Below are 108,931 nucleotides of genomic sequence, written 5' to 3' on the forward strand. Positions count from 1 at the left end.
AGCAGCTTGAGCCGCTCCTGGAGCCGGGCGACATCATTATCGACGCCGGAAACTCGCACTACGAGGACACCCGCCGCCGCGAAGCCTCGCTGGCCAAAAAGGACCTGCACTTTGTCGGCATCGGCGTCTCGGGAGGCGAGGAAGGTGCGCTCAACGGCCCCTCGATCATGCCCGGCGGCTCCAGGGAATCCTACGACGCCCTCGGACCGCTGCTGGAAAAGATCGCCGCCCACGTGGACGGCAAGCCCTGCTGCGCCTGGATCGGCACCGACGGTGCCGGCCACTTCGTCAAGATGGTCCACAACGGCATCGAATACGCCGACATGCAGGTCATCGGCGAAGCCTTCGACCTGCTGCGCTCCGGCGCGGGCATCGAACCGGCCGAACAGGCGAAAATCTTCACCGAGTGGAACAAGGGCGATCTGGCCTCCTTCCTGATCGAAATCTCCGCCGAGGTCCTGGGCCACGTTGACGCCAGGACCGGCAAGCCGTTTGTCGACATCGTCAAGGATGCTGCAGGCCAGAAGGGCACCGGCCGCTGGACGGTCATCTCCGCACTCGAGCTGGGTTCCCCGACGTCGGGGATCGCCGAATCGGTCTTCGCCCGGGCGCTGTCCTCCCAGACGGAGCAGCGCAGGCTGGCCCAGGAACTCCTGGCCGGCGCCGAAGCCGATGTGGAGATCCCCGAGAGCTTCGTCGAGGACGTCCGCCAGGCGCTGTACGCCTCCAAGCTGGTCTCCTACGCCCAAGGACTGGATATGCTCACCTCCGCGGCCAAGGAATACGGCTGGGACCTCAAACTGGACGAGATCGCCTCGCTGTGGCGCGGCGGCTGCATCATCCGCGCCGAACTGCTCAAGGAGATCACCAAGGCCTATGCGGCGGCGGAGAAGCCGGCCAACCTGCTCTTCGCCCCGGCCTTCATCAAGGCGATCGCCGATGTCCTCCCGGCCTGGCGCCGGGTGGTCTCCACCGCGGTCCAGCTCGGCATCCCGGTACCGGTGTTCTCCTCCTCGCTGGCCTACTACGACGGCCTGCGCCGCAAGCGCCTGCCCGCGGCAGTCATCCAGGGACAGCGTGACCTCTTCGGTGCCCACACCTATGGCCGTGTCGATGCCGAGGGCACCTTCCACACCCTCTGGGGCGAGGATAAGTCCGAGATCGAGGCAGTGGACACCCACTAGCTTCAGCCCCACGACGCCGGCCGGCGCTCCCCGCTACGCTGGGAGTGCCGGCCGTTTGTATACCCATCCCGGGACCCATGCCGGGACCCATGCCGGAGCCAGTGCCGGAGCCAGTGCCGGAACCCGTCCCGAGAATCCATCCCAGGAGTGCAGCAGATGTCCCAGCCAGTAGCATTTGTCACCGGTGCGTCCACCGGGATCGGTTTTGAAACCGCCAAGAAACTTGCCGCGCACGGGTTCACGGTCTATGCCGGGGCGCGCCGCGTCGACAAGATGGAGCCGTTGAAGGCGCATGGTGTCAACGTCGTGTCGCTGGACGTGACGGACGAGGACTCGATGAGTGCCGCCGTCGGCGCGGTCATGGCCGCGCACGGGCGGATCGACGTCCTGGTCAACAACGCCGGCTACGGTTCCTACGGCTCTCTCGAAGAGGTGGAACTGGCCGAAGGCCGGCGCCAGTTCGACGTCAACGTGTTCGGCCTGGCCCGGATGACGCAGCTGGCACTTCCTGCCATGCGGGCGGCGGGCCGGGGGCGGATCATCAACGTGTCCTCCATTGGCGGGCAGATGTATGAGCCGCTGGGCGCCTGGTACCACGCCACGAAATTCGCGGTGGAGGGCTTGAGCGATTCCCTGCGGCTGGAGCTCAGGCCGCACGGCATCGAGGTCTCAATCATTGAACCCGCCGGCACCCAGACCGAATGGGGCGCCATCTCCGGGGAAAGCCTGCTGGCCACGTCTGGCCGCGGACCCTACATGGACCAGGCGAAGATCGTGGCCGCGGCGCTGGCTTCCACCGACGGCTCGGCGATGTCCACCCATCCGGACGTGATTGCCGACGCGATCGTGCACGCCGCGACCTCCCCGAAGCCCAAGACCCGGTATCCGGTAGGCAAGGGGGCGCGGGGCATCCTGCTGTTGCGGCGCCTGCTGCCGGACCGCGTGTTCGACGTCGTGATCTGGAAAATCTACAAGCGGTTTCCCGCCTAGCTTCACGGGTCCGGTTCCGGCGGCAGGAAGCGCCGGTCAGATCCGGTATTCGATCTCGTATTCGGCGGGGTCCACGGCGGGCTTGGTCTCCCGCAGCGCGTCGCGGTGCCGCCAGGTGGCCGGTACCCCGGTGAGGATGGATTCTGCGGGGGCGTCCTTGACCACGACGGCGTTGGCGCCGATGGCGCTGTCCCGGCCAATGGTGATGGGGCCCAGGACCTTGGCGCCGGCGCCGATCACCACCCGGTCCTCGATGGTGGGGTGGCGCTTGACCTTGGCCAGGGAGCGGCCGCCGAGGGTGACTCCGTGGTAGATCATCACGTCTTCGCCGATCTCGGCGGTCTCGCCGATGACAACGCCCATGCCGTGGTCGATGAAGAAACGGCGGCCGATCGTGGCCCCGGGGTGGATCTCGATGCCGGTGAGGAACCGGGCCAGCTGCGAGATCAGCCGGGCCGGGAACCGCAGCGCGGGGTTCTGCCAGAGCCGGTGCGTCACGCGGTGGAACCAAATCGCATGCAGGCCGGAGTAGGCAAAGAAGTTCTCAAAAGAGCCTCGAGCCGCCGGGTCATGCGACCGGGCGGCGTCGAGGTCTTCCTTCAGTCTTGCGAAGAAGCTCACAAAGACCTTTCTACGAAATCTACGGAATTTTGGGCGGCGGCAGGACTCAGCCGCGGATGTCGTCGTACAGTGCGGTGGAGATGTAGCGCTCACCGAAGTCGCACACAATAGCAACGATCAGCTTACCGGCGTTCTCCGGGCGCTTGGCGAGCTCGAGGGCGGCCCAGACGATCGCGCCGGAGGAGATGCCGCCGAGGATACCTTCCCTGTTGCCGAGTTCGCGGGCCACGCGGACCGAGTCTTCCAGACTGGCGTCAATGACCTCGTCGTAGACGTTGGTGTCCAGGATTTCCGGCACAAAGTTGGCGCCGAGGCCCTGGATTTTGTGCGGCCCCGGGGCGCCGCCGTTGAGGATGGCGGAGTCCTTCGGTTCGACGGCGATGATCTGGACGGCGGGCTTGCGCTCCTTCAGGACCTGCCCGACGCCGGTGACGGTGCCGCCGGTGCCCACGCCGGCGACGAAGATGTCCACTTTGCCGTCCGTGTCGGACCAGATTTCCTCAGCCGTGGTTTGGCGGTGGATCTCGGGGTTGGCCTCGTTGGCGAACTGCTGGGCCCAGATGGAGTTCTCCGTGTTGGCCACGATCTCCTGGGCCTTCTCCACGGCGCCGCGCATGCCTTCGGAGCCGGGGGTGAGCACAATCTCGGCGCCGTAGGCGCGGAGCATAACGCGGCGTTCGGTGGACATGGTTTCCGGCATAGTCAGGATGACCTTGTAGCCGCGCGCCGCGCCGACCATGGCCAGGGCGATGCCGGTGTTTCCGGAGGTGCCTTCGACGATGGTGCCGCCGGGCTGGAGCGCCCCGGACTTTTCGGCAGCATCAACAATGGCGACGCCGATCCGGTCTTTGACGCTGTTGGCCGGGTTGTAGAACTCCAGCTTGACGGCCACCGTGGCATCCAGACCCTCGGTCAGCCGGTTGAGCCGGACCAGCGGAGTGCCGCCAACCAGTTGCGTAACATCGTCATAGATCCGTGCCATGTGTGTCTGTGCCTGTCTTTCAAGAGGGATTGCTGGGGTCAGCCTAACGAGGGCGCGCAGGCCCTGGCTAAGCGTTTAGCCATGCAGAGTAATATTTCCTGGCCTTCGCCAGTTTGGGGTTGATGATCACCTGACAGTAGCCCTGTTCCGGGTACTTGGAATAGAAGTCCTGGTGGATCTCTTCGGCCTCATGGAACACCGGCAGCCGGCTCACCTCGGTCACGATCGGATGCGCCCACAGCTCCTGGTTCCGGCCGATGGCTTCCTCGTAAAGGATCTTCTCCTCCGTCGTCTCGTAGAACATCGAGGAGCGGTACTGTGTTCCGACGTCGTAGCCCTGCCGGTTGAGGGTGGTGGGGTCGTGGAGGGCGAAGAACATGTCCAGGATGACCTCCGCGGGGATAACCTCCTCGTCGAATGTCACCGCCACCACCTCGGCATGGCCGGTGGTTCCGGAGCACACGGAGTAGTAGTCGGGGGTGCGGTCATGGCCGCCGGTGTAGCCCGAAACGACCGAGCTGACACCCTTGGTTTTCTGGTAAACGGCGTCGAGGCACCAGAAGCAGCCTCCGCCGAGGACAAAAGTTCTCATGCCCTGTTCAATGTCTAAGACGCCCCGATGATTCCCGACGACGGTGGGGCCGGCCAGTCGATAAGGTAAAAATAAGGGTATGGAACCTGTAAACACCGACGTTTCAGCCGGGGAATCTTCCGGTGCCCCCACCCTGGGCATGATCCTGCTCGCCGTGGAGGAGCTCTGGCCCGAGTCCCTGGCCGAGGAATGGGACGAAGTGGGCCTCGTGGCGGGCCACCCCTCCGCCGATGTGAGCAAAATCCTCTTCGCCGTCGATCCGACCCTGGCGGTGATTGAGGAGGCGATCGAGTTTGGCGCCGAACTGCTCATCACCCACCACCCGCTGCTGCTCAGGGGCGTCACCTCGGTCGCGGCGAACACCGCCAAGGGCAAGGCCGTACACCGCCTGATCGAGTCCGGGACCGGGCTGCTGACAGTTCACACCAACGGGGACTCGGCCGTCGGCGGTGTTTCGGATGTCCTCGCCGATGCGCTGGGCCTGCAGAACGTTGCGCCGCTGACGCCGGCCGCGAACGGTCTGCCGGAGGAAGGCATCGGACGGGTCGGCGACCTCGTGGAAGTCATCACCCTGGGCGACTTCGCCGCCCGAGTCTTCGGCATCCTGCCTTCCGTTGCCGGGGGCGTGCGGGTTTCCGGTGACCGGGACGGCCTCGTGCGGCGTGTTGCCGTGTGCGGCGGCGCCGGCGATTCCCTCTTCCCTGCGGTCCGGGCCAGCATCGCGGACGTCTACCTGACCGCGGACCTAAGGCACCATCCGGCGTCGGAAGCACGCGAGGCGGCCGTCAATGACCGGCCGTACCTGATCGACGTGTCGCACTTCGCCAGCGAGTGGCTCTGGCTGCCGGCGGCTGCCCGGGCGCTGGGCAATGTGCTGGCCGATCAGGGGCACGACGTTGAGATCCGGGTCAGCACCACCAACAGCGATCCGTGGGACTTCATTCTGACCCCGGGCTAAGCCTGGCGTGCGAGGGGCCCCGGGTGAGCGTAGCGAGGCTGGGGAGCACGCTAGGCGCTAGAGTCTAGGGAGCGCCGATTAGGTGTCCGGCTCCGGCCGGTAGGGATCAAGCGGAGGTAATAGTGGCCAAGGCAGCACCGGCGGAACAGTTGAAGTTGCTCGAATTGCAGGGACTTGATGCCAAGCTCAAATCCCTGTCCAACCGCCGCCGCAGCCTTGAGAGTGACTCCCGGATCACCGATCTCGAGGCAGCCCTGGGTGTCGCCAACGGTGAGCTCGGTGCCGCGAAGGTGGCCGTTCACGACGCCGAACTCGAACTCAAGCGCTCCGAGGCCGACGTCGAGCAGGTTGCCTCCCGGATCGAACGTGACGAGGCGAAGCTCAACAGTGGCACCGGCCTGTCCAAGGACCTCGTCGCCCTGCAGCGCGACCTCGTGTCCCTCAACAAGCGCCGCTCCGACCTCGAGGACGTAGAGCTGGAAGTCCTCGAGCGGCTGGACTCCCTCCGGTTACGCCAGGCCACGCAGCAGCAGATCGTGGACGACATCCAGGGTTCCTTCGGCTCCATCCGCTCCGAACTGGACGAGCAGCTGGCCGAGATCGCCGCGGAGGCTACGGTGGTGCGCGGCAAGCGTGCCGAGTTCGCCGAGGGACTGGACACCGGTCTGCTGGCGATCTACGAAAAGACCCTGGCGCGGCGCGGCGTCGGTGCCGCCCGGCTGTTCCACGGAACCTCCGAAGGCTCCGGCATGCAGCTCAGCCCGGGCGACCTCGCCGAAATCAAAGCCGCGGCCGAGGACGACGTCGTGTTCTGCCCGGATTCCGGCTGCATCCTGATCCGCTCCGCCGAGTGGGCCTAGGCAAGGATGATGTTCAGGGTGTGCGGCTTCCGGGCCGTCGCCTCGACGAACTCGGCGGTCCACTTCTCGGCCGCCGCCTTCTGCAGCTGTGCGGGCGTCTGCGGTGCCTTGCCCCGGCGGCTCAGCAGATGCCGGGCCAGTTCCCCGCGGGTGTGCTTGGCGAAGTGGCTGACCACCTTGCGCACACCGTTGACCTCGGTGAAGACGTTCACGGCGACGGTCTGCGACGGCGGGGGAGTCCAGGCTGCGGCGTAGGTGCTGGAGCGGCAATCCACCAGCAGCTCAGCTTCTGTGGCGGCCGCGAGGGCCTGGTCCAGCTGCGGTTTCCAGAACGCCGCGAGCCGGCCGACGTCGGGCAGCGCCGTCGCCATCGACAGCCGGTAGGCAGGCACCCGGTCGGCGAAGCGGATGGCTCCCCAGAGGGCCGAAACGACCAGTACCGACACGTCCGCTTTCCTCCGCTGCGCCGGGGTGAGGGAGTTATAGTCCAGCGCGTCGTAGAGCACCCCGGAATAGACCTGGTGTGCCGGAGCCGCCGGTTCAGCGTGCAGCCGAGTGTTGCGTTCGACGTCGGCCCGCAGCGTGGCGCCGACGCCCAGCAGCGCCAGGGCGTCCTCGTGGGCGCTGACTGTACCGAGCGCCTCCAGCACTTTCGCCCGGGAGCTGTTGAGCCCGGGGAAGCTCAGGGTGGCCCAATCGACGGCGTCACTGCCGACGGCGGGGGTCTTGCCCTCGGAGGGCGGCAGCAGGATCAGCACTGTCCAATGGTACCGGCGGCGCGGAATCCGAATCCTCCGGGGCAGCGTCAGGCCAGGTGCATGCCCAGGAAGGACAGTACCGCTGGCAGGATCGAGCGCAAGTAGGCATAGTCATGGCCGCCGGGCTGGAAGCCGGCCTCGACGTCGCCCGGGAGGCCCCCGACGTAAGCGCGGACCGTAGCGAGGAGTTCGTCCCCGGTGCCGCAGTCCACCCGCTTCGGCACGGCGGCGAGTCTGGGCCGGAGCGCGAAGACATCGTGGGCGGCGAAGTCCGCCGCGCTGTCGAAGGCGCCCTCGATCCGGTCCTCAAACCGTTCCCAGACTGCAGGGCTCATGGCGGCCACCGCCCGCAGCCCGGGCAGCCTGCCCTGGGAAGCGAGCAGCAGGGAGCCGAAGCCGCCCATTGAGAAGCCGAAGAGCCCGATCCTGCCGAGGTCGAAGCCCTGACCACCGAGCAGGGGGACGAACTCCTTTACCAGCATCGACTGCGCATCGCTTCCGTCCGCGCGCGGATGCCACCAGGTGTCACCGCCGTCCACGGCGGCGATGGCGAACGGCGCGCCGCCGGCGTCGAGGTGACGCTGGAGGGCCTCCCCGGCGGCCATGCCCGCCAGCAGATCACTATGGCTGCCGCCGAGCCCGTGCAGGAATACCGCCACGGGCAGCCGCGGCTGCCTGCTCCCGGGCGGCAGTTCGGGCGGCAGCTCGGGCGCGGCGAGGGACCAGTTGCAGGGAACTCCCGGGCGGAAGGCTGAGAAGAACGAACCCGTCGTGGTGGTGACCGAAAGGGGAGCAGCGGGAAGAGCCGGGGCCGCGGGTGCGGCAGACGCCGTCGTGGGCGGTCCCGAAGCGGGGAGGGGTGCCGGTGTGTTCGAGCACGCCGCGGTTCCGGCTGTGCACAAGCCTGCACCTGCCAGCTGCAGCAGGCGGCGCCGGGTCAGAGCGGACTGGTCCATGCCACGATCATAGGCTCCGGCGCGGACCCCTGCGGTGCCACGTGGATCGTCTTCATGGGCGCGCCCGACGCCGGCGCACATGCCTGCGCCGCCACGTCCGCGCCATGTCCGCGCCATGTTCCGGGGTGAGCGGGTTCTGCGGTGCGGGCGGGACTGCGGGGGACCGTAGAATGGACGGCGGATGGGTTGACCAGGCGGCCGCGCGTCACGCAAGTGGCTCGAGGAACGTCCGGGCTCCGCAGGGCAGGGTGGTGGGTAACGCCCACTCGGGGTAACCCGCAGGCCAGTGCCACAGAGAATAGACCGCCTGCATGCCGTGGGTGCTTGCACACGCGGCAGAGCAGGTAAGGGTGAAACGGTGGTGTAAGAGACCACCAGCTTCCCGGGTGACCGGGAAGGCTAGGTAAACCCCACCCGGAGCAAGGCCAGACAGGGCACGTTTGAGGGCTGCTCGCCCGAGTGTCCGGGTAGGCCGCTGGAGGGCGTCGGCAACGGCGTTCGTAGATGGATGGCCGCTACTCCCGCACCGGTAACGGGGCGGGAACACAGAACCCGGCGTATCGGTCAACCCATCCATCCACATTGCCGGAAATCGCCGAGCTGCCGGGGATATTCCGCGCATTCGCGGACTGTGGGGCTTGTCTGCTTCGGCCCATTTCGGCGCATTTCGACTGGTCTGGACGGGGTGTTTGCCCCCAGAATGCCCCCGGCGTCAGGCTGGCAGGAACCCGGGGAGTCGGTCAGACCACCGGACGGCGCGCAGATGCTCGGGGCAGCGCCGGTATTCTTCGATGTCCCATTCGGAGTCGGTGACGCGGCGGACGTTGCCGGCGGGGATCCAGGCCCAGTGTGCGTGGTGTCCGTCGTCCTGCCACGACACGAGGATGTGGGAGGGGTTCCAGCGTTCGGCGACGGCGTAGACATCGACCGTGCCGGCTGTCAGGGGAACGGTGGCCATGACTTTCGGGTACTGGCCGTAGGTCCACGAGTGCGCGGCTTCCGGATCGTGGCCCGGGTCGGGCATCAGGTACTCGTGGGTGAGCCCGTCTAGGGTGAACGTTGCCATAGCGCCATGGTAGGCCCGCCGGGCGACAAGGCCCCCTAGACTGTCGACATGAAATCAATCCCGCTCTGCCCCGAGTGCTTCCACGCGAAGCCACGGCCGCGCCTGTCGGGTTTACCGCGGCTCCGTGTCGTGGTTACTCCAGCGGTAGGGAAGTTGCGCGGAGTCGCTCCTGCAGTGGTCGCGCTGGTGGAGAGCTGCCGCGTACACGTTCCCGCTGCCGAATCTGTCGCCGGGTTGGACGGGCACTGTGGGTGCCTTCACGCTTTCCACGCTGCCTAAGATCCTGCAGCTAGTGAAGTATTGCTAAGTTCGCTTTGGTCTGCCTAGTATGACCGCGGGATACGGACCGCACCTGTTGGGGGCGGTCCGTCCGGCATCCGCCTCTTGCCGACCCGCTAGGGCTGGCTCCATGAACTCCAAGGCCTGGAGCCAGCTTGCGGCGGTACGGAGGCCATAGCGATACCGTCCCCGCACAAGCCCGCACAAGAAAACGCCACCGCACCATGATCCGAGGACCACGATGCGGGGGCGTTTCCGGGCATCCGGCCGCTATTGGGGGGTGCAGCCGGACCTAGTGATCATAGTTAGGTGAGAATTTCAAGTCAACCGAAGGCGTTGCCAGCTCACTGACCTGCACTTACTCTGAATTTGGGAGTGGCCCGGGCAACCAAAGTTGGGGGCAGGCCACAGGCGTGCGCGTCACGCCGATCCCTGCAAAAGGCTGGCTCCATGGTCTCAATACGATGGAGCCAGCTTGCAGGGCCTATCGACAACAGAAACGCCCCCACCCTCCGAAGAGGGCGGGGGCGTTTAGGTCAGGCTTTGTCGGGGGCGAGCCAGGGTGCGAAGCGGCGGATGAGGTCATCGACGGCGGGCAGGGCCATGACGCGGGTGATGCCGGCTGCGATCGTGAGTGAGGTCGCCGCCCATTCGAGTCCCGGATCAATCCCGGCGGCCTGGATGATGAGGGCCCAGGCGGCGGCGAGTCCGATGAGGAACGCGAACACGGTGCGGGTGGTGGCCCGCCACGGGTACGCGGTCTGAGTGCTGGTGGTTGCTTCGTGGTCGCCCATCACTTGCCTGCCGCCTTATCCAACTCGGCCTGCTCCCGGGCCGGCAGCAGCACGCCCAGGCCCGAGGAAAGCAGCTCGGTAAATTCCGCCAGGCTCAGGGCCCGGTAGCCGCTCCCGCCGTCCCAGGCGTAGACCGTCTGTTCCTTGTCTCCGACGACGAGCATCGTCGGCGCCGGGCGTGGCGCGGACAGCTCGGCGATCTTCGCTTCCAGCTCCTCTATGGCCGCGGCGGAAAGGTTACTCTGCTCGGCGATGAGGGTGCGGAAGAAGCCGGCGAGCAGGTCCCGGTTCCGTTCGTCGTTATCTCGGATGGCCTGGAACTGTGCCGCCTCCCATCCGACGATCTGGTCCAGCCGTGCCATCACGGTATCTACTACTGCCATGTCGAACTCCTCTGTACTGGTGGTGGGGGTGGTGGATCCGGCCGGCGCGAGGGCCGAGGTGACGAAGTACGGGTTCGGGTCCGCGCGCCCATAGACGTCGGTGCCGAAGTTGAACGGGCGGAACAGAAGCTCAAAGTGGAGGTGTTTGCCGGCGGAGTAGCCGGTGTCTCCGATCGTGGCGATCCGCTGCCCGGCGCGGACCGTGTCGCCGGCCTTGACGGTCCAGCCGGCGAGGTGGTTGCTGGTGGTGTCAAAGCTGATGTCGCCCTGCTTGTGGCCGATCACGACGACGTTCCCGGCGGAGGAATCGATGCGGTCGTTGCGGTTGAAGTCCGGGTTCAAATACCAGCCGTTCGGCCAGCCGAGGTTCCGCGAGTCGCCGGCGTAGAGCACGATGCCGTCGGCGGCCGCGAACACCTCATCCATGACCTGCCCGGCGCTAAAGTAGGCGTAGTCCTGGCCGGTGTGCCGGCGGCCGTCCTGCAGCTGCTTGGCGCCGTATCGCTGCGTTATGTGACCCCGGCAGGGCCTGACTAACTGGATCATGCGCTCTCCTTATCGGGGGGTGGTTTCTTGAGCTGTGGCCAGGGGCGGAGCTCCCGGGCTTCCATGCCGTGCTCGGTGCAGTCCCGGCGGAGCTGGGAGGCGTACTCTTCGGTGACGCGGCGGTTGTAGGCTTCGACGTCGGCCCGGGCGTCGGAGTGGTCTGCGCGGTCCCGCTCGGCGTCGCCGCGGGCCCGTTCGGTGCGGACCAGCGCCCAGGCCTCGTCGCGCTGCTGCTTGAGGCCGGTGTTGCGGATCCGTTCCCGGCCGGCGGTGCCGTTGACGTGCTTGATGACGCCGTTGGCGACTACGCCCAGGAACGTGAAGAGGCCTGCTGAGCTGAGGACCGCGGCCCAAATCTGCTGGGAAGAGTCCATTCGGGGCCTACTTCTCTGGATCGTAGGAGTAGTGCCGGGTCTTGGCGAGCCGGGCCACAAAGAGCAGCGCCCCGAGCATGACGAAGCTGATGGTCGCCAGGCGGAGGCTGAACTGGGTCACAGGTGTCGCGCCGATCGCCACGCCGTAGACCAGCATTGCGAAGCCGCAGAGGATCGCGCCGGCCCGCTCCAGCCACCACCAGCCCTGCAGCACGGTGAACAGGCCGGTTCCCCCGCCGAGGACCAGCATCCCGGCCCAGATCATCACCAGGGCCTGCCCGATGGTGCCCTGCAGGCTCCGCGGGGGGTCCGCGAGGATCGCGCCGCCCAGCACGGTCACGCCCAGGTAGACGAGGAAGTACACCGCGGACTGTTTGCGGGGCTCCTGGACCCGGAGCCATAGCCGGTGCAGGGCGGGGATCATGTGGCGGCCCCGGCCGGGGGCGAGGCTTGCATCGACTGCGCGACCCGGTCCCATTTCTCGTTCACCACGAACTGGATGTCACCGTCCGGCACGGCCGAGGTCTCGACGGTGCCGTTTTCCACGGTGACGTTCGCCGCGATCGAAGGGTTCGTGGAGACGTGGTTCACCATCGCGGTGACGGGCTCCATCGGGTTGTCCAGGACGAACTCGGTGAGCGCCCGGGATTCCGGGGTCAGGGTCCATTGTTCGATCTCCTGGGCCCTGACCATCATGGCCGCCGCGATCCGCCAGGTGAAGTCCTGGTCATCGCGGGCCCGGGCGTATTTGAGAAGGTTCGAAGACATGGTTTCCTTACTTGTTGTATTTGAAGAAGAGCTTGGCCGCGGTCGCGGACCCGTAGGACGAGACGACGTTCGGGGCTTCCAGGATCAGGCCCCGGTATTGCCCGGTCTGGAATCCGTTCCACAGGTTCGACGGGATATCGACCCAGCGGCCGCCCGGTTTGGGCCAGTTGCTGCTCAGCACAGCCGCCGTGCCGCCGGGGTACGTGACGGGCGTCGTGGTCCCGGCGACGCCGTGCACGGCGATGCTGGCCGTTCCGCCGGCGTTGTCGTACCAGTGGTCGAAGTAGAAGTACGCCTGCATCCCGGTGATGGTGCCGCCGGACAGGAACGGGGTGAGGTCGTTGAACATCGCCACGGACCGGAGCCAGCCGGCACCGCCCGGGCTGGCACCCTGGAACATCTTTCCGTCCGCGCCCGCCCAGATGTATTTCGCCCCGTTCGCGGTGTAGGTCTGCAGCGCCACGGCGGACGCTTCGAGCTCGCGTGGCTGCGCCGCGGGTGCTGCAGGTGGCGGGGTGACGGTGTTGCCCGCGAACTGGATTCCGCCGCCGGAGGTGGGGATCATCAGGTTGGGGGTGGCCGGGCCCATGTCCTCGATGTACATTTCAATCGGGGTGTCCGCCGACCCTGCCGGGCCGACAATCGCCGATCCTTCCCACCGTTTGAACAGCAGCAGGAACCGGTAGTTCCCCGCCGGGGCGATCAGCAGCTTCTCGACCTTCATGGAGTTGTTGCCGCCGTAGACGATCGCTTCGCGCACATACGTCAGCAGGGTGCCGGTGCTGACCGTAGGCGCTGCGGGTACCCCGGTGGCGGAGTAGGTGTACCGTACCTCCAGGTGCGCGAGGATCCCGGTGAGGTCGCTGACGGTCATCAGGATGTTGTTCGTCGCGATCCGGTAAAGGCGGCCCCCGCGGAGAGGCACAGAAATTTCCATGATGCCCCAGCCGGTCCGGTTATCGGAGACGCCGGGGTTGTCGTACCGGGCCCCGTAGCCGATGACTTTGGAACTGGACGCGTCGATGAGCGTGTCGAGTTCCCGGCCCTGATAGGTCAGGCTGTTAGCCGCATGGACTTCCTTACCCGCGATCCGCCCCGTCGCGTTGATGCTCGCGACGGTCTCCCCGGCGGCATTGCTCACCGCCACGTTGTCATCCGTGCCCGCGACCCCGAACCGGACAACCTCCCGGGGCGCTTCCCCTGCTGCCGTGGGGGCTGCGAAGGCGCGGAACCCGGTCGGGTCCATCCGGGCGTGCTGCCCGGCCGGATTCCCCGAGACGATCTGCGTCGCCAGGACCAGCTGGGCCTCCAGCATCCCGGCATTGACCTTCAGGAACGAACCCAGCTTCGCCGACATCTCCACGCTCGCCGTGATGTGGTCCGCGATGATCCCGCCCGTGGCGATCAGCGCCGCCCCGTTCTGCTTGCGATAGGCCAGACCGGCAAGCTTCTGCGTCGCGTTGAACACCGTGCCCGCGGAGTGGTTGGCGAACATGCGGAATCCCATGTTCGTGTTTCCAACCGCGGTCTTCACTGGCACGCTGAACCGCGTCCAAACAGTCGGCACCGCGTAGCTACTCAGCGGATACACCGGGGTGGGGTTGCCTCCACCGGATTCCATAGCCTCGATGAACACCCGCGACCCGGCAACGGACGCCTTGATCCAGCCCTCCAGGATGTACCAGGTGTTCTCCTCTACCTTTGGCGCCGGGACATCGTTCGCAAGGTAGATCGTGGTCTGGGTGCTGATCGTGAAGGACCCGAGGGTTCCGTTGGGCTTGTCGGCAGCGTCGAATACCCAGCCGCTCCAGCTGGTATTGTTCCCGTTCTCACCGTAGCCGTTGGCCATCAGGTTCTCGCCGGACACCAGCAGCTGACTGGCGGTGATTTTCCGGCTGTTGACGACGTCGGAGTACAGCTTGTCAATGACACCGATGCCCATGCTCGCGGTGCCGGCGGTGAGTTGGGATACGGCGAGGCTGATGAACTTGCCGGAGTCGGCCGCTACCTGCTGCGCGACGAGGTCGGCGAGTCTGGACGCCCCGGTGACGGTCAGGTTCCCGATGTCGGCCTGCTGGAAGCTCGCGGTCGCCGCGGCCATCTTCTGTGCCACCACCTCGTTGACGGCGGCCGTGTTGGCGGTGAGTTTGCCGACGTCGAGGTTCGCGATCATCTGGTTGTCGATGTCGCGTTTCGTCCAGGTGGAGCCGTCCACACCGCCCAGGCCCGTGGTCGCGTTCGGGGCGGAGCCGCCGGTCTGCTGCCACTGCCCGATGATGACGTCGCCGTTGCCTTTCTGCATCCAGACGGTGCCGAACGGTGAGGAGCCCGTCGGCGGGGTGGTCCCGAAGAGGTTCTTCCCGGTGTGCGTCGCCGCGTTCAGCGCCGCGTCGGCGGTGCCCTGGGCTTCCCCGGCCTTCCCGGACGCGGCGGTCGCGGCGGTCGCGGCTGCGGTGGCCGCGTCCAGCGCTGCCTTCGCGTCGGTGATGTCGTAGGCGACGACGTCGTCGACCCAGTACGTGTTCCCCGCCGCCGTCCGCACCCAGGGCGCGACGCGGACCTGGACGGCGTCTGCGGTGAGGATGGTGTAATCGACCGTGATCTTGGTGTAGGCCGTCGACGAAATATCGAGGGACGACACGGCCGGGGCCGGGTATCCGGTGATGGTGCCGGTGCCCCCGGCGGTGGTCTTCGCCTGAAAAACTGCGCCGACCGCGGAAGCGACGCTGGTGGTGCCGGCCCGCTTGATCCAGAACTCACAGCGGTAGGTCCGCCCGGTGGCCCCATCGAACCAGGCATTCGTCGGCCAGACGTTACCCGCAGTGGGGACCAGCTTCATGGAGCGGGTGCCGGACCGCTTCTCCGCGGTGTCGTAGAACTGGTTTGCCGTGGTTGGCCAGATGTCGTCGGATTCGAACCCGCCGTTGAGGATCAGGCTCGCCCCGCTGGCCATCACTAGGTCGAGCTGACGCTTGGCCTCCGCCGCCGCCGTGTCCGCCTTGGTCTGGGCGGTGGCCGCAGCCGCCGTCAGAGCGGCTGACTTGGCCGTGTCGATGCGGGTGTCCACGGTGCTCAGCTGCCCGAACGCGGAGGTCAGGCTGGTCTCTGCCGTGGTCAGCCGCCCCTCGGCCGCTGCCAGTTCGGCATCCAGCGCAGGCAGGGTGGTGTTCTGCAGCGTGCCCATGTCCGCGGCGAGCAGGGCCTGCGCCGCATCGCTGGCAGTCAGGGCTGCCGCCAGCTCCGCCCGGGCCGCGTCGGCCTCAACCTGGGCGGCGGCGATTGTTGCGTCCGCTGCCGTGAGTGTGGCGGCGGTCTCCGCCAGGGCGGCCGTCAGCTGCTCGTTCGTGTAGTTGACCAGGGCGACTGTCTGGCCGCTGGCTGCCCAGAGGGAGCCGTCGCCGCGCTCCGCGAGGCGGGCCTTCTCCTCGCGGTCACGCTTGGCGTCGGTGGGGGAAAACGGGCGGGGAAGTGAACCTTTCACTATTCTCCGATCTTGGCCAGGACTGGCTTGTAAACCCCGGTGGCGGGGGTGAGTGACCACCCCACGACGGGGAGGGCGGCGTCGAAGGTGAGGGACGGGCAGTCGATGATCGCGCGGGCGGTGTCGCCGAGGGTCAAGTCCCCGAGGCGGGTGAAGTCCTCGCCCGGGCCGGGGTTCCGGGCGGTCAGTTCGATCACGGACTGCCCGCCGAACATTTGCGCGGCGACGGCTTTGGCGTGTGAGTTGATGGTGTTTTGTTCCGTGACGCCGGTGAACGTTTCGCGGGCCTCCAGCCGGGGCCAGCCGGCTGCCTCCCGGACGGTGTCGATCACCGGGACGGACACCACCCGGGTGCCCTCCACCGTGTCCCCGATGGCCTTGACGTGGGTCGCGGCGGACCCGGCGGTCCAGTCGTCGTCGTGGTCGAAGTCGACGATGTTCTGGCCGAGTTCGAAGACGTGGACCGGGTTCGGGTCACGGTTGCCTAGGTGCGGGTATCCGGTGCGGGCGATCTTCCGCACGAACGTGTGCCCGTCATCGCCCCACACCACATCCACAGTCCAGTTGAACCCGTTGATCAGGGCCGCGAGTTCGTTCACCCGGTCATAAACCCGGGCGTTCTCCCCGTCCGCGTAGGTTTTGTCCCGCAGCACCCCCGAGGGCGGGCAGTCGTACTCCAGGCCGATGCTGGGGCCGGCCACCCCGACGAGGGCCCGGAAGATCTCCGAGGTCTGGTCCGCGCCCGCGAAGACAAGGTCCGGGACGTAGCGTTCGAGGAGGTACGCCTCGATCGTGCGGCACGGGTACCGGACCACACTGGCAACGGTCCGGGGCCGCCGCTGCGGGATGCCATGCCAAACGATCCGGTCATCCTCATCCACAATCAGGATCAGGGACCGCCACGGCAGCAGGGCCTCCTGCCAGGTGTCGGAGACCAGGTCCCCGCGGGCGTCGAACAAGGGCAGGGACAGGGTGCCCTCACCGTAGGCCTGCAACAGCCGGGACAGGGCCCCGTCAATGACCATCGGCAGTTCGTCCAGCACTTTGCCGGACACCAGCTCGCAGATCTTGAAGCGGTACATCAGCTATCCGATCGGGAAGGTAGCGGCAACCGTGGTGGAGGTGTTGTTGCCGGCGACGGTGACGAGGACGTTGCCGTCCGGGGCGACCACGCAGTTGACCCCGACAATCCGCCGGGCAGGCCGGAACGGTGCCGGAAAGTTGCAGATCGCCACCGACCCGGCCCACGCACCGGCGTTGACTGCGGCGCCGGAGATGTGGACGATGCCGTTCACGATCCGGGCCTTGATGCCGTCGTAACCGCCGAGGATGTAGGGGTTGAATCCGTTGCCGTAGACCGGAGGATCAACCCAGCCGGTGTCGCCCTCGACCCAGGCCGTCCCCGTGCAGACATCGATAGCCCCGCCGCGGTCAGCCCGCTCAGCACGGAGGTGAGCCCACTTCGGCAACGCGTCGCGCTCCGTGGCGTCACGCACCCGAATGGGTGAGCCCGCCGCCGCCGTGAACGGCCGCAGATCCGTCACCACAGGGTTGCCGCCGCCGACCTTCGGCACGTCGACGTGCGCCAGGGTGATCGACGGGGAACTCGGCACAGCCGGGTAGCCGCCGCCGGACGCCGCCGTCGCCGACGGGGTCCCCTCAATCACCCGGAACTGGGCGATCCGCCCGGCACCGCCGCCGTTGTCCGGGTCCAGGACCTCCAGCACCACCCGGTCGCGCCGCGGATTGGTGACATCCGCCGGGACCAGCGCGTCAATGGTGGCCGTCGCCGTCGCCCCCGTCAAATAGGCGCCCTTCGCGGTACCGACCGCGCAGCCGCCCGGGTTGATCCGCACATTCGACCCCGACAACGTCACGGTCAGCGCCCGAGGATCCAGCACCCCGGTCCGGGACACGCCCGCGCTGGCCCCACCGGCCAGCAGGAAGCCCAGGTCGCGGCGGAGTTCCTCCGAATCGTAGGACGGGCCCACCCCGCCGGGGGCGTTGATCCAGGTGGGGTCAAGAGCTGTCAGTGGCACGGGTTACCTCCAGGCATCGGACCAGCGCACCGTCATCCGGGCGTTGGCGTTGTAAGTACTAGCGTTGAATGACAGCTCCGTGCCGTCCGCCGGGACGATCCAGGCCCCGGAGAGGGCATTGCGCCGGTTCACCCCGTTGAGCTTCACCGTCTTCGCGTCCAGGTCGACCTCGAGGGTCTGACCGGTGCCCACCGTGATCGCGAACCGCATCACCTGGCCGTCGCTCGTGGTGATGTACGGGTTTACGACGTTGGTCAGGAGGACCGTGACCGGGGGCCTGGTAGAGCCCAGGTTGCGTATGGTGATACTGCCTGTGCCCACCGTGGCGTTGATGGAGATGGGAAGGCTGCCACCGGCCTGCCACCCGCCGTTCGCCACCGGGAGGCTGGTCTGGGCGGTGTATGTGAAGTCTGTACTACCATCCCCGGACAGCTTGCGGCCGTCCGGGGCAACCAACTGCATATCAAACTCGCCCAGCCGGTCGGTGATGTAGTCTCCCCCCGGAGGGGCCTGGTCCAGCCGCACGAGCATGTGCCGGACCAGACCGTCCTCTTCCACGACCAGCGGGGCCAGCTCGCCCCGGGGGATGTGCGCGGCCAGCAGGTCGAATCCTTCCCGGACGGCGATCCGGTCGGGGCCCTTGATGGTGCCATCCACTAACAAGGTCTTGGATGCGTCAAAGGCTTCCTCCACCCAGCCACCGTCGGCGAAGGCATTCTGGAACACGCCTCCAGTGCTGCCTGAGCCGGTGGGCCACCCCTTGACCCTCAGCGCCTTGAATGTCGACTGACCGGTGGTCCCAGTCAGGTTCAGCCCGGCCAAGGTGACCAACCAGTTGTCGTACTCCATATCAGAGCCCTTCCTGCTGCCGTGCCGAGTAGACCGCCAGAGCGCGGATGTCGGTCACCCCGTAGAAGTGTTGGTCTACTTGCTTCTGGACTGGTGGCGCTGCCGTTGGTGAAACCGCCTGGTGGAACCTCATGATCTGGACTGCAGCGGTCATCGTGCCGACTGCCCCGCCCGCAGCCATACCCGGAAACTGCCCCATCCGGAGGTTTTCCCGGAACTTGTAGACGGCCTGCTGCCCGCCCATCTTCTGCACATCCCCCTTATCGAGCATGTGCTCGCCGTCGGACGCCCAGATGGGCACCTCGTCGCTGGTGCCGGTGCCCGCCCCCCGGATCGCGCCGCCGTCGGCCTTGCCGGGGGCGTATACGCCCAGGCCCTGCCCCGCCGATCCGTCAGCCATGCTGGACGGCAGCCCCACCAACTTTTCAAACGTGGTTTTGTGCGTATTGATGTTGATGTCCACCTGGCGGGGAATGACGTCAATGGCGCCCTTGGTTTCCTGGGCTATGCGCTTGGCTTGGTCGGACATCCACGATTCGATCGTGACACCCGGCGGCACCTTCATGATTTGCCGGGCCAGGTCGATAGCTGCCTGGCCTGTGATGCCGAAAGCCCCGGCGCTCGTGACCAGGTTGTTGTAGGTGTCATTGAGGTTGCCCTGAAGCACGGCCTGACCCTCACCGTTCTTGGCGTTGGCATCAATAACCCTGTACCCGGCCGCTGCCACCGCGTCCAGCGCGGCCTCGTTGGCCCGGCCCGCTGCGGTGTTGGTGTCCAGTGAAGTACCGTTGGTCTTGGCGGATTCGCCGACCGCGTCGATGGCTTCCTGAAATCCACGTGCGGCGTCCCGGGCACTGAGCTGGATTAGCCCGGCACTGAGGAGCGCCTCCGTGAACTTGGCCAAGTCGCCGACCGTGCCGTCGGCGTTGACACCTACCTCGGCGAGGGCGTCAGCGACTTCCTTGGCAGCTACTGCTGCTGGGCTGGACGCGTCACCGGCCCCCTTGATACCGGCGGCGGCCTTGTCCCCGCCCTCACCGGCTGCCTTGGCATTTTCCTCGGCCTGCTTCAGTGCGTCCGCGTACTCGGGGAACTTGATCAGCAGATCGTCGATGCCGACGCCCTGCCTCTCGGCAGCTTCCTGTATTTTGGCGAAGCCCTTGGCGGCATCCTCGGTCTTGCCGCTGCTGACCAGGTCGGCCAGGGACTGGTCGATCCTTCCGAATGACTCGGAGAGTATGCTGGCGGATCCCTTGACCCCGATAGTGCCCGTCACCAGGGACTCGCCCCAGTCATTGAAGGACTGGCTCGCATCCCGGTTGAAGGTCCGCTTGATGGCAGAGTCCAGGTCATCGACGGTGCTGATCAGGTCTCCGCCGTCGCGGTCTTTGAACAGCGAGTCGAGGCCATCCGCCGCCCCGGGGGAGTTGCGGGCGACCTCGCCCAGTACCAGGGCGACCCGGCCCATGCCGGTGTCGATCTTGGACATCATGTCGGCTTCGACAATCTTGGCAATGGCGATACCCACGGTGGCGATGGCCATCGCCGCCCCGGCAGCTTTAGCGATCTTGCTCAGCGTGCCTGGTACGCGTGAACCGGAGGCCTCCAGGGTGCGGAATGCTGTGCGGGTTTCGTTGATCTTGGGGATCAGGGTCAGGAGCCCCCCGCCCACCAGTGCGGCGATACCCACCGCCCCACCCAGCACGGTCAGGACACCCTTGACCGGCTCCGGGAGGGAACCAAAGGTCTGGGCCAGCCCGGACACGGACTCCGCCACGCCCTGAATAACTGGCAGCAGCACGGCCCCGGTGTCGATGGCGGCGTCCTTGATGTTGTTCCAGGCCACCTTGACCTTGGATTCGGTGGTCTCGTACCGTTTCGCCGCCTCAGCCGCGAGTGCGGAGTTGGACTGCCATGCCGAGTCGCCCAGCTTGAGCGAGTCGGAGAGCAGGTCCCCTGCGCCGGCGAGGCGCAGGATCACACCTGTTTCTTCGGTGCCCTTGATGCCAAGGTCTTCCATGGTCTGGACGACGTTGCCGCCTTCATCCTTGACCTTGGAAAGGCCCCTGATCATGGAGTCAATTGCCCGCACTGGGTCAGCCTCGAATGCTGCAGCGAAGTCCTTGGAGGACACTCCGGCGACTTTGGCCAGGTTGTCCAGGCCCTCGCCGCCGGTCTTCACATCGGCGTACATGCGCTGCATGACGCGGGACATGACGCCGCCGCCCAGCTGCGCCTCGATGCCGACGGATGCCATGGCGTTGGCCAGTGCCAGAACATCCGACTCGGATGCCCCGACGAGCTTGCCAGCGCCCGCGATGCGCTTCGCCATCTCAAGGATCTCTTTTTCGGTGGACGCGCCCGCGTTGCCTAGGGCCACCAGTGTGGCGCCGAAGCGCTCCACCCCGACGGATCCGTCCCGGGCCATCGTCCCCATGATGTTGCTGATCTGTGCGATCGAGGTAGCAGCTTCATCAGCACTGAGGTTGGTGGTGTTGCCGAGGTCGATCATGGTTTTGGTGAAGCCCACGACGTCTTCCCGGGCGACGCCGAGCTGACCCGCAGCCTCCGCCACGCCGGCGATCTCCGCGTGCGTGGCAGGCATGGTCTTGGCGAGACCGCGGAGGGACGCCTCGAGGGCGTCCATCTGCTCGGGGCTGCCGTCTACGGTCTTGGTGACGCCCGCCCAGGCGGACTCCCAGTCCATCGCAGCTTTTGCCGACGCTCCAAGGGCAGCCACCGACGCCGTACCAAACACGAGCAGAGACTTGCCCGCGGTCTCCATGGCCTGCTGGTTGTCCGCGATTGCGCGACGGGACTGCACCACCTGCCGGGCAACATCATCTGTGGCCCGCCCGGCCCGACCCATCCCCGCCACAAACCCGGCAACCTCAGCCTCAAGGCGGACAATAACTGAGCGCACGGACATAGCGGCCTCCTACAAGTGGTGTGGCAGAATCAGCCCATGACGAAAATTGGGGAAGACGTAAAGCGCCCGGGCACGACCATGATCAAGACGGGATTGGTGCTTGCGATGATCGGTGCGATGTTCACCGTCGTGACCGTTGCTGCCGGCGGAAATCTCAACCCGCTATGGCTCGTCCTGATAGGGCTGGCGATCGCCGGGATCGGCTTCGGCCAGCGGGTACTAGCCGCGCTTGAAACCCGGTAGCGGTTTGTCCGCCGGGCGCGTGTACCGGGTGTAGACCTTCTCGCCGTCCATAGGCATGTACGGGTCGTTGCCGTTGCCCTTGGTGGCCCGCTCCCGGGTAGCGCAGCTATGGCACTGGTTCTTGTGGGCGTCGTACCAGCCGTCGTTGTCCGGGTGGTGCGCCAGTACCAGCGGCTGACCGCAGCCGCACAAACCGTCCTCGTAGACGGTCAGGGCCAGGGTCAGGACGTAGTCCTTCTCCAGCCATTCCCCGCGGTTGCGGGTGAACCAGTGCGACGGGGGCTTGCCCGCGGCCCTGGCGGTCTTGAGGACCTGGACTATTCCGGGCCAGGTTCCGTGCCAGAGCGCTTGAGCAAAAAATCGGCGTCCACAACCGGGAGCGCGTTCTGCGCCTGCTGCCGCGCCGTCAGGATGAGCTGCATTTGTGGGTTGCCCAGGGCCGACTCCATGGCTTTGACCTTTTCGGGGGTGAATGCGGCGGGCTGCCGGTCGGCCCCTGCAGGCTTCACCGCGACGATGGCCTCCGCCAGCAGGTCGTAACCGAACTCCTCGTTCGCTGCCTTGGGCTCCAGGTCTTTGGTGCGTTCGTCGTGAGAGGCCCGGAGCGAGGTCAGCTGGTCCGGGGTGATAGCCCGCACGTAGACAGTCAGCGCCGAGCCAGAGAATGTCCTCAGCAGGGCCTCATATTCGTCCAGCAGGGCGATAGTGGTGCTCGTCTCACCGGCGGACTGCTCGGCGTCAGCGACGCGCTCTTCCAGCTCGATGCGGCGCTTGAGGTCGGACAGTTCCGCCAGGACGTCCGCCCGCTTGTACACGGTCGCGGATTCCTCCGGAAGGGCCGCATCCTGCAGCCAGCTTTCAACGTCGAACGCTGCGGCGGGGTCGATCTGCGGGGTCTTGATTTCGGTCATAGGGGTTTCAGGCTCCTAAGTAATGGGTTCGGGCTCTGGGGTAGGAAGGGTGGCGGGGCGGAGCCTGAGAACGCCCCGCCACCCTGGTACTACGCTCGGTTGATGGCGGCAGCCGTAACCGTTGCCACTGCCGAGAACGTCACACTTGCCAGCCCGTTAGACCCCCGGTAATCCGGGAGAACCGGAATCCAGCTCTCAGCCCCGGCCGCTACCGTGTAGACCTTGTCCGGGTATGGGTCGCCGGTAGGCAACGTGGCGGGTGTGACGAGGGTGACCGTGATGGCCGCCGCGGAACCGTTCTTCACGACGAGGATGCCGCCGATCTCCACCGTCTCGGACAATGCCGGGGCGGCGTACACGGGCGGGGTGCCGGTCAGGCTGGGGACAGTCTGGGTGTTGATCATGCTGGCCTCCTAGGCGGTGACGAGGGTTTCGCTGATCATGTTCTGCGGAAGGAACTCGATCCGACGCTTGATGTTGCCGTCGTTGTTCACGCGCATCCCGGCATCGGAAATGACCTCGCCACCCAGGTGGATCTCGTCGCCGATTGCCCACGCGGCGGTGGACGCCTTGTCGGTCTCCCGGAGGTAGATCCAGACCGTGGTGCCCTTGGTCTTGACCGCCTGGTATCCGGAGTCGAGCGCCGCCGTGTCGATGCCGCCACCGGAGAGGTACTCCCGAAGGAACGTCAGGGCGGTGTCGTAGTTGGACGCACCCAGGGCCATGGAGTTACCCATGGTGCAGGCGGGCTTCTCGTTGAACCGGTCGCTGGCCGTGTTGGTCCAGTTGGCGTCCGAGTCGAGCACGGCGCACGAGATGTCCTTGCCCGCGTTCAGCTCGCCCGCGGTGGGCTTGGCCGCCGCGGGCTTGGTGAGCAGGAGTGTGAACTTCTTTTTGCCGTCAGCTGCTACTTTCATGAGCTAGCCTCCTTCTTTTCTCCGGCTGCGCCGGTTCGCTTGGTTGTCTTGGCGGTGGCCGCAGCCGGTTCCTCCACCCGCTCGCCGGTTGAGGTGGCCACTGCAGGCTCCTGCACCATTGCGGTGCCGGGTGTCTCAGCGGGCTCCACGATCCGGAGGGACGGGGGAAGCTTGAACCCGAAGGCCGGGTTGTCGAGGTAGTGGGCGGGGACCCGGCGTTTCTGGCCGTCCGGGCCCACCGCGGTGACGAAGCCGTCGTCTTCCATGTGGTTCTCCTAGTTGGTGATGAGCCGCCACTGCTGGGGGAGCATGAAGCGGGCCGGGGTGGTTTGGTTGTCGGGGATGGGGGCTTGCTGGTTGAACCCGTCCGGGTTGCGCCGGACTTTGCCGGTGCGGACGGGCAGGTTGGTGAGGCGTGCCGTGACTTCCTTGGCGACTGCCCGGCAGATCGCGGGTGTGGCGCCGACGGCCGTGGTTTGGAAGTCCCAGATGATTGAGTCACCGGTCTGGACGCCGCACGCCGGGAGCTCGCCCGGGTTATCCCCGACGCCGGCCCAGAGAACGATGTACGGGTCGATGTAGCCGCCGGTCTCCGGGACAGCGTTGGGCACGTACCCGTCGTAGACGGTCACACCGAGGGCGGCGCCCAGGGCGGCGAGGACAGGACCGGTGAGGGCCTCGGGGTCAACCATCCAGACCCTCCACACCGAGCTGCGCCATCGCCTGCTCGAATCCGGGGGCGTGCCGGTCGGCGGCCGGGCCCATGAACGGTTGCGGCGCCATCCGGGACGTCCCCTGCTCCAGGAACACGCCGTACGCTGCGGTCGGGCCGATCTCCACCACGAGTGAGCCGGAGCGTCCGACCGTGCGGAGGTCACTGTGCCCGATGGAGGACTTCAGGTTGCCCGTGTCCACGGGGGCGAAGTTCTTCGCCGAACCCTCAATGTCGACGGCGGTTTTCCGGACCACGACCTGGGCGCGGGCCCCGGTGGTCCTTGCAGCCCTCGCAATGTCGGCGGAGAGCCTCCGGAGCGGTGCATCGTCCATGCGGGGCCTCCTATGCCGGGTTTTGCTGGGTGACGTTGTCCACGCAGATCAGGTCGCGTTCCCATTCCTGGGAACCGAACATGATGTTGACGATGCGGAACTGGCGGCCGGGGGCGTGGACGATGTCGCCGCGCTCACCTGCCCGCAACTCCGGGAGCGGCACGCCGGCAGCGTTGGTGAGGGGAACCGGGACGAGGTACTGGCGTTCGGTGGTGGGTTGTTCGCCCGGGGTGCCGCCGCCCTCACGTTTGAGCTCCTGCACCCGGCACACTGTGGTGTGGATGATGGGATCGCCAGTCCAGTCCGGCGGTTTGGGGTACGGGGCGGGGCCGCCGCTGATGCGCTTGATGGTGCACGGCGCCGTCATGGTGGAGTTCGCGACGGGCCGGTGGTGGGCGGCCCAGCCGGCCGGGATGACCCGCGCACCGGGGAGCCCTACCATTTGTACTCGGCACCCTCAGGCTTGGACGGGTCGCACAGCGGCACGATCTCAAAGAACGACCCGGCCGCAGCGTCGTCCGCCTCAGCCTCGGCCTTGTACGTGCCGGCCAGCGCCCGCAACTCAGCGGATACGGCGGGCCCGTCCGTTGACAGGTCCTGGGTGCGGATCTTCTTCGAGACCAGGACCTCGGACGTCGCCATGGTGATGAGCGCCCGGTACGTGGCCCGGTTGATTGAGCCGCCGTACTGGGCCAGCCAGGCGGTCAACTGCTCATCAGTGAACAGCTTCTCAACGCCGATGTCCGTGATGTTGAGGCGGACAATGTCAAGGTCTGTCAGAACGGCCATGGCCCGCCTCCTGTGAAGTTGTGGGTGGTGCCGGGGTGGGGTTGATTTGCCCTATTTGTCACCCCGGCACCAGGTTCCTGCTAGGCCCCGGTGGACGCGTACGTGCCGATCGGGTCCGTTGCCGCGCCACCGGTGATGTGCCGGCCGCGGTACCAGATGGTGTCATCGAGGAAGCTGCCCTCGTCAATGCCGACCGTGCCGCCGCCGACACGCTCGCCCTGGTCACGCTTGACGCGGATGTCTGGCTGTTCCTCCCCGAGCATGGTGGCCTTGTACAGGGCCGGGTTGGCGGATCCCGGGTCCGGGAGGATGTACCAGGTCGTGTCAGCCTTCGCGGACACGTCGATCATGCCCAGACGTTCGGACACCACCACCGTGATTTTGCCGTAGAGCGGGTTCACGATCGGGTTCATGCCGCCCAGCGGGTCCGGGATCGTCGGGGTGATGGCCCGCTCCGCCTCGAACTGCAGGGTCGGTGCGACCACCAGGAGCAGCTTCGTGCCGAGCGCCCGGAACGGCACGCCTTCCCGGTTTTTGCGCTTCCAGATCGCCTTGACAGCGGTCTCCACGTTCACCCGGGTGAGGGGCAGGGCGGTGGGGGCGTTGCCGTTGGCAGCCTTGAAGAACGCAGCGTTCGGGCCGGCCGCCGTCACGAGGGCGGCGAAGACCTTGGCGTCCTCGGTGTTGCGGGCCGCCGTGGCCAGCCGTCCGGGGAAGTCCATCAGGTCCGAGTAGTCGTTGTTTTTCCGCAGCTCGAACGTGAGCCCGTAGGTGCGGCCGGTCTTGCCGATTCCGATCTCGTACTCGAATTCGGACAGTGAGGCGCCCTTGTACTCTTCGCCTTCTGCCACGTCCTCGAACGTGTCCTGCCCGCCGTTCAGATCGATGATCTTCTTGGGGCGGAAGTCCTTGAGCTTCGTTTCCCGGGCCAGGGTCTTCCACTCGGGAGCGATTTCCTTGTACGTGGACTGGACTTCGATGTCGAAGGCCTTGCCGAGCAGTACCGGGAAGTCGGAGGTGGAGAACGCTTCTTTCAGCCGGTATTCGGCGGCGGAGCTGATACCGCGGGCGCCTTCGTTGAAAAGCTTTGCCGCTTCGAGCATGCGGGCTTTGATGGAGGGTGCGATGCGGTAGCCCTCGCGGGCGATGATGTCGCCGGTGTTGAGAATGGTCATGTCAGGTCTCCTTACGCGCCGACGGCGGTCTGGGTGGTGTAGCCGATGGGGGCTACTTCGACGGGGCCAGCGGGCGCTGCCTTGGTGCCCAGGGCGACGCCCCAGAGGTAGTTGCCGGTGCCCGTGACCACGAGGGCGCCGGCCGGGGTGATGTAGACCTGCCCGCCTTCGGTGGCGAGGGCCCCGGTGACCTGGACATCCCAGGAACCGTCGAGCCAGACGGTCCCGCGGGCGCCGCTGGCAGTGTCGTTCAGGGCCACGCCGCAGATGTTGCCGACCCGGACGGGCTCGCCGGCGAGTCGGGCGTAGGGGAAGGCCAGTTCGATGTGCTTGGCGTTGGCGTAGCGCTGGTTCTTGGCCATGGTTAGGCTCCCTTCAGGGCGGTGAGGACGTCAGCGTCGGCGACGTCCGCGGATTCGGTGACGGGGGCGGAGTGCCCTACGCCGCGGACAGTGCCGGCGCCGAACGATGCGGCGATCTCGGCGGCGGATTCCTCGGCCTTGGCCTTGAGGGCGGCCGTGTCGACGGCGCCCTCGGAGGTCAGGGCGTAGGTGCTGGCGAGGAGTTTGACGGTGGCGGGGGCGCTGATGCCGGCGAACGCTTCGGCAACCACTGCGGCGGCCGTGGAGTCGTTGTCCTTCTTCGCAGCCTCGGCGAGCTTGGATTTCAGGTCGGCGTTTTCAGCTTCGAGCGCGGGGACCCGGCCGGAAGCTTCGACGGCGGTCGTGTGGACCGATTCGTCTACTTCAATCTTTCCCATGTTCGTCTCCTTGACGTTGGTGGGGTGGGGTGGCCCGGCCGGATTGGACGGGACATTCTTGGTGGCGGACTCGGCCGCCGTCGCGGCGGCCTCAGGTTCCTGCCACAGGTCGCGTTCGAACAGCTGCGGCGCGTCAGCTTCGACCCGGGCGGTGAACGCGGTGAGGGCCTCGCCGAGCGCCCCGGAGAGTGTGATGCGCTCTTCGCGGGTGAGCCGGCCGTCTCCGTACATGTCGTCGCTGATCTGGGTGAAGCCGGAGTGCATGCGGGCTTCGAGCCAGGCGCCGACGTTGCGGGCTTCTTCGACCCGTGCGGCTTCCAGCACTTCGGTGATCTGCCCGCCGCGGCCGGCGACGGTGACGAAGTCGACCCGGTTGAGGGCGTCGGGGAAGAGGGCTTCGATGATGCGGCCCTTTTTGCCCTCGGCCTCACCCGTTGATACTTCGGCGCCGGCGGCGATGGACACCCCAATGAATTCGGCCATGTCTGCGAGCGGGGCCCTCCAGTTGGAGAACACCCGGGATTCGGCCGCGAGCCGGCCCTTGGCCCCGGTTTTGGGGTCCACCCAGTTCGGCTCCCACCGGGCGTCCTCGTCGAGCGCAGCGGCGAGGGTGGCCACGGATCCGGCCGGCTTCTCGAACCGCTCGGATTCGCCGAGGTGGTCGATGTGCTGCTGCGTGCCGCGGGGGAACACCTTGTCGGCGGCGGCCTGCTCCAGCACGGCGGGGGAGTAGTAGCCGGAGGACCCCCAACCGGGGGTGATGAGGGTGATCTCCATGCGGCTGCCCGTGAGCGTGCCGGTTGCCGCGGATTCCTTGATGAGATTGGCCATTGACAGCCTCCTAGAATGGGTGTGTGGGCCTTGATGACCGGAACGACAATGCGGGGGTGCCTGGGGAATGCCCCGGCCACGAATGGAAAGTCCACGGCGTGTACCTGCGCGGGGGCGGCGGGTCCCTGTCCGTGGTGTGCAAGTGGTGCGGGACGGTGCAGTATGAGCCATCCCTCAGCGACGGAACCTAGGCCGAGCGGGCGAGCAGGTCTTTCACGGGGGTGACGACGTTCGAGTCCCGCCAGCCGTCCGTCTGTTTGACGGTGGACAGGTCCGCCCACGACACTTTGCCCGACTGGAGCAGCTCGAGGCGTTGGGCGCCCATGATGTCCCGCTGCGACTCCGGGGTGAGGTTGTTGAACACGGCCTCGGCGTCCGGGGTGAGCGACGGCGGTTCCTCGAGGTCGAATCCGAGGTCTTTCCACGATTTCGCGACCGTGACGCGGGCGCAGCGGCCGTTCTGGTGATCATCCGGCCCTGACTCGGTGAGCGGGTGCCGGGTGCCGTGGCGGCTCCAGCATGAGGGGCAGGTGCGGGCGGTGAGCGCCGCATGCCATTCCCACTCTTCGAGGATCGACTTGTTGACCTTCTCGGACGCCTGGGTGGCGGCCCGGTGCGCGTCCAGTGTTTCGGTGCGGGCGATGGTGAGCGCCCGGGTGAGGCCGCCGTTGAACCTGCCCTCGGTCTGCTTCATGATCCGGCGTGCGGTGGCCCGCGGGTTCTCACCAACGGCGATGCCACGGATCAGTTCGCGTTTCATGACCCGTTCCACGTCGGCCGGGATCGGCCGTGCACTGGAGTGGATCCGCTTTGTGGTGCGCTCCACAATGGCGGCCAGTGCGTCCGGGGACATCCGGGTGAACGACACCCCGGCGGCGGCCGTGTTCGGCGGCAGTTGCGACGTGACCATGGCGGCGTGCCCGTCCACGGCGTCAAGGACGGCCTGGGCAACATCACCGGCCACCGTAACATCGGTGACGGTCGCCAGCTCATCCAGCATGGTCCGGGCCGTTTGCAGGGCGTCCCGCAACCGGGCGTTCCGGGCCACGACGGCACGGCTGATCTTCCCGTCCGCGGCGCCGGCCATCAACTCGACCACGGCGGCCTGAAAGTCGGGGGCCAGCACATCCCACGCCTCCGTCCATGCCCGGGTGAGGGCCAGGGTTTGGGCGTCCGTCATGACGGTCAGGTCGCGGCGGAGACGGTCAACGATGCGCAAAGTCTCAGCCGTGACCGCCATCCTGGCCTCCTACTGGGGTTCGAAAGTCAGCAGATAGGTCTTGCCCTGCTCGAACTGCTCAGCAACCGAATCGGTCACGTGCATCTGGACTGAGAGGGCCGGCGTGTACTTCGCCCATTCCTTGTTCCGTTCATCGGCGTAATCCGCGCTGAATTGGAGGGGCGTCTGCCCTGCGTTGCTTTCACCCTTGGTATGCAGGGTGGCTACTGCTGTTGTCTTGGACATGCTGGTCTCCTATTTGAGTGCGTCTGCGGGGTTTTGCCCGTCGCGGAAGGCTTTGGCCGCGACGTCCCCGGCGGTGACGCCCGGGTCAATCAGGTTGCCGTCCGTGTCGGTGATCTTGTCGATCAGCTCGTCCACGTCCTTGATCTTCAGGACCTGCAGGGCGAGTTTCACGAGCGGCAGCTTCGGGACGTCGGGCATGCCGTCGGCGGCGACGATCGCGTCCATCAGGACTTTCACATCGACCTCGTCCAGGGACGGCCACATAACCTCGATGGTCGCCGTTTCCGGGTCGGTGAAGACGACGGTGAGCCGGTCCCCGTCCCTGACCGCTTTGCCGAGCCGCCGCAGCGGGCCCTGCGGTGCGATCACAGCCTGTTCGACGGCGTACCCGATGGAATCCTTGAGTACCTCTGTGTGAAGCTCCTGCCGGGCCTGCATGATCAAACGTGTCGGCAGGTCCAGGGTTTCGGCTGTGGCCCGGGCACCGGTCTGGCCCGGGTCCGCGAGGATGATCGTGACCGGGACACCCATCGCGGACGCCGCCATCGTGGCGAGCGGCCGGGACGACTCAGAATCGAGGGTCGCACCCGACTTCGGCACCGCCTCCAGCTTCTGATCATCGGACATGCTCACCGTGGACCCGGCAGGCAGGGCGCCCATGCCCTGCAGTTGCGCCCTTTTCGCCTGCGCCGCCCCGGACGACTTACTCGAGGTGGTGTAGGCGATCTTGGCGAGGGCCTTCATCAGGAGCGACCAGTCCTCCAGGAATCCTTTGTGGGACAGCGCCCACGGGATCGCGGCGTAGGAGTCGCCGATACCGAACTTCCAGCCCTGACCGGCGTTGACCTTCACATGCCGGACCGGGGCGTCCCAGAGCACGTCCACGTCGTTGATGCGGCGGTACTTCGCGGCCGGCTGGTACTTCAGTGCCGGGTAGTAGGCTTTGCGCTGCACTTCCTTGCCGGCGTCATCCAGCTCCACCCACTGGCGCAAGTAAAACCAGGGAGTTGCTTTGTCCCCGGGGGCGGTGATGACGTCCTGCACCTCATCGAACGGGACGGAACGGACCTTCACCCGGCCGGTCAGCGGGTTGGTGAAGTGGGCGAGGAAGAAATTCCCCTCATCGAACAGGGCACCCTCGTACTGTTGGCGGGCCTGAGCCCCGTAGAACGCCTCCCGGTTCCCCTCATCATCGGTGAACGCTTGCAGAACGTCGTTGACTGCCTGGTCGCGGGCACTGACACTGAGTCCCTGCCCGAACACGTAGGCGTGCCGGATTTCCCGGCCCCGTTTGATGATCGGGTTCGCGATACCGAAGATCCGGCCCATCTCGGCGGCCCGGTTCAGCCCGTCACGGGTGAACTCCTGCGCGTACTGCTCACTGAGCCGCTGCCAACCCGTGTTCTCCCGGGACAGTTCCAGCTGCGCCAACGATTCTTCGAGCCGGTACTGCAAGGTTGAGACCTGGCCCTCATACACTTTCACCTCGGAGCTGGTCGCAGCCTCCTGAAGGCCAAGCAGCCGCATGAGCTTACCCATGGGGGCCTCCTAGACCGGGCTGATCGACCAGCCCTGCTCGTTGTAAACGTCATAAACGTCGGGTTCGATGATGCGGCCATGATTGAGGATCGGCATGAGCAGCAGACGGTTGATCGCCTGCGACATGGTGTCCACAGTGTCGTCGTGGGCGCCGTTGGGGAACGCCTTCGCCTCTTCGACGAGCTCTTCCACGTTCGGGAGCAACTCCGCGGTCGGTAAGACCACGTTGCCGGCGTGGGCGAGCGGTGAGATGGCCGAGGCCCGGGCGTACTTGCTGCCCTCTGGTTCGATCGGGACCAGACCCACAAGCCGCCGCTGCAGCGAGTTGATGACCGCCGGGCCGTTGGCTTTGTCCTCGATGAACTTCGCCACAGCCTCCGGCCACTTCGCGGAGAGTGCCAGCACCGCAGCTTCGGAGGCGTTGAAATTCAGCCGCGCCCGGACCTGATCGAGCAGGTAGGCGGTGTTCCCAACCCGCAACCAGACCTGGCCCACGACGAAGTCGGAGGTGGGCTTGTCTTTGAACGTGAGGTCCCACGACTGGACCAGCTCGTGGTCATCCCGCCCAATACCTGGGACACGGCGTGACCCGTCGGGCTGTTCGATCCACATGGGCTGGGAGTACCGGGCCCACTCCTTGGGGAAGACGTTGCCGGTCTCCGGGTTCGGTGAGCCTTGGTAGAGGGCGGAGAAGTCGCGGGGACCGGCCTGGACCCGGATCTGCTCCCACTCTTCGGGGGTGCGGGGCTGGCCGGTTTTCTCGTTGGTCCTGGCGGAGCGCATCCATTCGCCGGGTTCACGCCCGAGCGGGTCGGCCTCGCCGTTGTCCGGGTCATGGTTGGCCTGGGCGGGGATGTTGATGACCCTCCAGCGGGCCTTGTCCGGCTGGGAGAGCAGGAACCCTGCCATGTCGTCAACGTGCCAGCGGGTGAGGATCAGGATGACGGGTGCGCCGGGGGCGAGGCGGGTGGAACCGACGGAGCGCCAGAAGTTCTTGGCCCGCTCACGGAAGGTCGGGGACTCGGCCTGTTCACGGTTCGACACGGGGTCGTCAATGAAGAGGATGTCGGCGGGCTTGCCGGTCAGGCCGCCGGTGAGGCCGACCGCCTTCACGCCGCCTTTGTGCTTGTCGAGCGCCCACTCGGATGCGGCGCCGTTGTCGGGGCTGATCCGTAGGCCAAGGTCGAGGGTGCCTTCCTGGCCTTGGTTGTCGGTGATGAACTTCCGGATGTCCCTCCCGAAGGTGAGTGCGAGGCCGGCCGAGTAGGAGACGACGGCGATGCGGCGTTCCGGGTTGCGGGTCAGGAACCAGAGCGGCCCGACCTTAGTAACCCTCGTACTCTTCCCCTCCTGGGGTGGCATGGAGATGATGAGCCGGTCGCAGGTGCCGTTCTCGACGTCGATGAGTGCCTGGTCGATGAGGTCAAGGGCGGGGGTCTGGATGGTTGACGGGTCGACGGCTTTGGCAAGGTCGCCGGGGGATTCCCAGCGGGGCCGCTCAGGTTCCGGCGGCGGCGGCTCGAACATGCGGGCAGCTGCTTCCCACATGTCCACAGTCACGGGATCCTCCTCGGCAATGTCGGACCCTCAACGTAGAGTCGGCGGTGATCCGGCTGCATCCGAGCAGCTGGCTAGTAGAAAGGCCCGATTGTGGCCGTTTCATCTGACATCCGCGACGCAGACAAGGCTGCACGCGTCGCCATCTTGAACAAGATCACGAAGGAAGTTGAGGCTGGAACGTACAACATCGTCGATCTCGCCAAGGCCTACAGTCTCGTCACCGCGAATGACGCCCCGAGCGAGCCTGCGAAGGCGCGGGTCGGCGGCTTCGCCTAAGCCGTGGTGCCAGGCCCCGCCACGTGTGCACCGTGGCGGGGTCCGGCGTTTCGGCGGTCTCACCCAGCCGCCGCGCTGGGGTGGGTGGACGGTTACTGGCTCACCCCGCGTGTGCGGTTGTTGGCCGGGGGCGGTCACCGTCAGTGGGTCTCCCCGGATTTGAACCGGGACTGTGCAGGGTTTGGGCCTGCCGCCTCTGCCGTTGGGCTAGAGACCCTGGACCCGCAGCTGCCGGGTCTCATGCAGCAGCTGCGGGCTATTCAGTTGTGGTTGCGCGGGTGTCGGGCAGGTCCGTCCCTTGCAGGCGCCAGAAAGTTTTACGCCCGGCCGGCCTTCACCTAGTGTCACGGTCAGTGTTGACCCTCACCGCATGACAGAACCCGCCACCGTTGGGGGTGTGGCGGGTTCTGCTGCCTGGCGTGCCTCAAGGACACGAATCGCAGTATGGGTAAAACATACGTGACAAGTCTGCGAGCGTCAAGCGTTCATGCGGCGAGTCCCACTTGTTTCTTCATTGACGGGTTTCCGTAGGCGGACGTCTGCATCCTGACCCATAGGTTCCGGACCTTCCGGACCTGATAGGTGGGGCTACCCTTCGCGTTCATCCCGATGGGGGCCAGCTTCTTCCGCCGCACCCACTGCCTGATCCTCGCCTGCGGCAAAGCTTCACCCGTGACCGGGTCCGAGATCATCCGGGACAGCTCAGCCGGGGTGCCTTGATGGATTCCGGCGGCGGTGATGGCCCGGCCCCGCCACTCCGACACATCCCACTGGGCCTTGCACTTATGACACCTGGCGACGGGACGGCCCGGGGCCGTGAACACGGCGGCCGCGCATTCCCCGCCGTCCACTTCGGTCGGGCACATTCCCGCAAACACCCGCTCCGCGTTCCGGTCTGTCGCCCGCCTGGCGGTGTTCAGCGCCTCTCGGAGTTCCTGCTTCAGGTCGCCGGCCCACTCTTCGCGGCGGATCCACTTGACCTGATTCAGTAGGCGCTCCGCGATCCGCTGGGGGGTGAAGTGCGGGCTGACGACTGATATTTGTGCGGCCCAGCCCCGAAGCACGGCTTCGAGCTGGTCGCCGTGTTCAATCGCATCGAAGTTGCAGGGGATCGCGGGTGCTGAGTGGCCGCTGTAACCGATCGACGCGGCACCTTTGTCCATGCGTGCGGCGGTGACCATGAGGTTAGCCCAGACGTCCCGGACTTCCCGCAGGTCAAGTTCCAGCATTGTCGTGCACCGGTGGCAGAGGGTCACCCCTTGGGCGTTGGTGGGGTGGTCCCCGCCCGTGCACGTTTCCTGCTCAACCGTCATGCTTTGACCCCCTGAAAATCCACCCATTACCACTCGCTATTGTACCAAGTTCTAGTTGTTTCGGTGCGTTTTCTTCCAGTGCGCCCGTAGGATTTTCTGGTGGATCAACTTATTTCCGACCTCATGAAGTTCTCACCATTGATTGGTGGCCTCCTCGTGCCCCTGGTTGGGGTGTACCTGAAGCTCCGCAGCGACAGGCAAGATCCAGCAGCAGTTCGCGTGCTGAAACAGCACGCGAAGCTCCATGAATCCCTTCCCGAGTCCACTCGCGGAGAGATTGAACGGCTCATACAGTTCGAGACCAAGAAATATGCCGAGGCGCAAATCCGGAGGGGAAAGCGCCAGCTGAATGGTGTCAGCCTAGCCACGCTTATCTTCGTAGCCGCCGTAACGGGAGTTTCTGTCTACTGGCTCATTGTGTGGGCCCTCATCTGGTGGCCGGCGTTTATCGCGGTGGGCATAGTGGCGTTCTTCGGAGGGGCGCTCATGGTAGCCGGCGGTTTCCAGCTGTTCAATTACGATGAGACTCCCCCTGACGCGGATCATAACCCGGTTGCGAGCCCAGATACCGCGGCCGTCAGCACATAAAGGTACCTGATGAAATCACGCTAGCCCCCGACTGCAAGGGCCCGGAGTTCCCGGGGCACAATGACGGGCACGAGCTGCTGTTGTTCGGGGCTGAGTCCGAGGGCGCCCAGGATCCGGCGGATCACATCAGCGACCAAGAGCCCCTGATCTTCGGCGAGCTTGATTTTGCGTTCCTCAATCCCGGCCTTCAACGCCAAGGCGCAGACCTTGGCGAGGTGCTCCCGTTCGGTCAGGTACATGGTGTACCAGACGTTCGGGCCGGCTTTCTCGGTGGTGGTGTCCACGGGGCCTTGCGGGCCGATGCCCTGATCTGTCTGGGTCTTGCCCCACACGAGGGCGTCCGGTTCGAGTTCCTGGACTTTGGTCCGCAACCATTGGACGTGGCCGGCGGTCACATGGATCTCATCCAACAGCGCTTTGCCGGGGTCGACGTCGATGGGCAGCCCCAACGTGCGCACCGCCCTTGCCATGGTCTCCCGGGCCTCAGCCTCCGCCACCCGCCGGGCGGCCGCGGACTTCGCCTGCGGGGAGTTGGCGCCGTGCCGCCAACACCGTGTGGCGCCCTCGGGCGTGGTGTTCGAGCACGTCTTCCCCGCCTGTTTACCCCGGAGCTTCGCCCCGCACTTATCACCAAGGCCGCCTTCAGATCGCATTACTTCCACCCCTTGATCGCTTCGATAATAAACGGGGTGCCTACTGCTGCGGCCGCCAGAACCATGGAACTGACGCTGACCCAAAAGTTATGCCGCGCCGAGGCCTTCGCCTCCTTGTCCCGCGCCACGGCATGTTCGGCCTCGGCCTGCATCGCCGCGAGCATGTCATTCATGACATCGGTCGTGGTGCCGATGTTTGCGCTATCGCGCTCTGCGCGTTCGTGCTTGACACGGTTCGCCTCTGCTATGTCATCCAAGTAGCTGTTGTCTAGGCCAAGGTCCGGGACATAGGGTCCTTGCGGCATCAACCGTCTTGCGGTCTCCACCGCGCTTTCGCGGGGTGAGTGGACCTGGCCGAGCTTCCCCAAGATCGCGGCCCAGTCTGTGCCGCCAGGGCGGTTGTCATTGTCAGTCATGGCTACATCCTAGGGTTCGGCTCGGACACATTTGGTTTACGCATATCCGCCTGGGGTTGATTATTGTTTCTCACCCGTTTCCGGTTCCCCGTGCACTCTGCATCCTGGGTCTGTCGGTCGTGGCCATCGCGGGTTGTAGACGGATCGTGGGCAGGTGCACCCTAGAGCCCGCAGCGTTGGCAGTCCTCGGTGTGGGTCCCGGCGGCAATGCATTTGCGTTTGCGGCGGGTGAGGATTGCGGTGGCCAGGGCTTCGGCGTCAGGGTCGATGTCAGGCATTGTTCTGCCTAAGGCTGAGGCGGTAGGCGCGGAACGAGTATCGCTTGCGTCCGTTGCGGTGCTGGATGTTGATCTCCTCCCGGTCAAATGCCTTCCGGGTCCCGGCGTCCCCGCGCCTCCACCCGGCCGCCTCGCACCCTTCGAGGTAGTCGACCTGGTCCGGGGTCATCGCCTCCCGTGCGAGCATGTGCCGGGCGGCGAGGATACCGAACCGGATACGCTGCGCCTGATACGGGGTCACAGGGTGGACTCGTAGGGGTTTTTGACATCGCCGAACGCAATACCAACTGGATCGTTGAATGTCGCGGCCTTACCTTCATCCCATGCCCGCGCGAGTGAGAACTTGAACTCGGTTTCGGTCATTGTCCAGATACCATCCTGCGTAGATTCCCGTTCCCGTAACGCGTCGTAGTCCGTGCGGACACTGCGGCTCATGACTTCCTCATCTCGGCGGCACGCTCTTCCAAGTCGTTGAGTGTCCGTCTGATCCAGTAGCGGCCAGCGTCATCGAGGCACCAGCCGTGCCGTTCCGCACGCATCTCACGGGCCGCTTCTTCGAGTGATTGGGCTTTGGCTTCCGCGACGGCGGTTTCCTCGATCGCGTCGTAGGCCATCAACGCCCCGAGTTGTGCGGCCCGGTTGAGGTCCCCGAACCCGGCGGCCTCTAGTTCCTTGGCGACATGGAGCGACTGTTTGAGATCGAGGGGGCTGCACCTCAGCAGCACTTCCGCCATCCCGCTCACTCCGACCCCTCCGTTGCGGTGAGCGCGGCGCGGATGGTGTCCAAGGCGTCTTCCAGATGGATCAGGTGATCTGGGTTTTCCAGCTCCCGGAACCATTCGTCCGCCAGCGACTCCACCCGCTCAATCCGCGCCTGCTGTTTCCGGACAAGGGCGATGAGGGCCGGGACGTCCGTGCGGGCGTGAGCGATGAACTCGGCGTCGGCGGGGAGAACGTCCTCGGCAAGATTGTGGATGCCTGAGTCGCTGGGGCTGGTAACGCGGATTCGCCAATCCTGCACGCCGTGCCTATACACGGCCGCTTCCCACGGCCCCTCGGTCGCTGCGTCCGCCCGCACTTCGATGGCGGCGAGCTGGTCAGTGGTGGTCATGATTCCTCCGTTGCGCTGGTCTTCGGGACGGCTTCGGCGGGGTAGGTCTCGGTAGTAGTGACGACCTTCCGCTGTGCAAATACGGGTCGTAGTGCAAGCGGTACGAGCTTCAGTTCGTATCCCTTTTCCTCGAACTCTCGGCGTGCCATCTTCCCGCTACCCCATCCGACCTTCGAGAAAGTCCCATCCGGCCACAATCTCCCGTAGATGTAGTCAACGTTGGTTACCGATTCCGGCTCGGCGGCTGTCTTCTCGCTCATCGTGTTCCTTCCTGGTGGGCGGTGAGCCCTTCGACGGCGCGGTGGTTCCCGGTGCCGGGTGCTGCTGTGCCGAATAACCCGGCGGCGGCTTTGGCGCCGAGTTCGTGGGTGATGGTCTTTGCGGACGGTTCCGCGACGTGCCGGCTCACTGGGTGGGCTCGTGGAGGACGGTTGCGGGGAGCGCGAGGATTGCCGCCGGGACCGTCGTTTCATAGCCGAAGCAGTATGCGCGGCCGTTCACTAGGTTTGCGACCGTCCCTGTTGCGGACCTGACAACCACCATTTGGGCGTCCTCTAACTCTTCGGATGTCGTGATCGTGCGGGGCTTGCTGTAGCCGGCGGCGATGACCAGTTCAGCGGCCGCGTGTGCCGCGTTGGCATCGAGGCTTATGTGAAGCCCGGCGAGGCCACCGTAGGGGAGCCTCCGGTGCCACAAGACCGCCGCCAGTTCGTCGCGGGCGCTCATGAGACACACTCGGCCCGGACGGCGCGGTACTCGGCTTCGACGGTCTTTAGGTGTTCACGTGCAGTCTCGGCCTCCGCGTATGCCTGGGCGGCGTCGGCAGTGGCGCGTTCGGCGGCGATCCGGGCCTTAGTGACGCGCTTGAACAGTTTGCACGCCTCCAGTTCGGGGACCGGCGGCCGGGTGGTGTGCGGGGTGGCGTTCATGGGGTTCCTTTTCGTGGGCCGGGGGAGTTGCAGCTCGGGTGCCGGGGCGGTTGCGTCCCCCAAGCGTAACAAGTTCAACTTGTTTGTGCAACGACTAGTGAAGTGTCTCGATCACGATACGAAGGCCGGCCACACCCTTCCCGCCCTCCCGGATGTCCGGCCCCACCAGGTGCGCGTTGGTGTCATCCCGTATCAGCCCATAGTCGACCAGGCCATCCATGACAGCTTTCGCCGTCGGCATCAAATTGTGCGCGTCGTAGGCCCTGGCCGTAGGTTTCACCACGTACGCCGTGACCTGGACACGCCCCATACCCTTCGGCAAACCGTTCACCCTCGCATGAATGTGCGCCGCCATCCGCCACGCCTTCGTGAGCTTCGCCCGCCCCCGCCAATGCAACCGGTCGTTCGCGTTAATCCATGCCGCCGGCAACGGAATGAACAACTCCCACGCGCCAGACGGAAGCGCTGTGCGCGTTTCTCCGGGCCGCACAGACTCACCCATGCCCAATCACCCCGGACCGCCCCTGCTGGCCTCCCTGACCCGGCGTAGCGGCCCGCTGGCGGTGCACCGAACGGAACACGTCCAGATCCTCCCGCGTCGTCACCACCCAGCCCCACGCCTCACCCCGCTGCAACTCAGCCGCCACACGATCCCCGCCACCACTGCACCGCACCCGATCCGACCACGCCTCGTACACGTCCAAGGCCTCCCGGTGGCGGGCTCTCAGGGTCTGCTCCGTGTGGTGTGTCATGGCCCCGTAGGGGACGGTCCGGGCGGTCATGCTTTGTCCTCGGTTTCTTCGATGATGCGTTCGATCATGGTTTTGGCTATCGGGGTGATGTGGTCGGGGTAGAGGAGCGTGAGGGCTGCCTGGATTCTTTGGGCGAGGGCGGTCATGGCCGGCTTTCTGTGGTGAGGCTGGCTTGTAGTCGTTCGGCGATGGGCGCCCAGTGTTTGCCGATGTGGCTCTCTGGTCTGTCGCCCGCTTTGACATCTGCCCAGCATCCGGCACAGTTCGTGGCTTCTTTTCCGATGTGGTCGGGGCAGTCGGGCGCACGCATCTTGTGCCCTTTCGTGTCCGGGGTGTCCCAGTGCGGTCCTGGCATGAAGATGACGGCCGGGGATTTGACGGCCGGGTTGATCGCAGCTTTGACGGCCGCGAAAGTGAGGTCCCGGAATGCGTGCTCTTCGCGGTGATCCCAGAAGAGTTTGAGCAGTTGGGGTTGCTTCCAGTCGCCGGGTCGGATCTCGGTGAGCACGGCGGCCAGTGCGGCTGCTTGGGCCTGGGTTAGTGGCTGGGTGGTGGTCATGGCTTCCTTGGCTTTTTGGCGGGGTGAAAGATCGTCGTCGAGCGTCTGCGGCTTGCGCGTTACGTAACTGGACGATTCGACGATTCTTTTTTCAACTGGTTAGTAAAAACAGTGGTGAGGGTAGGCGCCTAGGTGAGTAAGAGTGGTTAATGGTTAATGGTTAATGGTGCTTATGTTTCGCTTATAACGCGCTTACGTTTTTTCGGTAACGAATCTAAGGGTCCGCTTATGTTTTGCTTATAAGGGGGTTAGCCGGTTTGGGGTGCCTGGCAGAGCCCGCAGTCCTCGTTCACGATGCCCCTTTTGACGTGCCATTTGTTGTGGGCGGAGAGCTTCCCGCCCTTGGATCCGGCGGTCTGCGCGTCGCTGATGTGCTGCTCTATTTCGGCCCGGCTGTTCTGGTGCCTGAGGTAGTCGTGTAGCTGGTATCCGGTGTCTGTCCTGTCTATGAGTCTCGCGTCGAGGAGTTCTTTTCCGGGCTTGGGGCCGAACATGTCGAGGTCGTATTGGGCGATGATCCCGTCGTTGCGGTCCTCGTTGCAGAGCCCGAGAAGGGTTACGTGCAACCGGAAAGCTTTGTCGCTGAGGCCGCGGAGTTTGCGGTGCCGCGGGTACTCGTTGGTGAGCACAAAGTACGGCCGCTTGTCCTTCTCCACATGGTTCCTTTCTGGTGGTGCCTGAACCAGCCGCGCCCGTTTCTCAACAAGCGCGACTGGTTCGTGAGGGCGTGGCTAGACGGCGGCCTCGAGGGACGTGTCCTCCAGGGTGGACAGGTCGAACAGTGTGGGCAGGGCCTGCTTGTTTTGTTCCGCTTCGAGGTATTTGACGGAGTCGAGGAAGTATCCGGCGTTGAGTTCGGAGCTGCGGCCCTTCCGGCCCAGCTTCAACGCCCGCAGAGGAACGGTTCCCAAGCCTCCGAAGGGGTCGAAGACGAGGTCGCCAGGGTTGGTGTACCGCTCGATGAGCCTGTCCACGATGTCGAACTGGAGCGGGCAGACGTGCATCTGGACGTTGCGGCGTTTCTGGTCGCCGTTCAATGTCAGCATCCGGTTGACGTCGTGCCAGACGTCGGGGGCCCATGACCCGGGCATGAGGGACATGAACGTGGCCGGCAGCGCGCCCTTGCCCTGCAGCGCCTCGCCTACCTTGATGTGGGATTCGTAGTCGTACACTTCCCGGAGCGTCTGCTCGGTGAACAGCCTGGACCGTTGCTCCACTGGCAGGGCGGCGAGTTCGTCCGGGGTGAGGTGGCGGTCTCCGCTGGAGCGCCAGTTGGCGTGGGCGTCGACCTGCCAGCGGGCCAGCGAATAGTCCTCTTTCTCCTTGACCACCCGGTTGTCGGCGTAGCCTTTGGACCGGTCGGTCTGGGGCTTGTGGAAGAGCAGGATGTATTCGGGGGAGCCGACGCCCATCTTGGTCCCGTCCTTGCGCATCTCGGTGTACCCGAGCCTGTAGGTCTGGTTGTTTTCGCGGACGACGTCGGTGACGACGGTGACCATGCCCATGTAGTCGAAGCCGTGCTTGATGCCATGGAAGAGCGCCTCGGCGTGGAAGGGGCTCACTGTGGGGATGCCGGCGCCGGTGACGTTGCCGAAGTTGATCCGGTCCTTGACGTGGCAGGCGTAGATCCGGCCAGGCTTCAGTGTCCGGAGCAGCTGCGGGGTGAGGTAGTCCATCTGCGCCCAGAAGTGGTCGTTGTCGTCGGTGTGCCCGAAGTCGTTGTAGCTGGGCGTGTATTCGTAGTGGTTGCTGAAGGGGATCGAGGTGACAACCATGTCGACGCTGTTTTCGTCCATGTGGTTGGTGGCCTCGTCAACGCAGTCGTTGTTCGCCAGGGTCCAGCCGTCGCCGGATGCTTCGATGCGCTCGATGCCCATGGAGCGGGTCAGCGCCTCGGTGATGGAGTTCCGGGACAGCCCGTACGTTTTGATGATGTCGGTCATGGTGTTGGTCAACTCTCTGTGCTGAGCCCATTTGTCCTTCAGCGAGGCCACGACTTCACCTTCAGATTCGGCGTGGATCAGGTGGACGGTGCAGGGCCGGGTCTGGCCGAAGCGTTGGATGCGGTGGCACGCCTGGATGGTGTCGTTGAATTTGTAGGTGACGCCGGCGAAGATCGCGACGTTCGCCTGTTGCAGGTTGAGGCCCTGGCCGAGCATGACGGGCTTCCCGATCAGGGCGTAGGTTTCCTTGTCCCGCCACATGTCGAGGCGCCGTTCGGCTTCGTCGGTGTCGAGCGATCCGTGGACGCTGGAGTAGGTGAGGCCGAGCTGCTTCAGGGCGTTCTCGATGGCCGTCTGCTCGTCGTTCAGGTCGCACCAAAGGATGATCTGCCCGTCGTCCGTGGCATGATGCGCCTTGGCCATTTCGATGAGCTTGCCGATACGGGCCGGGAGGCTGTCGCGTTTCTCTTTGGCCACGCCTTGCAGGTCTTTGGCGCCGCCACGGAAGAGCCGCACCTGCCCGTCCCTGTCTACCCCGGCGGTGGAGTGGTCCACGGGCACCTCTACCCAGTAGATGTGCATGGGCGGCAGGTCGTAGCCGTCATCGGAGTAGCCGAGGTCGGAGGGCTTCTGCAGGAAGATCGACCACGAGTTCAGCCACATGAAGAACTCATCGCGCTTGTGCGGGTAGAGCGTCAGGTTGTTGGCCTGGGTGGAGTCGCGCTGGAACCATCGGGTGAGTGCCTGGCCAGTGTCCATGACGCCAAGAAACCCGGCGTAGTGGATGAGTTCCTTGTACCGGTTGGGGGACGGTGTTGCGGTGGCCACGAACCGGTAGGGGACATCCTTGAAGAGCTTCAGGAACTCCTGGTACGTCTTGGACCCGAAGCTCCGCAATACCCCGGCCTCGTCAAGTGAGACCGCGGTGAACAGGTTGACGTCGAGCTTCCCGTCGCGGACCGTCTCGTAGTTGGTGATGTAGATGCCATCCCCGACCATGTCTTCGGCGCGGCGGATGAAGGTGACATCTATGCCAAGCTTCTTGCCGTCGCGGATGAATTCCCCGCGGACGCCGAGCGGGGCGATGATTAGGGCCCGCCGGGCCGGAGCGACATACTCGTCGTCGTCGCCATACGCTTCTTCGAGCCCGTCATCGAGCCAGCAGTTCTTGAGGGTCAGCTTCAAAGTCTCGAGTTGCATCATGGACTTGCCCAGGCCGAACGCTGCGAAGATCGCCCGGCGCCCGCCCTCAACAGCCCACCGGACGATGTCGCGCTGGTGGTCTTTGAGGATGGGGTTAACGGCCGTGGCCGGGACCGGTTGGCCGTAGTCGCGCTCGAAATCGGCCTTTGCTTTCAGGAACTCGGTGTAGTCGCTCATGCGTTCACCAGAGTCTCTGCCATGCAGGCGACGAGGTCGCGGGCAGCCGGTGGCGTGACGGCGTTCCCGGCCATTTTGACCTGTTCGCGTTTGTTGCCGAGCATGATGTATTCCTTCGGGAACGCCATTCCGGCCTTGATCTCGTGGGGTTCGAGCATCCGGAATTCGCAGTCGTCGATGTCGGGGACCTTCCATTCGGCCAGTCCGTGGTGCAGCCCGTTGGCGGCGAACGTGTCGAGCGGCTGCCCGACGTCCTTCGGCGCGTTGGTCCCGCGGAGGGTGGTGATCATCGCGAACCGGTCGTGCGTGGTTATGGTCGGGATTGCCTTCGAGATGGGGTGCATCTGCCCATTGCCGTAGTACTCCATGAGCATGTGGTCCCGCGGTGCCGTGACGAGAGCGTTGGCGTCCCGGGTGGTCATTGCCCGCATGGGATCCGACGTCGACCTGGCGTCGTCGTTCCACGTGCCGCCAGCGGGAACCAACAGGCCTGTCTCGTTGCGCGTGGTTTGAGTGCGCATCGGCTCCCCGGCCAGCTGAGCCTGCTTGCCCTCGCGGCCCTCCACCGGGACTAGCAGCGCCTTACTGGCCGTCCCGTGGAGTGTTCTGACAGGCTCCGTCGTGGGCCAGATGCGGAAGTAGTCGCCGCCGCGACCCGCGCTTGCGGAATCGTAGGTGTTTCCGGCAGCTTCCAAGTGCTGCGTCTGGTTCCCGTACTTGGCGAGCCCGGCCCGGATCCGGGCCAGGGTCTTGTCCGCCAGTGGCCTTTTGCGGTCCCCGATGCGCTCGCCGCGCAAGCTCCAGTCGATGGCATGGGAGGCTGGCAGCCAGCCGGGCTCGACAATCTGGTTACGGCAGGCGGCCTTGGGGCAGCGGTAGTTGTACTGGGCGCGGTAGCGGCCCCACTGCTCAGCCTTCTTGAACACCTGCAGCGCGTCCACAACCTCATCGCAGCCGGAGCAGTACGCCTTGGGACGGAAGTACTTCTCCACGTCGGGAGCCTTGTTTCCCTTCAGCCAGAAGAGCACGTACATGCGGTCGCGGGACTGGGGTGCGGGGAGTCCGCCGTGCTGGGCGTGCATGCTGTTGAGGTACTGGACGCGGTGCTCGTAGCCGAGGGACTTCATGGCCATCAGCCAGGCGTCGAACATGACCCATTTGGCGGCGTCTACGACGTTCTCGGTGATGATGGCCCGGTACTTGTGGACTTCGGCGAAGCGGGGGACGTCCCACATGGTGGCGCGGGACCGGTCGGCGGCTTCGTCCGGGAGGGTGTCGCCGAAGATATCAGCCTGGTTGGTGATGCGCTTCCGGCCCTTGGCCACGGAATGGTTGGTGCATTCGGGGGAGGCCCACAGGATGTCTGAGTGCCCGATATAGCGCGGTTCGGTTTCCTTGATGTCGGCCTGGACATGGATGGTGTCGGGGTGGTTGGCGTTGTGCGAGTCGAGCGCCTTCTGCCAGTGATTCAGTGCGGTCTTCACGGTGATGCCCGGGATCGACGTCGCCCCCGTGGAACTGCCGCCGGCGCCGCAAAACATGTCGGTCATGGTAAGGCTCATGGTGTTTTCCTGAATTCGTCGGTGAGGTGGCTGCATGGTTCGTAAACGCACATGGCCCACAGGCTGAGCCCGTGAGCTTCGTCGTGCCAGTCGGAGAGCCGGCGGAGGTTATCTTCGGTGCCGTCGTACTCTGCGTCGGCGCCGGACTGGGGAGCTGACGGGCATTCGTCTTCGTGGTGGTATCCGTTTTCTTCAAGCACTGCCGCGTCGATGTCCACGTCGACCGTGAGAGTTTGGTAGAAGGGCCGGCGATTCTTGGGTGCCTCATGCTCGCCGCTCATTTGGGGAGCCTGACGGGCATGAGGAGGTGGCGGAGGCCGTCGGTGCCGGAGACGAGAGCGGGCTTAGCGGTGTCCTTTTGGATGCCGAGGACGATTTCTGCTGCGGGTGTGACGGCGAGGGACCAGCCCAGGTAGGCGGGGTTGAACGCGACGGCGACGTCGGGCCCAGTCACTTCGCATTGGATGGTTTCTGTGCCTTGCGCGTCCTCACCTGTGCCGGCGTCGAGGACCAGTGACCCATCCTTGGTGGTGAGCCGGACGGGGGTGTTGCGTTCGGCGACGAGGGCGACCCGTGCCAGGACGTCGGTGAGGGCGGCGCGGTCTAGGGTGATCTGGGTGGCGGTCGTGTCCGGGAACAGGGCTTTGATTTTGGGGTAGGCCCCGTCGATCATGATCGAGGTGGTGGCCCGGTTGCCGGTGCGGACGCCCACAAGGTTCCCGTCGGCGAGGATCGAGGCGTCCCCGGCCAGGGTTTTGACGACGTCGGCGAGCCATGATCCGCGCACGAGCAGCTCAACGTCGCCCCCTGCCGGGCGCCAGGGGATGGTGACTTCGGCGAGCCGGTAACGGTCGGTGGTGCGCATGGTCAGTTCGTCGCCTTCGGAGACGATGTGCACACCCATGAGGATCGGCACCGAATCGTCACCTGAGGCGGCGCCGATGACCTGTCCGACGGCGGCCGCGAACACGTCCCCGTCGATGGTGCCGGCGACCGGGGGGAGGTCCGGCATGGGCGGGAACTCTGTGACGGGCATGGCGGTCATCGTGAACACGGCGGACCCGGCCGTCAGGGTGGCGCGGCGGTCGTCCACGGTGACGGTGACAGTTTTCTTGCCGAACTTCCGGATGATGTCCGTGAACATGCGGCCCTGCAGCAGGACCGTGCCCGGGGTGGTCACGTCGGCGGCGACCTGGGTGCGGGCCGACTTCTCGTAATCGAACCCGGAGATCCGGAGCCCGCCTTCCTGCGCCTCGATCAGGAGGCCGGACAGGACCGGGACGGGTGGGCGGGCATTGATGCCCTTGGAAGCGTATGCGGCGGCGTCGGCGAGGGCGTCGGCGGTGATCGTGAATTTCAAGGTTTTTGTCACTCTCTCTAGTCGAAGCAGCAGGCGCATTCGCCTGACGCGTTGATCGGCCGGCCGCCGGAGCTGCACAACTCCACAGCCACCTTCGGGCGGGGAATGTTCAGGACCGGTTTCGGGGGCACAAGGGCGATGGTTTTCATGCGGCCTCGGAGTGGGTGATGTGGCGTTCGATGAGGTCTTTGCGGAGCCCGTACCAGTGGACGTCACCCTCGATGGTGGAGACGTAGAGGACGGGGCGCCCGTGTAGCCGAGGGCCTTGACGTAGGCGAGGGCGCGCCGGGTCCTTCGTGACGTCGACTTCGGTGTAGAAGATCCCGGCGGCGTCGAGTTTCTTCTTCGTGATCCGGCACGGCTGGCAGTCCGGTTTGCCGTACAGTACGACGGCGACACCGTCGCGTGCCTGGATCCTGTGGGTGAGGTTTGCGGTGGTCATGGTTCTCCTTGTGGGACTGGTAGCGGACGCCTGCAACTGGTTTCCCAGGGCAGGCGTCCGCGAACGTGTGGTTGGTTCTTAGAAGGGCGGTTCGGAATCGGGCCCGTTACCCCACCCGCCGCCCGCATTGCTGACACCGGGCGTAGCCCAAGGGCCATCCTGCGTTGCCGCGGGCTGGTTGCCGCCGCCGAAGCCACCCTGGGCACCGTTGCCGGCACCTCCACCGCCTGAGCGCTGGGTGCGGTTGACCTTGGCGTTGGCGTAGCGCAGGGACGGGCCAATCTCATCAACCTCCAACTCCATCACGGTCCGCTTCTCGCCCTCCTTGGTTTCGTAGGAGCGTGACTTGAGGCGGCCGGACACGATCACGCGCGTGCCCTTCGTCAGGGATTCGGTGACGTTCTCGGCCGCGTCCTTCCAGATCGAGGCCCGGAGGAACAGTGCCTCCCCGTCCCGCCACTCGTTCGACTGCCGGTCGAAGGTCCGCGGGGTCGAAGCAATCGTGAAGTTCGCGACCGCGGCGCCTGACGGGGTGAACCTCAGTTCTGGATCCGCCACAAGGTTGCCGATGACTGTGATTTGGGTTTCTCCGGCCATTACTGGGCCTCCGTTCCGGCGAACCATGCGGCGTCGGCTTCGGTCTGTTCGCCTTCATCGACGAGTTCGCCCGTCACCATGTCGGCCACCGGTTCGGGGTGGTGCTGCCGGGGGGACGTGACAGCCTCCGCCTTAGGTTCCGGGGTCGGTTTGACGGGTTCGTTGGCGACGTCACGGACGGCACGGACCTGCTCGCGGATGTACTCGGCGGAGGTCGGCACCCATTTGGCGAGGTCGTGGGCGGCCGTCTTCAGGACCATGGCGGCCTCGTCGGAAGTCCATGGTGAGAACGATTTGCCCGCCGTCGCGGAGGCTTTCTTTGCCCGGTCAATGCGTTCCTGGTTGACGATGACAACCTTGGACACGGCCCCGTCCTTCATGATGGCGTAGGCGTAGGACCCGATGATCTTGCCGCGGTCCCCACCGAACCAGTCGACCTCATGCACCGGTTTGGTCATGGTGCCGGGGTTCCACTGGAACTTGTCGTTCTCGTAGACGTTCTCCACAATGACGGAGGACACGGCGCCGGCCCGGTACATGAGCTCCACTTCGCCCTGGTAGCCGACAACGCCGAGGATCTTACCGCCCTTCGGGGTGATGTAGTACTCGTCGGTGCCGGGCATGAGCCCTAACTGTGCGGCCTGCGACAGGGCGACGATGAGCGAGCCCGGGTCCTGGTTGGCGCACTTGAGCACCTCAGGGTTTTTGCGGAGGGCGGACAGTGCGGATGTCAGCCAGCCGACACCCTTGTCCTGCAGGTGGGAGGGGAGGGCGGCAAGGAGCTCGCCCTTGTAGGCTCCGATGTTCTGGCGGGCGACGTCGATGGGGCTGATGGCCGTGGTAGTCATGATGCTGCGCTCTTTTCCGGGATGGTGGGGAGGTTTTTGGAGGCGACAAGGTAGGGTGTGCCGCCGCCGCGGGACTGACGGGTGAAAAGTTTCTTGCCGTCCCATTTGATGTGGTGGGCTTCGCCGGCGAGGTCCGCGATGTAGGACTTTGCGCCCTGCTCGATAAGCTCGGCCGCTTTGCGTTCGGCGTTGGCTTCGAGGAACCGTAAGGCGTCGACGTCGTCGAGCTCGTAGTCCTCATCCTCGATGCCGGGGTTGAGCTGCTTCACGGCTTCATAGGTGGCGGCGTGCCCGTCCAGCGGGTTGAGGCTGGGCCGTTCACCCTTCTCCAGGGATTCCATGAACGTCGTCACCTGGGCCAGCATGACCACCACATATCCGGGGTCGTAGTCGATGATGTATTCGGCGAAGTCGAGGTATGACTTGATGACGGCGAGACGCACCCGCCGGAGGCCGGTGGTGAACATCTGCCACTGCGCCTGGTCGTAGTACCCGGGCGGCACCTGATCCGTGCCGGGCTCGCCCCAGTCCCCGTCGAGGGTGGAGGATTTCGCTTCGAAAAGCTCCGTACCTTCCGGCGTGTGGACGATGCCGTCAGGGGTGGAGGCGGCCCACGGGATCTCTTTGTGGACCCACATGCCGGTTTCGGTGACCTGCCAGTCGGGGTGCTGGTCGCGGAACCATGCCCGGACGGCGGGTTCGAGGTAGTGCCCGCGGCGGGTGATGTCGGTGTCGGGTTGCGGCTGGATCTGCCCGGCCATTTTCAGCCAGAGGGACAGGTAGGACTCGTAGGTGGAGTGCTTCATGATGGCGGACACTTTGCTGGCCGTCATGTAGGTCATCCACTCGGCAGATCCGGGCGCCACCTCCGGGACCGAGGGATCGGTGAATGCAATGCTCATCGTGTCAGCTCCATTTTTTCGGCCCAGGCGTCGATGCCGGGCTGTGCGGGGTGGGTATAGCCGGCCGTTACTTCGGCCTGGGTCTGGGGTGCGCCGTCGGTCTTGCACTGGCAGTTGCAGACGTCGCCTCCGCAGTCCTCGCACGGGTAGAGACGGCCGCAATAGCAGGCGCTCACCGGTCGAGCCGTTCGTCTTCGCGGATCGCGTCCCAGTCGGGTTCCTCGTTCTCAGCCTCGTGCTTGGGGCAGAGGTCGCCTTCGTTCTCGACTTCTTCCTCGCAGCCGTAGCCGGGGTCTTCCCGGGTGGCCGGGAATTCGACGGGGCAGTAGATCGTTTCGGCGCTCATTTGCGGGCCTTTCCGGTGTGACTGACGGGCAGTTCGGAGTCGTGGCGGAGCATGGGGCGGAGGAACGTCGCGGCCATGACGGCGGCGGCGAGGATCAGAATCGTCACTCGGATGCCTCCGCGTGGTCGATGGCGTTCTCACCGGAGATGATGCAGACCTTGGCGAGTGCCTGCACCTGGGTGAGTTCCCCCCGGAAGTGCTGATCGAGTACGGCGTTGACCGCGGTCATGGCGTCGTGGTCGTTCATGCGGCCAGCTCGAACCGGGTTTTGAAGGATGAGACGGCGTCACCGATCGCGGTGGCCAGCTCTGCCTCGAGGTAGTCGGTGAGGGTGGCGGTGTTGTCGACGGTGCCGGCGGCGTTCACGGTCAGGAGATCGTGGGTGCCGTTCTCGACCTGGGCTAGTTCGTCAAGCCAACCGAAAGCGTTCTCAACGTCGGAGGGGAGAACAAAGATTTCCAGTGCCCCGGTGAGGCGGCAGGAGAGCCGTTCGGCGTCCTGGTCGACGTTGGCGCGGGTTGCCCAGTAGTTGACGATCATGTGCCGGGCGACGGCGACGGCCTGAGCCTTCGTGAACTCGTAGCCGCTGGTATGGTTGGTGGTGTCCATCGGATGATTCCTTTTCGTGGTTTCGGTGGGCTGAGGTCCATGGGTTGCAGCCTGTGGACCTCTTTTTTGTTGATGCACTGACACTATCTGCAACTTGTGACAAAAACAAGCCGAACTTGTTTTCAGCCTATTTTGTCCCGCATCTGATACACGCGCTGCGGTGACACACTCAGCACGGCCCCAACGTCCGGCGCGGTGCACCCGGACTGGAACGCGGTCCGCACAGCCTCCCGCCGGGCCGTCTGCGCCTCCGCCGCCACAGCCTCCGCCAGCGACGCCGCAACATCGGCGGCCGCCAACTCCTCGAGCGCTTGTGACTTCTTCACTGGTTCCTCCTTGTCGCCTGGTAGTAGTCGATCGCTTTGGGCGGGATCCGCCACGGGCTCGTTTTGCCGCCCGTCTTGTACGCCCCGCGGAGCGCCTGGGTCTGGCAGTGCCTCTTGATGGTCTGCACCGGTTCGGCCAGCATCTCAGCAGCTTCCTCCGGCGTGTACGCCCGGCGGGGCAGCGTCGCGGTGCTAGGCGCCGGCATGGGCCACCACCAGGTCCGTCGACGGCGTCAGGTCCGTGTGGAGGCGTTGCAAACCCTTCACCGTGATCCTGACCTGCGGGGTTGCGAGCTGCTCTTCCCCGTTCGTACGGTGGAATTTGAAGGAGCTGACCTTCTCCGCAACCAGGCCCTGATCCACAGCCCACTGGTACGGGCGGCTGTTCGCGTCCAGCCACGGCCGTGCGCCCTCCCGCAAATGCCGGAACAACCGGTTCTGGCCGATCTGAACGGACGAGTCCCGGCACAACACCTGGGCGGCGTCCCTCACCGAATAGTCACCGGACGCGGCGGCCAGCTTCTCCCACGACGAGGCGAGCGGCTCCAGCTCCGCCACCCTGGCATGGTAGGCGTCCAGGGTGCTGTGCGCCTCCACGAGGGCCTGTGCCATGAGCTCCGCCCCGGTGAGCGGCGCCGCCCCATACCGGCCCGTCTTCCGGATCGCCGGCAACACCTCGTGAGTCAGCCAGCGTTTGAACGCCTTCACCTTCGGGGACCGACTGATAAGCATCAGGGAATAGACGCCGGATTCAGTAACGCCACTGATCGACTGCTTCCCGCCGAGGGTGTCCACGGCCATGGACGCCCTTTCGTCATCGTCGAGCTGGGCCATTGCATCCCGGTATTTCGAGATGCCGACAACGGCCGCCACGTCCATGGCAGCAAAGATAGGCTCCCCGTCGACCGTGGCGGTGCGGACTTCCTGCCCGCCGTAGTTGAATAGTTCGACGTTCGTCACGGCTAGTCTTCCAGTTCGAGGGTCGGCGTCGTCATGGGCAGCCCAAGCAGCATTTCCAGCTGCAGCAGGGCGTTGTGCACTTCGTGCTCGTTGGCGATCCCGGCGCCCATCCGGTCGATGGCGTCACGGAGGGCTTGGGTGGGGGAGGTTGCGGGGGCGGTGGCGGTGAATGTGAGAGAGACCATGCTTACTGCTACCTTCCAGGCTTTGTTGCTTCGGCGCTTACTACGTACGTGATTTCGTCTTTGGTCACACCCAGCCGGGCTGCGATGGCGGTGACAACAGCCTCCGATGGCTGCTTCACGCCCTTCTCGACGTTGGTCAGGTAGCCGGGGGAGATGTGGCAGTCGACGGCGAACCTGCCGTGCCTGATCCCGAGCGCTTCCCGAATGGCTCTAATGGCCGGCCCGTGGGCCATGCGCATCCGCATTTTGTTTCCTTCCGATCCGGTGAGTTTTGCCTATAGGAAGAGCATAGGAAAGAACAGGCAACAAGTCAAGCAGGGCATGGGAAACACCGGAAACCCGCGCCGTTACTGGTCAAAGTCGGTGAATGACACGCTTGGTTTTCCGGTTTACGGGGCTTGTTTCCTAGATACGCTGTTTTGTGTTTCCTAAAATTTCCTACGAAGGTGTAACCATGATTAGCGGAGATCAGATCCGGGCCGCCAGGGAGGCCGCCGGGTTGACACAACAGCAACTCGCGAAAACCCTTGGCGTGACGCTCCGAACCGTCGGCAATTGGGAGCGCGGCGAGTCCGTGCCGCGCAACCGGGAGTCGATGATCCGCTCAACGCTTGCCGGCCAGTTGCCCGGTGGCGGCCAGCAAACCGTGGCCCTCCAGACGGCAACCGACATGGAATTACTGGCGGAGCTCGCTAAACGGTTGACCCGGCCGGCGGCCACGGACCATACTCCGACGCAAGGGCTCCCGGCACGGAACGATTACCGTCTCGCGGCACGGGAGGCGGACGAACATATCGGGCACGACCAGATGCCCGAAGACACCTAGGATCCCCGGCAGGGGGTGCTTCCAAGATTTCCCCAAGGTGCGCACAGCAGTCTTGGGCGCCATACGCATCCGACCACGAAAACCAGTTCAACTCTTTTCAGAAAGGCACCACAATGTCAGAAGGTAAGGCGCTGCAAAGCCTCATCATGAACCTCCGCGGTGAGCGGAACAACAAGGAACTCTCCCGCGACTGCGGCAACATCCCCACCCAGTCGAGGCTGCAGCAGATGTCCACAGCCTCCATCCGGCTTTTCCCGGACCCGGAAACGATCCTGGGCCTGGCCCGCGGCCTGAACGTCACGGTGGGGGAGGTGGTGGGGGCGTGCGCCCGGGACCTTGGCCTGAACATGGGCGGCCCGGACGAGTCCGCGCTGGTGCTGGCCGGCGCCCGGGACCTGCCCGAGAGCGCCCAGCAGATCCTTGTGAGCATGTCCCGGGAGCTGCAGTCCGCCTACAGGTCCCGGGCCGCCCACTGACACTGTCGGGACCGCCGTGTACGTTCATCCCTCATGGGGTACGAACTGAAGGCCGAAGAGATGGGCGTGAATGTCGTACCCGGGTACCCGCCGCACGGGTGGTGGGGCAGCTACGACCCTGACCGGCACCGCATCACCGTCCGGCCGGACCTTGGATACATCCAGCACCGCTCCACCATGTGGCACGAGCTCGGACACGCCCACTACCGGCACGTCGGGTGCACGCCACGGCAGGAACGCCAAGCCCGCATGTGGGCGGCCCGCCATCTCATCCGCCCGTCCGCCTTCGTGGAGGCGGCCCGGGTCACGGATGACCTCATCAGTATCGCCCACCATCTAAATGTCATGCCCGACGACGTCCGGGACTTCGAACAATCCCTCACATTGGATGAGCTGCTCATCCTCCGCAACCAGATCGACGGGAGCCGACAATGGCACGCGTAGAAGACCTGTGGGTTCGCCAGGACAAGACGCGGCGTCCACGCTACGGGAAGGGTCTCCGGTACCGGGCCGAGTGGGTTGAGCCCGGCGGCACGAAGGTCAGGAAGAGCTTCGCGACGAAGACGGCCGCCACACATCATCTCGCCCAGCAGGTCGCCGACATCAACCGCGGCGTATATAGTGCCGGCCGCGAAAAAGTGCTGCTCGCCGACTACGCCGAGGTGTGGAAGGAACACCAGCTGCACCAGCGCGCATCCTCGAGGGAGCAGATCGGGAACCGCTTCCGGCTCAACATCATCCCGGCACTCGGCGATAAGGCCATGGACGATGTGCAGCGCCAGGACGTGCAGGTGGCGGTGGGGGAGTGGGCCCGGTCGCTGGCCGCGTCAACTGTGAAGGTCGCCTACGGGTACTTGGCCGCCATGTTCAAGGCGGCCGTCCTCGACGGTGTTGTGGCGAAGACCCCGTGCATGGGCATCAAGCTCCCCAAGGTGGAGCAGTCAACGATTGTCCCGCTGAAGACGGCCACGGTGCAGGCGTTGGCGGATGGTATGTGGCGGCCGTACCGGCCCATGGTGGTATTCTGCGCCGCGACGGGCCTTCGGTCCTCGGAGCTGCGCGGCCTGACCTGGGACCGGGTCGACTTTCGGACGTCGATGATCAGCATCGACCGGCAGCTGATCGGTACGAACTCGCGGGCGCCGGAGTGGGGGCCGCCGAAGACAGTTTCCAGCCGCCGCAGGATCCATGTCGGGCCGGAGTCGCTCGAGCTGCTCCGGCAGCTGCAGGTGGCCGGCGGCGGGCCGGGCGGGTTGGTGTTCCACTCGGGCGGGCGTGCGATCACCCGGCACACGGCGGGGGAGGCGTGGCGGCACGTCCGAGAGTCCATGCCGGCGGCGGGCACCGGCTGGCATGAGCTGCGCCACTATCACGCGTCCCAGTTGATCTCCGGGGGCATGTCGCCGGTGGCCGTAGCGCACCGGCTGGGGCATAAGGATGCGACGGAGACGCTGAAGACGTACGGGCATTTGTGGCCGGATGATGACACACGGGCGGCCGCCCTCACGGATGGTTTGGTGCGGCTGGTTGCCCCCAGTTTGCCCCCCGAACCCTCTGCGCCCCAGTGACGGCGGCGTCTCGACGGTAACCCGGCGTATCGGTCAACCCATCCATCCACGCAGGGATCATCAGGTGCGGACGCGCCGATGGCTGCCTGGCAGGCCGTCTTCCCTCTGCGATGCGGCCGCGCACCGGGACGCGGGGTCACGGATTGGTCACGAACACGGTGGAACCCATCCGTAGCCGGTGTGCTGTCGAAGTACTCCTGACAGACAAGCACCGGCCCCGTCCGAGCTACTCGGCAGGAACCATCCGCGGGACCGGACACCCCCACTGATTTCAAGGAGTACTCCCATGCGTACGTCAACTAAGACTTTCCTGAGCGTTGCCGCTGCCGGTTCGCTGATGTTCTCCCTCGCGGCGTGCAGCCCGGCTGCCACGTCCTCGTCGGCGCCGGCTGCCTCGTCCTCGGCCGCGGCGCCCGTTGAGAAGGCCAAGCCGCTGGCCGCGATCCCGGCGCTGACGGGTACCTCCACCGCGGTGAAGCTCGATGCCTCCTTCGCCGCGGCCCTGGAGAGCCTTAAGCTCACCCCGGGGGTGGTGGGTACCGCGGCGCTGACCGACGGGTCGCTGATTTTCCCGATCAGCGGCGGCAAGGTCGATTACTACGATCCCGCGAAGGACTACCGCCCGTTCGTCCAGGGCCTGATCAGCCACGCCGGTTCCGGGTTCTCCCTCTCCGCCGGTGAGACCAAGGTGGACCTGACCAACTTCACCATCGACCCGGGCACCTCCAAGCTCTACGGTGACGTCGCGGTCAACGGCGAGATCGCCGCCAAGCAGGCCTACATCTTCAACCTTGACGGCTCCACCCTCAAGCCCCTCCAGGCCGCCGGCGACACCGCCGTCCTGGAAGGAACCCGGGTGCTGATCTCCGACACCGCCGCCGGCCTGCTGAACAAAACCTTCAAGACCGACGCCGTGAAAGCCGACATGCTCGTCGGCATCGCCAAAATCACCGTCAACACCAAGTAACACCCACCGCAACAGCGGCGCCCGAAGCGCCCGCAGGAAGTGCCGCCTGAAATGGCGGCAGCAAGTGCCGCGGACCCTCCACCGGAGGGTCCGCGGCACTTTTCCGTGGCCGTGTCCCGCGCCCGCCGCCTCAGCTGCGTGCTGTGGCGGGCTCCTGCTGCCAAGGCGGGGTGGCCAGAAGAAAGACGGTAGCGGCAAGCATCACGCCCGCGGCGAAGATGGTGACCACGTGGACGGACAGTGCGCTGCCGTTGTACATGGTGATGCCAACAGCCAGCAGAGAGGCGGCCAAGAGCGCCAGCGCCGCAAGATGCTGCCGACGCAGTCCCGCCAGAACCAACAGGGCAGGTATCGCATACCAGATCTTGCTGGCCGTTCCCAAAGAGTTGATCTGGTCGATAACGCCCTCCGTGCCCGGTATCGCGGCCACAGCCTGGGGAAAGAACATCGAGGTGCAGTGCAGAACCAGTCCCAGGGCCCCGGCCACTGTCGCCGTCAGGTCCAGTGCCGACAGCCTGCGTGTGAACCTCGTTGGCGGGAGGCCGGGCACTGCCAGACGGAGCACCAGCAGGGCAAGGGCAACGCCGGCAAGGGCCAGAACGAACAGGATTGACATGGCTCCACCCTAATACGGCACCTCAGGCCGGATGATTCACGTGTCCCTGAGCCCGTGTGAGTCATTTCACGCGTCACGCGACGCGGGCCGCCGTCGTGCCGCCCTAGAATGGACGGTGAACGTAGAAGTTCTGCCGCCGGGTCTGCGTTCGCAGCCGGTGGCTATTTCTTTGCTTACCATGCAGGCGCCCGGGGTGGACCGAATCCCCGCCGGCGCCCAGGTTCCGGACACCCTCCGGCGGCCGACTTCCATATACGCGGACGTATGTGGTGGAATTTAGGAAGGTAGTTCTGTGAGCCAGACATCAGATTCTTGTCTTGATACGTGGATGGGCCGCGAGGCGCTGGCCGAGGCCATGATCCCGGTGATCGGCCGGCTATACCGCGAAAACAACGTGGTGACGTCCATCCACGGGCGCAGTCTGATCAACAAGTCCACCATGAACATCCTGAAGGCGCACCGATTTGCCCGCCGGATGAGCAAGGAAGAACTGCGGCTTGAAGAGACCGCCCCGCTGCTGGATGCCCTGACCGAGCTGGACCTGGGCGCGGCTGCCATTGACATTGCCCGCCTCACCGAGAAGTACCGGGCCGAGGCCAACGGTGCCAGCCTCGATGAATTCCTCCGCGGGGAACTCGCCGAGGTCGTCGGCAGGCGTGGCGGCGACAACCGCACCAGCACCGACGTCGTCCTCTACGGTTTCGGCCGCATCGGCCGGCTCCTGGCCCGCCTCCTGATCGAGAAGGCCGGCGGCGGCCACGGTCTGCGCCTGCGCGCGATCGTGGTCCGTCGCGGTTCGGACAACGACCTGGCCAAGCGCGCCAGCCTGCTGCGCCGCGACTCCGTCCACGGTTCCTTCGAGGGCACCATCAAGGTGGACCTCGGGAACGACACGATCACTGCCAACGGCGTCCAGGTCCAGGTTATCTACTCGGACAACCCCGCCACGGTGGACTACGCCGCCTACGGCATCCACGACGCGCTCGTCGTCGACAACACAGGACGCTGGCGCGACGCCGAGGGCCTGTCCCAGCATCTGCAGAGCAAGGGCGTCTCCCGGGTTCTGCTCACCGCCCCGGGCAAGGGTGACCTCAAGAACATCGTGCACGGCATCAACCACGGCTCGATCGCCGATTCGGACGCGATCGTCTCTGCCGCGTCCTGCACCACCAACGCCATCACGCCGGTACTTAAGGCCATCAACGACCGCTACGGCGTGGTGCACGGCCACGTCGAGACGGTCCACTCTTTCACCAACGACCAGAACCTGATCGACAACTTCCACAAGGGCGACCGCCGCGGGCGCTCGGCCGCGCTGAACATGGTCATCACCGAGACCGGCGCCGCAAAGGCCGTGGCCAAGGCCCTGCCGGAGCTCCTGGGCAAACTCACGGGCAGCTCCATCCGCGTCCCCACCCCTGATGTGTCCCTGGCCATCCTGAACCTGAGCCTGGAAAACGGCACCAGCAAGGACGAGGTCAACGACTACCTGCGGGAAATGTCGCTGCATTCGGAGCTGCGCAAGCAAATTGATTACATCGATTCGCCCGAGGTTGTCTCCACCGACTTCGTCGGCTCCCGCCGGGCAGGCATCGTCGACGGCCTGGCCACCATCTCCAACGAGAAGAACCTCGTCCTGTACGTCTGGTACGACAACGAGTTCGGCTACAGCTGCCAGGTGGTCCGCGTCATGGAGGAAATGGCCGGTGTGAACCCGCCGTCCTTCCCCGCCAGGGACGCCGCCTCGATCCTCGAGGCTGCCGGACTGCCCGTAGAGGTCTGATCGCGGAAGCTTCACACTGCGCCTCCTGGCCCGGACGCATCCATTTTTCCCGGCCGATCCTCTGGAATCGGCCGGGAAAGGGCAGCACAATGGTGCCATGGAACAGAACTCGGCTGTGGAGCACGAAACCGCACTGGAACACGCGCTGGACATCGCGCGGCAGAACGTCAAGGAGGCCAAGCGGCTTCTCGACGATGCACGCGCCAAGCGTGCGGTCGGCGAGGTTGACGACGCCCGGGTCCAACAGCTCGAACGCCTGATGGCCCTGGCTGACGAGGATCTCCGGCGGGTGATTAAGGAGCAGTAGCACCGCGGCGGCAGTCCCGGGACAGCTGGCTGCCACCTGTCCTCCACACTGTGGACAAAGACGTCAACGTCGGAGCCCTGAGTTACGCTCTTGCGGTGCAGGAAAATCCTCCCCGCCGGCCCGCCAGGGCGGGCCCGCCATGACCCTCGGCCAGCCATGACCGTCGGCCAGCCATGACCGTCGGCCAGCCATGAAGTCCGGCCTGACGTGACCGTCACCTGGGCCGGGTTCCGCCGGGCCCGGCGCCGCTCCCGCCAGGCGTGGGCCCTGGTAGCACTTGCTGGCCTTGCCGTCGTCGGGGGACTGGGCTGGATCTTCACGGCAGGCCAGTTCGCCGCCGCGGAACCGCGGTCAACCGGCCCCCGGGAGGCTCCCGTCCTCGCTCCGGGCTGGATGAAGGCCGTGCCCGCTCCCCGTCCGGTTCCGCCGGGGACCGCTGCCGCCGCGTTGGATTCCCTTCCGGTCAGGGGCCGCGCGGCCAGGGACAACTACGACCGGGCCGCCTTCGGCCAGGCCTGGCTTGACGTGGACCGCAACGGCTGCGATACCCGCAACGACATCCTCCGCCGCGATCTGGGAAACGCACAATTCATCGAAGGCTCCCGTTGCCGGGTAGGTGCCGGCACGTTCCAGGAACCTTATACCGGTCACCCGACCGCCTTCCGCCGGGGATCCGAGAGCAGCAAGGCCGTGCAGATCGACCATGTTGTGGCGCTCGGCGACGCCTGGCAAAAGGGCGCCCAGCAGCTGACCGCGCAGCAGCGCGAGCATCTCGCCAACGACCCACTGAACCTCATCGCCGCTGACGGCCCCGCCAACCAGGACAAAAGCGCATCCGACGCCGCCACGTGGCTGCCGCCTAACAAGGCTTTCCGCTGCCACTATGTCGCCCGGCAGATTTCGGTCAAGGCTGCCTATCTGCTGTGGGTGACACTGGCGGAGAAGGATGCGATGAAGCGGATTCTTGGGTCCTGCCCGGGGCAGCCGACAATCGTTCCACAACTCACCGGTCCGCCGAGATGACGAGCCTGACAGGGCCGGCCGTTGCCGGGCCGCCGCAGGCCGCGCTGCCGCCCACACGGGTCCAGCCCAGCTCCACCAGGCTCACCAGTTTCCGCTTCATGGCGGGTGGCTACACCGGGAACGGCTGGGCGGATAGTTCGGCTTCCAGCCGCTCTACATCCGCCCGTCCGCACAGCTCCGTGGCAGGGGTGGTCACCGTCGCGCTGCCCGCGGCGACGGCGGCCCGGAACGCCGTCTCGAGGGTGCGCCCCTGCGCCAGCCGCAGGACAAAGGCAGCCAGGAAACTGTCCCCTGCTCCGACGGTGCTCCGCACCTGCACCTTCGGCACCGCCAGACGGAGAACCCCGGACTTGGAGGCGAGTACCGCTCCCTCGCCACCGAGGGTCAGGGCGACGTGTTCCGCGGAGCCCTCGGCCACCAGTGCCGTGGCCGCCTCGACCTGGTGCTCGGTGCTCTCCAGCGTCGCACCGACATGCAGTCCCAGTTCCCGGCGGCTCGGCTTGACCAGGAAGACACCCTCGGCAAGGGCCTCGGACAACGCCGGCCCGGAAGTATCCACGATGCAGCGGGCGTTGTGCAGCCGTGCCAGCCGGGCCACCCGGGCGTAGAAGTCCTCGGGAACCCCCGGCGGAAGACTGCCACTGGCAACGACATAGCCGCCCACCGGAATCGAATCCGCCACCACGGCCAGGCACAGACGCCATTCGGGCTCACTCAACTCGGGGCCTTGGAGCACGAACCGAAACTGCTTGCCCGTCGCCGTCTCATCGACGGTGAAGTCCTCGCGGGTACTCCCCTGGATCGGCACTACAAGGGTGGGGATTCGTTCGGCTTCTATCAGCCGCCGATAGGCTTCCCCGGTGGGTCCGCCAGCGGTGTAGACCGCCAGGGTCCGGCCTCCGAGCCGCTGCACCACCCGTGCCACGTTCACCCCGCCGCCCCCCGGATCGAGGCGGCTGCTGCTGCAGCGCAGCTTGTGACCGCTGATGACCTTCCCGGTTGACGTGCTGATGTCCAGGGCGGGGTTCACGGTCAGAGTGAGGATGGGCTGCATCGCCGTCGGTGCTGAGGCTTCCATGGGCCAAGCATAGGAGACGGATTCGGCCATTCGGTGACGGTATCCTCTTGTGGGCGTGCGGCTGCTGGGCGAGAATTGGGCCCGGCAGCGAATTTCGCCACGCCGGAACGGACTGGAACGGGAAGCATGGCACATCGCAGGGGCGGCTCAGGCAAGGGAAACGCCAGTCCACAGGGGAAATCCAAACGCGCGGCGAAGCGGCCGCCCCGGCTCAAGCTCAGCGTTTACGAGGCCGAGCTGGTCCGCCTCCAGGCCGAGCTGGTGGCGCTGCAGGAATGGGTCCGCAGCACCGGAGCGCGGGTACTGGTGATTTTTGAAGGACGCGACGCCGCCGGCAAGGGGAGCGCCATCAAACGGGTCACGGAGTACTTGAACCCCCGTTTTGCCCGGGTCGTGGCGCTGCCGTCGCCGACGGACAGGCAGCGGGGCGAATGGTACTTCCAGCGCTACGTGGAGCACCTACCGGCGGCCGGGGAAATAGTCCTGATGGACCGCTCCTGGTATAACCGGGCCGGCGTCGAACACGTGATGGGCTTTTGCACCCCCGCGGAACACAAGCGCTTCATGGCACAGTGCCCGGTCTTTGAACGCCTGCTGATCCAGGACGGTATCCTGCTGTTCAAATACTGGTTTTCGATCAGCCACGCGGAGCAGGAGCGCCGGTTCAGGTCCCGGCTGGATGACCCGATGCGGCAGTGGAAGCTATCGCCGATGGACCGGGAATCGATCCTGCGCTGGGAAGACTACTCGCGGGCCAAGGATGAGATGTTCATGCAGACGGACACCGCGGAATCACCCTGGTTTGTGGTCGAAGCGGAGGATAAGCGACGGGCCCGGATCAACCTGATTGCCCACCTGCTCTCCAACGTCGATTACACCGAAGTGCGGACGGAGCCGGTCACGCTTCCGGAACGACCCAAGGCCGTCAACTACATCCGCCCGCCGCGGGAGCTCTTCCGCTACGTCCCGGACCATGCGGCAGGCCTCGAAAGGCCGGAACCGGGCTAGCGCCGCCGCGCACCCCGGAAATCTCCGCCGGCCCGGTGCCGCCGGCCCGCCGGGTCAGGTAGGGTACCGGCATGGACATTATCCTCGTACCCGGATTCTGGTTGGACGCCTCGTCATGGTCGGAGGTGACGCCTCCGCTGGCCGCGGCCGGGCACCGCGTCCACCCGCTCACGCTGCCCGGGCTGGAAGCTGCCGACGCGCCGCGGGCCGGGATCGGACTGCGCACCCACATCGACGCCGTCGTGGCGCAGATCGATGCAATCGACGCCCCCGTGGTGCTGGTGGGCCATTCGGGCGGAGGTGCCATCATCCACGGCGCCGTCGATGCCCGTCCGGACCGGGTGGCCCGGGCCATCTATGTGGACAGCGGTCCGCTCGCCGACGGCGGAGTCATCAATGACGACCTTCCGGACGACGGCGACGACGTGCCGCTTCCGCCGTGGGAACTTTTCGAGGACGCAGACCTCACGGACCTGGACGATCAACTGAAGTCCATGTTCCGGGCCCGCGCCATCCCGCAGCCGAAGGGCGTAGCCCAGGACCGGCAGCGGCTGCACGACGAGCGCCGCTACGACGTCCCGGCGACCGTCATCGCCTGCGAGTTCCCGTCCTCCATGCTCATCGAAATGATCGGGGCAGGCCACCCGTTCGTGGCGGAGCTCGGGCGGATCCGCGAGGTCGACTATGTGGACCTGCCCACCGGGCACTGGCCCCAGTTCACCAGGCCGGCCGAACTCGGCGCAGCCCTCCTCGCCGCCGTCGGACGCGCTTCCTGAGGAAGGCCGCAGGGCCGGGATGCAGGCGACGCAGGACGCCTAATGGGCATTTTCCCTAGTTCGTCGGGGGTTCAGGCAGCGCCAGGACGTTTTAACGCCGGGGGACATGCCCATTCTTCGCACCCGGAACTGGGCAGAATGACACTATGTCCATCCGCGCACTCCGGCGCGGGGCATGTCCCTTCGGGCCGCTGTCCAGTCCAGCGGGACATGCCCATTCTTCGCACCCGGAACTGGGCAGAATGACACTATGTCCATCCGCGCACTCCGGCGCGGGGCATGTCCCTGAGCAGTGCCCTCCCAGCCCCCAGCGCTCAGCCCCCACGCCCGGACCCCCCGACGAACTAACGAAGATGCCGGTCAGTGCCCGAACGGGTCCGGATCCACACCCGGCAGCCAGGTCAGCCCGGGCACGCCCCAGCCGCTCTGCTTTGCCTGCTTCATTGCCTTGCGGGAGTCGCGGCCCGTCAGCCGGTTGACGTAGAGCTTGCCGTCGAGGTGGTCGAATTCGTGCTGAATCACTCTCGCGAACCAGCCCGTCGCCTCGAAGTCCACCGGGTTGCCGTCGCCGTCGAAGCCCTGAACCCGGGCCCAGTCGGCGCGCTTGAGCGGATACTGCCCGCCCGGGAAAGACAGGCAGCCTTCCTCCTCCTCATCCGGATCCGGCAGTGCGCCGGAAATTTTGGACAGGGTCAGCACCGGGTTGACGACGGCGCCGGACGGCGGGGCGCCGTCGTCGTTGTCGTACCTGTAGATGAAAAGCCGTATACCCACCCCGACCTGGGGTGCAGCCAGGCCCACGCCGTTGGCGGCGTCGTTGGTTTCGAACATGTCGGCGATCAGGGTCCGGAGTCCGTCGTCGAAGGCGTCGACTTCCGCGGCCCGGCGGTGCAGCACGGGCTCACCCCAGATCGTGATGGGCAGGACGGTCATGTCAGGAAAGTTCCTCTGGTAGTTGCTGGCTGGTTGCGGGCGCTCAGCCGGCGATGGTGCGGCCGACGACGTCGCGCATGATTTCGTTGGTGCCGCCGAAGATGGTCAGCAGCCGGGCAGCCAGATAGGCCTGCGCCACCGGGTACTCCAGGATGTAGCCGTAGCCGCCGTGCAGCTGCAGGCAGCGGTCCGTGACGGACTTGGCGCGCTCGGACGCCCACAGCTTCGCCCGGGCGGCGGACGCGGCGTCGAACTCGCCGGCGTTGAAGGCAAGGATGGCCCGGTCCACATAGGCTTCGGTGACCTCGACCTCGGTGAGGATGTCGGCGAGTTCAAATCGGCTGTTCTGGAAGTCGATGATCCGTTCGCCGAAGGCGTTGCGTTCCTTCGTGTAGCGGACGGTCGCCTCGTAAACGGCGCGGACGACGGCGGAGCTCGCCACAGCGATCGCCAGCCGGCCCTGCGGGAGCTGTTCGGCAGCATACTGCAGCCCCTTGCCTTCCGCACCCACCAGGTCTGTGTGCGGCACCCGGACGTTGTCGAAGAACAGCTCCGCGGTATCGGAAGCTTTCAGGCCCATCTTGTCCAGCTGCTTCCCGGTGTTGTAGCCCTCGCCCTTACCCACCATGAACAGGGAGAAGGAGTCTCGGTTGCCGCGGCCGGTGCCGCCATCGGTCCGGGCCAGGACCAGGGAGGCGTCGCCGGAGACCGCGTTGCCGATGAAGGTCTTCTGGCCGCTGATCAGCCAGTCGCCGCCGTCGCGCACGGCCTTGGTCCGGATACCGCGCAGGTCCGAGCCGGCGCCGGGTTCGGTCCAGGCGATCGAGGTGACGATTTCGCCGGAGACCATGCCGGGCAGCCAGCGGCCCTTGAGCTCGTCCGAGCCATAGGCCAGCAGGTGGGGGAGGACCATGTCATCGTGCAGGTGGAAGGCCAGGCCCACGGCGAGGTGGTTGCTCTTGGCGAATTCCTCGTCCAGGACGGCGCGGAAGCGGTAGTCATCCATGCCCAGGCCGCCGAACTCTTCGGGGACCGCCAGGCCCAGCAGGCCCTGTCCGCCGGCCGCCGTCCAGAGTTCCCGGGACATTATGTGGTCACTGTCCCACTGGGCGTAGTGCGGGGCAACCGCGCGTGCATTGAACTCGGTGGCCATTTCACGGAACATCCCGTGGTCTTCTTCAAAGAGCGTGCGCTTCATTGCGTTTCCTTCCGGTGACGGTTCCATGGGCGGGCGACTGCCAGACACCAGCACAGACAACAAAGGCCGCACCGGATTTCCGGTACGGCCTTCGTCTAAGGTCGGACAATTACTGCCGTCCTTGATGAGGGTGAGCGACGGGGATTGAACCCGCGACCTCCTGGACCACAACCAGGCGCTCTGCCAACTGAGCTACGCCCACCATGTGCCCGGCCACGCCCACCGGCGGACCGGCTGGCTGAAAAGGCAACGACAAACAGCCTACCTGCTGTTCGGGGCTGGTTTTGCCACTTTTCCGATTTTCACCGAATTTTCCTCTGAAGGTGGCGCAGATTACTCCGCACAGCTACCCGGCGGGCTAGTTTGCCAGCGTCGCGGGCGACGCTTCGGAGGCCGCGGAGGGGGCCGCTTCCTTGCCCATGACCGTCCTGGCGATCCGCTGAGCGGTGGCGCTGTCCGGTCCGGGCGCGGGGACAAAGACGGCCTCGCGGTAGTAGCGCAGTTCGTCGATGGAGTCCTGGATGTCGCCGAGCGCCCGGTGGCCGCCAAGCTTGGCGGGGGACTGGAAGTAGGCCCGCGCGTACCAGCGGCGGGAGAGCTCCTTGATGGTGCTCACATCAATGACCCGGTAGTGCAGGTGCTCCACGAGTTCCGGCATGTCGCGGACCAAAAAGACGCGGTCGGTTCCCACCGAGTTGCCGCCCAGCGGGGCCTTCCTGGGCTCCGGCACCCATTCCTTGATGTAGTCCAGGACGATTGCCTGGGCCTCCGCCATGGTCTTGCCGTGGGGGAGTTCCGCCAGCAGGCCGGAACGGGTGTGCATGTCCCGGACGAAGTCGCCCATCTGCGCCAGTGCGGCGTCGTCCGGCCTGATGACGACGTCGACGCCGTCGCCGAGGACATTGAGCTCGGAATCCGTCACCAGGGCGGCCACCTCGATGAGGGCGTCGTTCGTGGTGTCCAGGCCGGTCATTTCGCAGTCGATCCAGACGATGCGTTCATTAGATATAGGCACGCGCCCAGCCTACCGTTCCGTCGCCGCTGAACCGTCCGGTGCTAGGATTTCGGTTACGCGGCCGTCGAAACTTTTCGTCATCGCGGCGCGCCCGGGCCGGTTCCAGCGGTTGGCTGAGGGCGGACGTGAGCCCCACAACAGATTGGACGATCCTGAGATGACGGCGCCTGTGCCTGTGGCGGGGAAAACGGCCGCCGGTCCGTCCCGCACCGCCCAAACGGCAGCTGCAGCCGATGTGGACAACGCCCGTTCCCCGCTCCTGGCCGGTTTCATCGGATCCTTGTTCATGGCGATCGGTTCGCTCGGCGTGGGCTGGCTTGCGCCGGCCTCCGAGCTCCGCCGGGTGCCGCTGTTCATCTGGATGCGCACCGAAGCCCTCGGCGTCGCACTGTGCATTGTTCTCCTGGCCGTCGGCGGGATGCTGCTGGTCCGCGCATGGCTGCGGCTCGGACAGCGCGTGCGCGTCTGGGGACCGGAAGCCCGCAAGGCAACCCTTCAGGCACTCGTCCTCTGGGGCCTTCCGCTGATGTTCTCCGTCCCGCTGTTCAGCCGGGACGTCTATGCCTACATCGGGCAGGGCCGCCTGATGGTGGAGGGCTTCAACCCCTACGAAAACGGCATCTCCGCGCTGTCCAACTACTTCCAGCTCGGCGCCGACAAGATGTGGACGGAGGCTCCCGTCCCGTACGGGCAGCTCTTCCTCTGGATCGAGCAGCTGGTGGTCTGGTCCACCAATGTGCACCCAGAGGCCAGCATTATGCTTTTCCGGCTGGCCGCGCTGGCCGGCATCGCGCTTTGCGTGATCTACGTGCCCCGGCTCGCCGAGCTCCATGGCGTCAACCCGCACCGCGCCCTGTGGCTGACCGCCGCCAACCCGCTCTTCCTCACCAACTTCATCGCCAGCGTCCACAACGACGCCCTGATGATCGGGCTGGCACTCGCAGGCCTGTACTACTGCGCGACCCGGCGCGTCATCCTCGGCATCGTGCTGGTAACGCTTTCCATCTCGGTCAAGCCCATTACCATCGTCTTCCTCCCGTTCATCGGCCTGCTCTGGGCCGGCAGGAACGCCGGCTGGCCACGGAAGTTTGTGTTCTGGGGGCTCACGGCCGGCCTTAGCCTGGCGATCCTCTATGCCATGAGCCTGGTCAACGGATTCGGCTTCGGCTGGATCAACGGGCTGTCCGCCCCGGGAAGCATCTGGATCTGGTACGCCCCGATCGGCCTGCTCGGACTGGTCGTCGCTTCCCTCTTCAACGCCTTCGGACTCGACGGCTGGGGGATGGCCAAGTGGGTGTACGACGCCGGCAAGCTCCTCGCGCTCGGGATGGTCGCCTGGCAGATCTTCCGCGGCGACTACGACCGGCTCATGCGCCGCCTCACGCTGGCGTTTGCGGCCATCGTCGTCCTGGCCCCGATGATCCAGTCCTGGTACGTCGTCTGGCTCATTCCGCTCTTTGCCATCACGGGCATCCGCGACGACTGGCAGGTCAAGGCTCTCTACTTCATCGTGTCCTTCTTTATGGTGTACGCCATCTCGGACCAGCTGGAAGTCTTCCCTTACTTGCAGACCGCTGACCTCGGACTGGCCCTCGCCCTGGCACGGAATGCCGCGGCTATCATTGCCCTGCTCTTCGCCCTCTACCTGATCTTCCTCGACCCGAAGACGAAGCTCCTGTTCAGCAAGGCGGAGGAACCGGTCACCACGCGGCCGGTGATCTGATCTTCCGGAGCGCTTCCCTGCGGGAGAGCGGGCTGAGGTCCGCACCGTGCCGCCGGACGAAGGCCAGGACCCAGTCCGGATCCGTGGCGGAGTAATCACGCAATGACCGGCGGATCGCCTTCCGGATGAAGGTGTGCCTGCGGCAGCGCGCACAGCAGGTGCGAAACACCGTTTACGGCCATGGGCCAACTCTAGCCACCAGACAACTCTTAGCCACGGGTGACTTCAGCCGCGGTGCGGGCCGGGCCGGGCCAACAGCTGAAGCCATGTCGATGATCAAGAGTCCAGCCGAGATTGCCCTGATGCGCGAGGCCGGCCGGGTGGTGGCGAACACGCTGGCGAAGGTCAGGGAGTCCGCCGCCGTCGGGGTCTCGTTGAAGGAACTTGACGAGCTGGCCGCGGCCACCATCGCCGGCGCCGGAGCCACGCCGGCCTTCCTGGGCTACACGCCGCGCTGGGCTTCCGTGCCATTCCCCGGTGTGATCTGCACGAGCGTGAATGATGCCGTGGTGCACGGTATCCCCAACGACTACCGGCTCCGGGACGGCGACCTGCTCAGCGTGGACTGCGGCGCGTTCCTCGAAGACTGGTGCGGGGACGCGGCCATCAGCTTCATCGTGGGAACGGCGGACCCCATGGACCAGGCCCTGATCGACGCCACCGATGCCGCGCTGGCCCGTGGCGTTGAGTCCGCCCGGACGGGGAACAAGATGGGGGATCTGGGCTACTCGATCGGCGGGGCGTCACGCCGCGCCGGCTACGGCCTGCTGGCGGACCACGGCGGTCACGGGATCGGCAGGACCATGCACGCCGAGCCGCACGTTCCCAATGACGGCAGGCCCGGCCGGGGCATCAAGCTGACCGCAGGGCTGGTCATTGCCATCGAGCCGATGCTGATCCTGGGCGGCAAGGATGACTACTTCCACGACGACGACGAATGGACCCTCCGCTCGGCGAACGGCCGCCGCGCTGCCCACAGCGAGCAAACCGTGGCCATCACGGCGGACGGGCCGGATATTCTGACTCTGCCGTAGAGGTGGGCACGGGAGAGGGTGCCGGGTCAGCGTCGTCCGGTTGCCCGGACCCGCTGGCGGTGGGCCGCGATCCGGAGCTGGATGATGCGGGCGGCGCCGGCGATGGCGACGAGTACCCCTCCGCCGACGGCCGCGATGAAGAGCGCGATGCCGAGCGGGACTGCACCCTGCAGGCCAAAGAACTTCACCTGGACGTAATCCTGGTTCTGCAGGATGAAGGCGATGAGCAGTATCAGGACCACGAGGGCGCTGGCCACCGCGGCCCAGACCATTCCCGCGCGGGTGACCTGGCGTGGTTCCGGTCCGGGGCCGGCTGCGGGCTCCGGCTTGCCTGCGGCGGGGCGCGGCGCCTCTACCGCTGCCGGTTTCGTGGCGGGGACCGCCTCTGCGCCGCTGCGGGTCGCGCCGGTCGAGTCATCCCCGGCATATCCGGACAGGGCGTCGGGGGTTCCGGGTTGCCGGGCAGCGGCCGGGTCTGTCGGCTCGAATCCGCTAGGTGTCTGGGTCATGGCGGCCATACCTTTCCGTTGTGGGCAGAGCACACCGGCACTCCCGGGTAGCCCTGCCTTTCCGCTCAATCGTAGGCGTGCCGATAGCGGAAATGGGTGAGCGGGAGGACGGCGCGCTGCGGCCCCGCGGGGGTTCCCTTCACCGTCCTTGAAAAATACCGGTTGACGACCAACTTACCCCGGCGCCCCCATCGACGCTCTGGAAACCCCGATGCCCCGATGCCCCGATGCCCCGATGCCGCCACCGTTGCCCCGAGGCCCGCCGTGGTCATCGTTGACAACGCCGTCTGTGGGGACGGACGCCGCACCGCGGATCCGGCGCCGCTGGTCGCGATTCTACGGTCTCTGATGATTGAGCCGCCGGACCGCAATAACGGCCCGGGACCGCAGGACCAGGTCCAGGATGTTCTGGGCCACGTGCTGCGGCTGAGTGAACGGATCACGGTCTTCCGAGCCCTGCTGCAGAATGCGCTGGCGGTAGACCCGGCGCTCGCTGAGCAGCGGCAGAAGGACGAAATGCGGCTGGTGACCGAGCCCGGCTATGCCGGTAACCCGCAGAAACCGGATTCACATCAAACACCCCGGCAGATCGGTGGATCAAGGCTTAGGGCTGATGGTGGGCGCGGGCCTGGCTCTTCTGGGCCTTTAGGCACAACAAGTGCATCCGACCGGCCGGTGCGCGGCGTCATTTCCGTGGGGACCCGCGGCCCTGGCCTGCGGAAGGTTCCGGCAGGCCAGAGCCGCGTTCTGGTGCCCCAGGAGGGAATCGAACCCCCGACCGGCGGATTAGAAGGCCGCTGCTCTATCCCCTGAGCTACTGGGGCACTTTCGGCGTGCCGTCCGGCTGCTGCCGGGGGACGCCTCCAAAAGTTTACCGTGCGTTGTGTGCCCCCGTGATCACGGCGCCGGTGTGCCGCAGGACGGGCTGCACCGTCTGCTCCTCAACAGGTATCTCCGGCCCAGGTTTTCCACATACCGCATCTCTTCTCTCGCCGTCGGCTGGATCCGGCATGAAGCTTGAATTGCCTGCTAGGGCGGAACAATTTCGAGACAGGACATGAGAATGAGTGACAACATCACGGTCCGTGGCTTTGTTGCCTCGGAGATTAAGAGTTCGACGACGCCCGGCGGTGTGGGGACAGCGTCCTTCCGCCTGGGGTCAACCGAGCGACGATATGACAGGGCCTCCAGTACCTGGGTTGACGGGAACACGAACTGGTTCACGGTCCAGGGCTACCGGCAACTGGCGGGAAACATCGGCTGCAGCATCAAGAAGGGCCAGCGCGTCATCGTCGTCGGCCGGCTGAAAATGCGGAGTTGGGAGAAGGACGGCCGGATCTACCACGTGGCCGAAATCGACGCCGAGTCCGTCGGCCACGACCTCATGTGGGGTTCCGCCAACTTCATTCGCACGGCCGGCATTGGCACTGTGGCCAGCGGCGGGCAGCCTGCGGACGCTCCCTCCGGGTCGGACGGCGGCCAGGGCGGGCAGCAGGCCCCCGGGGGTGAAGGCAACGAAGGCGATACCCCCGCCCCCGTTTTCGTCGAAGATGACAACGGCGAGTTGGAGGAGCTAGACGAGGCAACCGGAGAGCTGAAAGGGGTCGCTGCCTGACCCGGAGCGGCCGTGCTGCCGTCGTTCGCCCGGGTGCAGGGCCCGGGCAAGACAGCTGGCGCCGGGTCCGGACAAGACAGCCGGCGCCGTGGTCGGCAGCCGGCGGCCGAATGCCGGGTACGGAGCGGACCCGGACCGCAGTGACCGAAGCCGGTTTCTCCCCGGACGCACTGGAAGTCACCGCGAGCCGGACGCCCACTGGCCTGGCCGCCGACGCCGTTGAAGCCGCGTTCAGGCGGACGGGAACCGCATCGTTGCCCACGTCCGCCAAGGCAGTGTCAGTGCCGTCATCCTCCCGATGCTGAAGGACCGGCGGGTGCCCCGTGGGCTCAACGGGGACCCGCTGAATGTGAGATATCCCGGTTGAGCCACTAGATTTATAGGCATGGCGGAATTTATTTACACAATGACCAAGGCCCGCAAGGCTGTTGGCGAAAAACTTATCCTCGACGACGTGAGCATGTCCTTCTTCCCGGGGGCCAAGATCGGTGTTGTCGGACCCAATGGTGCCGGTAAGTCCACCATTCTCAAGATCATGGCCGGATTGGACACTCCATCAAACGGCGAGGCCCGGCTCAGCCCCGGCTACACGGTGGGCATCCTGCTGCAGGAACCGCCGCTGAACGAGGAGAAGACGGTCCTGGGCAATGTCCAGGAAGGCGTCGGCGAGATCATCGGCAAGATCCAGCGCTTCAACGAGATCTCCGAGGAGATGGCCAGCCCCGACGCTGACTACGATGTCCTCCTTGAGGAAATGGGTCAGCTGCAGGAAGCGATCGACACCGCCGATGCCTGGGATCTTGACTCCCAGCTCGAGCAGGCCATGGACGCCCTCCGCTGCCCGCCGCCGGAAGCCGACGTTACGCTGCTGTCCGGTGGTGAGCGCCGCCGCGTCGCACTCTGCAAGCTCCTGCTCCAGAAGCCGGACCTGCTGCTACTCGATGAGCCCACCAACCACCTCGACGCCGAGAGCGTGCTCTGGCTCGAGCAGCACCTTTCCGCTTACCCCGGCGCCGTTCTCGCCGTGACCCACGACCGGTACTTCCTGGACCACGTTGCCGAGTGGATCGCCGAAGTGGACCGCGGCCACCTGTACCCGTACGAAGGTAACTACTCCACGTACCTTGAGAAGAAGCGAGCCCGACTGGAAGTCCAGGGCAAGAAGGACGCCAAGCAGGCCAAGCGCCTCACCGAGGAACTTGAGTGGGTCCGTTCCAACGCCAAGGGCCGCCAGACCAAGTCCAAGGCCCGCCTGGCCCGGTACGAGGAAATGGCTGCCGAAGCGGATCGCACCCGCAAGCTGGACTTCGAAGAGATCCAGATCCCGCCGGGACCGCGCCTGGGTGGCCTTGTGCTGGAGGCGAAGAACCTCCAGAAGGGCTTCGAGGACCGCACCCTGATCGATGGGCTGTCGTTCACGCTGCCCCGTAACGGCATCGTTGGTGTCATCGGCCCCAACGGCGTCGGCAAGACCACCTTGTTCAAGACCATCGTCGGGCTGGAGCCCCTCGACGGCGGCGAGCTGAAGATCGGTGATTCCGTCAAGATCTCCTACGCGGACCAGAGCCGCGGCGGCATCGACCCGAACAAGACCCTCTGGGAGGTTGTTTCGGACGGCCTCGACTACATCCAGGTCGGCCACGTCGAAATGCCGTCCCGCGCCTACGTCGCCGCCTTCGGCTTCAAGGGCCCGGACCAGCAGAAGAAGGCCGGGGTCCTCTCCGGTGGTGAGCGCAACCGCCTGAACCTGGCTCTGACCCTGAAACAGGGCGGCAACTTGCTTCTCCTCGATGAGCCCACTAACGACCTCGACGTCGAGACGCTCAGCAGCCTTGAAAACGCCCTGCTCGAATTCCCGGGCTGCGCTGTCGTGGTCTCGCACGACAGGTGGTTCCTGGACCGGGTGTCCACCCACATCCTGGCCTACGAGGGCGACGAGGAGAACCCCTCCAAGTGGTACTGGTTCGAGGGTAACTTCGAGTCCTACGAGGAGAACAAGATTGAGCGTCTGGGCCCGGATGCGGCAAAGCCGCACCGTGTCACCCACCGCCGCCTCACCCGCGACTGATACAGCCACCAACACAGCGACTAAGACGGCAGCCAATACCGCGAGGCTCTATGGGCCATGCCGCGACAGAAAAGGCCGGCTCCCCCGCGGGGGAGCCGGCCTTTTCTATGTCAAGGTGCCTTCTCGTAGGTCAACGCGGCAGGCGTGTCAGCCGCGCCCGGCCTTCCGCAGCCGGTGCTGCAACACCTTGGTCTGCACGGCGCCCCTGACTTTGTTCTTCAGGTCGGTGGGGACCCTGATCATGCCCTCCTGTGCCACCGTGGCCACGTGCCGGCCGTCGCGGCTGAAGATTTTGCCCGTCGCAAGTCCGCGCGCGCCCTGGGCACTGGGGGACTCCTGGACGTACAGCAGCCACTCGTCCACGCGCACCGGGCGGTGCCACCACATCGCATGGTCCAGGCTCGCCACGGACATTCCCGGAGTAATCCAGCTCATGCCGTGCTGGCGGAGGATGGACTCCAGGATTGTGTAGTCGCTGGCGTAGGCCAGAGCCGCGCGGTGCAGTTCCGGGTCATCAGGCATCGGGCCGAAGGTCTTCATCCAGACAGCGTTGCGCGGCTCCTTGTCTCCCTCGGCCGAGACGTAAAGGGCCGGATCGACGTGCCGGATATCGAAAGGCCGCTCAAAGGCCCAGTGCCGGGCCACCGGATGGTCATACTTGCCGAGCAAATCCGCGGTGCTCGGCAGCGACTCCGGCCCGGGGATCCCGGCGGGCATCTCGGACTGGTGCTCGATGCCCTCGTCATCGTCCTGGAAGGACGCGATCATCGACAGGATGGGCACGCCCTCCTGGTAGGCATGGACCCGCCGCGCGGAAAAGGACCGCCCGTCGCGCAGCCGCTGCACACCGAAAGTGATGGGCTTGTTGGCGTCCCCCGGGCGCAGGAAATAGCCATGCATGGAGTGCACGCCGCGCCCCTCGGCAACGGTGCGGCTGCCGGCGATGAGGGACTGTGCCAGCACCTGGCCGCCAAAAACCCGGTGCCTGGGCTGCTGCTGCGAAGGTCCCATGAAGATGTCCTCATCCGTCCGGGCACCCTCAAGTTCGCCGAGGTTCAGGAGTTGGAGGAGCGAGGAGGTGGGGTCCTGTGTGGGCGGGCCCGGCAATCCGGCTTCGGGTTCAGTCATGGTTCGACTCTAGACGTCCCTGTGACACTGCTCAAAAAAAGGGGGGCGCCGCCCCAAAGAGGCACAGCCGGTAGAGTCGATATTGTGTCCGACGTCCTAACCCAGCCCCTGCAATTCACCGATCCCCGCGATCTCGCCGATCTGCGCACCTTTGCCACCCGCGCCAAATCCATCGACGACGGCGCCATCCGCCTCCAGGCATCCGGCGGGGTGCTCGCGGCCTACGTGTGCGTATTGCGGCCCCGGCTGCTGGGGGAGTCCACCCCCACCATTCTCGGGCTGCGGACCATGGCGCTGGCCCGGCCTGCCGACGCTGACGTGACCGTGCCGCTCGCCGCGGTGCTGGACCGGCTGGCGCGGGCGGGGGAGCACGACGTCGAGCTGCCGCTGCCGCCGGTGGCCGTCACCGAATCTTGGGCGGGGGTGGGCGCTCCCCGTACGGGCTGGGCGCTCGTGGGCGGGCTGCAGGACTCCGCGCTGCGGCTGGCCGCCGAGGCCGGCATCACCGAGGTCGCCGCGATCATGCCGGACAAGCCAGGGGCACTGATCGTCAACAATGCCCGCGCCACCGTCTGGGGCAGGGAACTGCCGGGCGCCGAGGGACTTCCGCTGGGCGCCGCCTTCGCTGCTCTAACCCTGGGGTTCCTCGCCGATGGCGAACAAAAGCTCTACCGGGCAGGGCGCTGGTTCCGGCTGAGCGGGGCGCGCGGGCACGTGCTGGCCCGCTCCGGCTCCGGCCTCTGAGTGCAGCGGCGTCCGGGCCGAACGGCGCTGACCTCACAGGCCCGATCAGGCCCCGGAGGGGCTGTTCACCATGGAGAGGGCAGCCCGCTCCATATAGTCCCACAAGGTTCCCTCGTGCAGCGGCGGGAGCTCCAGGTCATCCACCGCGGTGCGCATATGGTGCAGCCAGCGCTCCTTGGCCTCCGGAGTGACCCGGAACGGCTGGTGGCGCATCCGCAGCCGCGGGTGCCCGCGCTCGTCACCGTAGGTCGTCGGGCCGCCCCAGTACTGCTCCAGGAACATCAGAAAGCGCCGCTTCGCAGGCTCGAGGTCCTCTTCCGGATACATCGGCCGCAGCAGCGGATCCGTCGCGACGCCGTCGTAGAACACGTCCACGAGCTTTACGAACGTCTCGTGGCCGCCCACGGCGTCGTAGAAGTTGTCCGTGTAGCCGGGCTGGTTGAACGGATCGTTTTGCAGCAGCTGCCGGGGCTGCCGGGGTTCGCCGGCGCTGGGAATCGTCATTGCCTTATTCTCCGGCCTTCTGCCGGGGTGCCCCGGCGTCCCGGGCGTCCCGGGGCTCCTCGGTGTCCTCGGCGGAGTCGGTGCCCGCCTGGTCGGGAGCGGGAGGGACGTAGGTGCCCTGGGAGCGGTTGCCCACGCGCAGGATTTCGCCGTTGCGCAGGTACCAGATGGTGCCGTCCTCGGCCCGGACCCGGGTGATCCGCAGATTCATGGACTCCACCGTGCCCACCACCTCGGAGGTCTCGATGATGTCGCCGATCCCGTACTGGTCCTCGATGGTGATGAAGAGGCCGGCCAGGAAGTCGCGGATCAGCTGCTGGGCGCCGAAGCCGATGGCGATACCGAGGATTCCCACGCTGGTCAGCAGCGGGGCAATGTTCACATTCAGGTTGCTCAACACGTACATGATGGTGAGGACGGCCACCAGGACCCCGACCACGCTGTTGAGCAGTGCGCCGATGGTGTTGGCCCGCTGGACCCGGCGTTCGTGGTCGAGGGCACGCAGCGCGGGCGCCACCCAGCGGAAGTGCGGTTTCTTGAAGAACGTGGTTCCGGCGGCGACGCGCTTGGTGATTCCGGCGATCACAAAGGACGCCACCAGCCAGACGGTGACGCCGACCCCAATGCTGATGAGGACTCCGGGCAGGTTGATGGCCGACATATCCGGCGGCGTGATCGGTGCGGTGGTGGTCATGCGGTACATCGGCGGGGGTGCTCCTTGCTGCTGCTGCGTGCTGCTGCCGGCCGGCAGCGTTCGGCGGGGCGTGCGGTTATGCGGCCGGCGTTCGCCGGCGGCATAACACTCTGTTCTCCTTCAACACTAGCGCCGTACCGTGGCCCCATGCGCATTCTGGTTCTGGGCGGTACGGCCTTCCTGTCAGCAGAAATTGCCCGGCAGGCACTGGCCGCCGGCCACGACGTCACCTGCCTGGCGCGGGGGACCGTGTCCCCACCGCCGGACGGCGCGGCCTGGCTGCCGGCGGACCGCTCGCACGGCCCGGCCGCCTATGCGGGCGCTGCCGCTGCCGGCGGGTGGGACGCCGTTGTCGACGTCGCCTGCGACCCCGGACAGGCGCGTGAGGCGCTCGACGCCCTGGCCGGTGCCGCCGGGCACTGGACCTTCATCTCGAGCTGTTCCGTGTACGCGGACCATTCCGTGGCCGGAGCGGGGGAGGACGCTGCCGTGCTGGAGCCGCTCGCGGCCGGCACGGAACCCGGCGCCGGAAACTATGGCGAGGCCAAGTCCGCGATCGAACGGTGGACCAGGGAGCTGGCCGGGGACAAGGCCCATCTCTGCCGGGCGGGGCTGATCGGTGGCCCGGGGGACGGCTCGGACCGCTACGGATACTGGCCGGCGCGCTTTGCCCGGGACTCGGAGCCCGTCTTGGTCCCGGACATCCCGGCGGACGCCACCCAGATTATCGACGTCCGCGACCTCGCCGCCTGGGTCCTCACCGCGGCCGCAAACGCAGTCACCGGGGCTTTGAACGCCGTCGGTGAGCCTGTGCCTTTTGCCGCCTATCTCGAAGAGTCCCGTCAGCTCGCCGACGGGGGAGCCGACGTCGTGGCCGCCCCCGAGGGCTGGCTGGCCGCGCACGGGGCAAACTATTGGGCCGGCCCGGATTCAATGCCGCTCTGGCTGCCGCCGGGGCACGAGGGCTTCGCCGCCCGCAGCAACGCCGCCGCCCGGGCCGCCGGACTGCAGACCCGCCCCTGGATGGATACGCTGCAGGACACCCTGGCGGATGAGCGTAGCCGCGGACTCGGCAGGGAACGCAGGGCCGGGATGAGCCTGGAGACGGAGCGGAGGATCCTGGCCGGGTACAGGGCGGAGTTCGGCTAAGCCACTCAGCCCTGCAGGTGCTCCACCACCGCGGCGGGCCGGTGCAGGACGGGGAAGTTGACGCTTCGGGCGATAAAGCAGACCTTGTTCGCCTCGGAGTGCAGCTGCTCCATGAGTTCTTCCGCAACCGGAGCGGCCACCGTCACCCGGGGCTTGAGCGTGGCCGATTCGAACTGGCCGCTGCCGTCCCGGTTGCTTCGCATCAGGGCCTCGGCCCGGTCCTCATACGCCGTGACCACCACGCCGTGTTTCACCGCGACGTGCAGGAAGGACAGCATATGGCACTGGGACAGGGCGGCCAGGAGCAGCTGCTCAGGGTTGTAACGGCTCCGGTCCCCATGGAAGCCCGGGTCCGCGGAACCCGACAGGACAGGCAGCCCCGGAATTTCGATGTCGTGGTCCCGCGAGTAGCCGCGGTACGACGCCGTCCCCGCGCCCAGGTTCCCGGTCCAGCGGACGGTCAGCGCATAGCGGTGCTCAGCAAGGCTCATGACTCCAGCCTAGGACACCTCCCCCGTTCGAGGACGGCCTAGCCGACGTCGGCCTGGCGGGCGCGCAGGGCGCGTGCCACGCCGTCGCGGTTTTCCAGCATCATCCGGCGCAGCGCGGCGCTGTCCGCCGGCAGTGCTGCGAGGAACGCATCCGTGCGGTCCACGGTTGCCTCGGTGGTCAGCTGTGCCGGGTAGAGTCCGACGACGATCTGCTGCGCGAGCGCGTGGGTACGGTTCCTGACGATGCCCGGGACGGCTTCGAAGTATTTCTCGGCGTAGGGTGCCAGCAGCGACGTGTCCAGCACGCGGGTGAAGCCGGTCACCGCCGAGCCCTGGAGCGCGTTGGACAGCTCGCCCGTCACCACGATCGATTCCCAGGCCACGGCCTTGGCCTCGGCGGTGGGGACGGCTGCCGTGGCGAGGGCGGCCGCGTTCTGCCCGGTGGCCGTATTGTCCTTCGCCAGCTCGGCGTCGATCCGGTCCTGGTTGGCCCGGCCGCCGACGACGAGGGACGCTATCAGTTCCCAGCGGAGGTCCTGGTCCACCGTGAGGCCCTCGAGCGTCAGGGTGCCTTCCAGCAGCCCGGCGACGGTGTCCAGCTGCCCGGCGCTGCGGGCCAGCAGGGCGTAGGACTTCACAAACTGCAGCTGCGCGTCGGAACCGGCCGGGACGCCCGAGGCGAGCTCCCAGAGCCGGTCGGCGGCGGCCACGGCCATGGCATCCTTGTGCTCCGCGGCGACGTAAAAGTTCAGCGTGGTGGCGAGCTGGCGGAGCTGGACCAGGATCACGGAGGAATCGGATTCCTCCGCAATGTTGGCGAGAATCAAATCCACGTAGCCGCGGGCCGGGGTTTCGCCGTCACGCGCAGCGTCCCAGGCCGAACCCCACACCAGGGTGCGGGGGAGGCTCTGGCTGAAGTCCTTCAGATGCGAAGTGGCGGTCGCGAGGGACTTCGGGTCGAGGCGGACCTTGGCGTAGGCGAGGTCGTCGTCGTTGAGCAGGATCAGGTCGGGCCGGGCCAGACCGGCCAGCGCCGGAACTTCGGTGCGCCCGCCGTCGACGTCGAGCTCCTCGCGGTGCACGCGCTCCAGCTTCCCTGCCGCGGTGACGTTATAGAAGCCGACGGCGAGGCGGTGCGGCCGAAGAGTGGGCTGGGCCTCGGTGGCCGACTGCAGGATCGCGAAGGAGGAAATCGTGCCGTCCCCGGCCACGGTCAGCTCGGGCTTGAGCGTGTTGACGCCCGCGGTCTCCAGCCAGAGCCGGCCCCACTGGTCCAGGTCGCGGCCGCTGGCCGTTTCCAGTTCGGCCATCAGATCGCTGAGCTCGGTGTTCTGCCAGGCGTGCTTGCGGAAATACTCGCGGACGCCGGCCATGAACTCCTCCGGGCCCACCCAGGCCACTAGCTGGCGCAGCACCGAGGCGCCCTTGGCGTAGGTGATGCCGTCGAAGTTCACCTCGACGTCCTGCAAATCGTTGATCTCGGCGAAAATCGGGTGCGTCGTGGGCAGCTGGTCCTGGCGGTAGGCCCAGGACTTCTCCACGGAGGCGAAGGTGGTCCAGGCGTGGTCGAACCTCGTGTTCTCGACGGCGGCCAGGTGGGACATGTACTCGGCGAAGGACTCGTTGAGCCAGAGGTCGTTCCACCAGCGCATGGTGACGAGGTCCCCGAACCACATGTGGGCGAGCTCGTGCAGCACGGTGATGGCGCGGCGTTCCACCTGGGCGTCCGTGACCTTGCTGCGGAAGATGTAGCCCTCCAGGATCGTGACGGCCCCGGCGTTCTCCATGGCCCCGGCGTTGAACTCCGGCACGAACAGCTGGTCGTATTTTTCGAACGGGTAGGGGCAGCCGAACTGTGCCTCGTAGAACTCGAAGCCCTGGCGGGTGAGTTCGAAGATGTTGTCCGCATCCAGGTACCGCATAAGGGACTTGCGGGCAAAGATACCCAGCGGGGTGACCTTGCCGTCGGCGGAGGTCACCTCGCTGCGGACCGACTGGTACGGCCCGGCGATCAGGGCGGTGACGTAAGAGGAGAGCCGCGGCGTCGGCGGGAATTCCCAGACGGAGCGGGCGCCGCCGTCCGTACCGGGGATGGTCTGCACCGGCACGGGCGTGGGGGAGTTGGAGACGAGATCCCAGTGCGGGGGTGCTGTCACAGTGAAGGTGAAGCTGGCCTTGAGGTCGGGCTGTTCGAAGACGGCGAACACCCGCCGGGAATCCGGCACCTCGAACTGGGTGTACAGGTAAACCTCGTTGTCCACCGGATCCACGAAGCGGTGCAGGCCCTCACCGGTATTCATGTAGGGCGCTTCCGCCACCACCAGCAGATCGTTCAAGGCTTCCAGGTTCCGGAGCTGGATGCGGACGCCGTCGGAGACCTCCGCCGGGTCCAGTTCGCGCCCGTTCAGGGTCACGCTGTGCACCGCATGCGTCACAGCATCGATGAAAGTCGAGGACCCCGGCGTGGCCGTGAACTTCACGGCGGTGGTGGAGCCGAAGGTCTTCGGGCCGCGCGTCAGGTCGAGGCTGACCTCGTAGGACTCGACGGCAATCAGTGCGGCGCGCTCGCGTGCTTCGGCGCGGGTCAGGTTCATACCGGGCAAGGGTGTGCCTCCAGATAGTGAGAGCGGTAACGTGAAATCATTCTTTCACGTCAGCGGCGCTTGGCAAGTTGCGTGCATCACATCATCTCCCGCCGCGGCGGGAGTAGCGTGGAGAATATGGGAAAGCTCCGTAACTCCGTCGACGCCAGGGCGCTGCGCTTCGCCGTGGGATTCCCACTGATGCTGGCAACCGCCTTCGTGGTCTGCGCCTTCCTGATCCGTTCCGATCTGCCTGATCCGTTGGCCGTCCGGTGGGACGGGGCCGGCGCGGCGGGCTTCGCGCGCTTCGAGGCCGTGGTGAGCGCCGGGGCGGCCATGATCGTCCTGATTGGCTGGGCCGTGCTGGTGCAGGCGGTGCCGCTGTCGCGCCCGGCGGTGATGCGACGGATCATGATGGGCGCCGGCCTGACGATGAGCCTCTTCATCACCACCGTCCTCGCCGCCGTCCTCGTCGGCCAGGTAGGCCTGGAAAACGCCAGGGAATCCCGGGTGGACGCCGCAGTGCTGGCGCTGGGCAGCGGCGCGGCCCTGGGCCTGGGTTTTGTTATGGGCTTCGTCTTCAAGGCTGACGAGCGCTGGTCCACGGACGATGACCGCGCTTTGCAGGTGGCTCTGCAACGTGAACTCGACCCCGATCTGGCCAGGGACTCCGTGAGCCTCTGGGTCCATGCCCGCAGCTCCGTCTTCGTGATGCTCGGGATCGCCACCCTGCTTCCGGCCGCCCTCCTGACCATCGCCGTGCCCTGGCTGGCCGCCGTCCTGGCCGGAACGGCCCTGTGTGCGGCCGCGTTCCTGTTCGCCCGGATCCGGGTGGACCGCGGCGGCCTGAAGGTCTTCGCCGCGGGTTTCGTGCGGGTCATGGACGTGCCCGCCGCCGCCATCGACGCGGCGACGCCGAAAGAGGTCAAGGCCGCCGACTATGGCGGCTGGGGTTACCGGAGCCATGGCACCACTACGGCGCTGCTCGTCAGCAGCGGCCCGGCCGTCGTCGTCGACCGCTCCGACGGACGAAAGCTGACGGTAAGCGGCGGCAGCGCCACGACGGCGGACAACGTCGCGCAGGCGCTGTCCCGGGTGGCGGCCCGGGCGCGACGCAACGGCGGCACTCCGGAGTCGTAACCCCGGCGACCCGGCACTAGTAGGCTAGGAGCCAGCCCCCACGACCAGCCCCGGCAGTTCACCGGTGCCCAACTGAACGGACCCGCCGTGACCACTTCTGACCGCCCGCGCGTGCACATCGCCACGGACCACGCCGGCATGGAACTCAGTGCCCACCTCGTCAGCCACCTCAGCGCCAAGGGCTACGACGTGGTCGACCACGGTCCCAGGGCGTACGACGCACTGGATGACTACCCCGCCTTCTGCCTCAACGCCGCGCTCGCCGTCGTGGCCGACCAGGAGGCCGGAACCCCCGCCCTGGGCATCGTGCTCGGCGGCTCCGGCAACGGCGAGCAGATCGCCGCGAACAAGGTCAAGGGCGTCCGTGCCGCGCTGGCCTGGAACCTGTCCACCGCAAAGCTGGCCCGCGACCACAACGACGCCAACGTGGTCGCCGTCGGCGGCCGGCAGCACAGCGTCGAGGAGGCCACCACCATCATCGAAGCCTTCCTCGCCGAGCCCTTCAGCAACGACGAGCGCCACGTCCGCCGGATCACCAAGATCGCCGCGTACGAGCGCACCGGCGAGGTCATCGGGTAGTGCCGGAGGGGCATTCCGTCCACCGGCTGGCCCGCCAGTTCGGAGACGTCTTCGTGGGGGAGCAACTCACGGCCACCAGTCCGCAGGGCAGGTTCGTGCACGGCGCGGCGCTGCTGGACGGCCACGTCCTGATCGGATCCACCGCGCACGGCAAACACCTCTTCCTCGAGTTCGCGCACGGACTGCTGCTGCACGTCCATCTGGGCCTCTACGGCGCCTGGAACTTCGGCGGCGACGCCGGCTTCCGCGGCGCCTCCAGCATCGGCGCGCCCCGCAAAGTGGGGGAGCGGGAAGTCTACGACGACGACGACGACGGCGGTGCGGGTGCGGATCAGAGTGCTGCCGTCGGCTCCGGTCCTGACGGCTACACCGGTCCGCCGCCGCCGGTAGGCGCCGTCCGGGTCCGGCTGGCCAGCGGGCACGGCTGGGCCGATCTTCGGGGTGCCACGACGTGCGCGGCGGTCACCGGGGCGGAAGCGGCGGCCGTTGTGGCCCGGCTCGGCCCCGACCCGCTGCGTAATCTGCCCGGCGACCGGGCGGCCTTTGTCGCCCGGGTCCGGACCAGGCAGACGCCGCTGGCAGCACTGCTGATGGACCAGAAGCTGGTAGCCGGCATCGGGAATGTCTACCGCGCCGAACTGTTGTTCCGGCAGCGTCTTGACCCCTGGCTGCCGGGAACGGCGCTACCGGCAGAGGCGGCGCGGCTGCTGTGGGATGATGCCGTCGCCATGATGTCCGACGGCGTCCGGGACGGCCGGATCATCACCACGCCGCCGCGGTACTGGAGCGGGCCCGACGGCGGCCAGCGAGGCGGCGGCCAGTCGGGCGGCGGTGGATCAGCCAGCGGCCAGTCGGGCGGCGGTGGATCAGCCAGAGGTGGATCAGCCATCATGCTGCCGGACCCGGACAAGTCACACTTCGTGTACCGGAGGCAGGGCCTGGATTGCCGCGACTGCGGCACCGCGGTGGCACTGGCCGAACTGGGGGCCAGGAAACTCTACTGGTGCCCGTCCTGCCAGGCTCCCTGATCCGACACACGGGCCCAACCGCATCGATTGCTCCGCAACTGCCGTTTTGAGCCGCCAGAAGGGCAGTTATGGAGCAGTCGACAGGTTGGGCACTAAAAAAGCCCCTCCGGAGAGGGGTCTGCACGGCTGGAGGGGACGACGGGAATCGAACCCGCGTCATCAGTTTGGAAAACTGAGGCTTTACCATTAAGCTACGTCCCCGGGAATCTGCTGGAACGTCAGCAAAAGTTCCGGACGGCTGTTGAAGCCGGATACAACTAAACCCAATTCAGGGCCCCGGTGTCAAATGTGCAAATCGACGCAGTATGGCCGTAGACTGTTCTGTGCACTTACGGGGTGTAGCTCAGCTTGGCTAGAGCACCTGCTTTGGGAGCAGGAAGTCGCAGGTTCAAATCCTGTCACCCCGACTCTGCAGCACCGCCAGAACGTGGCAAGGCAGAACCCCACCCCCTAAAAACCAGGAGTACCTAGACTGTGAAGAGCGCTGTCGAGAACCTCACCCCCACGCGGGTCAAGCTCAATGTTGAGGTCCCCTTTGAGGAATTGAAGCCCAGCATCGCAGAGGCATACAAGACTGTTGCTTCGCAGATCCAGGTCCCCGGTTTCCGCAAGGGCAAGGTCCCCGCCAAGCTCATCGACCAGCGCGTTGGCCGCGGCTATGTGCTGGAAACCGCCATCAACGACGGCCTCAACGGCTGGTACCAGGCAGCTGTCCAGGAAACCGGAATCCGTCCGCTGAGCCGTCCCGAGGTTGAAATCACCGAGGTTCCGGACCCGACGTCCACCGACGGCGAGCTCAAGTTCCACGCCGAGGTTGACATCCGCCCCGAGATCGAACTGCCCGACTACGCCGGCATCAAGGTTGAGGTTGCCGCCGCAGAGTCCACCGACGGCGACGTCGAGAAGGCCCTGGACGAGCTCCGCGGCCGCTTCGGCACGCTGAAGTCGGTGGACCGCCCGGCAGCTGACAAGGACTTCCTGACGATCGACATCGCCGCCACCATCGACGGCGCCGACGTCGATTCCGCCTCCGGCCTGTCCTACCAGGTGGGTGCCGGCACCATGCTCGAAGGCCTCGACGAAGCCATCACCGGCCTCAGCGCCGACGAAGACGCGATCTTCGACACCACCCTCGTGGGCGGCGAGCATGCCGGTGAATCCGCCCAGGTCAAGGTAGTGGTCAAGTCCGTCAAGGAACGCGAGCTGCCCGACGCCGACGACGACTTCGCCCAGCTGGCGTCCGAGTTCGACACCCTGGCCGAACTGCGCGAGGACCTCGCCAAGCAGGCCGCCGAGTCCAAGATTGTCGAGCAGGGCGTCGAAGCCCGCGACAAGGTCCTCGACAAGCTCATTGAGCTCGTTGAAATCCCCGTCCCGGCCTCCGTCGTCGAAGAGCAGCTCGAGACACACTTCAACGCCGAGAACTCCCACGGTGACGGCGAGCACGACACCGAGGAGCACCGCGCCGAGGTCAAGGCCAACACCGAGCGGGCCTTCCAGAACGAGGTCATCCTCGACGCCATCGCCGAAAAAGAAGAAGTCAGTGTCAGCCAGAACGAGCTGATCGACTACATCGTCACCGCCGCCAGCGAGTACGGCATGGACCCCAACCAGTTCGCCCAGATCATCGATCAGAGCGGCCAGGTCCCCATGATGGTTTCCGAGGTGCGCCGCCGCAAGGCACTGGCCGTCGTCCTGGGCCAGGCCGAGGTCACCGACACCGAGGGCAACAAGATCGACCTGAGCGACTTCGTCCGCCCCGGCGGCAACGAGGCACCGGTTGAGGCCGATCCCGAGGAAGCAACGGCCGGGGAGGCAGCTTCCGAGGAATCAGCAGCCGCCGAGGCCACGAACGATGACCCGGCGGCAGTGAAGTTCTAATGTCACCGGCGTCCACCTAGCTACCGCAGCAAGGCACGTTGGCAGCCCCCGGATCGTTGATCCGGGGGCTGCCGCATTTAAGCCCTGCGCTTCATGCCTCCGGGACTCCGCGGGACGCGCCCCGGCAATCGTGCGCCGTCAGCGAACAGCCCTGCGGCTGAGCACAAACCGGGTTCGAAAACCGTTAGTGTCCATGTAGGAAAGTTCAGTGATGTCGTCCAATGATGTCACCGTCGCCAGCGAGAGGTAAGTACATATGTCACAGCAAGCAGGGGCACCCCGGATGGCTACTGTCGATCCGGCAGCCCAGGATAACTACATTTACAACCGCCTGCTGAAAGAGCGCATCATCTGGCTCGGCTCCGAGGTCCGCGACGAGAACGCTAACGCGATCTGCTCGCAGCTGCTGCTGCTTTCGGCGGAGAATCCTGAGAAGGACATCTACCTCTATATCAACTCACCGGGCGGCTCCGTCACCGCCGGCATGGCGATCTATGACACCATGCAGTTCATCCCGAACGACGTCGTCACCGTGGCCACCGGCCTCGCCGCCTCGATGGGGCAGTTCCTGCTCTCCTCCGGCACCAAGGGCAAGCGCTACGCCACCCCCAACGCCCGCATCCTCATGCACCAGCCCTCCGGCGGTATCGGCGGAACGGCCTCGGACATCAAGATCCAGGCCGAACTGATCCTGCATATGAAGAAGGTTATGGCCGAGCTGACCGCCAGCCAGACCGGGCAGACGGTGGACACCATCCTCAAGGACAACGACCGCGACAAGTGGTTTACGGCGAAAGACGCTCTCGAGTACGGCTTCTTCGACAAGATCGCGGCACACGCTGGATCCGTGGCAGGCGGCGGTGGAACCAACGCCGGTGGCGACGGTCCCGGCATGGGCAGCGGCACCGAGAACTGACCGGCATGCAGACAGCAATGAATTCAGGAGCAATGAACATGGACTACAACTTCGGTTCGACTGCCGGCAACCTGCCGAGCAGCCGCTACGTGCTGCCGCAGTTCGAAGAGCGCACGCCCTACGGCTTCAAGCGCCAGGACCCGTACACCAAGCTTTTCGAGGACCGCATCATCTTCCTCGGCGTCCAGGTTGACGATGCCTCGGCTGATGATGTCATGGCCCAGCTGCTGGTGCTCGAATCCACCGACCCGGACCGCGACATCACCCTCTACATCAACTCCCCGGGCGGATCCTTCACCGCCATGACCGCGATCTACGACACCATGACGTACATCCGGCCGGAGATCCAGACCGTCTGCCTCGGCCAGGCCGCCAGCGCCGCAGCTGTGCTCCTCGCAGCCGGCACCCCGGGCAAGCGGCTCGCCCTGCCGAACGCCCGCGTCCTGATCCACCAGCCCTCGCTGTCCGGTGGGCAGGGTGGCCAGGCCTCCGACCTGGAGATTCAGGCCGCCGAGGTCATGCGCATGCGTGCCTGGCTCGAAGATACGCTGGCCAAGCACTCCGGCCGGACGCCGGAGCAGGTCAACAACGACATCGAACGCGACAAGATCCTCACCGCCGCCGAGGCCATGCAGTATGGCCTGATTGACCAGGTCCTGGATTCCCGCAAGATGAAGCCCCAGGCGATCACCAAGTAGGGATTCCCTGTTCCTTCGGGATGCGTTCAATTCACAGCGCCGGTGCGGCCCACTTCAAAAAGGCCGCACCGGCGCCGGGGTTTCCACCCAACAGGGGAGAAGTGACCTAGAGTGGAACCTGTCACGGGGAACTTTCGGGATGATCCGTGATGTCTCAACGGGTGCGTCGCTACGCAGTTGTTGATTTCACCGGTTGTTAATTTCACAGGTTGCTGATGACACCAGTAGCTGGTCACAGAGTGCAGCAAGATACAAAGGGGTTCACATATGGCTCGGATTGGCGAGAGCACGGATCTGCTGAAGTGTTCTTTCTGCGGAAAGAGCCAGAAGCAGGTTCGGAAGCTCATTGCCGGGCCCGGCGTCTACATCTGCGACGAGTGCATTGAACTCTGTAACGAGATCATTGAAGAAGAGCTCGCCGAAGTAGCAGACCTGGGCAGTTTCGAGCTGCCCAAGCCCCGCGAGATCTTTGACTTCCTGCAGGAATACGTGATTGGCCAGGAGCCCGCCAAGCGCTCTCTCGCCGTCGCGGTTTACAACCACTACAAACGCATCCAGGCCGGCCACGCCCCCAAGAGCGGCAGTCTCGCCGAGGGCGTACACCACGACGACGTCGAGATCGCCAAGTCGAACATCCTGCTGATCGGCCCCACGGGCTGCGGCAAGACCTACCTGGCCCAGACCTTGGCCCGGCGCCTCAACGTCCCCTTCGCCGTCGCCGATGCCACCGCGCTGACTGAGGCCGGCTACGTGGGGGAGGACGTCGAGAACATCCTCCTCAAGCTCATTCAGGCCGCCGACTACGACGTCAAAAAAGCCGAACAAGGCATCATCTACATCGACGAGATCGACAAGATCTCGCGCAAGAGCGAGAACCCCTCCATCACGCGGGACGTTTCGGGTGAGGGTGTGCAACAGGCGCTGCTGAAAATCCTTGAGGGCACAGTAGCCTCGGTTCCGCCGCAGGGCGGTCGCAAGCACCCGCACCAGGAATTCATCCAGATTGACACCACCAACGTTCTGTTCATCGTGGCGGGCGCCTTTGCCGGCCTCGAGGAGATCATCGGTTCGCGCTCCGGGCGCAAGGGCATCGGCTTCGGTGCCCCGCTCATTGAGGTCAAGAACAACACGGATTCCTACGGCGAGGTCATGCCGGAGGACTTGCTGAAGTTCGGGCTCATTCCTGAATTTATCGGCCGGCTCCCGGTCATCACCACGGTCTCCAACCTCGACCGCTCGGCACTGATCCAGATCCTGTCGACGCCAAAAAACGCCCTCGTGAAGCAATACCAGAAGATGTTCCTGCTCGACGGCGTGGAGCTGATCTTCGAGGACGAGGCGCTCAACACGATTGCAGACCAGGCCCTTGAGCGCGGCACCGGCGCGCGCGGACTGCGCGCCATCATGGAGGAAGTCCTGCTTCCGGTGATGTTCGACCTGCCCAGCAGAGATGACATCGCCAGCGTTGTGATCACGGAGGACGTCGTCTCAAAGAAGGCCGAGCCCACCATGATCCCGCACGACGTCAAGCGGCGTAAATCCGCCTGATCTGGAATAAATCCGCTGCCCGCGCCGCTAACAGTAAGTGATTGCGCCCGTGTATACAGGTGGCACAGCCCCAGCGGCGCTGCCTTAGTGACACTGCCTTAGTGGCGCTGTGCCGCGCCCCCTGACTTTCCTGAGGAGATCATCCGTGTCTGAAACCACCAGCAACAAAGCCGACTTCTGGTTTGACCCGATGTGCCCCTTCGCCTGGGTAACCTCCCGCTGGATCGGCGAGGTCGAAGCGGTCCGCGACATCAGCACCGAATGGCACGTCATGAGCCTTGCCATGCTGAATGAAGGCCGCGAGGAACTTCCGGAGGAGTACAAGGCCCTCCTGACCAGCGCCTGGGCACCCGTGCGCGTCATCGTCGCCGCGGCGCAAAAGCACGGCACCGATTACATCAAGCCGCTCTACGACGCCATGGGCACCAAGATCCACAATGAGGGCAACGGCGACATCGCCGAAGTCATCGCCAAGTCGCTCGCCGAGGTGGGCCTGCCGGCGGAGCTCGCGGCCGCGGGCCAGGGCACGGAAATCGACGCCACGCTGCGCACCAGCCACGAGGCCGGCATCGCACTTGTGGGCCAGGACGTGGGCACTCCGGTGGTGGCGTTCAACGGCATTGCGTTCTTCGGCCCCGTGCTGACCCGCATCCCGCGCGGCGAAGAGGCAGGACGCCTCTGGGATGCCGCCGTGACGCTGGCATCCTTCCCGTACTTCTTTGAAATCAAGCGCAGCCGCACCGAAAGCCCGGTCTTCGTCTAGTCCCTGGGAGACGCCAACTGGCGCCAACAGACGGTGACCAGGAGCCCCGGAAGAACTACTCCGATGTAGTTCTTGCGGGGCTCTTGTGTATCCGGAATTGCGGGAGAACAATAGAGCTTACCCACTTCGCAGGAAGTGGGACGCAGGAACCGAAGATTCAGTGACACACATCCGGCGCAGCCTTCGGCAAAGTCAGATGGTGGCTACCAGTGACGAGGTAGGAAGACCTGAAGATCAGAGGATCCCGCCAGATTGTCTGAGACGTCACGGGACAGTCGAAAGTCGAAGCCCCACCAACGGCAAAACGCTGATGGGGCTTCCCCTTTGCCCAAGAGAAGGCCGGCCCTACCTACAGCCAGCCCAGAACAGCCAGCCCCACACAGCAGGCCACATCGGTCGGCCGCACCGGTCAGGGTATGCCCATGAGCAGTGAACCCATTGCGGACTATGCCCTGCTGTCCGACTGCTCCTCCGCGGCACTCGTCAGCGCTGCCGGCTCCGTGGACTGGCTGTGCTTCCCGCGCTTTGACAGCCCCTCCGTGTTCGGACGCCTGCTGGGCCCGGATGCGGGGTTCTGGTCGATCCGCCCCGCCGGCGAATACTCCACCAGAAGGCGCTACCTGGACCCGACGATGGTGCTGGAGACCACCCATACGACAGGGGAAGGCAGCGTTACCGTCACGGATGCCCTGGTCCTCGGCGACGGCACGAGGGGCCATGACCTCGGGGCGGAATCGCCCGGGACCCTCCTCCGTCAGGTGTCCTGCACCGCAGGAACCGTCGTTATCGACGTCGTCTTCAGTCCCCGCCCGGACTACGGCCTCACCAAGCCGGAGTTGCGCGCCGCGGACGGCGGCATCCTGGTCAGCACCGGAAACGCCGTTCTCCTGGCGCTGTCCGCTGCGGTGCCCTTCGAGTTCAGCGGGGGTACCGCGCAGTCCCGCCTGGTGCTCGGCGCCGGAGAAAAATGTGGCTTCGCCCTGCAATACCAATCCGGGGGCACCGCGGACCCCGCCTTCTGGAGCCAGCCGGAGATCTCACGGCGGCTCGCGGACACGGTGCAGTGCTGGAGAAGCTGGTCCGGGCTGCACCAGAACTACCGGGGTCCATGGCAGGAACTCGTCGCCGGCAGCGGGCGCGTTCTGCAGGCCCTCAGCTACTTTCCCACCGGGGCCATTGTGGCCGCCCCGACGACGTCGCTGCCGGAGGTGGCCGGAGGAACGCGCAACTGGGATTACCGGTACACCTGGATCCGGGACGCGAGCATGACGCTGCAGGCACTCTGGGTGGCCGCCTGCCCGGACGAGGCCGGGAAGTTCTTCCAGTTCCTCGCAACGGCAGCCGCTCGGCAGCTGGCCAGCGGCGAAGAGCTGCAGATCATGTTCGGCGCCGGCGGGGAACGCGAGTTGCCCGAACGAGAACTTCCGCACCTGCCGGGCTGGCGTTCCAGTTCCCCGGTCCGGGTGGGAAACGGTGCGTGGGACCAGCGCCAGCTCGATGTCTACGGTGAACTGCTCGATGCCGCCGCCACGCTGCCGGAGTACCTCGCCGAGCTCGCACCGGAGACGCGGCGGTTCCTCGCCGACGCCGCGGACGCCGCGGCCTCACGCTGGCGCTCCGCCGACCACGGCATCTGGGAGGTCCGCGGGGAGCCGCGCCATTACCTGCACTCCAAGCTCATGTGCTGGGTCGCCGTCGACCGGGCCATCACCCTGGCCGAGCTCCTCCAGACACCCGAAAGGGTTCAACGCTGGGAGGACGCGCGGGAGCAGATCGCGGCGTCAATCCGCACCGAGGGCTGGAGCGACACCGCGGAAGCGTACACGCAGACCTACGGCTCCGAGGACCTCGACGCGTCGGCGCTTATGCTCGCCATCGTGGGGTTCCTCCCGGCTGATGACCCTCGCCTCCTCGCCACGATCGAAGCCATCGAGCAACGCCTCACCGATCCGCGCGGTCTGGTCTACCGGTACCGGGTCGAGGACGGGTTTCCGGGGGAGGAGGGCAGTTTCCTGCTGTGCACGTTCTGGCTGGCCCACGCCCTGGCCCTCGCCGGGCGCACCGAACACGCCCGGGCGGTCTTCGAACGGGCTGCCGGATTCGCCACAGACCTGGGCCTGATGGCCGAGGAAGTCGCCCCGGACAGCAGCGAACTGCTGGGCAATTTCCCGCAGGCATTCAGCCACATCGGCCTCGTCAACGCAGCCTGGGCCATCCGCCAGGCCGAGGATCGGGCCGGCTATGGGGCATGATGGTTTCCAGCGGCTGGCTGGATCCTCGATCAACGGATCTATCCGGACCGCGGTATCCCCGGAGATCAAGGAATGAAAACCATGAAACGTCATCTGACACGTACGGCCGCCGTAGCGGCGGGAGCCCTGCTGACGCTGGCGCTGGCAGCCTGCGGCAGCGGGAGCCCACTGGACAGCGGGAAGTCAGCGCCGCCGGCCGGCTCGGCAAGCCCGGGAACCCCGCTGGTCATTGGTTCAGCCAGCTTCCCGGAGAGTCAGACCCTGGCTGAGGTGTACGCCGGGGCGCTGAACGCCGCCGGCATAGCGGCATCCACCAAACCGAACATCGGCTCGCGCGAGGTTTACGTCCGGGCGGTGCAGGATGGTTCCGTCGACATCGTCCCCGACTACAGCGGAAATCTGCTGCGTTACGTGGACAAGACGGCCACCGCCACCAGCGCCGAGGACGTTATGAAGGCCCTCCCCGGAAAGCTCCCGTCCGATCTGTCGATACTCGAACCGGCCAAAGCCGAGGATAAGGACTCGATCGTGGTCACCAAAGCGACGGCGGAGAAGTTCGGGCTGAAGACGCTGGCGGACCTCGGCAGGATTTGCGACCAGATAGCCCTGGGTATGCCGGCCGAAGCCAAGGAGCGGCCGCAGGGTCTTCCCGGACTCAAAGCTGCCTATGGCTGTGTGCCCAAGGAATTCGTCCCGTTCAGCGATGGAGGCGGGCCCGTAACCATCAAGGCGTTGTTGGACGACCGGATCCAGGCCGCGGATGTTTTCACAACGTCTCCGCTGATCTCGAAGAACCAGCTGGTGGTCCTCGAGGACCCGAAGAGCAACTTCGCCGCGCAGCAGGTCCTCCCCCTCGTCCGCAAGGACCGGCTTGATGGCAAAGGCGCCGAGGTGCTCAACAAAGTCTCCGCAGTCCTCACCACGGATGACTTGTTGCGCCTCAACGAGGACGTGTCCGGTGACAAGAAGATGAGCTCCAAGGACGCTGCTGCGGCGTGGCTCAAGGAGAAGGGTTTCAGCAAGTAACTCGCTGGCCGCACGCTGCGGCCGCTGCCCGTTGAAGGGCCCTCCGCCTGGCCAAAGCCGGACGGAGGGCCCTTTTTGCCGCTGTGCCGCCTCATCGGGGCGTCGGGCTACGCCTGTGCGGGTTCCTCAGCAGGCACCAGAACGACGTCGCTGACGGTCAGCTCGCCCTCGCCGGCCACCAGCGTCAGCTCACGCGCGTTGGCCGCCGACTTCAGGTCGGCGAGTCCGGCTTTGAGCTGTGTGGTGAGGGATTCGGAGGCCGTGATGGTCGCGGACAGGACCTCCGTGCGCTGCTTGACCTTGGCCTCGGACTTGGCCTTGCGGAGGCCGCTCAGCGCCGCCCCCACGGTGGCCAGCAGAGTGGTGTCGCCGGCCATCTCCACGGCGGAGGGCCAGGCGGCGCGGTGCACTGAACCGGTACGCCACCAGCTCCAGACTTCTTCGGTAGCGAAAGGCAGGAAAGGGGCGAACAGGCGCAGCAGCGTATCCAGGCTCGTGGCCAGCGCGGCCAGCACGGAGGCCTGCTGGGCTTCGCCGGCGGCACCATAGGCGCGGTCCTTGATCAGCTCCACGTAGTCGTCCGTGAAGTGCCAGAAGAAGCTTTCCGTGATCTGCAGGGCCCGGGCATAGTCGTAGTTCTCGAATGCCTTCGTGGCCTGCTGGACAACATCGGCGAGCTGCGCCAGCACGGCGCGGTCCAGGGCGTTAATCAACACTGAAGGGTTCGAAGACACCACCGAGTTTTCGGTGGTACCGAGGTTCAGCACGAACTTTGAGGCGTTGAGCAGTTTGATGGCCAGGCGGCGGCCGATCTTCATCTGCGCGATCTCATAGGCCGTGTCCGCGCCGAGCTTGGCCGAGGCCGCCCAGTAACGAACGGCATCGGAGCCATACTCCTCCAGCACGTCCGTGGGGACAATGACGTTGCCCTTGGACTTGGACATCTTCTTGCGGTCCGGGTCCAGGATCCAGCCGGAGATGGCCGCGTGCTTCCACGGGGCGGCGTCCTGCAGGGCATCGGCGCGCACGGCAGAGGAGAACAGCCAGGTCCGGATGATGTCGTGTCCCTGCGGGCGCACGTCGAAGGGGTAGACCTTGGCGAAGAGTGCCTCGTCGGTGCTCCAGCCGCCCACGATCTGCGGCGTCAGCGAGGACGTGGCCCAGGTGTCCAGGACGTCGGCGTCGCCGGTGAAGCCGCCCGGCACGTCGCGCCGGGCTTCCTCGTAGCCGGGGGCAGCGTCTGCGGCCGGGTCAACGGGCAGTTGCGCGTCGGACGGAACAATGGGGGCGGCGAAGTCGGGGTTGCCGTCGGCGTCGAGCGGGTACCAGACCGGTACCGGCACGCCGAAGAAGCGCTGGCGGGAGACCAGCCAGTCGCCGTTCAGACCGGAGATCCAGTTCTCGTAGCGTGAGCGCATAAAGGCCGGGTGGAACTCGATCTCGTGACCGCGGGCAATCAGCCGCTCGCGGCGGTCGGCGTCGCGGCCGCCGTTGCGGATGTACCACTGCCGGGAGGTCACCACCTCGAGGGGCTTGTCGCCCTTTTCGAAGAAGTTCACCGGGTGCATGATCTTCTTCGGTTCGCCCTCGAGGAGTTCCGCCGCTACCAGGAGCTCCACCACAGCTTCCTTGGCGCTGAACACGGTCTTGCCGGCGATCACGGCGAAGTTGGCGCGGCCTTCCTCGCCGGTGATCCAGTCCGGGGTCTCACCGAGGATGCGGCCGTCGCGGCCCACGATCGCGCGGGTGGGCAGCTGGAGTTCGCGCCACCAGGTGACGTCGGTGAGGTCGCCGAAGGTGCAGACCATCGCGATGCCGGAGCCCTTGTCCGCCTTGGCGAGCGGGTGGGCCATGACCTCCACCTCGACGCCGAACAGGGGAGAGGTGACCTTCTTGCCGAACAGCGGCTGGTACCGTTCGTCGTCGGGATTCGCCACGAGCGCGGCGCAGGCGGCCAGCAGTTCCGGGCGCGTGGTCTCGATGTAGATTTTCTCGCCCTCGGCGGTGAAGAAGGGGTAGCGGTAGTAGGCGCCGGCAACTTCGCGGTCTTCCAGCTCGGCCTGGGCCACCGCGGTGCGGAAGGTGACGTCCCAGAGGGTGGGCGCCTCTGCCATGTAGGCGTCGCCCGCGGCGAGATTCGCCAGGAAGGCACGCTGCGAGATGGCCCGGGACTTGTCATCGATGGTGCGGTACGTCAGATCCCAGTCCACGGATAGGCCGAGGGTCTGGAAAAGGTTTTCGAAAACTCTCTCGTCCTCGACGGCGAGTTCCTCGCAGAGTTCGATAAAGTTCCGGCGCGAGACGACGTCGAAGTCGCGCTGGTTCTTGGCGGGCTCGGCGGGCGGGCGGTAGCCGGCGTCGTAGACGGTGGTGGGATCGCAGCGCACACCGTAGTAGTTCTGCACGCGGCGTTCGGTGGGCAGGCCGTTGTCGTCCCAGCCCATCGGGTAGAACACGTTCTTTCCGGTCATGCGCTGGTAGCGCGCCATAACGTCGGTCTGCGTGTAGGAAAACATGTGACCGACGTGCAGCGATCCCGACGCGGTGGGCGGGGGAGTGTCGATCGAGTAGACCTGCTCCCGGGTGGTGTCCGGGTTGAACTTATAGGTTCCTTCGTCGAGCCAGCGCCGGGTGAGGGCGCCTTCCAGCCCCTCCAGCGCGGGCTTGTCCGGAACATTGATGGGGGCAGTGATGGGCGTGTCTGTACCCTGAGTGTCTTCAGCCATCCGGCAATTCTTCCACTAAATTCCCTCACATTCCCTCACTTTCGCTACAGAAAGGGATCATTGGGGCTGCCGTAGCATGCCAATATGGAGAAATCTGCCGCCAGTTTTGCGATCAAGCGCGTCTATGACGCCCCCGCGGACGACGACGGCTGCCGGGTCCTGGTGGACCGGCTCTGGCCGCGCGGGATCAGCAAGGAACGCGCGCAGCTGGTGCTGTGGCTCAAGGAGGTGGCGCCGTCGCCGCCGCTGCGCCAGGAATTCGCGCATCGAAAGGAACGGTTCGCCGATTTCCGCGCCGCCTACGCAGCGGAGCTGGAAAACAATCCCGCCGTTCAGGCGCTGCTGGACCTCGCGGCCGAACACGGGAAGGTGACGCTGCTCTTCGGTGCCAGGGATCCGGAGACCAACCATGCCCGGGTGCTGCAGGAGTTCCTGGCGCGTTGATTCAACCGCCGGCAAAGCGGTTAGGGTGGTGCCATGACTGAGGGAATCCGTAACACGGCAGCAGTAGCCAAAGCAGCAGTTGTCACCGGTGCCAGCACTGGAATCGGCGAGGCTACCGTGCGTGCCCTCCGGTCCGAGGGCTGGACGGTTTACGCTGTCGCCCGCCGTGCGGACCGGCTGGCGGCGCTCGCGGCTGAAACCGGCGCCGTCGCCCTTCCGGCCGATGTGACCGACGATGCCGATATCGCGCGGGTTGTCGACGAGGTGACCCGCGCCGGCGGGATCGACACCCTCATCAACATCGCCGGCGGCGCCCGCGGCGCGGACAAGGTGGCCGAGGCGAAAACCGAGGACTGGGAATGGATGTTCGAGGTCAACGTGCTGGGCACCCTGAAGCTCACCCGGGCCTTCCTGCCGATGCTCCGCGCCGGCGGCGAGGGAACCGTCCTGAACCTCACCTCGACGGCGGGACTGTCCGCCTACGAGGGCGGCGGCGGCTACAACGCGGCGAAGTTTGCCCAGCACGCCCTCACCGGTGCGCTGCGCCTCGAAGAGGCCGAGCACAACCTCCGGGTGATCGAGGTGGCCCCCGGCCTGGTGCAGACCGAGGAGTTCGCGCTGAACCGGCTCGGCGGGAATCCAGAAGCGGCCGCGAAGGTGTACGCCGGGGTCGAGAAGCCGCTGACAGCGGACGACGTTGCCGACGTCGTCCGCTACGCCGTCATCCTTCCGCATCACATCAACCTGGACCAGATCGTAATCCGCCCGGTGGCGCAGGCAGCCAACCATAAGCTGATCCGCAAGGGCTAGGCCTCAGCCGCGGTATGACAGCCGGGACACCACGGCCAGATGGTCCGTGCCCGGGATGGAGACCGTGGTGAAGGACTCCACCGTCAGTTCCCTGCTGACCAGAACGTGGTCGATCTGCACGAAGGGGACAGCGGACGAGTTCGCCGGCCAGGTCGGCCAGAGGCCCCGGCCGGTGGCCGCGGCGGCGTCGCTGAGTCCGGTGTTCAGCAGGCTCCGGAGCCCCCGGTGGTCCAGGCTTGCATTGAAATCGCCCAGCAGCACCGCGGGCTTGCCGTCCGTCGCTGACCGCTGCAGCTTCGAGAGTTCTTTGAGGTCCTTGCGCCAGCCGGACACCTGACCCGGCCGCGGTGACTCCACGTGGACCGCCGTCAAACGGATCCCCTGACGGATGCCGGGCACGGCGGCCACGGCCCTGCTTTGGAAGGACTCACTGCCGGGGACGCGATTCTGCTTTGCCAGCGCGAAGACCGAGAAAATCCCGCTCCCGGTGTTCGCCCCGTCAACATCCAGTGCCCGGTAAGGAAGCAGCCTCGCGATGCCCGCGTCCTCGAGGCGCTGCAGCGTCACCGGGCTGAGTTCCGGAAGGGCCAGGATCTCGACGCCGTGTGCGTTCACCGCTTTGAGCACCGCGGCGGCGTCCAGCGTCGCGCCGCCGACGTTCAGGGCCATGACCGTCAGTGGTCTGCCCTGCTCCCCGCCCGCCTGGCCTTGACCCAGCGGTCCGGCCCGGTTCGCCGCCAGCGGGTTCCAGCCGTCGGAGAGCAGCCGGGGAGCAACCATCGAGAGCTGGGCGGCAAGCAACAGGACCACGCCGGCCGAGGCCACCAGACGGACACGACGGCGCCGGCCGATCAGTACCGCCGCAAGCACCGCGGCGAACGTCGAAACCAACGTCAGGGGATAGCCCGAGAGCAGCTGGACCCACGGCGACCCCAGTTCCCACGGGCCCACCCGGGCGGCTGTGAGCACAACCCCCGGAAGGGCGAGCACAACGGCCAGTAGGCTCAGCAGCGCTGCGCGTGTAACGCCGGCGCTCCGGGGCGGCAACGCCGCTTGTCCCTCAGCTGGGGTGGCGGTCATCAGTTCAGTATCGGCGGTAAACCTTGGGCTGGCCATGGGAAGCGGCGGGGCCTCCGGGGAAGAGGGTAGAATTGACGGGAACCGGGTAGAACCGGCTCAAAAGCACTGACCCGGCCATCACCGGTGAGCTTTCCGGAAGAAAGCCCTACCGCCACTCACAGCGCGGCAGGGCAAGTAGAACCGGACGGGTAAGCCCGTTATAGCAGTAATGAGCGGCCGTCGCCGATGCTCTTCCTTTGACAAGGGGTTCTCCTTTGACCAGGGGCGGGTCCGGCGCCGGTAAGTGAGGTGGTACCGCGGTGCCGGTGCTGTTGAAAGACAGCACAGGGGCCGTCCTCGCATCCTGAATGAACCCCTTTTGTTCACTAGCTCAACCCAGGATGTCGAGATGACGTATTACCCGAAGGCCTCCGCCGCACCCGCCGGCGCAGGCGCCTCTGCTTCCAACACCTCTGCTTCCACCGCCTCTGGTGTGCCGGCCTCCGTGAGATTCCCGGAGATCGAAGAGCGCATCCTCAAGTATTGGGATGAGGACGGTACCTTCCAGGCCAGCATCGACCAGCGCGGCTCTGACCTTCCCGGCGGAAAACCGGGCAGCAACGAATTCGTCTTCTACGACGGTCCCCCCTTCGCCAACGGCCTGCCGCACTACGGACACCTCCTGACCGGCTACGCCAAGGACCTCGTGGGCCGCTACCAGACCCAGCGCGGCCGCCGGGTAGAGCGACGCTTCGGCTGGGACACCCACGGCCTGCCCGCCGAGCTCGAAGCCATGAAGCAGCTGGGCATGACGGACAAGACCCAGATCGAAGCGATGGGCATCGACAAGTTCAACGACGCCTGCCGCGCCTCGGTGATGAAGTACGCCGACGAGTGGAAGAGCTACGTCACCCGCCAAGCGCGCTGGGTCGACTTCGAGAACGACTACAAGACGCTCAACGTCGAGTACATGGAGTCGGTGCTCTGGGCCTTCAAGCAGCTGCACGAAAAGGGCCTTACCTACAACGGCTACCGTGTGCTGCCGTACTGCTGGAAGGACGAGACGCCGCTGTCCAACCATGAACTGCGCATGGATGACGACGTCTACAAGAACCGCCAGGACCAGACTGTCACGGTCACGTTCCCCATCACGGCGGGGGAGTCGGAGCTGTCCAGGCGGCTAGCCGGTGTGCAGGCGCTCGCCTGGACCACCACGCCGTGGACGTTGCCCACCAACCTGGCGCTCGCCGTCGGGCCCGCCATCAACTACGTTGTCCTGCCGGCAGGCCCGCACGGCATCAAGGCCGCCGCCGCGGAGGTTCCCGTAACGGGCAGCTTCCTGCTGGCTGCGGAGCTGCTGGGCGCCTACGCCAAGGACCTCGGCTACGGAGAAGGCGCCGAAGGTGTCGCGGCCGCCCAGGCCGCCGTCACCTCCAGCCACACCGGCGCCGAGCTTGAGGGCCTGGCGTACCAGCCGCTCTGGGACTACTTCGACGACGCCGAGAAGTACGGCACCGAAAACGCCTGGCGCTTCCTCGTCGCCGACTACGTCACCACCACGGACGGCACCGGCATCGTCCACCAGGCTCCCGCCTACGGTGAAGACGACCAGAAGGTCTGTGAAGAGGCCGGCATCCCGGTGGTCCTCTCGGTGGACGAGGGCGCGAAGTTCCTGCCGCTGTTCGGCCACGGCGACCTCGCCGACATCGCCGGACTGCAGGTCTTCGACGCCAACAAGCCCATCACCCAGGTGCTCCGTGCGCAGGGCCGCCTGGTCCGCCAAGCAAGCTATGAACACAGCTACCCGCACTGCTGGCGCTGCCGCAATCCGCTGATCTACCGCGCCGTGTCCTCCTGGTACGTCGAGGTCACCAAGATCAAGGACCGTATGTCCGAACTGAACCAGGAGATCAACTGGATCCCGGGCAACGTCAAGGACGGCCAGTTCGGCAAGTGGCTCGCCAACGCCCGCGACTGGTCCATCAGCCGAAACCGCTACTGGGGCAGCCCCATCCCGGTCTGGCAGTCCACCGACCCGGACTACCCGCGCACCGACGTGTACGGCTCCCTCGCCGAGATCGACGCCGACTTCGGCCGCCTGCCGCTGAACAAGGCCGGCCAGGTTGACCTGCACCGGCCCTTCATCGATGAACTCACGCGCCCCAACCCGGACGACCCCCGTACCCCGGCGGAGGGCCAGTCCGTGATGCGCCGCGTCGAGGATGTCCTGGACGTCTGGTTCGACTCCGGCTCCATGCCCTACGGCCAGGTGCACTACCCGTTCCAGAACGAGGAATGGTTCGACACCCACAACCCCGCGGACTTCATCGTGGAGTACATCGGCCAGACCCGCGGCTGGTTCTACATGCTGCACATCCTCTCCACCGCGCTGTTCGACCGGCCGGCCTTCCGGAACGTCATCAGCCACGGCATCGTGCTGGGTTCGGACGGGCAGAAGATGTCCAAGAGCCTGCACAACTACCCGGACGTCTCCGAAGTCCTGGACCGCGACGGCTCCGACGCGATGCGCTGGTTCCTGATGTCCAGCCCCATCCTGCGCGGCGGCAACCTCGTGGTCACCGAGCAGGGCATCCGCGACGGCGTCCGGCAGGTCATCCTGCCGCTGTGGAACGTGTACAGCTTCTTCACGCTCTACACCAACGCTTCCGGCGCAGCCGGTGGACAAGCGAAGGGGTATGACGTGAGGCTGCGCTACGACGGCTACGCCGACACCCTGGATGCGTACCTGATGGCCAACACCGGGGACCTGGTCCGCAACATGACCGTCCAGCTTGACAGCTATGACATCTCCGGTGCCTGCGACGAACTCCGCAGCTACCTGGACATGCTCACCAACTGGTACGTCCGGCGCAGCCGCCAGCGCTTCTTCGACGAGAATGTCGACGCCTTCGACGCGCTCTACACCGCACTGGAGACCGTGTGCCGGGTCTCCGCCTCACTGCTTCCCCTCGTGACCGAGGAAATCTGGCGCGGACTTACCGGCGGGCGCTCCGTGCACCTGGCCGACTGGCCGGACGCGGATCTGTTCCCCGCCAACGCCGGCCTCGTCGAGGCGATGGACCGGGTGCAGCAGATCTGCTCCACCGGCTCCTCGCTGCGTAAGGCCGCCAACCTCCGGGTCCGCCTGCCGCTGCAGGGACTCACCGTCGTGGCGCCCGGCGCGGATGCGCTGGAAGGCTTCGCCGCCGTCGTCGCCGATGAACTGAACCTGCGCTCGGTCCGCCTGCTCGACGCCGGGAGCGCCTCCCCGGCGGAGTTCGGCATCGAACAGAAGCTTGTGGTCAACGCCCGCGCCGCCGGTCCGCGCCTGGGCAAGAACGTGCAGCAGGCCATCAAGGGCGCCAAATCCGGCGACTGGTCGGTGCAAACAATCGACGGTGTCGACGGTGTGGTTGTTGCGGGCGGCCTGGCGCTTGAGCCGCAGGAGTACACGCTGGAAACCGTTGTGGCGGAGGCCGCGGACGGCGCGGGATCCGGTCCTGCCGCAAGGGCGGCGGCGGTGCTGCCGGGCGGCGGCTTCGTGGTGCTCAACACCGAGGTCACCCCTGAGCTTGAGGCCGAGGGCGCCGCCCGGGACATGGTCCGTGCCATCCAGCAGGCCCGCAAGGACGCCGGACTCAACGTCAGCGACCGGATCCGCACGTCCATCACGGCGGCGCAGGATATTGTCGACGCCGTGAAAGCACACGAACACCTCGTGGTCGCCGAAACCCTGACCGTCGAACTCGGTCTCAGTTCCTCCGGGGACGGCACCGAGCTGCAAATCACCGTCGAAAAAGTAGGGGCCTGAACCAATGACCGACGAATTTTCCGTAGAAAGCGTCTACGCCGAGCTGCTGGGCCGGGCGCCGGAAAACAGAATGGAGCCGCGGCTTGCCCCGTTGCACCGCGCGATGGATATCCTGGGCGAGCCGAACAAGGCTTTCCCGATCATCCACGTCACCGGCACCAACGGCAAGACGTCCACGGCCCGCATGATTGAGGCCGGGCTGCGCGCCCACGGCCTGAGCACCGGGCGGTACACCAGCCCGCACCTGTCCAGGGTCACCGAGCGGATCAGCATCGACGGCGAGCCGGTCTCGGATGAGACCTTTGTCCGGATCTGGGACGAGATCCGCCCGTACCTGGCCATTGTGGACGGCGAACTCGAAGCGGAGGGCCAGACCCGGCTGACGTACTTCGAGTGCCTGACCATCCTGGGTTTCGCCATCTTCGCGGACCAGCCCGTCAACGTGGCCGTCATCGAGGTGGGCCTGGGCGGCATCACCGATGCCACCAACGTCGGCGACGGGCAGGTCTTTGTGGTCACCCCGATTTCGCTGGACCACACGGAACTCCTCGGTGACACCACCGAGGACATCGCCCACGAAAAGGCGGGCATCATCAAGCCCGGCGGCTTCCTGGTCAGCGCCGTGCAGCCCCGGGATGCGGCCCAGGTGCTGCTGGAGAAGGCCAAGGAAACCCAGGTTCCGTTCCGCTTCGAGGGCGTGGAGTTCGGCGTCGAATCCCGGACCGTCGCCGTCGGCGGCCAGATGGTGAATATCCAGGGCCTCGCCGGCCGCTACGAGGATCTGCTGGTCCCCCTGCACGGCGCACACCAGGCGGAGAACGCCGCCGTCGCGATTGCCGCGCTGGAGGCGTTCTTCGGCGGGGAGAAGGCGCTCGACGCCGACATCCTCCAGGAGGCTTTCGCCTCGGTCACCTCCCCGGGCCGACTCGAGGTGGTGCGCACCGCGCCGACCATCATTGTGGACGCCGCCCACAACCCCGAGGGCATCCGTGTCTCGGCCGAGGCCATCCACGAGGCGTTCGGCTTCAGTAAACTCGTGGTGGTGGTGGGTGTCCTGCGCGAAAAGGACGCCGAGGAAATCCTCCGCCAGCTCAAGGAATCCCTCGGCGACCTCGCGGCCGAGTACTGCTTCACCCAGTCCAACTCGCCCCGTGCCGTTCCGGCCGAGGACCTCGCGGAACTCGCCGTGGACCTTGGCTTCGGCGAGGACAACATCCACGTCACGGCGAAGCTCGACGACGCACTCGAGTGGGCCGTGGAACGTGCCGAAGCCAACGATGACCTCGCCGGCGGCGTGCTCGTCACCGGTTCCATCACCCTGGTGGCGGACGCCCGGATCCTGCTCGGCAAGGCGGACGCCTAAGCCATGGCGAAACTCACCAAAGCCCAGCGCGACTGGCGCCCGGGCATGCCCAAGAAGCGCCGCTCCACTAAGGCCATGTTTGCCTCGACGGTCCTGCTGCTGGAAGCTTTTGTGGTGCTCTTCGGCACCCTCACGGTCTTCGGGCTGCGGCGGGACGAATTCCCGCCGGTCCTGATCTTCGGGGTCGGGTTCACGCTGTGCCTCGTGTACGTCCTGACCTGCGCCGTTGTCTCCAGGCCCTGGGGGGTGGGCGTCGGCTGGATCCTGCAGCTGGTGCTGATCCTCACCGGCATCCTGGAACCGGCGATGTTCCTGGTGGGCGGCCTCTTCGCGGTGGCCTGGTGGTACGGCATCCGCACCGGAATCCGGATCGACCGCGAGGCCGCGCAGCGCGAACGCGAGCAGGCCGCCTGGGATACGGCCCATCCGGCAGGCCCCGGTCCGGAACCGGAGCCCGGCTCCGGAGCCCAGACCCGCTGACCCGTAGACTAATTCCACCCCACACCCCACACCATTGGAGCAACTGTGAGCATTGAGCGCACCCTCGTCCTGATCAAGCCCGACGGCGTCGCCCGGAACCTGACCGGCAGCATCATCGCCCGGATCGAGGCCAAGGGGTACACCCTGGCCGAACTCAAGAAGGTCCATGCAAGCCGGGAACTGCTGGAGCAGCACTACGAGGAGCACCTCGGCAAGCCGTTCTACGAGCCGCTGGTCGAATTCATGCTGAGCGGACCCGTCGTGGCTGCGATCTTCGAGGGACACCGTGTGATCGAGGGCTTCCGCTCGCTCGCCGGCACCACGGACCCGACGACGGCGGCCCCCGGCACCATCCGCGGCGACTTCGGCCGCGACTGGGGGGTGAAGGTTCAGCAGAACCTGGTCCACGGCTCTGACTCAGTGGAGTCCGCCGAGCGTGAGATCAAGATCTGGTTCCAGGCCTAGGTTCCCGGACACGGCCCCAGGACACGCTCCCGGGCCGCGCTCCCGGGACACGCTCCCCGCCGAGGTGAGAGTTAAGGCCCATGTTCAACGTGAACATGGGCCTTAACTCTCACCTCGAGGCGGTTATCCGGCGTCCGTCTCCTCAGTAGCCGGAGGTCCCGATGAAGACCTGGATGAAGGCGAAGAAGATCGAGGCGATCACGGCGACGTAGAGCAGCGCCGTGATGATCCAGCCGGAGTCGGCCAGGACCCGGGTGGGGCCGGCCGGCAGCCGGATCACGCCATGCGACACGTTGCGGACGGTCACCCAGACAAACAACGGAATCATCGCCGCCCAGACGATCATGCAGAACGGGCACAGGATGTGGATGGAGTACAGCGCCTGGGACCAGAGCCAGATCACGAAGGCGAAGCCGAGCGTCACGCCGGCCTGCAGGCCCAGCCAGTACCAGCGGGCAAACGTGGCGCCGGCCAGCATGGCCATGCCTGTGGTTATGACGACGGCGAACGCCACGATGCCGATAAACATATTGGGGAAACCAAAGAGCGAACCCTGCCAGGTCTGCATCACCTGGCCGCAGGAGATCCACGGGTTTACGTCGCAGACGGTCACGTGGTTGGGATCCTTGAGGACCTCAAGCTTCTCCAGCACCAGGGTTCCGGAGGCCAACCAACCGACGACGCCGGTGATCAGCAGGAGCCACGCAAAAGGGCGGTCTCGGGTCATCGGAGGGAGGGGCCGGTCTGCGACGGCGGAACCGGGGGACCGCCGTTGGATGGTCGCGTCGCCGGGGGCACTGGAGATGCTGGGCATGGAATGAGGGTCCTTTGCGTCGGGTGCTTCTGGCCCTGATTGTATCGCCGCAGCCTGAACCTTGCCGGGGAACCTCCTGCGGCAGCTCGTGTCCCGCCCTCCGCCGCGGGCTTGACACCCCGCTTACGCCTTCTTTGACGGCTCCTGTGAGACAATAAGCATGGCTGGAACCCGATCCACATCCGGATTCCGGTCCGGCGACTTTGTTCCCAAGACCGCCAATGATGAGCAGGGAGCTACGGATCCTCTGATCCCGGCTATCCCGCAATGCCATTGGTCGGCACCTGGTTGTGGTGTGTAGATCAACGGGTTTCAGAACAATTCCGCCGGCCCGCCAGGGCTGCCGCACCCCACTGCCGGTGCGAACCTGAGGGTATTCAATTGACTTCTGTCAATGCCTGCGGGTGTTGACAATAATTGCCCTAACGGGTGCCGGATGTGGCGGCACGTCAGGGGCAGGAGCGTCGCCACATATGGATAATGACCAGGTTGTAGCCGGAAACGAAGAACTAGCAGTTGCTGCAGAAAATGCAGAAGCCACACCACCCAAGCGGCCCGTCAGGACCCGCCGCAGGGCACTCCCCAAGGCAACCTCTGCCGAGCCCGCCGCGGAAGAACCGGCCGCGGAAGAACCGGCCGCGGAGGCACCGGTCAAGGCTCGCGCCGGGGACGCCCCTGCGCCTGAGGCCAAGAAGCCACCCGTCCGCCGCACCCGTGCCCGCAAGGCCGCCGCGCCGGCCGAGCCCCTCCCGGCCTTCGCCGAAGAGACCGCAGCAGAACCGGTAGCCGCAGAACCCGTAGCCGCAGCCGAGGTGCCCGCAGCCGGGGCCGTCGTTGCCGGTCCGGCAGAGAAGAAGCCCGTGCGACGCCGCGCCAGCCGCGCCAAGGCAGCCGCCGCCCCAGCCCCCGTCCCCGCAGCCGAGGAAGTCGCAGCCGCCGCCCCAGCCCCCGTCCCCGCAGCCGAGGAAGTCGCAGCCGCCGCCCCTGCAACAGCAGACCCAGCCGCCGCCGCCCCCGCCCCAGCCGCCGCCGCCCCCGCCCCAGCCGCCGCCCCCGCCGCCGAGGAGGCAGAAGCGGCGCCGGCCGAATCGCCGTCGGCAGCCTCCTCGCTCTTCCTGGAGCCCGGTGCCGTCACCTCGATGATCTTCCAGGCCCCGGACCTGACCGCCGCCGTCCGTCCGGCACCGGCCGCCGCGGAGGAAGCCGAAGACGAAGAAGGCGAGGAAGGCGAAGATGGCGACGGCCGCCGCCGTCGCCGCAGCCGTGGCCGTCGTGGCCGCAGCCGCACCGCCGAGACCGATACTGAGACCGAGCCCGACGGGGAAGGCGACGGCGACGGTTCCACCGGGGAAACCGAAGAAGGTTCCGAGGAGACGCTGGCCGACGGCGTGACGTCCCGCCGCCGCCGCCGCCGTCGCCGGGGTGACCAGGACCTGGAACTGACCGGTGGGGAGGACGACGATCCGCCCAACACGGTGACCCGTGTCCGTGCGCCGCGCGCGGCCAGCGAGGCTCCGGTCAACAACCGGGTCACGTCGCTCAAGGGCTCCACCCGCCTCGAGGCCAAGAAGCAGCGCCGCCGCGAATCCCGCGACACCGGCCGACGCCGCACCGTCATCACCGAGGCGGAGTTCCTGGCCCGCCGCGAGTCCGTGGACCGCCAGATGATCGTCCGCCAGCGCGACGACAGAATCCAGATCGGCGTCCTGGAAGACGGTGTCCTGGCCGAGCACTTCGTCTCCAAAACCCAGCAGGACTCCCTGATCGGCAACGTCTACCTGGGCAGGGTCCAGAACGTGCTGCCCTCCATGGAAGCCGCCTTCGTTGATATCGGACGCGGCCGCAACGCCGTGCTCTACGCCGGTGAAGTCAACTGGGAATCCGTCAACCTCGCGGGCAAGCAGCGCCGGATCGAGAACGCGCTGAAGTCCGGCGACTCCGTCCTCGTCCAGGTCACCAAGGATCCGGTGGGCCACAAGGGCGCCCGGCTCACGAGCCAGATCTCACTGCCCGGCCGCTACCTCGTGTACGTGCCCGGCGGTTCCATGACCGGTATCTCCCGCAAGCTGCCCGACGTCGAACGCAACCGCCTCAAGCGGATCCTCAAGGACCGCCTGCCGGAAGATGCGGGCGTCATTGTCCGCACCGCGGCCGAGGGCGCGTCCGAGGAAGAGCTCACGCACGACATCAACCGCCTCCGTGCGCAGTGGGAAGGGATCGAGAGCCAGTCGACGTCGACCAAGATGCTCGCCCCTGAACTGCTCTACGGCGAACCGGACCTGACCATCAAGGTGGTCCGGGACGTCTTCAACGAGGACTTCTCCAAGCTGATTGTCTCCGGCGAGGAAGCCTGGGACACCATCGAGGCCTACGTCACGTATGTGGCTCCGGACCTCGTGGGCCGGCTCGAGAAGTGGACCAAGGACGCGGATATCTTCGCAGCCTGGCGCATCGACGAGCAGATCCACAAGGCACTGGACCGCAAGGTCTTCCTGCCCTCCGGCGGGTCCCTCGTGATCGATCGCACCGAAGCCATGACCGTGGTGGACGTCAACACCGGCAAGTTCACCGGCAGCGGCGGCAACCTGGAGGAAACCGTCACCAAGAACAACCTCGAAGCAGCAGAGGAAGTCATCCGGCAGCTCCGGCTCCGCGACATCGGCGGCATCATCGTCATCGACTTCATCGACATGGTGCTCGAGTCCAACCGCGACCTCGTGCTGCGCCGCATGGTGGAGTGCCTGGGCCGTGACCGGACCAAGCACCAGGTGGCGGAGGTGACCTCGCTGGGGCTCGTGCAGATGACGCGCAAGCGGATGGGCACCGGGCTGCTGGAAGTCTTCGGCGAACAGTGCGAAACCTGCGATGGCCGCGGCATTGTCACCCACGACGAGCCGGTGGAGCACCGCCGGGCCAACACGGTTGCTGCCGAGCACTACGTCCCGCGGACCGAGAGCCAGCCCGCGGCACGGACCGAGCGCAAAGGCCGCCGCCGCGGCCGGGGCGGCCAGGGCGCGGAGGACCAGTCCGCCCAGGCACCAGTCCACGCCGAGCCCACCGAGGCCGAGCGCCACGCCAAGGCCGAGACAACCCGCGCCGCCCTGGCGAATATTGCCGCAGCGGCGCACGCCGCGCACCTGCACGACGGGGACGCCGACGCCGGAACCCGCCAGGCCGACGCCGAGGCGCGTCGGGCCGCCGTCGACGCCGTCGCGCAGTTCGCCGCCACGGAGGAAGCTGCCGGACGGCCCGCTGCCGTGCTGACCTTCGGCGGCGAGCAAGTCGCGCTGCCGTTCGTCGAGCACGCGGACGAGTCCCCGGCAACGGCCCTGACCCTGGACCTGCTGACCGAAGCCTTCGCCCAACTGGGCGAAACCGACGACAGCAAGCCGGCCACAGGCCGGACAGCTGCGGCGGCTCCGGCCCGCGCCGGCGGCACCGGACCGGGACGTGTCCAGGGGCCCGGTTCCCAGACCGAGGCCGAAGCCGAGGCCGGCACCTCCCGCGCCCGCCGCGGCCGCCGCAACCGGAGCGCCAGCCGTGCCCAGGGTGCAGCCAACGCGACGTCCGTTGAACACCGTGAGGCCGCGGAGCACCGCGGGACCGCCACGCAGCCCGCAGCAGGTGAAGTGCACGAGGCCAAGGCTCCCGCCGCCGCACCGGCAGCAGTGAAGCCGGCCGCGAACCAGCCGATCATCCTCGGCGTCGGCGTACCGGCGTCGGAGCTGTAACAGCCCAACACGGCAGCACTTCAGTAGAGCAGCAGTTCAGCAAGTCGCGGGTGCGGTCCGGACCCGGCGTAGCGATGCGCAGGGTCCGGGCAGCACCCGCGACTTCGTTAACGCGACTTCGTTGGGCGGTACGGCTAGGCTGAAGCACTGACACGGGGTGCCGCGCATCGAGCCGGCTGAGATCCAGACCCGTTGAACCTGTCCGGTTAGCACCGGCGAAGGGATGTCTCTCTTGGCTTCATCCGCCTTTGCAGTCCCCACTTTAGAAGTATCGACTTTTGCGGCCGCACTTCTGCCGCACGCCCCGCGCACCGCCGAGCCCAGGATCCCGCGCGTGCTCGCCATCGCCGGCTCGGACCCCTCCGGCGGGGCAGGCATCCAGGCCGATCTGAAGAGCATTGCGGCGCACGGCGGCTACGGCATGGCGGCGATCACGGCCCTGACCGCCCAGAACACCCGGGGCGTCAGCGCCGTCCACGTCCCGCCGGCGGCGTTCCTGACCGCTCAGCTGGACGCGATCAGCGCGGATATCAGTATCGACGCCGTCAAGATCGGCATGCTGGGGGACGCCGACGTGATCGACGCCGTCCGCGGCTGGCTCGAAAAGACAAGGCCCGGCGTCGTTGTCCTTGACCCGGTGATGGTGGCTACGAGCGGAGACCGGCTTTTGCAGGAGTCGGCCGAGGCGGCCCTGCACGAGCTGCTCCCCTACGCGGACCTCATCACGCCCAACCTTGCGGAACTGGCGATTCTGCTCAGGGAACCCGTCGCCGCGGACTGGGACGAGGCCCTGGACCAGGGCAAGCGGCTCGCCGCCCTGGCCGGCACCACGGTCCTTGTGAAAGGTGGCCACCTCGACAGTGGTGCCGGCGCCGTCGCCGGCCCGGGGGACGATAGCGTCGACGGCGGCTGCCCCGATGCGCTCGTCAACACCGGCGGACTGCTGCGCCAGGACGTCGTGGTGGTGCCGGGGGAGAGGGTGCCCACCCGCAACAGCCACGGCACAGGCTGCTCGCTGTCCTCGGCGATCGCCACCGTGCAGGTCCGTGTGGGGGACTGGGAGGCGGCGCTCCGCGAGGTCAAACCGTGGCTGGCGGGTGCGCTGCGCGATTCGGAGCGTCTCGGCGTCGGAACCGGGAACGGCCCGGTCCACCATTTCCACCACGTGCAGCATCTGACCCAGCACCATGCCGGCCCGCGGCACCACGCGCCCGCGGAGGGCGAGTTCGCCGCCGCCCTCCGGGACAGCGCCGCCGCGGACCTTGAGGCGATCTACGGGCTGGAGTTCATCAAGGCGCTGGCCGACGGCACGCTGCCGGAGAAAGACTTCGCCTACTACCTGGCGCAGGACGCCCGGTACCTCAACGGCTACTCCCGCGTGCTGGCCCGGGCGGCGGCCATCGCGCCCACCGAAGCCGAACAACTCTTTTGGGCGCGCTCCGCGCAGAACTGCCTTGAGGTCGAGTCCGGGTTGCACCGGAACTGGCTCAGCACCCGCACGGCAGACCTGGGGCTGGGGCCGGTCACCAAGTCCTACGTGGACCATCTGCTGGCCGCCTCCGTCTCCGGCAGCTACGGAGTGCTGGTGGCCGCCGTCCTGCCGTGCTTCTGGCTCTACGCCGAGGTGGGGGAAACCCTGCACGGACAGTTCCTGGCCGCCGGGGCGCCGGAAGCGCACCCCTATGCCGTGTGGCTGCGGGCCTACGCCGATGAGGAATTTGCCGCCGCGACCCGGCAGGCGATCGCCTACACGGATGCGGCGGCCCGGCTGGCCTCGGGGCATGAGCGGGAGGCCATGGCGCTGGCCTTCCGTCAGTCAGCCGGCCACGAAGTGGAGTTCTTCGACGCGCCGAGGCTGTACGCCTGACCCGGTCGACGCGCCCCGGCCTGTACGATAGTCGGGCACGGTACCGGAAGTCGTGGCGGCACCACTCGGTCACTACCAATTGGTCAGTATCAATTGGTCACCGCCAAGTGGCGCCTATCACGAACTACCCGCCGGAACCAGCCTCATTTGCGACCGAAGGCAAAATTAGCGTAGTCTAAATCTTCGGTGCTTACGCCAACACTTGGGTTATGACCTTGAGGACAATCCGTTTCAGTATTGTCCACGGGATAGCTCATGGGTTCCCCCGGGGAACCCACCGGCGTAGAGGCACAGCGTGAGCCGGACCAAATACCTTGGACCCAGGTTCCGCACGCAAATCTAGTAATAAACGTCGAGAGAAGTGAGTTCCCCAGTGGTGTACGCGATTGTCCGCGCAGGCGGCCGCCAAGAGAAGGTTTCCGTTGGAGACTTCGTTACCCTGAACCGCGTCCCCGGTGGAGCCGGCAGCACCTTTGCGCTGCCCGCACTGCTCCTGGTGGACGGCGACAAGGTGACGTCCGCTGCCGCGGACCTGGCCAAGGTAACGGTTACGGCTGAGATCCTCGAAGACCTTCGTGGTCCGAAGATCGTCATTCAGAAGTTCAAGAACAAGACCGGCTACAAGAAGCGCCAGGGTCACCGTCAGGAATTGACCAAGGTCAAGATCACCGGTATCAAGTAACTACCCGTTACTGTTCAGGTTTTCAGCAGATTCCCCAGAATTTTTAAGGCAG

122 protein-coding genes, 5 tRNA genes, 1 other RNA gene and 1 riboswitch (1 of these 129 only partly in view) are annotated in these 108,931 nt (G+C 66.1%); of the genes, 46 read left to right on the forward strand and 82 right to left on the reverse strand.

The genetic code is table 11. From position 1 onward, the window contains the following. On the forward strand, window positions 1-1,184 hold the 3' portion of the coding sequence (gnd, locus tag AC50X6_RS07545) for an NADP-dependent phosphogluconate dehydrogenase (protein WP_494965618.1). 253 nt of this gene lie to the left of the window's left edge; only the last 1,184 of its 1,437 coding nucleotides appear in the window; its start codon lies beyond the left edge, outside the window; its stop codon occupies window positions 1,182-1,184. Window positions 1,185-1,340: 156 nt separating this feature from the next. Further along, the gene (locus tag AC50X6_RS07550; RefSeq protein WP_494965619.1) at window positions 1,341-2,174 is read left to right on the forward strand and encodes an oxidoreductase; all 834 of its coding nucleotides are present in this window, start codon (window positions 1,341-1,343) and stop codon (window positions 2,172-2,174) included. A gap of 36 nt (window positions 2,175-2,210) precedes the next feature. Here AC50X6_RS07550 and epsC read toward each other — a convergent pair whose 3' ends face one another. The 3 genes from epsC to msrA all read right to left on the reverse strand — a co-directional run bounded on the left by epsC (window position 2,211) and on the right by msrA (window position 4,369). Next, window positions 2,211-2,795 (reverse strand): serine O-acetyltransferase EpsC, encoded by a 585-nt coding sequence (epsC, locus tag AC50X6_RS07555; RefSeq protein WP_326965424.1) that lies wholly within the window; start codon window positions 2,793-2,795, stop codon window positions 2,211-2,213. A gap of 46 nt (window positions 2,796-2,841) precedes the next feature. Beyond that, complete coding sequence (gene cysK / locus AC50X6_RS07560; protein ID WP_494965620.1) at window positions 2,842-3,777, reverse strand: cysteine synthase A; 936 nt, start codon at window positions 3,775-3,777, stop codon at window positions 2,842-2,844. 67 nt (window positions 3,778-3,844) lie between these two features. Next, window positions 3,845-4,369 (reverse strand): peptide-methionine (S)-S-oxide reductase MsrA, encoded by a 525-nt coding sequence (msrA, locus tag AC50X6_RS07565; protein ID WP_494965621.1) that lies wholly within the window; start codon window positions 4,367-4,369, stop codon window positions 3,845-3,847. 79 nt (window positions 4,370-4,448) lie between these two features. On the opposite strand from msrA, the gene AC50X6_RS07570 reads away from it, so the two are divergent. Together AC50X6_RS07570 and AC50X6_RS07575 are read left to right on the forward strand one after the other, a co-directional pair. Then, entirely contained in the window at window positions 4,449-5,327 is an 879-nt protein-coding gene (locus AC50X6_RS07570; RefSeq protein WP_494965622.1) for a Nif3-like dinuclear metal center hexameric protein, read from the forward strand. A gap of 122 nt (window positions 5,328-5,449) precedes the next feature. Then, window positions 5,450-6,187 (forward strand): zinc ribbon domain-containing protein, encoded by a 738-nt coding sequence (locus AC50X6_RS07575; RefSeq protein ID WP_494965623.1) that lies wholly within the window; start codon window positions 5,450-5,452, stop codon window positions 6,185-6,187. Here AC50X6_RS07575 and AC50X6_RS07580 read toward each other — a convergent pair. Further along, window positions 6,184-6,945 carry a YaaA family protein gene (locus AC50X6_RS07580; protein ID WP_494965624.1) on the reverse strand — a complete coding sequence of 254 codons (762 nt, stop codon included), beginning with the start codon at window positions 6,943-6,945 and terminating at the stop codon, window positions 6,184-6,186. The two genes, AC50X6_RS07575 and AC50X6_RS07580, sit on opposite strands and share 4 nt — an antisense overlap. Window positions 6,946-6,992: 47 nt before the next feature. After that, window positions 6,993-7,901 (reverse strand): alpha/beta hydrolase, encoded by a 909-nt coding sequence (locus tag AC50X6_RS07585; RefSeq protein WP_494965625.1) that lies wholly within the window; start codon window positions 7,899-7,901, stop codon window positions 6,993-6,995. A gap of 182 nt (window positions 7,902-8,083) precedes the next feature. Here AC50X6_RS07585 and rnpB point away from each other — a divergent pair. Continuing rightward, window positions 8,084-8,477: RNase P RNA component class A (gene rnpB / locus AC50X6_RS07590), an RNA gene on the forward strand. Window positions 8,478-8,613: 136 nt separating this feature from the next. On the opposite strand, the gene AC50X6_RS07595 is transcribed toward rnpB, so the two are convergent. The 11 genes from AC50X6_RS07595 to AC50X6_RS07645 all read right to left on the reverse strand — a co-directional run bounded on the left by AC50X6_RS07595 (window position 8,614) and on the right by AC50X6_RS07645 (window position 21,409). Next, window positions 8,614-8,967, reverse strand: coding sequence for a hypothetical protein (locus AC50X6_RS07595; protein WP_494965626.1), 354 nt, complete (start codon window positions 8,965-8,967; stop codon window positions 8,614-8,616). An 815-nt stretch (window positions 8,968-9,782) separates the two neighbouring features. Continuing rightward, on the reverse strand, window positions 9,783-10,040 hold the full coding sequence (locus AC50X6_RS07600; protein WP_494965627.1) for a hypothetical protein: 258 nt from the start codon (window positions 10,038-10,040) through the stop codon (window positions 9,783-9,785). Then, window positions 10,040-10,969: a M23 family metallopeptidase gene (locus AC50X6_RS07605; RefSeq protein WP_494965628.1), complete on the reverse strand. Its 930-nt coding sequence runs from the start codon at window positions 10,967-10,969 to the stop codon at window positions 10,040-10,042. Before AC50X6_RS07605 ends, AC50X6_RS07600 begins: the two co-directional genes overlap by 1 nt. Continuing rightward, a complete protein-coding gene (locus AC50X6_RS07610) occupies window positions 10,966-11,343 on the reverse strand; it encodes a hypothetical protein (RefSeq protein WP_494965629.1) in 378 nt (125 codons plus the stop codon). Before AC50X6_RS07610 ends, AC50X6_RS07605 begins: the two co-directional genes overlap by 4 nt. Window positions 11,344-11,350: 7 nt before the next feature. Then, on the reverse strand, window positions 11,351-11,767 hold the full coding sequence (locus AC50X6_RS07615; RefSeq protein WP_494965630.1) for a holin: 417 nt from the start codon (window positions 11,765-11,767) through the stop codon (window positions 11,351-11,353). After that, the gene (locus AC50X6_RS07620) at window positions 11,764-12,111 is read right to left on the reverse strand and encodes a hypothetical protein (protein ID WP_494965631.1); all 348 of its coding nucleotides are present in this window, start codon (window positions 12,109-12,111) and stop codon (window positions 11,764-11,766) included. Before AC50X6_RS07620 ends, AC50X6_RS07615 begins: the two co-directional genes overlap by 4 nt. Before the next feature lie 7 nt (window positions 12,112-12,118). Further along, entirely contained in the window at window positions 12,119-15,592 is a 3,474-nt protein-coding gene (locus AC50X6_RS07625; protein WP_494965632.1) for a hypothetical protein, read from the reverse strand. Next, the gene (locus AC50X6_RS07630) at window positions 15,592-16,674 is read right to left on the reverse strand and encodes a hypothetical protein (protein WP_494965633.1); all 1,083 of its coding nucleotides are present in this window, start codon (window positions 16,672-16,674) and stop codon (window positions 15,592-15,594) included. Before AC50X6_RS07630 ends, AC50X6_RS07625 begins: the two co-directional genes overlap by 1 nt. Window positions 16,675-16,677: 3 nt before the next feature. Beyond that, a complete protein-coding gene (locus AC50X6_RS07635; protein WP_494965634.1) occupies window positions 16,678-17,631 on the reverse strand; it encodes a hypothetical protein in 954 nt (317 codons plus the stop codon). A 3-nt stretch (window positions 17,632-17,634) separates the two neighbouring features. After that, window positions 17,635-18,480: a phage distal tail protein gene (locus tag AC50X6_RS07640; RefSeq protein ID WP_494965635.1), complete on the reverse strand. Its 846-nt coding sequence runs from the start codon at window positions 18,478-18,480 to the stop codon at window positions 17,635-17,637. Window position 18,481: 1 nt separating this feature from the next. Next, a complete protein-coding gene (locus AC50X6_RS07645; RefSeq protein ID WP_494965636.1) occupies window positions 18,482-21,409 on the reverse strand; it encodes a phage tail tape measure protein in 2,928 nt (975 codons plus the stop codon). 36 nt (window positions 21,410-21,445) lie between these two features. Between AC50X6_RS07645 and AC50X6_RS07650 the strand changes: the two genes are divergently transcribed. Next, a complete protein-coding gene (locus AC50X6_RS07650; RefSeq protein ID WP_494965637.1) occupies window positions 21,446-21,652 on the forward strand; it encodes a hypothetical protein in 207 nt (68 codons plus the stop codon). On the opposite strand, the gene AC50X6_RS07655 is transcribed toward AC50X6_RS07650, so the two are convergent. The 12 genes from AC50X6_RS07655 to AC50X6_RS07710 form a co-directional block, all read right to left on the reverse strand. Continuing rightward, window positions 21,629-21,844 (reverse strand): hypothetical protein, encoded by a 216-nt coding sequence (locus AC50X6_RS07655; protein WP_494965638.1) that lies wholly within the window; start codon window positions 21,842-21,844, stop codon window positions 21,629-21,631. The two genes, AC50X6_RS07650 and AC50X6_RS07655, sit on opposite strands and share 24 nt — an antisense overlap. A 125-nt stretch (window positions 21,845-21,969) precedes the next feature. Then, window positions 21,970-22,563 carry a hypothetical protein gene (locus AC50X6_RS07660; RefSeq protein WP_494965639.1) on the reverse strand — a complete coding sequence of 198 codons (594 nt, stop codon included), beginning with the start codon at window positions 22,561-22,563 and terminating at the stop codon, window positions 21,970-21,972. Window positions 22,564-22,652: 89 nt separating this feature from the next. Further along, window positions 22,653-22,967, reverse strand: a complete 315-nt coding sequence (locus AC50X6_RS07665) for a hypothetical protein (RefSeq protein ID WP_494965640.1) — start codon at window positions 22,965-22,967, stop codon at window positions 22,653-22,655. A 9-nt stretch (window positions 22,968-22,976) separates the two neighbouring features. Further along, a complete protein-coding gene (locus AC50X6_RS07670) occupies window positions 22,977-23,480 on the reverse strand; it encodes a phage tail tube protein (RefSeq protein ID WP_494965641.1) in 504 nt (167 codons plus the stop codon). Next, window positions 23,477-23,746, reverse strand: coding sequence for a hypothetical protein (locus AC50X6_RS07675; protein WP_494965642.1), 270 nt, complete (start codon window positions 23,744-23,746; stop codon window positions 23,477-23,479). Before AC50X6_RS07675 ends, AC50X6_RS07670 begins: the two co-directional genes overlap by 4 nt. A 9-nt stretch (window positions 23,747-23,755) precedes the next feature. Next, window positions 23,756-24,172 (reverse strand): hypothetical protein, encoded by a 417-nt coding sequence (locus AC50X6_RS07680; protein ID WP_494965643.1) that lies wholly within the window; start codon window positions 24,170-24,172, stop codon window positions 23,756-23,758. Further along, window positions 24,165-24,527, reverse strand: coding sequence for an HK97-gp10 family putative phage morphogenesis protein (locus AC50X6_RS07685; protein ID WP_494965644.1), 363 nt, complete (start codon window positions 24,525-24,527; stop codon window positions 24,165-24,167). Before AC50X6_RS07685 ends, AC50X6_RS07680 begins: the two co-directional genes overlap by 8 nt. A 10-nt stretch (window positions 24,528-24,537) precedes the next feature. After that, complete coding sequence (locus AC50X6_RS07690; RefSeq protein WP_494965645.1) at window positions 24,538-24,969, reverse strand: DUF6093 family protein; 432 nt, start codon at window positions 24,967-24,969, stop codon at window positions 24,538-24,540. Further along, window positions 24,963-25,316 (reverse strand): hypothetical protein, encoded by a 354-nt coding sequence (locus tag AC50X6_RS07695; RefSeq protein WP_494965646.1) that lies wholly within the window; start codon window positions 25,314-25,316, stop codon window positions 24,963-24,965. The genes AC50X6_RS07690 and AC50X6_RS07695 overlap by 7 nt, the downstream gene beginning before the upstream one ends. An 80-nt stretch (window positions 25,317-25,396) precedes the next feature. Further along, complete coding sequence (locus tag AC50X6_RS07700) at window positions 25,397-26,491, reverse strand: phage major capsid protein (RefSeq protein WP_494965647.1); 1,095 nt, start codon at window positions 26,489-26,491, stop codon at window positions 25,397-25,399. A gap of 11 nt (window positions 26,492-26,502) precedes the next feature. After that, window positions 26,503-26,853 (reverse strand): DUF2190 family protein, encoded by a 351-nt coding sequence (locus tag AC50X6_RS07705; protein WP_494965648.1) that lies wholly within the window; start codon window positions 26,851-26,853, stop codon window positions 26,503-26,505. A gap of 2 nt (window positions 26,854-26,855) precedes the next feature. Then, window positions 26,856-28,082 carry a hypothetical protein gene (locus AC50X6_RS07710; RefSeq protein WP_494965649.1) on the reverse strand — a complete coding sequence of 409 codons (1,227 nt, stop codon included), beginning with the start codon at window positions 28,080-28,082 and terminating at the stop codon, window positions 26,856-26,858. Between the two features lie 23 nt (window positions 28,083-28,105). Here AC50X6_RS07710 and AC50X6_RS07715 point away from each other — a divergent pair, with 23 nt between their 5' ends. Continuing rightward, window positions 28,106-28,273 carry a hypothetical protein gene (locus tag AC50X6_RS07715; RefSeq protein WP_494965650.1) on the forward strand — a complete coding sequence of 56 codons (168 nt, stop codon included), beginning with the start codon at window positions 28,106-28,108 and terminating at the stop codon, window positions 28,271-28,273. On the opposite strand, the gene AC50X6_RS07720 is transcribed toward AC50X6_RS07715, so the two are convergent. Genes AC50X6_RS07720 through terL form a run of 4 tightly spaced genes read right to left on the reverse strand, consistent with a single transcriptional unit; the run spans window position 28,270 to window position 32,646 of the window. Next, a complete protein-coding gene (locus AC50X6_RS07720; RefSeq protein WP_494965651.1) occupies window positions 28,270-29,322 on the reverse strand; it encodes a phage minor head protein in 1,053 nt (350 codons plus the stop codon). The two genes, AC50X6_RS07715 and AC50X6_RS07720, sit on opposite strands and share 4 nt — an antisense overlap. Window positions 29,323-29,331: 9 nt before the next feature. Further along, window positions 29,332-29,547 (reverse strand): hypothetical protein, encoded by a 216-nt coding sequence (locus tag AC50X6_RS07725; protein WP_494965652.1) that lies wholly within the window; start codon window positions 29,545-29,547, stop codon window positions 29,332-29,334. Between the two features lie 9 nt (window positions 29,548-29,556). After that, on the reverse strand, window positions 29,557-31,086 hold the full coding sequence (locus AC50X6_RS07730) for a hypothetical protein (protein WP_494965653.1): 1,530 nt from the start codon (window positions 31,084-31,086) through the stop codon (window positions 29,557-29,559). A gap of 9 nt (window positions 31,087-31,095) precedes the next feature. Then, on the reverse strand, window positions 31,096-32,646 hold the full coding sequence (terL, locus tag AC50X6_RS07735; protein WP_494965654.1) for a phage terminase large subunit: 1,551 nt from the start codon (window positions 32,644-32,646) through the stop codon (window positions 31,096-31,098). 90 nt (window positions 32,647-32,736) lie between these two features. On the opposite strand from terL, the gene AC50X6_RS07740 reads away from it, so the two are divergent. After that, entirely contained in the window at window positions 32,737-32,922 is a 186-nt protein-coding gene (locus tag AC50X6_RS07740; RefSeq protein ID WP_494965655.1) for a hypothetical protein, read from the forward strand. 144 nt (window positions 32,923-33,066) lie between these two features. On the opposite strand, the gene AC50X6_RS07745 is transcribed toward AC50X6_RS07740, so the two are convergent. Next, window positions 33,067-33,139: transfer RNA gene (locus AC50X6_RS07745), tRNA-Leu, on the reverse strand. Window positions 33,140-33,407: 268 nt separating this feature from the next. Further along, window positions 33,408-34,235 (reverse strand): hypothetical protein, encoded by an 828-nt coding sequence (locus AC50X6_RS07750; protein ID WP_494965656.1) that lies wholly within the window; start codon window positions 34,233-34,235, stop codon window positions 33,408-33,410. A gap of 99 nt (window positions 34,236-34,334) precedes the next feature. Here AC50X6_RS07750 and AC50X6_RS07755 point away from each other — a divergent pair, with 99 nt between their 5' ends. Continuing rightward, window positions 34,335-34,823, forward strand: coding sequence for a hypothetical protein (locus AC50X6_RS07755; protein ID WP_494965657.1), 489 nt, complete (start codon window positions 34,335-34,337; stop codon window positions 34,821-34,823). Between the two features lie 20 nt (window positions 34,824-34,843). Here the strand turns inward: AC50X6_RS07755 and AC50X6_RS07760 are convergent, their stop codons facing one another. The 30 genes from AC50X6_RS07760 to AC50X6_RS07905 form a co-directional block, all read right to left on the reverse strand. Continuing rightward, on the reverse strand, window positions 34,844-35,476 hold the full coding sequence (locus AC50X6_RS07760) for a hypothetical protein (RefSeq protein WP_494965658.1): 633 nt from the start codon (window positions 35,474-35,476) through the stop codon (window positions 34,844-34,846). Continuing rightward, complete coding sequence (locus AC50X6_RS07765) at window positions 35,476-35,892, reverse strand: hypothetical protein (protein ID WP_494965659.1); 417 nt, start codon at window positions 35,890-35,892, stop codon at window positions 35,476-35,478. Before AC50X6_RS07765 ends, AC50X6_RS07760 begins: the two co-directional genes overlap by 1 nt. 270 nt (window positions 35,893-36,162) lie before the next feature. After that, window positions 36,163-36,411: a hypothetical protein gene (locus AC50X6_RS07770; protein ID WP_494965660.1), complete on the reverse strand. Its 249-nt coding sequence runs from the start codon at window positions 36,409-36,411 to the stop codon at window positions 36,163-36,165. Continuing rightward, window positions 36,408-36,533: a hypothetical protein gene (locus AC50X6_RS07775; RefSeq protein ID WP_494965661.1), complete on the reverse strand. Its 126-nt coding sequence runs from the start codon at window positions 36,531-36,533 to the stop codon at window positions 36,408-36,410. The genes AC50X6_RS07770 and AC50X6_RS07775 overlap by 4 nt, the downstream gene beginning before the upstream one ends. Window positions 36,534-36,601: 68 nt before the next feature. Further along, a complete protein-coding gene (locus AC50X6_RS07780) occupies window positions 36,602-36,913 on the reverse strand; it encodes a hypothetical protein (protein WP_494965662.1) in 312 nt (103 codons plus the stop codon). Next, window positions 36,910-37,281 (reverse strand): hypothetical protein, encoded by a 372-nt coding sequence (locus AC50X6_RS07785; RefSeq protein WP_494965663.1) that lies wholly within the window; start codon window positions 37,279-37,281, stop codon window positions 36,910-36,912. The genes AC50X6_RS07780 and AC50X6_RS07785 overlap by 4 nt, the downstream gene beginning before the upstream one ends. Continuing rightward, a complete protein-coding gene (locus AC50X6_RS07790) occupies window positions 37,278-37,541 on the reverse strand; it encodes a hypothetical protein (RefSeq protein WP_494965664.1) in 264 nt (87 codons plus the stop codon). Before AC50X6_RS07790 ends, AC50X6_RS07785 begins: the two co-directional genes overlap by 4 nt. Further along, a complete protein-coding gene (locus AC50X6_RS07795) occupies window positions 37,538-37,690 on the reverse strand; it encodes a hypothetical protein (protein ID WP_494965665.1) in 153 nt (50 codons plus the stop codon). The genes AC50X6_RS07790 and AC50X6_RS07795 overlap by 4 nt, the downstream gene beginning before the upstream one ends. Next, the gene (locus AC50X6_RS07800; protein WP_494965666.1) at window positions 37,687-38,007 is read right to left on the reverse strand and encodes a hypothetical protein; all 321 of its coding nucleotides are present in this window, start codon (window positions 38,005-38,007) and stop codon (window positions 37,687-37,689) included. Before AC50X6_RS07800 ends, AC50X6_RS07795 begins: the two co-directional genes overlap by 4 nt. Then, a complete protein-coding gene (locus AC50X6_RS07805; protein WP_494965667.1) occupies window positions 38,004-38,210 on the reverse strand; it encodes a hypothetical protein in 207 nt (68 codons plus the stop codon). Before AC50X6_RS07805 ends, AC50X6_RS07800 begins: the two co-directional genes overlap by 4 nt. 94 nt (window positions 38,211-38,304) lie before the next feature. Beyond that, complete coding sequence (locus AC50X6_RS07810) at window positions 38,305-38,565, reverse strand: hypothetical protein (RefSeq protein ID WP_494965668.1); 261 nt, start codon at window positions 38,563-38,565, stop codon at window positions 38,305-38,307. Window positions 38,566-39,104: 539 nt separating this feature from the next. Beyond that, complete coding sequence (locus AC50X6_RS07815) at window positions 39,105-39,521, reverse strand: hypothetical protein (protein ID WP_494965669.1); 417 nt, start codon at window positions 39,519-39,521, stop codon at window positions 39,105-39,107. A gap of 248 nt (window positions 39,522-39,769) precedes the next feature. After that, window positions 39,770-40,177: a hypothetical protein gene (locus AC50X6_RS07820; protein WP_494965670.1), complete on the reverse strand. Its 408-nt coding sequence runs from the start codon at window positions 40,175-40,177 to the stop codon at window positions 39,770-39,772. A gap of 75 nt (window positions 40,178-40,252) precedes the next feature. Beyond that, on the reverse strand, window positions 40,253-42,844 hold the full coding sequence (locus AC50X6_RS07825; RefSeq protein ID WP_494965671.1) for a DNA methyltransferase: 2,592 nt from the start codon (window positions 42,842-42,844) through the stop codon (window positions 40,253-40,255). Then, window positions 42,841-44,406, reverse strand: a complete 1,566-nt coding sequence (locus AC50X6_RS07830) for a DNA cytosine methyltransferase (RefSeq protein ID WP_494965672.1) — start codon at window positions 44,404-44,406, stop codon at window positions 42,841-42,843. Before AC50X6_RS07830 ends, AC50X6_RS07825 begins: the two co-directional genes overlap by 4 nt. Beyond that, entirely contained in the window at window positions 44,403-44,687 is a 285-nt protein-coding gene (locus AC50X6_RS07835; RefSeq protein WP_494965673.1) for a hypothetical protein, read from the reverse strand. Before AC50X6_RS07835 ends, AC50X6_RS07830 begins: the two co-directional genes overlap by 4 nt. Continuing rightward, on the reverse strand, window positions 44,684-45,778 hold the full coding sequence (gene dnaN / locus AC50X6_RS07840) for a DNA polymerase III subunit beta (RefSeq protein ID WP_494965674.1): 1,095 nt from the start codon (window positions 45,776-45,778) through the stop codon (window positions 44,684-44,686). The genes AC50X6_RS07835 and dnaN overlap by 4 nt, the downstream gene beginning before the upstream one ends. 133 nt (window positions 45,779-45,911) lie before the next feature. Continuing rightward, on the reverse strand, window positions 45,912-46,208 hold the full coding sequence (locus AC50X6_RS07845) for a glutaredoxin family protein (protein WP_494965675.1): 297 nt from the start codon (window positions 46,206-46,208) through the stop codon (window positions 45,912-45,914). Between the two features lie 78 nt (window positions 46,209-46,286). Beyond that, entirely contained in the window at window positions 46,287-46,805 is a 519-nt protein-coding gene (locus AC50X6_RS07850; protein WP_494965676.1) for a single-stranded DNA-binding protein, read from the reverse strand. Next, entirely contained in the window at window positions 46,805-47,653 is an 849-nt protein-coding gene (locus AC50X6_RS07855) for a recombinase RecT (RefSeq protein ID WP_494965677.1), read from the reverse strand. Before AC50X6_RS07855 ends, AC50X6_RS07850 begins: the two co-directional genes overlap by 1 nt. Next, window positions 47,650-48,555, reverse strand: coding sequence for a lambda-exonuclease family protein (locus AC50X6_RS07860; RefSeq protein ID WP_494965678.1), 906 nt, complete (start codon window positions 48,553-48,555; stop codon window positions 47,650-47,652). Before AC50X6_RS07860 ends, AC50X6_RS07855 begins: the two co-directional genes overlap by 4 nt. Continuing rightward, entirely contained in the window at window positions 48,552-48,731 is a 180-nt protein-coding gene (locus tag AC50X6_RS07865) for a hypothetical protein (RefSeq protein WP_494965679.1), read from the reverse strand. The genes AC50X6_RS07860 and AC50X6_RS07865 overlap by 4 nt, the downstream gene beginning before the upstream one ends. Further along, window positions 48,728-48,901, reverse strand: a complete 174-nt coding sequence (locus AC50X6_RS07870; RefSeq protein WP_494965680.1) for a hypothetical protein — start codon at window positions 48,899-48,901, stop codon at window positions 48,728-48,730. Before AC50X6_RS07870 ends, AC50X6_RS07865 begins: the two co-directional genes overlap by 4 nt. Window positions 48,902-49,004: 103 nt before the next feature. After that, on the reverse strand, window positions 49,005-49,148 hold the full coding sequence (locus AC50X6_RS07875; protein ID WP_494965681.1) for a hypothetical protein: 144 nt from the start codon (window positions 49,146-49,148) through the stop codon (window positions 49,005-49,007). Further along, window positions 49,145-49,510 carry a hypothetical protein gene (locus AC50X6_RS07880; protein ID WP_494965682.1) on the reverse strand — a complete coding sequence of 122 codons (366 nt, stop codon included), beginning with the start codon at window positions 49,508-49,510 and terminating at the stop codon, window positions 49,145-49,147. Before AC50X6_RS07880 ends, AC50X6_RS07875 begins: the two co-directional genes overlap by 4 nt. A 122-nt stretch (window positions 49,511-49,632) precedes the next feature. After that, window positions 49,633-49,836 carry a hypothetical protein gene (locus tag AC50X6_RS07885; protein ID WP_494965683.1) on the reverse strand — a complete coding sequence of 68 codons (204 nt, stop codon included), beginning with the start codon at window positions 49,834-49,836 and terminating at the stop codon, window positions 49,633-49,635. Beyond that, complete coding sequence (locus AC50X6_RS07890) at window positions 49,833-50,042, reverse strand: helix-turn-helix domain-containing protein (RefSeq protein ID WP_494965684.1); 210 nt, start codon at window positions 50,040-50,042, stop codon at window positions 49,833-49,835. The genes AC50X6_RS07885 and AC50X6_RS07890 overlap by 4 nt, the downstream gene beginning before the upstream one ends. Beyond that, a complete protein-coding gene (locus AC50X6_RS07895; RefSeq protein ID WP_494965685.1) occupies window positions 50,029-50,796 on the reverse strand; it encodes a phage antirepressor in 768 nt (255 codons plus the stop codon). The genes AC50X6_RS07890 and AC50X6_RS07895 overlap by 14 nt, the downstream gene beginning before the upstream one ends. A gap of 2 nt (window positions 50,797-50,798) precedes the next feature. Next, entirely contained in the window at window positions 50,799-50,981 is a 183-nt protein-coding gene (locus AC50X6_RS07900; RefSeq protein ID WP_494965686.1) for a hypothetical protein, read from the reverse strand. An 8-nt stretch (window positions 50,982-50,989) separates the two neighbouring features. Then, window positions 50,990-51,226: a helix-turn-helix domain-containing protein gene (locus tag AC50X6_RS07905; RefSeq protein WP_494965687.1), complete on the reverse strand. Its 237-nt coding sequence runs from the start codon at window positions 51,224-51,226 to the stop codon at window positions 50,990-50,992. Between the two features lie 209 nt (window positions 51,227-51,435). On the opposite strand from AC50X6_RS07905, the gene AC50X6_RS07910 reads away from it, so the two are divergent. The 5 genes from AC50X6_RS07910 (at window position 51,436) to AC50X6_RS07930 (ending at window position 54,818) form a co-directional block, all read left to right on the forward strand. Beyond that, window positions 51,436-51,807 (forward strand): helix-turn-helix domain-containing protein, encoded by a 372-nt coding sequence (locus AC50X6_RS07910; RefSeq protein ID WP_494965688.1) that lies wholly within the window; start codon window positions 51,436-51,438, stop codon window positions 51,805-51,807. Window positions 51,808-51,920: 113 nt separating this feature from the next. Next, entirely contained in the window at window positions 51,921-52,283 is a 363-nt protein-coding gene (locus AC50X6_RS07915; RefSeq protein ID WP_494965689.1) for a hypothetical protein, read from the forward strand. A gap of 33 nt (window positions 52,284-52,316) precedes the next feature. Beyond that, window positions 52,317-52,727 (forward strand): ImmA/IrrE family metallo-endopeptidase, encoded by a 411-nt coding sequence (locus AC50X6_RS07920; protein ID WP_494965690.1) that lies wholly within the window; start codon window positions 52,317-52,319, stop codon window positions 52,725-52,727. Further along, a complete protein-coding gene (locus tag AC50X6_RS07925) occupies window positions 52,715-53,851 on the forward strand; it encodes a tyrosine-type recombinase/integrase (RefSeq protein WP_494965691.1) in 1,137 nt (378 codons plus the stop codon). The genes AC50X6_RS07920 and AC50X6_RS07925 overlap by 13 nt, the downstream gene beginning before the upstream one ends. Before the next feature lie 286 nt (window positions 53,852-54,137). Then, window positions 54,138-54,818 (forward strand): hypothetical protein, encoded by a 681-nt coding sequence (locus AC50X6_RS07930; protein WP_494965692.1) that lies wholly within the window; start codon window positions 54,138-54,140, stop codon window positions 54,816-54,818. A 130-nt stretch (window positions 54,819-54,948) separates the two neighbouring features. On the opposite strand, the gene AC50X6_RS07935 is transcribed toward AC50X6_RS07930, so the two are convergent. Then, window positions 54,949-55,434, reverse strand: a complete 486-nt coding sequence (locus AC50X6_RS07935; protein WP_494965693.1) for a hypothetical protein — start codon at window positions 55,432-55,434, stop codon at window positions 54,949-54,951. A gap of 292 nt (window positions 55,435-55,726) precedes the next feature. Between AC50X6_RS07935 and AC50X6_RS07940 the strand changes: the two genes are divergently transcribed. From AC50X6_RS07940 to AC50X6_RS07950, 3 genes are all read left to right on the forward strand, one after another. Beyond that, window positions 55,727-57,217, forward strand: a complete 1,491-nt coding sequence (locus AC50X6_RS07940) for a glyceraldehyde-3-phosphate dehydrogenase (protein WP_494965694.1) — start codon at window positions 55,727-55,729, stop codon at window positions 57,215-57,217. Between the two features lie 97 nt (window positions 57,218-57,314). Next, a complete protein-coding gene (locus tag AC50X6_RS07945) occupies window positions 57,315-57,524 on the forward strand; it encodes a hypothetical protein (RefSeq protein WP_494965695.1) in 210 nt (69 codons plus the stop codon). Between the two features lie 207 nt (window positions 57,525-57,731). Continuing rightward, window positions 57,732-58,547, forward strand: a complete 816-nt coding sequence (locus AC50X6_RS07950; RefSeq protein ID WP_494965696.1) for an HNH endonuclease family protein — start codon at window positions 57,732-57,734, stop codon at window positions 58,545-58,547. Window positions 58,548-58,656: 109 nt separating this feature from the next. Here the strand turns inward: AC50X6_RS07950 and AC50X6_RS07955 are convergent, their stop codons facing one another. After that, on the reverse strand, window positions 58,657-59,625 hold the full coding sequence (locus AC50X6_RS07955; RefSeq protein ID WP_494965697.1) for a 1-phosphofructokinase family hexose kinase: 969 nt from the start codon (window positions 59,623-59,625) through the stop codon (window positions 58,657-58,659). Window positions 59,626-59,751: 126 nt separating this feature from the next. On the opposite strand from AC50X6_RS07955, the gene ppk2 reads away from it, so the two are divergent. Continuing rightward, a complete protein-coding gene (ppk2, locus tag AC50X6_RS07960; RefSeq protein WP_494965698.1) occupies window positions 59,752-60,633 on the forward strand; it encodes a polyphosphate kinase 2 in 882 nt (293 codons plus the stop codon). A 71-nt stretch (window positions 60,634-60,704) separates the two neighbouring features. Beyond that, window positions 60,705-61,409: an alpha/beta fold hydrolase gene (locus AC50X6_RS07965; RefSeq protein ID WP_494965699.1), complete on the forward strand. Its 705-nt coding sequence runs from the start codon at window positions 60,705-60,707 to the stop codon at window positions 61,407-61,409. A gap of 360 nt (window positions 61,410-61,769) precedes the next feature. On the opposite strand, the gene def is transcribed toward AC50X6_RS07965, so the two are convergent. From def to orn, 4 genes are all read right to left on the reverse strand, one after another. Then, a complete protein-coding gene (gene def, locus AC50X6_RS07970; RefSeq protein WP_494965700.1) occupies window positions 61,770-62,342 on the reverse strand; it encodes a peptide deformylase in 573 nt (190 codons plus the stop codon). 43 nt (window positions 62,343-62,385) lie between these two features. Beyond that, on the reverse strand, window positions 62,386-63,540 hold the full coding sequence (locus AC50X6_RS07975) for an acyl-CoA dehydrogenase family protein (RefSeq protein ID WP_494965701.1): 1,155 nt from the start codon (window positions 63,538-63,540) through the stop codon (window positions 62,386-62,388). Between the two features lie 129 nt (window positions 63,541-63,669). Then, window positions 63,670-63,742 (reverse strand) — tRNA-His (locus AC50X6_RS07980). A gap of 156 nt (window positions 63,743-63,898) precedes the next feature. Further along, entirely contained in the window at window positions 63,899-64,555 is a 657-nt protein-coding gene (gene orn, locus AC50X6_RS07985; protein WP_494965702.1) for an oligoribonuclease, read from the reverse strand. Between the two features lie 157 nt (window positions 64,556-64,712). Here orn and mptB point away from each other — a divergent pair, with 157 nt between their 5' ends. Then, the gene (gene mptB / locus AC50X6_RS07990) at window positions 64,713-66,278 is read left to right on the forward strand and encodes a polyprenol phosphomannose-dependent alpha 1,6 mannosyltransferase MptB (protein ID WP_494965703.1); all 1,566 of its coding nucleotides are present in this window, start codon (window positions 64,713-64,715) and stop codon (window positions 66,276-66,278) included. Here the strand turns inward: mptB and AC50X6_RS07995 are convergent. Further along, window positions 66,256-66,447 (reverse strand): DNA alkylation repair protein, encoded by a 192-nt coding sequence (locus tag AC50X6_RS07995; RefSeq protein ID WP_494965704.1) that lies wholly within the window; start codon window positions 66,445-66,447, stop codon window positions 66,256-66,258. The two genes, mptB and AC50X6_RS07995, sit on opposite strands and share 23 nt — an antisense overlap. Window positions 66,448-66,544: 97 nt before the next feature. Between AC50X6_RS07995 and map the strand changes: the two genes are divergently transcribed. After that, the gene (gene map, locus AC50X6_RS08000) at window positions 66,545-67,312 is read left to right on the forward strand and encodes a type I methionyl aminopeptidase (protein WP_494965705.1); all 768 of its coding nucleotides are present in this window, start codon (window positions 66,545-66,547) and stop codon (window positions 67,310-67,312) included. 26 nt (window positions 67,313-67,338) lie between these two features. Here map and AC50X6_RS08005 read toward each other — a convergent pair whose 3' ends face one another. Together AC50X6_RS08005 and AC50X6_RS08010 are read right to left on the reverse strand one after the other, a co-directional pair. Continuing rightward, window positions 67,339-67,821, reverse strand: a complete 483-nt coding sequence (locus tag AC50X6_RS08005; RefSeq protein ID WP_494965706.1) for a LapA family protein — start codon at window positions 67,819-67,821, stop codon at window positions 67,339-67,341. Between the two features lie 748 nt (window positions 67,822-68,569). Further along, window positions 68,570-68,645 (reverse strand) — tRNA-Arg (locus AC50X6_RS08010). 239 nt (window positions 68,646-68,884) lie between these two features. Between AC50X6_RS08010 and AC50X6_RS08015 the strand changes: the two genes are divergently transcribed. The 3 genes from AC50X6_RS08015 (at window position 68,885) to ettA (ending at window position 71,504) form a co-directional block, all read left to right on the forward strand. After that, window positions 68,885-69,436 carry a single-stranded DNA-binding protein gene (locus AC50X6_RS08015; RefSeq protein ID WP_494965707.1) on the forward strand — a complete coding sequence of 184 codons (552 nt, stop codon included), beginning with the start codon at window positions 68,885-68,887 and terminating at the stop codon, window positions 69,434-69,436. Continuing rightward, window positions 69,433-69,741: a DUF6993 domain-containing protein gene (locus AC50X6_RS08020; protein WP_494965790.1), complete on the forward strand. Its 309-nt coding sequence runs from the start codon at window positions 69,433-69,435 to the stop codon at window positions 69,739-69,741. The genes AC50X6_RS08015 and AC50X6_RS08020 overlap by 4 nt, the downstream gene beginning before the upstream one ends. 80 nt (window positions 69,742-69,821) lie before the next feature. Beyond that, a complete protein-coding gene (gene ettA, locus AC50X6_RS08025) occupies window positions 69,822-71,504 on the forward strand; it encodes an energy-dependent translational throttle protein EttA (protein ID WP_326966258.1) in 1,683 nt (560 codons plus the stop codon). 147 nt (window positions 71,505-71,651) lie between these two features. Here ettA and AC50X6_RS08030 read toward each other — a convergent pair whose 3' ends face one another. Further along, entirely contained in the window at window positions 71,652-72,632 is a 981-nt protein-coding gene (locus AC50X6_RS08030; protein WP_494965708.1) for an acyl-CoA thioesterase, read from the reverse strand. Between the two features lie 84 nt (window positions 72,633-72,716). Here AC50X6_RS08030 and AC50X6_RS08035 point away from each other — a divergent pair, with 84 nt between their 5' ends. After that, the gene (locus AC50X6_RS08035; protein ID WP_494965709.1) at window positions 72,717-73,376 is read left to right on the forward strand and encodes a DUF8185 domain-containing protein; all 660 of its coding nucleotides are present in this window, start codon (window positions 72,717-72,719) and stop codon (window positions 73,374-73,376) included. Between the two features lie 45 nt (window positions 73,377-73,421). Here AC50X6_RS08035 and AC50X6_RS08040 read toward each other — a convergent pair whose 3' ends face one another. Together AC50X6_RS08040 and AC50X6_RS08045 are read right to left on the reverse strand one after the other, a co-directional pair. Continuing rightward, window positions 73,422-73,880, reverse strand: coding sequence for a globin (locus AC50X6_RS08040; RefSeq protein WP_494965710.1), 459 nt, complete (start codon window positions 73,878-73,880; stop codon window positions 73,422-73,424). 4 nt (window positions 73,881-73,884) lie between these two features. After that, window positions 73,885-74,574 carry a mechanosensitive ion channel family protein gene (locus tag AC50X6_RS08045; protein WP_494965791.1) on the reverse strand — a complete coding sequence of 230 codons (690 nt, stop codon included), beginning with the start codon at window positions 74,572-74,574 and terminating at the stop codon, window positions 73,885-73,887. A 147-nt stretch (window positions 74,575-74,721) separates the two neighbouring features. On the opposite strand from AC50X6_RS08045, the gene AC50X6_RS08050 reads away from it, so the two are divergent. Beyond that, window positions 74,722-75,723 (forward strand): NAD-dependent epimerase/dehydratase family protein, encoded by a 1,002-nt coding sequence (locus AC50X6_RS08050; RefSeq protein WP_494965711.1) that lies wholly within the window; start codon window positions 74,722-74,724, stop codon window positions 75,721-75,723. A gap of 5 nt (window positions 75,724-75,728) precedes the next feature. Here the strand turns inward: AC50X6_RS08050 and AC50X6_RS08055 are convergent, their stop codons facing one another. Beyond that, a complete protein-coding gene (locus tag AC50X6_RS08055) occupies window positions 75,729-76,214 on the reverse strand; it encodes an OsmC family protein (protein ID WP_494965712.1) in 486 nt (161 codons plus the stop codon). A 38-nt stretch (window positions 76,215-76,252) separates the two neighbouring features. Then, window positions 76,253-78,808, reverse strand: coding sequence for an aminopeptidase N (gene pepN, locus AC50X6_RS08060; protein ID WP_494965713.1), 2,556 nt, complete (start codon window positions 78,806-78,808; stop codon window positions 76,253-76,255). Between the two features lie 126 nt (window positions 78,809-78,934). Here pepN and AC50X6_RS08065 point away from each other — a divergent pair, with 126 nt between their 5' ends. The 3 genes from AC50X6_RS08065 to AC50X6_RS08075 all read left to right on the forward strand — a co-directional run bounded on the left by AC50X6_RS08065 (window position 78,935) and on the right by AC50X6_RS08075 (window position 81,543). Next, window positions 78,935-79,936, forward strand: a complete 1,002-nt coding sequence (locus AC50X6_RS08065) for a hypothetical protein (RefSeq protein WP_494965714.1) — start codon at window positions 78,935-78,937, stop codon at window positions 79,934-79,936. 87 nt (window positions 79,937-80,023) lie between these two features. Beyond that, window positions 80,024-80,515 (forward strand): ribose-5-phosphate isomerase, encoded by a 492-nt coding sequence (locus AC50X6_RS08070; protein WP_494965715.1) that lies wholly within the window; start codon window positions 80,024-80,026, stop codon window positions 80,513-80,515. Then, window positions 80,515-81,543 (forward strand): Fpg/Nei family DNA glycosylase, encoded by a 1,029-nt coding sequence (locus tag AC50X6_RS08075; protein ID WP_494965716.1) that lies wholly within the window; start codon window positions 80,515-80,517, stop codon window positions 81,541-81,543. Before AC50X6_RS08070 ends, AC50X6_RS08075 begins: the two co-directional genes overlap by 1 nt. 127 nt (window positions 81,544-81,670) lie before the next feature. On the opposite strand, the gene AC50X6_RS08080 is transcribed toward AC50X6_RS08075, so the two are convergent. Beyond that, window positions 81,671-81,744: transfer RNA gene (locus AC50X6_RS08080), tRNA-Gly, on the reverse strand. Window positions 81,745-81,875: 131 nt separating this feature from the next. Between AC50X6_RS08080 and AC50X6_RS08085 the strand changes: the two genes are divergently transcribed. The 8 genes from AC50X6_RS08085 to AC50X6_RS08120 all read left to right on the forward strand — a co-directional run bounded on the left by AC50X6_RS08085 (window position 81,876) and on the right by AC50X6_RS08120 (window position 90,627). Then, a tRNA-Pro gene (locus tag AC50X6_RS08085) sits at window positions 81,876-81,950 on the forward strand. Window positions 81,951-82,017: 67 nt separating this feature from the next. Further along, complete coding sequence (tig, locus tag AC50X6_RS08090) at window positions 82,018-83,424, forward strand: trigger factor (RefSeq protein WP_494965717.1); 1,407 nt, start codon at window positions 82,018-82,020, stop codon at window positions 83,422-83,424. Window positions 83,425-83,707: 283 nt separating this feature from the next. Next, window positions 83,708-84,340 carry an ATP-dependent Clp protease proteolytic subunit gene (locus AC50X6_RS08095; protein WP_326966247.1) on the forward strand — a complete coding sequence of 211 codons (633 nt, stop codon included), beginning with the start codon at window positions 83,708-83,710 and terminating at the stop codon, window positions 84,338-84,340. A gap of 38 nt (window positions 84,341-84,378) precedes the next feature. Beyond that, window positions 84,379-85,038 carry an ATP-dependent Clp protease proteolytic subunit gene (locus tag AC50X6_RS08100; protein WP_494965792.1) on the forward strand — a complete coding sequence of 220 codons (660 nt, stop codon included), beginning with the start codon at window positions 84,379-84,381 and terminating at the stop codon, window positions 85,036-85,038. A gap of 267 nt (window positions 85,039-85,305) precedes the next feature. Then, window positions 85,306-86,586 carry an ATP-dependent Clp protease ATP-binding subunit ClpX gene (gene clpX, locus AC50X6_RS08105; RefSeq protein ID WP_494965718.1) on the forward strand — a complete coding sequence of 427 codons (1,281 nt, stop codon included), beginning with the start codon at window positions 85,306-85,308 and terminating at the stop codon, window positions 86,584-86,586. Window positions 86,587-86,731: 145 nt separating this feature from the next. Continuing rightward, window positions 86,732-87,349 (forward strand): mycothiol-dependent nitroreductase Rv2466c family protein, encoded by a 618-nt coding sequence (locus AC50X6_RS08110; RefSeq protein ID WP_494965719.1) that lies wholly within the window; start codon window positions 86,732-86,734, stop codon window positions 87,347-87,349. 422 nt (window positions 87,350-87,771) lie between these two features. Next, a complete protein-coding gene (locus AC50X6_RS08115; protein WP_494965720.1) occupies window positions 87,772-89,601 on the forward strand; it encodes a glycoside hydrolase family 15 protein in 1,830 nt (609 codons plus the stop codon). A gap of 72 nt (window positions 89,602-89,673) precedes the next feature. Continuing rightward, the gene (locus tag AC50X6_RS08120; RefSeq protein WP_494965721.1) at window positions 89,674-90,627 is read left to right on the forward strand and encodes an ABC transporter substrate-binding protein; all 954 of its coding nucleotides are present in this window, start codon (window positions 89,674-89,676) and stop codon (window positions 90,625-90,627) included. A gap of 107 nt (window positions 90,628-90,734) precedes the next feature. Here AC50X6_RS08120 and valS read toward each other — a convergent pair whose 3' ends face one another. Beyond that, the gene (valS, locus tag AC50X6_RS08125; RefSeq protein ID WP_494965722.1) at window positions 90,735-93,353 is read right to left on the reverse strand and encodes a valine--tRNA ligase; all 2,619 of its coding nucleotides are present in this window, start codon (window positions 93,351-93,353) and stop codon (window positions 90,735-90,737) included. A gap of 84 nt (window positions 93,354-93,437) precedes the next feature. On the opposite strand from valS, the gene AC50X6_RS08130 reads away from it, so the two are divergent. Then, window positions 93,438-93,797: a DUF488 domain-containing protein gene (locus tag AC50X6_RS08130; protein ID WP_494965723.1), complete on the forward strand. Its 360-nt coding sequence runs from the start codon at window positions 93,438-93,440 to the stop codon at window positions 93,795-93,797. A 33-nt stretch (window positions 93,798-93,830) separates the two neighbouring features. After that, window positions 93,831-94,607 (forward strand): SDR family oxidoreductase, encoded by a 777-nt coding sequence (locus tag AC50X6_RS08135; protein ID WP_494965724.1) that lies wholly within the window; start codon window positions 93,831-93,833, stop codon window positions 94,605-94,607. Window positions 94,608-94,610: 3 nt separating this feature from the next. On the opposite strand, the gene AC50X6_RS08140 is transcribed toward AC50X6_RS08135, so the two are convergent. Continuing rightward, the gene (locus tag AC50X6_RS08140) at window positions 94,611-95,687 is read right to left on the reverse strand and encodes an endonuclease/exonuclease/phosphatase family protein (RefSeq protein WP_494965725.1); all 1,077 of its coding nucleotides are present in this window, start codon (window positions 95,685-95,687) and stop codon (window positions 94,611-94,613) included. Between the two features lie 388 nt (window positions 95,688-96,075). Between AC50X6_RS08140 and ileS the strand changes: the two genes are divergently transcribed. From ileS to ndk, 4 genes are read left to right on the forward strand one after another with little or no spacing between them, the layout of a single operon-like run. Beyond that, window positions 96,076-99,477 carry an isoleucine--tRNA ligase gene (gene ileS, locus AC50X6_RS08145; RefSeq protein ID WP_494965726.1) on the forward strand — a complete coding sequence of 1,134 codons (3,402 nt, stop codon included), beginning with the start codon at window positions 96,076-96,078 and terminating at the stop codon, window positions 99,475-99,477. Between the two features lie 4 nt (window positions 99,478-99,481). Then, window positions 99,482-100,840 (forward strand): bifunctional folylpolyglutamate synthase/dihydrofolate synthase, encoded by a 1,359-nt coding sequence (locus AC50X6_RS08150; protein ID WP_494965727.1) that lies wholly within the window; start codon window positions 99,482-99,484, stop codon window positions 100,838-100,840. 3 nt (window positions 100,841-100,843) lie between these two features. Further along, window positions 100,844-101,320 carry a DUF4233 domain-containing protein gene (locus tag AC50X6_RS08155; RefSeq protein WP_494965728.1) on the forward strand — a complete coding sequence of 159 codons (477 nt, stop codon included), beginning with the start codon at window positions 100,844-100,846 and terminating at the stop codon, window positions 101,318-101,320. Window positions 101,321-101,365: 45 nt separating this feature from the next. Then, entirely contained in the window at window positions 101,366-101,785 is a 420-nt protein-coding gene (gene ndk, locus AC50X6_RS08160; protein WP_494965729.1) for a nucleoside-diphosphate kinase, read from the forward strand. A gap of 142 nt (window positions 101,786-101,927) precedes the next feature. Here ndk and AC50X6_RS08165 read toward each other — a convergent pair whose 3' ends face one another. Next, a complete protein-coding gene (locus AC50X6_RS08165; protein WP_494965730.1) occupies window positions 101,928-102,599 on the reverse strand; it encodes a vitamin K epoxide reductase family protein in 672 nt (223 codons plus the stop codon). A 473-nt stretch (window positions 102,600-103,072) separates the two neighbouring features. Between AC50X6_RS08165 and AC50X6_RS08170 the strand changes: the two genes are divergently transcribed. The 3 genes from AC50X6_RS08170 to rplU all read left to right on the forward strand — a co-directional run bounded on the left by AC50X6_RS08170 (window position 103,073) and on the right by rplU (window position 108,879). Further along, entirely contained in the window at window positions 103,073-106,330 is a 3,258-nt protein-coding gene (locus AC50X6_RS08170) for an Rne/Rng family ribonuclease (RefSeq protein WP_494965731.1), read from the forward strand. Window positions 106,331-106,473: 143 nt separating this feature from the next. Then, window positions 106,474-106,571: riboswitch (TPP riboswitch) on the forward strand. Beyond that, window positions 106,554-108,197 carry a bifunctional hydroxymethylpyrimidine kinase/phosphomethylpyrimidine kinase gene (locus AC50X6_RS08175; protein WP_494965732.1) on the forward strand — a complete coding sequence of 548 codons (1,644 nt, stop codon included), beginning with the start codon at window positions 106,554-106,556 and terminating at the stop codon, window positions 108,195-108,197. (Overlaps the previous riboswitch by 18 nt.) Window positions 108,198-108,570: 373 nt before the next feature. Next, a complete protein-coding gene (rplU, locus tag AC50X6_RS08180) occupies window positions 108,571-108,879 on the forward strand; it encodes a 50S ribosomal protein L21 (protein WP_326966278.1) in 309 nt (102 codons plus the stop codon). The last annotated feature ends 52 nt before the right edge of the window (window positions 108,880-108,931 follow it).

It is taken from the genome of Pseudarthrobacter sp. HLT1-7, assembly GCF_059383435.1.

Bases quoted from the DNA above. Each gene is read 5' to 3' on its own strand.
- AC50X6_RS07665 (WP_494965640.1), bottom strand. From the start codon at position 22,967: ATGATCAACACCCAGACTGTCCCCAGCCTGACCGGCACCCCGCCCGTG.
- AC50X6_RS07760 (WP_494965658.1), bottom strand. From the start codon at position 35,476: ATGCGATCTGAAGGCGGCCTTGGTGATAAGTGCGGGGCGAAGCTCCGG.
- AC50X6_RS07660 (WP_494965639.1), bottom strand. From the start codon at position 22,563: ATGACCGAAATCAAGACCCCGCAGATCGACCCCGCCGCAGCGTTCGAC.
- map (WP_494965705.1), top strand. From the start codon at position 66,545: ATGTCGATGATCAAGAGTCCAGCCGAGATTGCCCTGATGCGCGAGGCC.
- AC50X6_RS07630 (WP_494965633.1), bottom strand. From the start codon at position 16,674: ATGTACCGCTTCAAGATCTGCGAGCTGGTGTCCGGCAAAGTGCTGGAC.
- def (WP_494965700.1), bottom strand. From the start codon at position 62,342: ATGACCGTCCTGCCCATCACGATCTGGGGTGAGCCCGTGCTGCACCGC.
- AC50X6_RS08155 (WP_494965728.1), top strand. From the start codon at position 100,844: ATGGCGAAACTCACCAAAGCCCAGCGCGACTGGCGCCCGGGCATGCCC.
- AC50X6_RS08015 (WP_494965707.1), top strand. From the start codon at position 68,885: ATGAGTGACAACATCACGGTCCGTGGCTTTGTTGCCTCGGAGATTAAG.
- AC50X6_RS07915 (WP_494965689.1), top strand. From the start codon at position 51,921: ATGTCAGAAGGTAAGGCGCTGCAAAGCCTCATCATGAACCTCCGCGGT.
- AC50X6_RS07725 (WP_494965652.1), bottom strand. From the start codon at position 29,547: ATGTCCAAGACAACAGCAGTAGCCACCCTGCATACCAAGGGTGAAAGC.
- AC50X6_RS07685 (WP_494965644.1), bottom strand. From the start codon at position 24,527: ATGGACGATGCACCGCTCCGGAGGCTCTCCGCCGACATTGCGAGGGCT.
- AC50X6_RS07705 (WP_494965648.1), bottom strand. From the start codon at position 26,853: ATGGCCAAGAACCAGCGCTACGCCAACGCCAAGCACATCGAACTGGCC.
- AC50X6_RS07675 (WP_494965642.1), bottom strand. From the start codon at position 23,746: ATGGAAGACGACGGCTTCGTCACCGCGGTGGGCCCGGACGGCCAGAAA.
- AC50X6_RS07605 (WP_494965628.1), bottom strand. From the start codon at position 10,969: ATGATCCAGTTAGTCAGGCCCTGCCGGGGTCACATAACGCAGCGATAC.
- AC50X6_RS07830 (WP_494965672.1), bottom strand. From the start codon at position 44,406: ATGAGCCTTACCATGACCGACATGTTTTGCGGCGCCGGCGGCAGTTCC.
- AC50X6_RS07615 (WP_494965630.1), bottom strand. From the start codon at position 11,767: ATGATCCCCGCCCTGCACCGGCTATGGCTCCGGGTCCAGGAGCCCCGC.
- AC50X6_RS07935 (WP_494965693.1), bottom strand. From the start codon at position 55,434: ATGTCAATCCTGTTCGTTCTGGCCCTTGCCGGCGTTGCCCTTGCCCTG.
- AC50X6_RS07925 (WP_494965691.1), top strand. From the start codon at position 52,715: ATGGCACGCGTAGAAGACCTGTGGGTTCGCCAGGACAAGACGCGGCGT.
- AC50X6_RS08120 (WP_494965721.1), top strand. From the start codon at position 89,674: ATGAAAACCATGAAACGTCATCTGACACGTACGGCCGCCGTAGCGGCG.
- AC50X6_RS07710 (WP_494965649.1), bottom strand. From the start codon at position 28,082: ATGGCCAATCTCATCAAGGAATCCGCGGCAACCGGCACGCTCACGGGC.
- AC50X6_RS07670 (WP_494965641.1), bottom strand. From the start codon at position 23,480: ATGAAAGTAGCAGCTGACGGCAAAAAGAAGTTCACACTCCTGCTCACC.
- AC50X6_RS08065 (WP_494965714.1), top strand. From the start codon at position 78,935: ATGGGAAAGCTCCGTAACTCCGTCGACGCCAGGGCGCTGCGCTTCGCC.
- AC50X6_RS08130 (WP_494965723.1), top strand. From the start codon at position 93,438: ATGGAGAAATCTGCCGCCAGTTTTGCGATCAAGCGCGTCTATGACGCC.
- AC50X6_RS07855 (WP_494965677.1), bottom strand. From the start codon at position 47,653: ATGACTACCACGGCCATCAGCCCCATCGACGTCGCCCGCCAGAACATC.
- AC50X6_RS07620 (WP_494965631.1), bottom strand. From the start codon at position 12,111: ATGTCTTCGAACCTTCTCAAATACGCCCGGGCCCGCGATGACCAGGAC.
- AC50X6_RS08055 (WP_494965712.1), bottom strand. From the start codon at position 76,214: ATGAGCCTTGCTGAGCACCGCTATGCGCTGACCGTCCGCTGGACCGGG.
- AC50X6_RS07645 (WP_494965636.1), bottom strand. From the start codon at position 21,409: ATGTCCGTGCGCTCAGTTATTGTCCGCCTTGAGGCTGAGGTTGCCGGG.
- AC50X6_RS08050 (WP_494965711.1), top strand. From the start codon at position 74,722: ATGCGCATTCTGGTTCTGGGCGGTACGGCCTTCCTGTCAGCAGAAATT.
- AC50X6_RS07850 (WP_494965676.1), bottom strand. From the start codon at position 46,805: ATGGCCGGAGAAACCCAAATCACAGTCATCGGCAACCTTGTGGCGGAT.
- AC50X6_RS08040 (WP_494965710.1), bottom strand. From the start codon at position 73,880: ATGACGATTCCCAGCGCCGGCGAACCCCGGCAGCCCCGGCAGCTGCTG.
- AC50X6_RS07845 (WP_494965675.1), bottom strand. From the start codon at position 46,208: ATGACCACCGCAAACCTCACCCACAGGATCCAGGCACGCGACGGTGTC.
- msrA (WP_494965621.1), bottom strand. From the start codon at position 4,369: ATGAGAACTTTTGTCCTCGGCGGAGGCTGCTTCTGGTGCCTCGACGCC.
- AC50X6_RS08095 (WP_326966247.1), top strand. From the start codon at position 83,708: ATGGCTACTGTCGATCCGGCAGCCCAGGATAACTACATTTACAACCGC.
- AC50X6_RS07790 (WP_494965664.1), bottom strand. From the start codon at position 37,541: ATGAGCGAGAAGACAGCCGCCGAGCCGGAATCGGTAACCAACGTTGAC.
- AC50X6_RS07930 (WP_494965692.1), top strand. From the start codon at position 54,138: ATGCGTACGTCAACTAAGACTTTCCTGAGCGTTGCCGCTGCCGGTTCG.
- AC50X6_RS07815 (WP_494965669.1), bottom strand. From the start codon at position 39,521: ATGACCACCACCCAGCCACTAACCCAGGCCCAAGCAGCCGCACTGGCC.
- AC50X6_RS07965 (WP_494965699.1), top strand. From the start codon at position 60,705: ATGGACATTATCCTCGTACCCGGATTCTGGTTGGACGCCTCGTCATGG.
- AC50X6_RS07585 (WP_494965625.1), bottom strand. From the start codon at position 7,901: ATGGACCAGTCCGCTCTGACCCGGCGCCGCCTGCTGCAGCTGGCAGGT.
- AC50X6_RS07700 (WP_494965647.1), bottom strand. From the start codon at position 26,491: ATGACCATTCTCAACACCGGCGACATCATCGCCCGCGAGGGCTACCGC.
- AC50X6_RS08175 (WP_494965732.1), top strand. From the start codon at position 106,554: ATGTCTCTCTTGGCTTCATCCGCCTTTGCAGTCCCCACTTTAGAAGTA.
- AC50X6_RS07775 (WP_494965661.1), bottom strand. From the start codon at position 36,533: ATGACCGAAACCGAGTTCAAGTTCTCACTCGCGCGGGCATGGGATGAA.
- AC50X6_RS07860 (WP_494965678.1), bottom strand. From the start codon at position 48,555: ATGAGCATTGCATTCACCGATCCCTCGGTCCCGGAGGTGGCGCCCGGA.
- AC50X6_RS07900 (WP_494965686.1), bottom strand. From the start codon at position 50,981: ATGGTCTCTCTCACATTCACCGCCACCGCCCCCGCAACCTCCCCCACC.
- AC50X6_RS08170 (WP_494965731.1), top strand. From the start codon at position 103,073: ATGGATAATGACCAGGTTGTAGCCGGAAACGAAGAACTAGCAGTTGCT.
- AC50X6_RS07570 (WP_494965622.1), top strand. From the start codon at position 4,449: ATGGAACCTGTAAACACCGACGTTTCAGCCGGGGAATCTTCCGGTGCC.
- AC50X6_RS07835 (WP_494965673.1), bottom strand. From the start codon at position 44,687: ATGAGCGGCGAGCATGAGGCACCCAAGAATCGCCGGCCCTTCTACCAA.
- AC50X6_RS07905 (WP_494965687.1), bottom strand. From the start codon at position 51,226: ATGCGGATGCGCATGGCCCACGGGCCGGCCATTAGAGCCATTCGGGAA.
- AC50X6_RS07880 (WP_494965682.1), bottom strand. From the start codon at position 49,510: ATGGACACCACCAACCATACCAGCGGCTACGAGTTCACGAAGGCTCAG.
- AC50X6_RS07640 (WP_494965635.1), bottom strand. From the start codon at position 18,480: ATGGAGTACGACAACTGGTTGGTCACCTTGGCCGGGCTGAACCTGACT.
- AC50X6_RS08150 (WP_494965727.1), top strand. From the start codon at position 99,482: ATGACCGACGAATTTTCCGTAGAAAGCGTCTACGCCGAGCTGCTGGGC.
- AC50X6_RS07785 (WP_494965663.1), bottom strand. From the start codon at position 37,281: ATGACCACCACTGACCAGCTCGCCGCCATCGAAGTGCGGGCGGACGCA.
- AC50X6_RS08165 (WP_494965730.1), bottom strand. From the start codon at position 102,599: ATGCCCAGCATCTCCAGTGCCCCCGGCGACGCGACCATCCAACGGCGG.
- AC50X6_RS07825 (WP_494965671.1), bottom strand. From the start codon at position 42,844: ATGAGCGACTACACCGAGTTCCTGAAAGCAAAGGCCGATTTCGAGCGC.
- AC50X6_RS07750 (WP_494965656.1), bottom strand. From the start codon at position 34,235: ATGACGGTTGAGCAGGAAACGTGCACGGGCGGGGACCACCCCACCAAC.
- AC50X6_RS07890 (WP_494965684.1), bottom strand. From the start codon at position 50,042: ATGCCGGCGCCTAGCACCGCGACGCTGCCCCGCCGGGCGTACACGCCG.
- ppk2 (WP_494965698.1), top strand. From the start codon at position 59,752: ATGGCACATCGCAGGGGCGGCTCAGGCAAGGGAAACGCCAGTCCACAG.
- AC50X6_RS08135 (WP_494965724.1), top strand. From the start codon at position 93,831: ATGACTGAGGGAATCCGTAACACGGCAGCAGTAGCCAAAGCAGCAGTT.
- ettA (WP_326966258.1), top strand. From the start codon at position 69,822: ATGGCGGAATTTATTTACACAATGACCAAGGCCCGCAAGGCTGTTGGC.
- cysK (WP_494965620.1), bottom strand. From the start codon at position 3,777: ATGGCACGGATCTATGACGATGTTACGCAACTGGTTGGCGGCACTCCG.
- AC50X6_RS07690 (WP_494965645.1), bottom strand. From the start codon at position 24,969: ATGGTAGGGCTCCCCGGTGCGCGGGTCATCCCGGCCGGCTGGGCCGCC.
- AC50X6_RS07810 (WP_494965668.1), bottom strand. From the start codon at position 38,565: ATGGCGGCGCACATTCATGCGAGGGTGAACGGTTTGCCGAAGGGTATG.
- AC50X6_RS07765 (WP_494965659.1), bottom strand. From the start codon at position 35,892: ATGACTGACAATGACAACCGCCCTGGCGGCACAGACTGGGCCGCGATC.
- AC50X6_RS07595 (WP_494965626.1), bottom strand. From the start codon at position 8,967: ATGGCAACGTTCACCCTAGACGGGCTCACCCACGAGTACCTGATGCCC.
- AC50X6_RS07910 (WP_494965688.1), top strand. From the start codon at position 51,436: ATGATTAGCGGAGATCAGATCCGGGCCGCCAGGGAGGCCGCCGGGTTG.
- AC50X6_RS08030 (WP_494965708.1), bottom strand. From the start codon at position 72,632: ATGACTGAACCCGAAGCCGGATTGCCGGGCCCGCCCACACAGGACCCC.
- AC50X6_RS07945 (WP_494965695.1), top strand. From the start codon at position 57,315: ATGGAACAGAACTCGGCTGTGGAGCACGAAACCGCACTGGAACACGCG.
- AC50X6_RS07720 (WP_494965651.1), bottom strand. From the start codon at position 29,322: ATGGCGGTCACGGCTGAGACTTTGCGCATCGTTGACCGTCTCCGCCGC.
- AC50X6_RS08005 (WP_494965706.1), bottom strand. From the start codon at position 67,821: ATGACCCAGACACCTAGCGGATTCGAGCCGACAGACCCGGCCGCTGCC.
- AC50X6_RS08115 (WP_494965720.1), top strand. From the start codon at position 87,772: ATGAGCAGTGAACCCATTGCGGACTATGCCCTGCTGTCCGACTGCTCC.
- AC50X6_RS07975 (WP_494965701.1), bottom strand. From the start codon at position 63,540: ATGAAGCGCACGCTCTTTGAAGAAGACCACGGGATGTTCCGTGAAATG.
- valS (WP_494965722.1), bottom strand. From the start codon at position 93,353: ATGGCTGAAGACACTCAGGGTACAGACACGCCCATCACTGCCCCCATC.
- AC50X6_RS08140 (WP_494965725.1), bottom strand. From the start codon at position 95,687: ATGACCGCCACCCCAGCTGAGGGACAAGCGGCGTTGCCGCCCCGGAGC.
- AC50X6_RS08045 (WP_494965791.1), bottom strand. From the start codon at position 74,574: ATGACCACCACCGCACCGATCACGCCGCCGGATATGTCGGCCATCAAC.
- AC50X6_RS07680 (WP_494965643.1), bottom strand. From the start codon at position 24,172: ATGGTTGACCCCGAGGCCCTCACCGGTCCTGTCCTCGCCGCCCTGGGC.
- AC50X6_RS07600 (WP_494965627.1), bottom strand. From the start codon at position 10,040: ATGGGCGACCACGAAGCAACCACCAGCACTCAGACCGCGTACCCGTGG.
- pepN (WP_494965713.1), bottom strand. From the start codon at position 78,808: ATGAACCTGACCCGCGCCGAAGCACGCGAGCGCGCCGCACTGATTGCC.
- AC50X6_RS07875 (WP_494965681.1), bottom strand. From the start codon at position 49,148: ATGAACGACCACGACGCCATGACCGCGGTCAACGCCGTACTCGATCAG.
- ileS (WP_494965726.1), top strand. From the start codon at position 96,076: ATGACGTATTACCCGAAGGCCTCCGCCGCACCCGCCGGCGCAGGCGCC.
- AC50X6_RS07800 (WP_494965666.1), bottom strand. From the start codon at position 38,007: ATGAGCGCCCGCGACGAACTGGCGGCGGTCTTGTGGCACCGGAGGCTC.
- AC50X6_RS07610 (WP_494965629.1), bottom strand. From the start codon at position 11,343: ATGGACTCTTCCCAGCAGATTTGGGCCGCGGTCCTCAGCTCAGCAGGC.
- AC50X6_RS07805 (WP_494965667.1), bottom strand. From the start codon at position 38,210: ATGAACGCCACCCCGCACACCACCCGGCCGCCGGTCCCCGAACTGGAG.
- mptB (WP_494965703.1), top strand. From the start codon at position 64,713: ATGACGGCGCCTGTGCCTGTGGCGGGGAAAACGGCCGCCGGTCCGTCC.
- AC50X6_RS07920 (WP_494965690.1), top strand. From the start codon at position 52,317: ATGGGGTACGAACTGAAGGCCGAAGAGATGGGCGTGAATGTCGTACCC.
- AC50X6_RS07550 (WP_494965619.1), top strand. From the start codon at position 1,341: ATGTCCCAGCCAGTAGCATTTGTCACCGGTGCGTCCACCGGGATCGGT.
- clpX (WP_494965718.1), top strand. From the start codon at position 85,306: ATGGCTCGGATTGGCGAGAGCACGGATCTGCTGAAGTGTTCTTTCTGC.
- AC50X6_RS08100 (WP_494965792.1), top strand. From the start codon at position 84,379: ATGGACTACAACTTCGGTTCGACTGCCGGCAACCTGCCGAGCAGCCGC.
- AC50X6_RS07650 (WP_494965637.1), top strand. From the start codon at position 21,446: ATGACGAAAATTGGGGAAGACGTAAAGCGCCCGGGCACGACCATGATC.
- AC50X6_RS07955 (WP_494965697.1), bottom strand. From the start codon at position 59,625: ATGGAAGCCTCAGCACCGACGGCGATGCAGCCCATCCTCACTCTGACC.
- AC50X6_RS07870 (WP_494965680.1), bottom strand. From the start codon at position 48,901: ATGAGCGCCGAAACGATCTACTGCCCCGTCGAATTCCCGGCCACCCGG.
- AC50X6_RS07730 (WP_494965653.1), bottom strand. From the start codon at position 31,086: ATGGGTAAGCTCATGCGGCTGCTTGGCCTTCAGGAGGCTGCGACCAGC.
- AC50X6_RS07695 (WP_494965646.1), bottom strand. From the start codon at position 25,316: ATGGCCGTTCTGACAGACCTTGACATTGTCCGCCTCAACATCACGGAC.